The following is a 98,131-nucleotide window of genomic DNA, read 5'->3' on the forward strand; positions in this document are numbered from 1 at the left end:
CATCGGGTGGTTTGCGCCCAGCTTCATGGCGGTGTCGATGGCTTCCACCGAGCCGACGCCCTCGTACAGGGTGTAGACGGCTTCGTTGATCATCGGCAGCAGGATGCGGTTGACGATGAAGGCCGGGAAGTCTTCGGCCGAGACCGGCTGCTTCTTCAGCTTCAGCACCATGTCGCGGACCAGGCCGAAGGTCTCTTCCGAGGTGGCGATGCCGCGGATCAGCTCGACCAGTTGCATCACCGGCACGGGGTTCATGAAGTGCATGCCCATGAACTTGGCCGGGCGGTCGGTGGCGGCACCCAGACGGGTGATCGAGATCGACGAGGTGTTGGACGCGATATGCGCCTCGGGCTTGAGGACCGGGCACAGCAGGGCGAAGATCTTGCGCTTGACCTGCTCGTCCTCGGTGGCGGCCTCGATGACCAGGTCGCTGTCGCCGAAATCGGCATATTGGGTGGTGGTCTTGATGCGCGACAGGGTGCCGGCCTTGTCTTCCTCGGACAGCTTGCCCTTGGCGACCTGACGGCCCAGATTCTTGTCGATGACGGCAAGACCCTTCTTCAGGGCCTCGTCCGTCACGTCCAGCAAGATCACGTCAAAGCCCGAAGCGGCACACACATGGGCGATACCGCTGCCCATCTGTCCGGCGCCAATGACACCAATCTTCCGAATTTCGCTCATGCGATAACTCCCGCCTGATAGGGTGTTCTGGCTCGGACGTCCGGGCCGGGGATTATTTCTTGTCCAATTCCTGGGCCAGCTCCGGCAGCGCCTTGAACAGGTCGGCGACCAAACCGTAATCGGCGACCTGGAAGATCGGGGCCTCTTCGTCCTTGTTGATGGCGACGATGACCTTGGAATCCTTCATGCCGGCCAGATGCTGGATGGCACCCGAGATGCCGACCGCGACGTAAAGGTCGGGGGCGACGATCTTGCCGGTCTGGCCGACCTGGAAGTCGTTGGGGACGAAACCGGCATCGACGGCGGCGCGCGAGGCACCGACGGCGGCGCCCAGTTTGTCGGCGACGGCCTCGATCAGGGCGAAATTCTCGCCCGAACCCATGCCGCGACCGCCCGAGACGATGATGCGGGCACTGGTCAGTTCGGGCCGTTCCGACTTCGACAGCTGCTGGCCGACAAAGGCCGACAGGCCGGGATCGGCGGCCGGGCTGACCGCCTCGATGGCGGCCGAGCCACCTGTGGTGGCGGCGGCCTCGAAGCCGGTGCCGCGCACGGTGATGATCTTGATGGCATCCTTCGACTGCACGGTGGCCAGCGCGTTGCCGGCATAGATCGGGCGGACGAAGGTGTCGGCCGAGACGACCGCGGTGATGTCGGACAGCTGGGCCACGTCCAGCAGGGCCGCGACTCGGGGCGCGACGTTCTTGCCGGTGGTGGTGGCCGGGGCCAGGATGTGGGTATAGCCGGGCGCCAGGGCCACGATCAGCGCGGCCAAGGGCTCGGCCAGATGGTGTTCCAGGGCCGGCGCCTCGGCGGTCAGCACCTTGGCGATGCCGGCGATCTTGGCGGCTTCGGCGGCGATGGCGGCGACACCTGCGCCGGCCACCAGCACATGGATATCACCCCCGATCTTGGCGGCGGCGGTGACGGTGTTCAAGGTGGCGGACTTCAGCGCGCCGCCTTCGTGTTCAGCGATGACAAGGATGGTCATTTTCAGATCACCTTCGCTTCATTCTTCAGCTTGTCGACCAGGGCGGCGACGTCGGCGACCTTGACGCCGGCCTTGCGCTTGGCCGGCTCTTCGACCTTCAGCGTGACCAGACGCGGGCTGGTATCGACGCCCAGATCGGCCGGGGTCACCGTCTCGATCGGCTTCTTCTTGGCCTTCATGATGTTGGGCAGCGAGGCATAGCGCGGCTCGTTCAGGCGCAGGTCGGTGGTGACCACCGCCGGCAGCTTCAGCGCCACGGTCTCGAGACCGCCATCGACCTCGCGGGTGACGGTGGCCTTGTCGCCCAGTTCCACCTTCGAGGCGAAGGTGCCCTGCGACCAGCCCAGCAGCGCAGCCAGCATCTGGCCGGTCTGGTTGCTGTCGTCGTCGATCGCCTGCTTGCCCAGGATCACCAGGCCCGGCTGTTCCTTGTCGACCAGCGCCTTCAGGGCCTTGGCGACGGCCAGCGGCTGGACCTCTTCGTCGGTCTGGACCAGCACGCCGCGGTCGGCGCCCATGGCCAGCGCGGTGCGGATGGTTTCCTGCGCGGCCACCGGACCCAGCGACACCACCACGATCTCGGTGGCCTTGCCAGCTTCCTTCAGACGCACGGCTTCCTCGACGGCGATTTCGTCGAACGGGTTCATGCTGAACTTGACGTTCGCGGTCTCAACCCCGGAATTATCCGATTTGACGCGGATCTTGACGTTGTAGTCGATGACCCGCTTTACGGCGACCAGTACCTTCATGGTCCTCCTGATCCCTTCGGCAAGGGCCTTGTGCCGTAAATCGGCATTGCAAGGCGGATTTAGCTATTGCATTGCACCATATGCTCGCGCTTTCGCGTTGTCAACGCCAGCCCGCGCAGGGTTTTACAGGCGGTTATCGGTTGGCGCCGGGAACCCACAAAACGTCGCCGGCCGCCTGTTTGTTCAACCAGCGGGCCAGCACGAACAGATGGTCGGACAGCCGGTTGGCATAGGCGATGGCCTGGGGATTGACCGCTTCGGTCTCGGCCAGTTGGGTCATCAGCCGTTCGGCGCGGCGCACCACGGTTCGGCCCAGATGCAGTTGGGCGGCGGCCTCGGTGCCGCCCGGCAGCACGAACGAGGCCAGCGGCGCCAGCTCGGCGTTCATCGCGTCGATCTCGGCTTCCAGGCGGGTCACCTGGCCGGCTGCGATGCGCAGCGCCTGGCCGGGCTGTTCGTCCTCCTTGGAGGGCGTGCACAGATCGGCGCCCAGGTCGAACAGATCGTTCTGGATGCGGGCCAGCATGGAATCGGCCTGGGGGTGGGTGCGGGTGGCCAGGCGGGTGATGCCGATCACCGCGTTGGCCTCGTCCACCGTGCCGTAGGCTTCGACCCTGAGTGCGTGCTTGGGCACGCGGGCGCCGTCGCCCAGCGAGGTTTGGCCCTTGTCGCCGCCCCTGGTATAGATGCGTGTCAACGTGACCATGGTGCGCCACCGAGCTGTTTGGATCGGGCCGCCTTTATGCCATGTTCCGGGGCCGGCTGGCGAGAGCGGGCTTTCCTTGACCGACTTTGCCCCTATAATCGGCCGGATTTTTTCGGGATACCCCATGCGCCTGTCCTTGACCCTCAGTACCTATATCGGCCGCCAGTTCCTGCTGGCGTTCGCGGCGGCGCTGTTGGTGATCGCCGGGGTGATCTTTCTGTTCGACGTGATCGAGCTGATCCGGCGCGCCGCCGGCCGCGGCGATCTGGGCCTTGCCACCCTGATGACCATGGCGGTGCTGAAGCTGCCGCAGATGGTGCACATGATCTTGCCCTTCGCGGTGATGATCGGGGCGATGCTGTCGTTCTGGCGCCTGACCCGGACCCACGAACTGGTGGTGGCCCGGGCGGCGGGCATCTCGGCGTGGGAATTCCTGGCGCCGGTGGTGGCGGTCTCGGTGCTGGTCGGCATCTTCGAGGTGATGGCGGTCAATCCGCTGGGGGCGGCGATGTATGCCCGCTTCCAGCGTATGCAAGACGAGCTTCTGCTCAACAAGTCCGGCTCCTTCGACCTGTCCGAGATCGGCCTGTGGCTGCGCGAGGGCGACGATCGCCGCCAGGTGGTGGTCCACGCCGAGGATGTCCGCCAAGAGGGCCTGGCCTTGCACCTGAAAGAGGTTCACATCTTCCTGTTCGACGGCCCCGATCGTTTTTTCAGGCGGCTGTCGGCGGTGAGCGGGACCCTGGAGAACGGCGCCTTCGCCCTGAAGGACGTCTGGCAGATGGAGGGCGGCAAACCCAGCCAGCATCTCGATCAGATCAGCCTGCCGACCGAATTGACCCTGGAACGGGTGCAAGACAACTTCGCCGCGCCCGAGGCCATGAGCTTCTGGCAATTGCCGGCCTTCATCTCGTTCTTCGAGAAGGCCGGCTTCGCCGCCACCAAGCACCGCATGCATTTCCAGGCCTTGTTGGCGTCGCCCCTGTTGTACGCCTCGATGGTGCTGATCGCCGCCTTGTTCTCGCTCAGGCCCAACATGCGGGCCGGCGGGTTGCTGATCCGGGTCGGCGGCGGAGTCGGGGCCGGCTTCGCCATTTATCTGTTTTCCAAGGTGATTTTCGCTTTCGGCCTGTCCTCGACCCTGCCGCAGATCCTGGCTGCCTGGAGCCCGGCTTTGGTGGCCCTGCTGATCGGGGTCAGCGGCCTGTTCTATCTGGAAGACGGCTGAGGATTGCCAAATTCCAAGGGCGGTGGTAATCCCCGCCCATGCACAGTGACACCCCCTTCTCGCGGCCGGTCCGGCTGGCGACCCTGACGGTCGCCGGGGTGATCGCCTGGCGCTTGGCGATCCTGGCCTTCGCCTCGCCCAACCTGTCGTTCGACGAGGCCCAGTACTGGGCGTGGGCGCAGAATTTCCAACTGGGCTATTACTCGAAGCCGCCGATGGTGGCCTGGGCCATCGCCGGCACCACGGCGCTGTGCGGCGACGGCGAAGGCTGCGTCAAGCTGTCCTCGGTGCTGGCCCATTTGCTGACCGCCGGCCTGCTGTTCCTGCTCGGCCGCGATTTGTGGAACGCCCGGGTCGGTGCCTGGGCCATGGTGGCCTGGGCGACGCTGCCGGCGGTGTCGCTGTCGTCGATGCTGATTTCCACCGACCCCTTCCTGCTGACCTGCTGGACCGGGGCGCTGTGGTGCCTGGTGCGCGGTCGGGCCAGGCCTGAGCGGGTCAGCCGGTGGTGGCTGGGCTTCGGTCTGTTCCTGGGTCTTGGATTGCTGTCGAAATATGCCATGGCCTTCTTCCTGGCCTCGTTGGCTTTGTGGCTGATCTGGGACCGCGAGGCCCGGCCCTTGTGGAAAAGCCGGGGCCTGTGGGCCGGCATCGGCTTGGGGCTGGCGGTCTATGCCCCCAATCTGGTGTGGAACGCGCTGAATGGCTTCGTGTCCTACGAGCACACCAAGGACAACGCCAATCTGGGCGGCACCTTGTTCCACCCGGACAAGATGGCCGAGTTCGTGTTCGGCCAGTTCGCGGTGTTCGGCCCGATCTTGATGGTGGCGCTGGTGATGGCGCTGGTGGCCGGATTCCGGTCGCGGGCCGGTTCGACCGAGCGCCTGTTGGTGTCGTTCGCGGCGCCCGTCTTCCTGGTGATGACCGTCGAAAGCCTGCTGTCGCGCGCCAACGCCAATTGGACCGCGCCGGCCTTCGTCGCCGGGGTCCTGCTGGCGGTGGCGTGGCTGGCTGGCCGGCGCGCGGCGTGGCTGTGGGTGTCGCTGGCCCTGAATCTGGCGGCCATGGGCGGGCTTTATCATTTCGAGACCATCCGTCCGCTCCTGGGCGAAAGGGCGGCCAAGATCGACCCCATGCGGCGCGTGCGCGGCTGGGAGCTGGTCGGCGAGCGGCTGTCGGCGATCCTGGCCGCCCATCCCGGCGCCCGGTTGCTGGGCGACGAACGCAAGATCCTGGCCTCGTTGGTTTATTACGTTCGGCCGCATCCGTTCGATTTCGCCAAGTGGAACCCGGAAGGCCGGGTGCGCGACCATTACGACCAGACCTCCAGCCTGGCCGCTGGCGAGCCCCTGATGATCTACGTCACCCAGAACCCCGAACCCCCGCAGGATGTGATCCGCCGGTTCGATCGGGCCGAGCATATCGACACCATCCGTGACCATATCGACCTTGGCGCGCGCGGTCGGCCGCTGTTGGTGTGGCGGTTGACCGGCTTCAGGGGGTACTAGCTAATGCGGTGGCTGAACGCCTGGTGGGGCTCGATGGAGCGGCACCCCTGGCTGTGGACCCTGGCGGCCTTGGCGCCGCTGGTGTTGTTTCCCCAGATCGATCTGTCGGTGGCGGCCTGGTTCTACGCACCCGAGCAATATGTCTTTCCCGCCCGCAGCGCGCCCTTCCCCGAATGGATCAGGAAGTCGATGCCGGTGGTGCTGTTCGCCGTGGCTGGCGCCGTCGCGATCCTGTGGCTGGCCGGCGAGGCGATGCGGCGTGTGTTCTTAGGCGTCAGCCGCCGGGTGGCGGCCTTTCTGTTGCTGTCGCTGGCCCTGGGGCCGGGGCTGGTGGTCAACCTGATCCTCAAGGACAATTGGGGGCGTCCCCGGCCATCGACGCTGATGGAATTCGGCGGCAAGGCCACCTATGTCCGGCCGCTGATGATCAGCGACCAGTGCGACGACAATTGCTCGTTCACCTCGGGCCATGGCGCCCTGGGCTTCTGGCCGCTGGCCTTCGCCCTGCTGGCGCCGCCTGCCTGGCGGCCCCTTGCCGTGGCGGCAAGCCTGATCTTCGGGGCGGTGGTGGGGCTGGTCCGCATCGCCCAGGGCGGCCATTTCGTCTCGGACGTGGCGTTCTCGGCGGCGATCACCATCGGGCTGATTCTGTGGCTGTACCGCCGGTTGTTGGGCGAGTCATCGAAGAATCATAGGCAATAACCGGCGGATAGGGTTTAAACCCCTAGGCGCGTCGCCGATTCTCGGGTAATGATATAGGTTCAGACTGAGCTGCGCCTGTAGGCAAGGACCGGGATGCCCCACGCATGTGCGTGGGTTTTTGTATTTTCTACCGACGAGAATGACACATGGCTTGGAACCGAGATAATCATGGTAGCCGCTCCCGCGATCGCGGCCGGCGGGACGACTTTGGCAGCGACATGGGCTACGAGCCTCCGCGTAGTACGCCGCGCATGCCCAGCAGCTTCGACCGCCAGGCGGTCAGCCAGGCGAACGTGACCGCCACCGTGAAGTGGTTCAACGCCTCGAAGGGCTTCGGCTTCGTCGCTCCGTCCGACGGTTCGCCCGATGCCTTCCTGCACATCTCGGCTCTCGAGCGCGCTGGTCTGACCCAGGTCGCCGAAGGCACCACTCTTGTTTGCGATCTGGGCCAGGGCAACCGTGGTCCGCAGGTCGTCGCCGTGCACGAGGTTGACGCCTCGACCGCGACCGCCGCTCCGCGCGCTCCGCGCACCGATCGCGGCCCGAGCGAGACCGTCGAAGGCGTGGTCAAGTTCTTCTCGGCCGAGAAGGGCTTTGGCTTCGTCCAGACCGACGAAGGCGGCAAGGACGTGTTCGTCCATATCAAGGCTCTCGAGCGTTCGGGCCTGAAGAACCTGGAAAGCGGTCAGCGGGTGCGTATCACCACCACGCTGGGCCAGAAGGGTCCCCAGGCCGACACCGTCGCCCTGATCTGACGGTCGTCTTATTCGGACAGCCCCCGCGCACGCCGCGCGGGGGCCTGTTCCGATTTTTGCGGCGCCCTTCCGTGGTGAAGGAGGCCAAGCCCGCGCGTGTCGCCGGCAAACTGAACCCATTGCTGTCTTGTTTAATCATCCCAAGCTCCGCCGATGGCGGGAATCTGGCCGGTTTCAGTGCCTCGCCTGCTGAGGAGGCTTGATTTTCCCTCCTCCCTTTGATGTCACCCTCGGGCTTGACCCGAGGGTCCACGCGTCGGGTCAGAAAAGTCATTGGGAACAAAGGGAGTGGCGGAACCGCGTGGATAGCCGGGGCAAGCCCGGCCATGACGGTTGTGGGAAGCGGCCTCGGATCAAGACTTTCCCGGCTAGAGCCGCGAGCATAAAATCCGGATCAGCCTTTCTTGATTGTCATTGCCGGGCTTGACCCGGCAATCCATGGTGGCGAAGCTGCCTCCGGCAGCATGGACCCCCGGATCAAGTCCGGGGGTGACGGCAGAGGGTATGAACCAGATTAAAGGCTCGATGGTCTAGTTTTAGAAAGTTTCTTGCCCAGTGCGATGCAAAAAAGCCTTGCATCGAAATCGGTATTGTCGTACCTAAATACCGTTACTGCTTTGTCTCCCTGAGATGGCGGGATCGGTTCTCCGGTCCCGCCACTTTTTTTCTCAGGATGCCGGCAGTTTCGGCGCCGGCGGGGCCACCTCGGCGGCGGGGCCGTCGGCATCCTCGCCCAATTGCACCGTCTCGATGCGGTCGGCCCGCTTGGCCACCTTTTCGGTGGAAATGCGAATCTGGCGGATGTCTTCCGACGCCTGGCCGAAATGCTTGTCCAGGGCGGCGACACGGTCGTCCAGGCGGCCGATATCGTCCAGCAGCATCCGCACTTCCTTCTGGATCAGGCCGGCCTGCTCGCGCATGCGGGCGTCCTTCAAGACGGCGCGCACGGTGTTCAGCGTCGCCATCAAGGTGGTGGGCGAGACGATCCACACCTTGGCGCGGAAGCTTTTTTCCACCACGTCGGGGAAGTTGGCGTGCAACTCGGCATAGATCGCTTCCGACGGCAGGAACATCAGCGCGGATTCGGCGGTCTGGCCGGGGACGATGTACTTCTCGGCGATGTCCCTGACATGCTTCAAGATGGCAGTGGCAAAGGCGCGGCCGGCCAGGGTGCGTTCCGCATCATCCTTGGCGTTGCGCAACAGGTGGAAGCTTTCCAGCGGGAACTTGGCGTCGATGGCGATCGAGCCGGGGGGATTGGGCAGGTCGAGCAGGCAATCGACGCGCCGGCCGTCGCCCAGCGCGGCCTGGAAGCGATAGGCCGACGGCGGCAGCATGGCGGTGACGATGTCGTTCAGCTGAATCTCGCCAAAGGCGCCGCGCGCCTGCTTGTTGGACAAGATGTCCTGCAGGCTGACCACCTGGGCCGACAATTCGGTGATGTTCTTCTGGGCGGCATCGATGACGGCCAGGCGCTCGCGCAGCTCGTGCAGCGAGGTCGCCTGGCGGTGCGACGCCTGCTGGACGCCGTCATCCAGGCGTTTGGCCATCTCGGCCAGGCGTTCCTCGACGGTCTTGGCCAGGCTGCGTTCCTGGCCCTGCAGCCGCTCGGCCAACAGGCTTTGGGCGGCGGCCTGGCTTTCGGCCAGTTGCGCCAGACGGCCGGTCAGCTGGGCCTGGGCCGCCGCCATGGATTCAATGGCGGCACCGGTCGTGTCGCCACGATTGCGCAAAAGCGCCAGCACCGCCACCACCAGGGCGGCCAACCCCAGTCCCGCCGCCACCATCCATGCCATGTCCACCATCGGCCCCCGTTTCTGCCATCGTCTCGCCGCTTTCATAGCATAGGAATGGTCGAAACCGGAGTTGCCCATGCGTCGAATCCTCGCCCTGCTGATGACCACCGCCTTGCTGCCGCCATTGGCGGCGGCCGATACCATCGTCACCCACGCCGACCGCGCCGCCTTGTCCCTGACCATCACCCAAGCCGGTCAGGCCTTGGTGCGCGATCGCCGGACCGTCACCCTGGACAAGGGCGGCCAGGTGTTGGTGTTCGAGGGCGTCAGCCCCCAGGCGCAGGACGGCAGTGCCTGGTTGTCGGGGGCGGGCTTGCAGACGCGCGAGCAGGCCTTCGCCGTGGGCGGCATCGACGCGGCGCGCCTGCTGGCTGGCGCCATCGGGTCCGAGGTCACCGTGACCTGGCCGGGCGGCCGAGAGGAGCGCGCCACCGTGCTGGCCGCCGACGGCGTCCCGGTGTTTCGCATCAACGGCCGGGTGGTCGCCGGCCAGCCCGAGCGGGTGCTGTACGATGCGCTGCCGGAATCCCTGCGCGCCGCCCCGTCCTTCGTGGCGACGGTCAGCTCTGACCTTACCGGCAAGCGCGAGATCGAGCTGGATTATCTGGCCGGCGGCCTGGACTGGACCGCCGATTACACCGCCGAACTGGCGCCCTCGGGCGACCGCTTGACGCTGACCAGTTGGGCCACCATCGCCAATCAGGGTGGCACCGAATTCACCAATGCCCACCTGCAATTGGTCGCGGGCGAAGTGTCACGCCAGGGGGCGCCTTCGGTACCGATGCGGGCGGCCAAAACCCTGATGGCGGCGGCCGAGGCCATGCCGGCGCGGGAGGAACTGGGGCCGCACCACCTTTACACCATCGCCCAGCCGGTCACCCTGGCCGCCGGCGAGCGCCGCCAGGTCGCCCTGATGGCCCCTGCCAGCCTGGCGGTCGAGCGCAAGCTGGTGCTGGACGGTGCGCCCCACCACGCCTGGCGCGGCCGCTGGGCCGATCGCGCAATGCTGCACCCGCAGGCGCAAATGTCGCTGCGCAATTCCACAGGCCAGCCCCTGCCGGCCGGTACCCTTCGCGTGTACCAGCGGGGCCGCGACGGCCAAGCCAATCTGGTGGGCGAGGATCGGTTGGGGCCGGTCCCGGCCGGGGCAGTCGCCCAGGTCAGCCTGGGCCGCGCCTTCGACGTCACCGCCAGGCGGGTGCAGACCGATTTCCAGAAGGTTTCCGCCGAGATCAGCGAATCGGCCATCGAGGTGCGCCTGGCCAATGGCGGCGAGCGCCCGGCCCGGGTCACCGTGCGCGAATCCTTCGGGCCGGAATGGCTGGTTCTGTCGGAAAGTTCGCCCCACACCAAGGACGATGCCTTCACCGCCAGTTGGGTCATCGAGGTGCCGGCCAAGGGCGAAACGGTGCTGGCGATCCGCGCGCGGGTCAAAGGATAGCTTGACCGATGCTTTCGGCTTCCATATCTCACCAGGGCAGAATTCTCGTGCGTTGAAAGCGTCCCATGGCCCTGTTGGAAATCCTGACCGCCCCCGATCCCCGCCTGACCAAGAAATCCGCCCCGGTCGAGCGGATCGACGACAAGATGCTGCGGCTGATGGACGACATGCTGGACACCATGTACGAGGCCCCGGGCATCGGCCTGGCGGCGCCGCAGGTCGGCGTGCTGTCGCGCATCATCGTCGTCGACATCGCCAAGGACGAGGCCGACCGCGCGCCGCTTCGCATGGCCAATCCGGAAATCGTCTGGGTGTCCGACGACGACAATACCTACGAGGAAGGCTGCCTGTCGGTGCCGGCCCATTACGGCAACGTCACCCGCCCGCGCGCCGTCAAGGTGCGTTATCTGGGCACCGACAACCAAAGCCACGAGATCGAGGCCGACGGGCTGTTGGCCACGGTGCTGCAGCACGAGATGGACCATCTGGACGGCATCTTGTTCATCGACCACATGTCGGCGCTGAAGCGCAACATGATCCTGCGCAAGCTGCTCAAGAGCAAGAAGGACGGCCGGTGAGCCCGATGCGCCTGGCCTTCATGGGCACGCCCGATTTCTCGGTGCCGATCCTGGCCGCGTTGATCGATGCCGGCCATCAGGTGGCGGTGGTCTATTCCCAGCCGCCGCGCCCGGCCGGTCGCGGCCACAAGGAACAGCTGACCCCGGTGCATGCCTTCGCCCAGCAACAGGGCATCATGGTGCGCACGCCGAAAAGCCTGAAGTCCGAAGACGAGCAGCAGGCCTTTCGCGACCTTGATTTGGATGTCGCGGTGGTGGCGGCCTATGGGCTGATCCTGCCGCCTGCCATCCTGGCGGCACCCCGGCGCGGCTGCCTGAACGTCCATGCCTCGCTGTTGCCGCGCTGGCGCGGCGCGGCGCCGATCCAGCGGGCCATCGAGGCCGGCGACACCGAAACCGGCGTCACCATCATGCAGATGGATCAGGGGCTGGATACCGGCGCCATGCTGCTGGTCGAACGGCTGCCGATCACCGCCGCCACCGGAGCGCAAGTCCTGCACGACCAATTGTCGGAGATGGGGGCGCGGCTGATGGTCGACGCCTTGGCCCGGCTGGATCAATTGGTCCCGGTGCCGCAGCCCGAGGATGGGGTAACCTATGCCCGCAAGCTGGCCAAGGACGAAGGAAAGCTGGACTGGACCCGCCCGGCGGCCGAGCTGGACCGGTTGGTCCGCGCCTTCACGCCGTGGCCCGGCGTGTGGTGCGAGGCGGCCGGCGAGCGCCTGAAGGTGCTGGAAGCCAGCCTGGCCGATGCCTCCGGCCCGTCCGGCACGGTGTTGGACGACCAGCTGACGGTGGCCTGCGGCCAGGGGGCCTTGCGCATCCTCAAGGCCCAGCGGCCGGGCAAGGGGCCGATGGCCGCCGCCGATCTGCTGCGCGGCTTTGCTTTGCCGCCCGGCACCCGGCTGGCCTGACCATGCCCCGCTACCGCCTGCTGGTCGAATATGACGGGACGCCCTTCGTCGGCTGGCAGCGGCAACCGCTTGGCGACAGCGTGCAGGGCGTGCTGGAACAGGCCTTGGCCAAATTGTGCGGCCAGCCGGTGATGGTGCAATGCGCCGGCCGCACCGATGCCGGCGTTCACGCCAGCGGCCAGGTCGCCCATGTCGATCTGCCGCGCGAATACTCGGCCGACGCCGTGCGCGACGCCGCCAACTTCCATGCCAAGCCCCATCCGGTGGCTGTGCTGCGGGCCGAGCTGGTGCCCGACGATTTCCACGCCCGCTTTTCGGCGGTGGGCCGCGCCTATGTCTATCGCATCCTCAATCGCCGGGCCCCGTCGGTGCTGGACAAGAATCGGGTGTGGTGGGTGCCGGTCGGGCTGGATGTCCAGCGCATGCAGGACGGCGCCAACCATCTGCTGGGCTGCCACGACTTCACCAGCTTCCGCGCCGCCGCCTGCCAGGCCGCCAGCCCGGTCAAGCATCTGGATGTGCTGGACGTGCGCCGCTGCGGCGAAATGATCGAGATTCACGCCGCCGCCCGCTCGTTCCTGCACCATCAGGTCCGCAACATGGTCGGCACCTTGAAGCTGGTGGGCGAGGGCAAATGGTCGCCCGACGATGTCCGCATCGCGCTGGAAGCCCGCGCCCGCGCCGCCGCCGGCCCGACCGCGCCGCCCGAGGGGCTGTATCTGACCACGGTCAGGTATTGACGAAAGCAGGCCCAGGGGGGGCGGCAATCACCGCCCCCCTGGGACTTCAAGCCGCGCTGCTCAGTGCGCGAATTCGGCGAAGAAGTCGTTGCCCTTGTCGTCGACGACGATGAAGGCCGGGAAATCGACCACTTCGATGCGCCAGATGGCTTCCATGCCCAGTTCGGGGTACTCGATGACCTCGACCTTCTTGATGCAATCCTGGGCCAGGCGGGCGGCGGCGCCGCCGATGGACCCCAGATAGAAGCCGCCATGCTTCTTGCAGGCCTCGGTCACCGCCTTCGAGCGGTTGCCCTTGGCGATCATCAGCATCGAGCCGCCGGCCGCCTGGAACTGTTCGACGTAGGAATCCATGCGACCCGCGGTGGTCGGGCCGAACGAGCCCGACGGCATGCCTTCCGGGGTCTTGGCCGGGCCGGCGTAATAGACGCCCAGCTGCTTGAAATAATCCGGCAGGCCCTCGCCACGGTCCAGGCGTTCTTTCAGCTTGGCGTGGGCGATGTCGCGGGCGACGATCATCGGACCCGACAGCGACACCCGGGTCTTCACCGGATATTGCGACAAGGTCTTGCGGATCTCGTCCATCGGCCGGTTCAGGTCGATCTTGACCACCTCGCCCGACAGCTTGGCCGGATCGATGTCGGGCAGGAACTTGGCGGGGTCCTTCTCCAGCGCCTCGACATAGACGCCGTCCTTGGTGATCTTGCCGAGAATCTGGCGGTCGGCCGAGCACGACACGCCGATCGCCACCGGGCACGAGGCGCCGTGGCGGGGCAGGCGGATGACGCGGACGTCGTGGCAGAAATACTTGCCGCCGAACTGGGCGCCGATGCCCATGTCCTGGGTCATCTTCAACACCACCTGCTCGAGCTCGCGGTCGCGGAAGGCCTGGCCGGCCTTGTTGCCCTTCTCGGGCAGGCTGTCGAGATAGCGGGCACTGGCCAGCTTGACGGTCTTCAGCGTCATTTCCGCCGACAGGCCGCCGATGACGATGGCCAGGTGATAGGGCGGGCAGGCCGAGGTGCCCAGCGTGCGAATCTGCTCGTCCAGGAACTTCAACAGGCTGGTCGGGTTCAGCAGCGCCTTGGTCTGCTGGTACAGGAAGGTCTTGTTGGCCGAGCCGCCGCCCTTGGCCATGAACATGAACTTGTAGGCATCGCCCTCGGTGGCGAACAGGTCGATCTGGGCCGGCAGGTTGGTGCCGGTATTGACCTCTTCGTACATGTCCAACGGCGCGCTTTGCGAATAGCGCAGGTTCAGGTCGGTATAGGCCTTCTGCACGCCTTCCGAGATGGCCGCTTCGTCATTGCCGGTGGAAAAGACCTGCTGGCCCTTCTTGCCCATGACGATGGCGGTGCCGGTATCCTGGCACATCGGCAGCTTGCCGCCGGCGGCGATGCAGGCGTTCTTCAAAAGGTCATAGGCGACGAACCGGTCGTTGGCGCTGGCATCCTTGTCTTCCAGGATGTTCTTCAGCTGCTGCAGGTGACCGGGGCGCAACAGGTGCGAGGTGTCGTGGAACGCCTCGTAGGTCAGGCGGGTGATGGCCTCGGGGGCGACGGTGACGATGGTCTTGCCGTTCAAGGTCGCGGTGCCGACGCCGTCAGCGGTGATCTTGCGATACGGCGTGTCGTCGTGCTGAAGCGGAAACAGCTCGTGATGGACGAAATCGGACATGGGCTTCGCGTCCTTGGGCCAGAGAGGTCAGGGTAGGTTCGGCCCGCCCGCGACGGGTAGGCATCCGGCGAAGGTCAAACACCTTTTTCGCCGACCCGTCAAGGGGACAGGCGGCACTCGGTGCGACCTTTCAACAGATCATAGAGGGCGTCCGGGGCCAGATCGAGACCATTCGGCCATGTCACCGCCCCATGCAGCAGGAAGGCCCGGTCGAACAAGGCGGTGTCGGTCAGCGACGAGAACAACCCCGCCTCGGGCGAGTTGACCAAATCGGCCATGTCGACGACACCCTCGCGCCCGTCGTTGAAGCGAACCCATATCCGATAATCGGCGAGGGGGCGAACGGCGGCAATCCGCCACGACGTGGCCGGGCGCACGGCCGGGCTTACGGCAACGGCGCGATCGCCTTCGGAGACTGCCTGCGGGCACACAGTTCCCAGTCCTCCATCAGTTCGGCGCGGTGTTCCTGCGCCCATTCCAGCACCAAAGCAAGCGCACGCCGGGGCAAATTTCCCTCGATCACGGCAAGGGTCCGGATATCGACAAGCGCTTCGTCCTCGGCATAAAGCGCATGGAAATGAGGCGGCGCATGATCGTTCCAGAACATCTGGATCAGGATGCCATAGAAGGTGCTGAGAGTCGGCACTTCTGATCCGGCCGGCTATTTCTTACGGAAAGCGTCCAGCGCGATGACCTTGCCGTCGCCGCTGCCGGGATTGTCCTCGGACTTGGCGGCGGGGGCGGGCGGGGCCGCGGGCTCGGCCAAGGTGGCGGCCTCCAGCTCGACATCGACCTGGAATTGCAGGCCGAACTTGGCCGACGGGTCGGCGAAGCCGGTCACCGCCGCCAAAGGCACGCGCAGCCGTTCCGACACGCCCGAGAAGGACAGCGTCACCTCGAACTGGTCTTGCGCGACGTCCAGGCCCCAGAATTGGTGCTGCAGGACGATGGTCATCTCGTCGGGGTGGCGGGCCATCAGGGCCGGGCTGATCTGCACCCCGGGGAACCGGGTCCGGAAGGTGATGTAGAAATGGTGGTCGCCGAACAGGCCGTCGCGGGCCGTCACCGACAGGGCGTCGCGCACGACGCCGCGCAGGGCGTCCTCGACCATCTTGTCGTATCTCAGGAAATCATCCGACATATCCAAATCACGTCCCCTTGAAATGGCCGCCGGGTCCGCCGGCGAAGTGGGGGGGCTTCTGTTGCCCGGTGCCCCCCCGAACCGCGCTTACGGGTTAAGCCGCAGCGGCAAGAGCAACGTTGTCGTTGGCACTTGTGAGGATTGACCCGATAACGGTGGTATCATGCCGAGCACAAACCATGCCTTTACTGCCCGCGTCGATCCTGTTTCGCCCCCATGCGCCGGCCGGAACCGGTTGATGGTGGAGGCGCCGGGTACCGCCCCCGGGTCCGCAAAGCCTATTCCACATAGCGTTTAGCGCCATAGCCGGGCGAACCCGGCAAACCCAATATAGAGCAGGAAGGCCGAACATGCCAGCCTTCCTGCCTGGGTCTTTGCTACTCGAAGCTGATCTTCGGTCCCTTCTTGGCACCGCCCTGGATCAGCTGGACCTTGTCCCAGATGGCCTTGGCGATGTCGCGATAGGCCTTGGCGTGCGGCGAAGAGGGCTTGGACACTACGATCGGCTCGCCGCGGTCGGCGGTCTCGCGGATGGCGATGTCCAGCGGCACCTCGCCCAGGAAGTCGCACGACAGCCGGGCCGCTTCCGCCCGGGCGCCGCCATGGCCGAAGATGTGGGCCTCGTCGCCGCATTTGGGGCAGACGTAATAGGACATGTTCTCGATCACGCCCAGCACCGGCACGTCGACCTTGCGGAACATGTTGAGCCCCTTGCGGGCGTCCAGCAGGGCGATGTCCTGCGGCGTCGAGACGATCACCGCGCCGGTCAGCGGCAGGGTCTGGCTGATGGTCAGCTGGGTGTCGCCGGTGCCCGGCGGCATGTCGATGACCATGACGTCCAGCTCGCCCCAGCGCACGTCGCGCAGAAGCTGCTGCAGGGCGCCCATCACCATCGGGCCGCGCCAGATGATCGGGCTGTCCTCCGGCACCAGGAAGCCGATGGACATGCACTTGACGCCGTAATTTTCCATCGGCAGCAGGGTCTGGCCGTCGGGGCTGACCGGGTCGCCGGAAATACCCAGCATGCGCGGCATCGAGGGGCCGTAGATATCGGCGTCGAACAGGCCGACCTTCAGGCCCAGTTGCGCCAGCGCCATGGCCAGGTTGGTCGAGGTGGTCGACTTGCCGACGCCGCCCTTGCCCGAGGCGATGGCGATGATCGACTTGACGCCCGGCAGCAGCGGCGCCTCGGCGCCCGGCTGGCCGTGACCATGGCCGTGGCCATGCCCGCCCTTGGGGCCGCCCATGACGTTGCGCTCGGCGGTCAGCACCGCCGACACCGTCAGCACGCCGGCCAGGTCGTGCACCGCCTTCTCGGCGTCCTTGCGCATCGGCTCCAGCTTGGCGCCGCGCCCGGGCTCGACCTCGATGGCGAAGGCGACGTGACCGTTCTTCACCGTCACGCCGGACACCATCCCCAGGCTGACGATGTCGGCCTTCTTGTCGGGGTCGACGATGGTCTTCAATGCATCAACGACCTGTTGCTCGGTGACTTCGGCCATGAACGTCCTCTTTTTTTGCCAGGGGATAAGCGAAATTGCAGCGAACTCTCATATAAGGGGGACCCGGCGGTTTGGGAAGTCCGCTTGAAAAGGCTTCGGATTTCTCCATATGGGCTCCAACCCGGGGCGTGCGTTGCGCCCGTCCCTGGGGTAGCCTATAAGGCCTGAGTGGGCCAAACAGCGAATGCGAGGAAAAGTATGCCTTGGAATCAAGGGGGTGGCCCCTGGGGCGGTGGCGGTAACAATGGCGGCGGCAATGGCGGCGGCGGCGGTCCGTGGGGACGCGGTCCCGGCGGCGGCCGGCCTGGTCCCGATTTCGAGGAAATGATCCGCAAGGGCCAGGAGCGCCTGAAGAAGGCGGTGCCGCCCGGCCGTTTCTCGGGCGGGACCGGCCTGATGGTCGTGGCCGCGCTGGGCGTGGCGGCGTGGCTGGCCACCGGCATCTATCGCGTCAACCCCGACGAACAAGGCGTGGTGTTGCGCTTCGGCAAGTGGGTCGATACCACCGAACCTGGCCTGCGCTATCATCTGCCCTATCCGATCGAGACGGTGATGCTGCCCAAGGTCACCAAGATCAACCAGCTGCAATTGGGCTTCCGTTCGGCGGTGGATACCCGCTTCGAGCAGCGCCAGGGCGCGACCCGCGACGTGCCCGAGGAAAGCCGCATGCTGACCGGCGACGAAAACATCGTCGAGGCCGACTTCACCGTGTTCTGGCAGATCAAGGACGCCGGCAAGTTCCTGTTCAACGTGCGCGATGCCGAAGGCACCGTGAAGGTCGCGGCCGAAAGCTCGATGCGCGACGTCATCGGCCGCAGCCCGATCCAGGCCGCCCTGTCCGACAAGCGCCAGCCCATCGCCGACGCCGCCAAGATCGAATTGCAGCGCCTGCTGGATTCCTATGACGCCGGTATCCTGGTCACCCAGGTCCAGCTGCAGAAGGTCGAGCCGCCGGCCGCGGTCATCGACGCCTTCAACGACGTCCAGCGCGCCCGCGCCGACCAGGAACGCGCCCGCAACGAGGCCGAGGCCTATCGCAACGACATCATCCCGCGCGCCCGCGGCGAGGTCGAGAAGCTGGTCCAGGAGGCCGAGGCCTACAAGGAGCAGGTGGTCAACCAGGCCGAAGGCGAGGTCAAGCGCTTCCTGGCGCTCTACAACGCCTGGAAGCAGGCCTCGGACGTCACCGAGCGCCGCCTGTACCTGGAAACCATGGAAGAGATCATGAAGGGTGCCCCCAAGGTGATCATCGATCCGTCGGCCAAGGGGGCGCAAGGCGTGGTCCCCTATATGGCCCTGCCTGAATTGAAGAAATCCCAAGCCGGTGCCGGAGGTGCCCGATGAACCGCACCTTGCCCGCCATCCTGGTGGCCATCGGCCTGCTGGCCGTCCTGGCCGGATCGTCGCTGTTCGTCGTCACCCAGGCAGAACAGGCGCTGGTGCTGCGCCTGGGCGCACACCGCGCCACCATCAAGGAGCCCGGCCTGCACTTCAAGCTGCCGTTCATCGAGGATGTCGTCCGCTACGACCTGCGCCTGCTGGCGCTGGAGCCGCCGGCGGAAGAGATCACCTTGAACGACCAGAAGCGCATCGTGGTCGATACCTTCACCCGCTACCGCATCGCCGACCCCCTGAAGTACTATCAGGCCCTGCGCAACGAGACCACCGCCCGCGGACAGATGTCCCAGGTCGTGACCTCGGCGCTGCGCCGCGTGCTGGGTCAGGTGATGCTGCCCAGCCTGTTGTCCGACGAACGCGCCAAGATCATGGAAGATATCCAGAAGGAAGTGGCCGAACGGGCTGCCCCCTACGGCATCACCATCGTCGACGTGCGCATCCGCCGCGCCGACCTGCCCGACGAAATCAGCCAGTCGATCTATGACCGCATGAAGTCGGAACGCGAGCGCCAGGCCAAGGAATTGCGGGCGCAAGGGTACGAATGGGGCCAGCAGATCCGCTCGCGCGCCGATCGCGAACGCACGGTGATCCTGGCCGAGGCGGCGCGCCAGGCCAACTTCCTGCGGGCCCAGGGCGACACCGAATCCTCGCGCATCTATAACGATGCCTATGGCCGTGACGCCCGGTTCTACGACTTCTACCGCTCGCTCGAGGCCTATCGCAAGGCGCTGGGCGAGGGCACGACCATGGTGTTGTCGCCGGACAGCCAGTTCTTCCGTCACTTCCAGGGGCCCAGTCATCGGTGACCGACTTCCTGACCGCGTTGTGTCTGGCGATGGTGATCGAGGGCGTGGTCTACGCCCTCTTTCCCGCCGGCATGCAGCGCCTGATGGGGCAGATCCAGTCGCTGCCGCCCACCTTCCTGCGGGTGTTCGGCCTGGTGGCGGCCACCGCCGGGGTGGCCGGCGCCTGGCTGATCCGTTCTTCCGCCTTGATTGTGCCTTAGTTTCGGACAAAGCTTCCGGGTGATCTCGAGTAAGGGTTAATACGAGCATGTCCCATCGGTCCCGTGTGAAAGCCCAATCCGTCGATATCCGCCCCCTGGCCTGGCTGGCCGGTCTGGCGGTGGCGACCGCCCTGCTGCTGCAGGTTTCCGTCGCCCATGGCCGCGAGGCCCCGGCCGGTTTCGCCGATCTGGCGGAAAAACTGCTGCCGGCGGTGGTCAACATTTCGACCACCCAGACCATCAAGAATCCCGAGCGCGTCCCCGAGATGCCGCAATTCCCGCCCGGCTCGCCGTTCGAGGATTTCTTCAAGGAATTCTTCGAGCGCCAGATGCGCCCCGACAATTCGCCCAAGCGGGCGACCTCGCTGGGGTCGGGCTTCATCATCGATTCCGCTGGATACGTGGTGACCAACGCCCACGTCATCGCCGACGCCGACGAGATCACCGTGACGCTTCACGATGATGCCGCCTACAAGGCCAGTCTGGTCGGCCGCGACAGCAAGACCGACCTGGCGGTCTTGAAGTTCGATCCCGGCAAGAAGGCGCTGACCGCCGTCCCCTTCGGCAATTCCGACATTGCCCGCGTCGGCGACTGGGTGGTGGCGATCGGCAATCCGTTCGGCCTGGGCGGCACGGTGACCGCCGGCATCGTCTCGGCCCGCGCCCGCGACATCAATGCCGGCCCCTACGACGATTTCCTGCAGACCGACGCCTCGATCAATCGCGGCAATTCCGGCGGTCCGATGTTCAATCTGGCCGGCGAGGTGATCGGCATCAACACCGCCATCTTCTCGCCGTCGGGCGGCTCGATCGGCATCGGTTTCGCCATCCCGTCCAGCCTGGCCAAGCCGGTGGTCGAGGATCTGAAGAAGCATGGCAAGACCCGGCGCGGCTGGCTGGGCGTGCGCATCCAGTCGCTGGACCAGGAACTGGCCGAATCGCTGGGCCTGCCCGATTCCAAGGGGGCCTTGGTGTCCAGCCTGAATGCCGGCGGTCCGGCCTCGAAGTCGACCATCAAGCCGCAAGACGTCATCTTGAAGTTCGACGGCCGCGAGGTCACCGAGATGCGCAAGCTGCCGCGCATCGTCGCCGAGACGCCGATCGGCAAGAAGGTGACGGTCGAGGTGTGGCGCGACGGCAAGCGGACCACCGCCGAAGTGGTGGTGGGCGAGTTGCCCGAGGAGCCCGAGGAAGTGGCCAAGGGGCCGGAAAAGGGCCAGGCCCCGGCCGCCGGACAAAGTGTTGCCGGCACCGGTCTGGTGGTGGCGGCGGTGACGCCGCAACTGCGCGAGCGCTTCGGCCTGGACGAGGACGTCAAGGGCGTGGTGGTCACCGAGGTCAAGGACGGCCCGGCGATGGAAAAGGGCATGAAGCCCGGCGACGTCATCATCGAGGCGGCCAACAAGCCGGTCCGCACGCCGGGCGACCTGGCCAAGGCGGTCGAGGCCGCCAAGTCCGCCGGCCAGAAGTTCCTGCTGCTGCGGGTCGAGAACCCGCAGGCCCTGCGCTATGTCGCGCTGCCGCTGGCCGAGGGCAAGAGGAAGTAGGGGCCGAAGGAAAGAAGACGTCGGGAAAGGGGGCTTCGGCCCCCTTTTTCATGTCGTGGCTATTGGGGTAAGGCGGGTGGCGACTTCATGGGAAGAGGGGTGTCCGTTTAACGGCGGCGGTGTGGGCGGAAGTTGGAATTAAGTGCAGTGTCAGCGGAACCCTAATGGCGTCGCCGTTGCGGTGGCACGCCACCTCTCCGTTTAATTCCAGCGCCAATTCTAAAAATATCGGGAAAGTTAAGCTTCCCGTTATCTCGAATTTCTAGGACACCAATTTCGGCAAGAGCATTTTTCAAAGACTCTTCCTCATCTTGGTCAAGAAGTTGCGCTATGGCTAGTTCTAGGGGGGCTCGTATGCCTCTATATTTTGTGAGTATGTCTTCTACCGTGCCGTTATGTTTCCACAACGTTAGTACAGTGGGCGGGTCGCACGGGACAAGAATTCCGCGAAGTGGTGCCAATGCATCGGGCACCCAAGGATAGTCCTCTCCAATTTCGGCGACACGCACTCCAGAGGCCTGTCGAACGCCATCCTGTAGTGCTTCCGGTGTAAAGACCAGCTCCTCTGCCCCGGAATTGAACGTGGACGCGACCTTTACGGCCTTCAGAAAGGCACGAGGGGACACCTCTCCGTATCCATCTGCAAGGTGTGTGGGGACCCAGGAATAGGGAACGCCTCGCCGAGGGTCCTGGCCCATGAATTCTCCGGCGAGAAGCGCAAATGTTTCACGCTGTACGGCGGGGTCATAGGTTAGGCGTGCGGCATTTGTCTTGCCCACAAGCGATGCAACAACGGGGGCTGAGTCAGGGGCCCGCATAAGATGATGGAAAAATAAGCCATACAGATCACAATTTTCCCATTCAAGTACAACTCGTTCGCCGTATATCTTTGATGCGTCTGGGAATTGAAAAAGTCCTTTATTGCTTGCCTGGTCGGGCCGCATGAATATTTTTGCACGGATGTTGTTATATTTTTTCAGTGCGAGAGCGCACCTGAGTATTCCTTGAGTGATTTCCAGAATATCTCGCCAATCATCGGCAAGCTGGTCGAGCTCATCGAAAAGAATGAGGGCTGCCGAACCCTTTCTTTCGAGCGACGCATCGGCCTCTCGGAAAAGCGATTTCATTGCCTCGGGGTTTGAGCGAGCCCATGCGACCGCCTCCTTTAGGGGAAGCGGCAACTTTATGCTGGTTAACTTGGATAAACTCTTTGCAACAACGACCCGCCAGACAGTTTCCCATGGAACTTTTTTTCCAAGTGTTTTCAGTATTTCCTTATCTGGAGCAGATGTGTTGCCAACAGTTTCTGGAAACGCCACAAATACTTTATGACGCTCAAGATCGTATAATTTTCCAGAAGCTTTGTAGGTGTCGGCGACCCTTTCGCGAATCTTGGGTTGAGAGAGCGCGCCAGCCCAGAAGCTCTTTCCCATGCCCCGATTGCCGATTACCAATGTGCGCCTCGGGTCGAGTGCGTCATGATGGCCGGGCGGGCAAAACACCTGCTCCAACGAAGGAGGGTGTCCCGCTCGCGATGCTGCGAGATCGGGGAGGAGCTTTATGGCGTTCTTGATGGTAGCAACTTGGTTGGGTTTCATGCCTCATCCCCCTGCCGCAGGGTGTCCCTCTTCGAGCAATTGCTTCGTTCGCGCCAGAAAGTCGCCGAATGGGCCCCTGTAAACATCCTCGTCAAGTTGCGTGCGGTCGTCGACTGGATCAAAGGCGTCATAATCGGGGTGCTGCGCAATATGGAGCGCGTCGTGAGGGATGCCAAGCCCTGTGCTATCTGGCGCAAAGCTGAATAATCCGTCGGTTGCAGATGGATCGTCTTGGTCATAGAGTTCGTCCAAGCAAAGCTCATAAAGTCTATCTCTAAAGCTCTGCCGCTTCTGGCGAGAGGACGATGCTTTGGCATGTACAAACGCAATCCTTGAGCGCCAATCGCTACCAATGCTTTCGCCAACACCCCAGCTATTGACAAGGTGCGCGAGCATGTAGCGGTAGCCGCGGAAGGTCTGTTGTTGGTCGGTGCCAAATAAGAGAATGGTATGGGCTCCAATCCCAAAAAGAGCGGCAGCGCTTAATTCAGCTAGCCCTGCTCTCGCATCGACCAATACCACGTCATATTTCTCTCTTGCACAGAAGAGGTCGACCATCGCTTTGACGTTTTCGGCAACCGACAGCCGCGTGCCGTCGGTGTCGATGCGCTCGACCATGCTTCGAGACAGCTTGGCCATCATGTTCGCGGGGTTTTCGTCCGTGATGCGCCCCGCAGCAGGCAAAACGTGGACCAATCCCTTCACTAAGGGGCTCACGCCAACAAAATCGACCAACTCGTCGTCGTTAACTGTCCCGATGCTGGTCTCAATTAGGTAGTCAATAACGCCGTACCGCGGGCGAAGGTCATTTCTCAAATCCTCCGAGGCCGGTAGAAGCAGGAAGCCGGCACCGGGCGCTTCCAAATCGAGATCTACGACCAGAACCTTTTTTCCGCTTTCCGCCAATTCGGCAGCCAAAACCGCGATTGCGGTTGAACGCCCCACCCCGCCTTTGAGGGAGCCAAACACAAGGCGCGGGGGTGTGGTTTTGGGCATGAACACTGGATCGCGGAGCCAGTCTGCCCCAACAAGTCGGCGATCGATGAAATGAAAGTCAGCCCACTGCCCGTCCACTTCCAATCCTGAAAGTCGGACGGAGGGGTCGTTTGCCAGATGTTGAGCCAATGCGCCCGCCACTACCGGGGTAGGGGCTGCGTAATCTCCCAGCCCATCGATGATGGCTTGGGCTAGCCCGTCAGGTGCCCCGTTGCCTGTGCATGCGATAAGCAGGCGTCCAGTTGTTTCACGGAGGAGGGTGACGGAGGAATCTGCCGCATTCACTCCTGCTTGGCGGAGAATGCGGATCAGATTAGGGAGGCTGTCGTCAAATTTCGTTGCCATTTCACACTACCAAGTGAAGCAGAAGGTCGGCCGCGTCTGCTCGGAATTGGGCAAGCGTGGCTGCCGTAACAGGCGTATAGCTTGGATCAGCATATCGGATATCTATATGCCATCCTTTGAAACGGTTCTGAAAGGACGGGCTCAGAACATGCAGCGCAATGGGCTGTGCCAATCGCCCGCTTGCGAATAGCGCGATTTCTGCCGCCGTTTGGGTGACAACTGCGGCTAAGTCCTGAACGTGGCCCCTCATAGGGGTGTCTCGGAGCTTCGATTTATCGGTCTTTCCGTTTGGGTTCGCAAGCCAAGCAGCTTCGCATCCGGACGCCCTAAGGGCGTGCTTAATGGCCGTTTCACCCACTAGCCCATAGTGATATGCGGCGTCGTCGTGTTCATTGGCACTTTCAAGGGCTTCGGCGGCACGCTGGTGGCGCCACGCTGCCACGTCATACTGTTCGGCCATAAACTTGGGTGCCCCCCCTTGATGCTCACGCTCGCAAACGAAGCTACTAGCCGCCATTTCCATGGCAGGTAGCCGGCCGAATTGAGCTTTTAGGGGGCATGCTAGCCCAATCGGTTGCCTTCGAGAATGCAGAATGAATTTTCCCGCCTGTTGGCAAGTTACGGGTTCCAAGCGAATCCGGTGATGGGGTGGAGTTCCGGTGACGAGTTTCGGTGAGTTTCGTTGACACTCCACTTAATTCGGCAGCGTCCGCTATCGGAAAGCTACAGCGCCCACTCGTACGGCGTAGGTGGCCGCATAGCCGCCAATCCCCCAAGATCGGGCGACTAATGGTCGCGTCATACCCCGCCACCCCGGCACGCAATATCGCCCCCCGTCATTCCTGCCCGGCCAGGCTGCCCAGCCGCCGGGTCGGAAAGCCGGCGGCGTCCAGGCCGGCGATCATGGTTTCCAGGTGGCCGCTATCGGTGGTTTCCACCGCCACGTCCAGTTCGGCATATTTGACAGGGATGTCCTGGAACAGGCGCTGATGGTGCACCTCCAGGATGTTGCCGCCGTGGGCGCCGATCAGGGCCGAGACCTGGGCCAATGTGCCCGGCGCGTCGGAAATCTCGATGCGCAGGCGGGCCAGCCGGCCGGCGCGCACCAGCCCGCGCATCAACAGTGATGAAAGCGTGCGGTTGTCGATGTTGCCGCCCGACACCACCAGCCCGACGGTGCGGCCCCGGAAACGTTCGGGCGCGGCCAGCAGCGCCGCCAACGGCGCGGCGGCCGCCCCTTCGGCCACCTGCTTTTCGGTCTCGACCATCATTTCGACCGCCTGCTCCAGCGCCGCTTCGCCGACCGCCACCACGTCATCGACAAGGGTTTCGATGATCGGCCGGGTCAGCTGGCCGGGATGCTTGACGGCGATGCCCTCGGCCAGGGTCTGGGCGCGGCCGCTGCCGACAAAGGGCGGCCGGGCCAGCGGCGCGAAGCCCTGGGCCTGGACCCCGACCAAGGTGATGCTGTGTTTGCGGGCGCGGGCCGCCACGGCGATGCCGGCCAGCAGGCCGCCGCCGCCGACCGGGACGATCAGGGTGTCGAGATCGGCGCAATCCTCCAGCATCTCGGCGCCGATGCTGCCCTGACCGGCGATGACATGGAGGTCGTCATAGGGATGGATCAGGGTCAGGCCATGCTCGGCGGCCAGCCGTTCCGCCGTGGCCTGGGCCTCGGCCAGATTGGCGCCCGACAGCAAGACGGTGGCCCCCAGCGCCTCGGTGCGCAGCGTCTTGGTGAAGGGCGTGCCCTCGGGCATGACGATGGTGGCGGGAATCCCTAAGCGCCGCGCGTGCCACGCCACCCCTTGCGCGTGGTTGCCGGCGCTCATCGCCACCACGCCGGTCCGGCGCTGGGAATCGGTCATCGCATTCAGGCGGATCAGGGCGCCGCGCGCCTTGAACGAGCCGGTCGCTTGCAGATTTTCCAGCTTCAGCAACACGCGGGCGCCGGTCAGTTCCGACAGGGCGGCGGCCTCGACCAGCGGGGTGCGCACGACGATGCCGTCCATGACGGCGCGGGCGGCCTGGATGGCATCGTCGGCGATCATGCCCGCCCCAGCAGGCGGCGAGTGATGGCCAGGGTGACGTCGTCGAAGCAGCACAAGATGACGGACTGGAACCAGGAATCGCCCTGAAGCATTCGGTCGATCTCGGCTATGGCGATTTCGGCGGCCAGGTCCTTGGGGAAGGCGAAGATGCCGGTCGAGATGGCGGGAAAGGCCAATGTGCGGGCGCCGATGGTGCGGGCCACCGCCAGGCTGTTGCGGTAGCAGGCGGCCAGCGCCGCCGGCTCGCCTTGGCCGCCGCCATGCCACACCGGGCCTACGGTGTGGATCACCCAGGCGGCCGGCAGCCGGTATCCCCTGGTCGCCTTGGCTTCGCCGGTGGGGCAGCCGCCCAAGGTGCGGCATTCGGCCAAAAGCTCGGGGCCGGCGGCGCGGTGGATGGCGCCATCGACGCCGCCGCCGCCCAGCAGCGACGAATTGGCGGCGTTGACGATGGCATCGACCGCCAAGCTGGTGATGTCGGCGACGATCGCGGTGATCCGCGCGTCGGGCATGGCGGTCAGTCCTGCAGCCAACAGGACAGAAGTGCGGTGACCGCCTGCGGCTGCTCGATGGCCGACAGGTGGCCGCAATCCTCGATGGTCACCAGCTTCGCGCCCGGGATCAGGCCGGCCATTTCCTGGGCGCGGTCCGGTGGTGTCAGGGAATCGTCGGCGCCCACCACCACCAGGGTCGGGCAGCGCACCTGCGACAGCGACGGGCGCGAATCCGGCCGGTGGCGGATGGCGTTTTGCTGACGCACGAAGGCTTCGGGGCCGACGGCGCGGGCCATGTCCTTGGCCAGGCCGCCGATCCGCTCCAGGCCCAGATGGTCGGGATGGACCAACAGCGGCAGCATGCCGGGCATGATCTTGTCGAAGCCGCCGGCCTGGGCGATGGCGATGGCGTCCAGGCGGCGCTGGGTCTGTTCCGGGGTGTCGGGCCGGGCGGTGGTGTCCAACAGGGCCAGGCGCTCGACCCGCTCGGGGGCGCGGCGCATGATCTCCATCGCCACATAGCCGCCCATGGACAGGCCGGCCAGGGCGAAGGTGGCCGGCGCCGCCGCCAGCACCCGGGCGGCCATCGCCGCCAAGGAATCGTCCTCGGTCTGGGTCATGACCAGGACCTTGGCCTGGTCGGCCAGGCCCCGGGCCTGATGGGTCCACAGGCGGTGATCGTTCAACAGGCCGGGAATCAGGATCAGGGCGCTCATGCCGGTTCCCCTTATTTGATCAGCCGCGACAAATCCTTGAATTCCGGCGTCGCGGCGCGGTGCAGCCATTCGAACAGAACCATCTCGACGGTGACGACCGACAATCCGGCCGCCGCCATGCGGGCCATCGCCGCCTGGTGGTTGGCGGCCAGCCGCGACGAGCAGGCATCGGCCACCACGAACACCTGATAGCCGGCCTGGTGGAAGCCGATCGCCGTCTGCAGAACGCAGACATGGGCCTCGATGCCGGCGACCACCACCTGCTTGCGGTTAAATCCGTCCAGGCGGTCCTTGATCGCCGGTTCGGCGGCGCAGGAAAAATGAATCTTCTCGACCACCGAATCGGGCGGCGTCAATTCCAGCAGCTCGCCCATGGTCGGGCCCAGGCCCTTGGGGTACTGCTCGGACAGTGTGACCGGGATGTCCAGGCGGGCCGCGCCCCGCAGCAGCAGCGAGCAGCCGCGATAGACCGCGCGCGGATCGGCCATCACCGGCCCCAGATTCTGCTGGACATCGACGATCAGAAGGGACGAGGCGGCGGCATCCATCAGCATGGCGATTCTCCGGAGACGAGCCTTCAATCTACCTTACCGCGCCCTTTCGGGCCAATAACGTTGACAGAACGTCCTGAACCCCTATTATCGCGCCGCAGATGACGATATCGCATATACTTGCCGCACGGACGGCCAGCCACACCCCATGAGCTTCTCTGACCTGGGCTTGAGCCCCGAGCTGTTGCACGCCGTCGAAGCGGCCGGCTACACCGAACCGACCCCCATCCAGGCCCAGGCCATTCCGGTGGTCCTGATGGGCCGCGACGTCCTGGGCTGCGCCCAGACCGGCACCGGCAAGACCGCCGGCTTCACCCTGCCGATGATCGAGATCCTGGCCGCCGGCCGGGCCAAGGCGCGCATGCCGCGCTCGCTGATCCTGGCCCCGACCCGCGAGTTGGCCGCCCAGGTGGCGGAAAATTTCGACAAGTACGGCAAGAACCACAAGCTGACCAAGGCGCTGATCATCGGCGGCGAGTCGATGAGCGACCAGATCGCCCTGCTCGATCGCGGCGTGGATGTGCTGATCGCCACGCCGGGCCGCCTCTTGGACATGTTCGAGCGCGGGCGCATCTTGCTGACCGACGTCAAGATCCTGGTGATCGACGAAGCCGACCGCATGCTGGACATGGGCTTCATTCCCGATGTCGAACGCATCGTCGGCCTGCTGCCGAAGATTCGCCAGACCTTGTTCTTCTCGGCCACGCTGGGCCCGGAAATCCGCAAGCTGGCCGACGCCTTCTTGATGAACCCGAAGGAAATCACCGTGGCGGCTCCGTCGTCGGCGGCGACCACCATCGAGCAGTTCCTGGCCGTCGTCGAGGAAATCGACAAGCGCGAGACGCTGCGCCACATCATCCGGGTCGAGGACGTCAAGAACGCCTTCATCTTCTGTAACCGCAAGCGCGACGTCGATGTGCTGTTCAAGTCGCTGAAGCGCCACCATTTCGACGTGGTCCAGCTGCATGGCGACATGGCCCAGCCGGCCCGCATGGAAGCGCTGGGCAAGTTCAAGTCGGGCGAGGCCAGGCTGCTGGTCTGTTCCGACGTCGCCGCGCGTGGCATCGATATCAAGGCGGTCAGCCACGTCTTCAATTTCGACGTGCCGATCCATTCGGAAGATTATGTCCATCGCATCGGCCGCACCGGCCGCGCCGGCCAGACCGGCCGCGCTTATACCATCGCCACTCCCGATGACGGCCGTTTCGTCGCCAGCATCGAAAAGCTGATCGGCACCGAAATCCCGCGCATCGCCGTCGAAGGCGTGCCGGCCCTGGCGCTGGACATGGAACCGAAGCGGCGCGGCCGTGGCGGCAAGCCGGCGGCCAAGTCGTCGGGCGAGCGTCCGGCGCGTGGTCGCGGTCGCGACCGGGCCGAGGCTTCGGCCGAAGAGGCCGCCCCCGTCGAAGCCAAGCCCGCCCGCGAAGAGCGTGCCCCCCGTGAAGAGCGTGCCCCACGTGAGCCCAAGCCCCCGCGTGAGGCGCGTGCGCCCCGTGAGGACCGCGCCCCCCGTGAAGATCGCGCCCCCCGTGAGGACCGCGCCCCGCGTGAGGAACGCGGACGCGGAAAGGACCGCAAGGGCCGCGATCGCGGTGACCGTGGCGGCCGCCGCGAGCGCTTCGATTCGATGGGAATCGGCGAAATGACCCATCGCGACGACGCCGTCGGCTTTGGCGATCACATGCCCGATTTCATGCTGCGGACGGTGACGGTCAAGTCCTGACTTGATCCTTGCATTCCCCCCCCCTAAAGCACGACATTGGGTGTCGCCGGGGTTAAGGGAAGGTGGGCATGCAGACCATTTTCGTCATGGTGAAGTGCGAATTGGGCCAAGCCTATGCTGTGGCCGATGAAGCTGTCGATATCGAGCGGGTGTCCGAAGTCCATTCCATTTCCGGTCAGTACGACCTGATGCTGAAATGCTTTTTGGATGCCGACCAGGACATCGGCGCCTTCGTGGTCGAGACGATCCAGAAGCTGCCGGGCGTCAAGGACACCTTCACCCTGATCGCCTTCAAGGCCTTCGGCTGAACGCCGGGGCTACCACGTTGCGGAACGAACGATCGGCGCAAAGCATCCTCGCCCTGCTGGCTGGGGTGTTCCTGACGGCTGCGGTCTCGGCGCACATGGTGCTGGCCGACCGCGCCTGGACCCATGCCGAACGCAGTCTCGAGCAGATTTCCGAAGCGCTGGCCGGTCATTTCGCCGTCTGGCTGGATGAGCGCAGGGGGGACGCCCTGGTCCTGTCCAAGGACCGCCTGCTGGCCGAGAAGGTCGAGACCTATCTGGCCGATGGCGACGACCGCATGGGGGTCTTTCTGCGCGAACGCCTGCGCAGCCTGATCGAGGCCTATCCCTATCGCAGCGTCATCCTGCTGGCCCCCGACGGCCGCCGCGTCCTGGATGTCGGACGCGAATCCGACGAGATCGAGCCCAGCCAGGTGGATATCGGCCTGAAGGCCGTCGCCGCACGGGTGCCGGTGACCTCGGGATTGCATGTCGAGGGCGAGGAAGGCCGTCACGAACTGGATATCGACCTGGGCGTCCCGTTGCTGACCGTGGCCAATGGGCCGGCGGTGGCGGCGCTGTCCATCAGCATCGACCCGGCGCGGATGATCGGTTTCGTGGTCCGCGGCCTGCCCCTGCTGGACGAGGGGATGGAGGTGGTGCTGGGCCAGCGGGTCGGCGACAAGGTAGTGATCGTCGATCCCCGCGGCACCCCGGACGGGTCCGAGAACGTCATCACCCGCCCGCTGTCCGCCCCGGAATTGCCGGCGGCGATGGCGGCGCGCGGCGTGCGCGGCATCGTCGAGGGAATCGATTACAAGGGAACCCGGGTGGTCGCCTTCTTGCGCGATGTCCCCGATTCGAACTGGTTCTTACTGGTCAAGCTGGATCGGAGCGAGATCGCGCGGGCCGAACGCCAAAGCGGTGCCATGGTCGCGCTGTCGACCGTTCTCGCCTGGGCCTTGGCGTTCCTGGGGCTGCGCACCCGCATGACCCGGCTTGCCAACGAACGGCTGGAGGCGGAAATCCAGGTTCGCCGCCGGCAGGCCGAGCTGACCCATCAGATCGACATGGACGCGAGGCGGCTGGAGGCCATTCAGGAAGGCATTCCGATCGGTCTGGCCATCGTCACGCTGGATCGCCGTTTCGAATCGGTCAACGAAGCCTTCGTGCAGATGACCGGCTTTTCCCGGCGCGACTTGCTGGGGCGCTCGACCCGGATGATCTATCCCTCCGAGGAAATTTTCGCCGATCTGGGTGAGCGCGCCTATGGCGCCTTGGCGGCCGACCAGGTCTTCAGCGACATCCTTACGCTGCGCCGTCAGGATGGAACCGATATCCGTGTCGCCATGACCGCCCGCCAGATCCGCTCGGAGCCGCCGACCACGGTGTGGGCCTGCGAGGACGTCACCGCCCGCCTGCGCCAGCAGCGCGACCTGGCCCAGGCGCAGGTCGCGCTTCAGAAGCAGGCCCAGGACCTGGCCCGCTCGAACGCCGAGCTGGAACAGTTCGCCTATGTCGCCAGCCACGATTTGCGCCAGCCGCTCCGCCAGATCTCCAGCTACACCACCTTGCTGGAACGGCGCTATGGCGACCAGTTGCCCGACGATGCCAAAAGCTTTCTAAATTTTGCATGTTCTGGTGCCAAGCGGATGGACCGGCTGATCCTCGACCTGTTGGAATATTCCCGTGTCGGCCGGGCCGAGCGGGTGTTCGCCTTGGTCGATCTGACCGAATCGATTCGTGATGCGGCCGGCAACCTGGCCCTTGACGTGGCCGAGACCGGCACCGATCTGACGCTGCCTGACCGCGCGCCCGCCATCCACGGTGACGAGGTCGAACTTCTGCGCCTGTTCCAGAACCTGATCGGCAACGCCGTCAAGTATCGTGATCCCAGCCGCCCGTGCCGGGTCGCGGTGACCGCCCAGGAAACCGACGACCAGGTGGTGGTGCGGGTCGCCGACAACGGCATCGGCATCCCCGCCGATTCCGCCGAGCGGGTGTTCGGCATCTTCCAGCGCCTGCATCAAGGTGACGAGGTCGAGGGCACCGGCATCGGCTTGGCGGTGTGCCGCAAGATCGTCGAGCATCATCGCGGAACCATCATGGTCGAACCGGGGGCCGACGGTGTCGGCTCGGTGTTCGTCGTCAGCTTTCCGCACCCAGACCGGGCTGGCTGATCCCGGCCAGGATTCGCGCGGCCATCGCCCCGGTCAGGCCATCCTGTCGGGCGGCGATCCCTTCCAGGACCTGGCGCACTTCCGGGATGTCGCGGCCGTTGACCGTCAGGCTCCACAAAGCGGAATCGGCCAGGATGCCGGCCAGGGCGCGCTCCCGCACCGAAGGGTCGCGGCCGGCCACCGCCAGCAGGGCCTGCAACTCGGGCTGCAGCATCCAGCCCGACAGCAGCACAGCGATTCGCTCGACATACCCGGTCTGGCCGGTGGCGAAGAATGACGCCCACAGCATGTCGATATGGACCGGATGGGTCGGGGCCAGCAAGGTGAAGTCGGCGCCGGCCAGATCCATGCTGCCGGCCGCCGCCTCGCCGGCGAGGCGTTCCATCAAAAGGTGGCGGCGCGGGTGGTGCGAATAGTTGATGGCCTGGGCCACCACCTCGACCTTGACCGGGTCGCCGCCTTTGACCGCGTCGATCAGCCGGTCGGCCGCCTCGGGGGCCTGGTCCATCAGGTGGGACAGGAAGACCGGCAGGGTCAGCACGGTTTCGGCCCGCCAGCGCGAGGTGACCGGCTCGGCGGCGAACAAGGCGATCAGGGTTTGCGGGTCGGGGGCGCGGAAATAGCCGACGATGGCCGCTTCCAGCGGGCTGGGCGATTCGTTTTCCATCCCTGCTGCTTAATCCAGGAGTATAAGCCGGTCAAGAAAAGCCGGAACCGATCTTGTACCGTCCAATAGCCATGCCAATTGGTGGACATTGGGGTGAATGTCTCGATACCCGGGTTTTTCACTTTCCGCCCCCTGCCCAAGGGTGCACACTCGGCGGATAGGGGAAGGCCGCCCCGCCCGGGTGGCCACTCAAGAACAATAGGAGGCCCAATGACCAGCAAGGTTGCCCTGTTCCTGGCCCATGCCGTCGCCCTGGAAACCGAGGCCGGCGAACGCTACGACGAACTCGCCGACGTCATGGACGTCCACAACAATCAAGAAGTCGCGACGATGTTCCGCCAGATGGCCGAATTCTCGCGGATGCATGCCGCTCAGGTCACCGCTCGCGCCGCCGAATTCGGGCCGTTGCCGAAGCTGAAATCATGGGAATATCGCTGGAATGCCCCAGAACCGCCGGAAGTCGGCGACTTCACGGGCACCCATTATCTGATGACCCCGTTCCATGCGCTGCAATTCGCCCTGGCCAACGAACGGCGCGGCTGGGAGTTCTATAACAACTCGGCCAAGGAAGCGACCGACCCCGAGGTCCGTCGCCTGGGCGCCGAGTTCGCCGAAGAGGAAGCCGAACACGTCGAGACCCTGGAAAGCTGGCTGGAACGCACGCCGCGTCCGGATCGCGACTGGGCGGAAGATCCCGACCCCGCCCAAGTCGTCGATTAATCTTTCTGGGGAATGGCCGGGCTCGGCCCGGCCATTTTTGTGACCAGTCCGACCAGCGGCTTGGTTGCCGCCGTGGTCAGCAGCGCCATCACCACCATGGTTGTGAAGGCGGCCGGCGACAGGATTCCTGCTTCGGTCAGGATGGTCAGCACCACCACTTCCATCAAACCCTTGCATTGCATCAAGGCGCCCAGGCACACCGCGTCGGCCGTCGGCAGCCCGGCACAGCGGGCGGGCAGCGCGGCGCCCAGAATCTTGCCCAGGCCGGCCGCCGCCGTGACCAGGGCCAGGAACAGACCCAACCCGGCGCCCAGGCCCCCCAGATCGACCTTCAGCCCGGCGGTGACGAAGAAGAACGGCATCAGGACCAGCGCGGCGAACGGCTCGAACCGGGTGACGATGGCGGCTGCGACCCGGCGGGGCAGAATGGCGCCGGCGACGAAGCCGCCGATCACCGCATGCAGGCCCAGGGCGTCCGACAGCGCCGCCGAGCCGAACAACAATCCGGCCACCAGCACCAGGGCGGTGTCGCGCGGCCCGCTCTCGCCCCACGATCGGTGCAGCAGTTTCAGCACCGCCGGCTTCACCCCCCACACCATGAAGGACAGCCAGACCAGGCCGCCGACCAGCACGGCAAGACCGGTCAGTGGACGGCCGTCCTGGCGCAAGCCGGCCAGCAGCATCGCCACCATCACCCACAGCAGCAGGTCGTTGACCACCGCCGCGCCCAGGGCCAGGCGGCCGATTCGCGTGCCGTCCAGGCCGGTTTCCTTCATGATGGCGGCCAGCACCGGCAGGGCGGTGACGGCAATTGCTGCGGCGATGGCGGCAGCGAAGATCGGCTGGCCTCCTTGCGGCCCGGCAAGGTCGGGAACGGCATCGAATGCCCACCACCCGACCGCCGCCCCCAGCAGGGCCGGAAGGCACGCCGACGACAGGCTGACCGCGACGAAGCAGCGCCCCTGGCCCTTCAGATCGGCGGGATCGAAATGCACCCCGGTCAGGAAGGCGAACAAGGTCACCGCCAGCAGGCCGATTCCCGACAGCGCCGGGGTCAGGTCGGGCGGAACCACACCCAGCAGGCTGGGGCCCAGCACGATGCCGGTTCCGATCTGAATCACCGCCAACGGCACCAGCCGCTGGACCAGCGGCAGGCGCCATATCGCATAGGGGGCGGCGACGATGGTCAGCGCCAGGAGCAGGAACGCGCCGGAATCGATCATGATGTCTCGCAGCCAGGCGGGGCTACGCCTTCTTGACGAATTCCGACTTCAGGTTCATGGCGCCGATGCCGTCGATCTTGCAGGCGATGTTGTGGCCGTCGGTGGCATCGACCAGGCGGATGTTCTTGACCTTGGTGCCGCCCTTGACCACCAGCGACGAGCCCTTGACCTTCAAATCCTTGATGACGGTGACCGAATCGCCGTCGGCCAGAAGATTGCCGTTGGCATCCTTGACCGCGCCATCGGCCGAATCCGTCGCCACGGCGGCCGGGTCCCATTCATGGGCGCATTCCGGGCACATCCACAGGCTGCCGTCCTGGTAGACGTGCTCCGACCCGCATTTCGGGCACTTCAGTTCGCTATCCATCCTGATCCTCGCTGTTCGTCGGGCGACGTCGCGCCATTCATTCGACAGGCCAAAAAGAAGAAGCCCCCGGTCGCTTTCGCGCCGGGGGCCGGAGATTGGTGGGCGCTGTAGGATTCGAACCTACGGCCCGCTGATTAAGAGTCAGCTGCTCTACCAACTGAGCTAAGCGCCCGATCTCGATTTCTTCTTCGCATCCGATTCCAGATGGAACCGGCCACCCTTCCCAGATGCCACACCGGCACTCGGTACCGGCGGAAGAGGCCGGCTTTATAGTGCGATCCCGAGGGGCTGGCAAGGGGAAAAATCACGGTGCAGATCATCTTTACCGTCGGCTGCCTCGGGCTTGGCCTGGATGCCCATCGGCGTTACAAACGTTCGTAAGCCTGAGCAAGGGCGCCACACCTTGAAGGACTGCCAAGAATGACCGATTCCGTGAAGTATCTCCTGGCCGAGGATCAGATGCCCAAGGCCTGGTACAATCTGGCCGCCGACCTGCCGGTGCCGTTGCCGCCGCCCTTGCATCCTGGCACCGGCCAGCCGCTGGGGCCGGACGATCTGGCCCCGATCTTCCCGATGGCGGTGATCGCCCAGGAAATGACCACCGAGCGCTGGGTCGATATCCCCGAACCGGTGCGCGAGGTCTATCGCCTGTGGCGTCCCAGCCCGCTGGTCCGGGCCAGGCGGCTGGAAAAGGCCTTGGACACCCCGGCCCGCATCTATTTCAAGTATGAAGGCGTGTCGCCCGCCGGCAGCCACAAGCCCAACACCGCGGTACCGCAGGCTTTCTACAACAAGCAAGAAGGGGTCAAGCGGCTGTCCACCGAGACCGGGGCCGGCCAGTGGGGCAGTTCGCTGGCCTTCGCCGGCTCGCTGTTCGGCCTGGAGGTCGAGGTCTTCATGGTCAAGATCTCGTTTAACCAGAAGCCCTATCGCCGCGCCCTGATGGAAACCTATGGCGCGCGCTGCATCGCCAGCCCGTCGCCGCTCACCAATGCCGGCCGCGCCGTGCTGGAGAAGTCGCCGGACTCCAACGGCTCGCTGGGCATCGCCATTTCCGAGGCGGTCGAGGTCGCTGCAAGCCGCGACGACACCAAATACGCCCTGGGCAGCGTCTTGAACCATGTCTGCCTGCATCAGACGGTGATCGGCGAGGAAGCCATGGTGCAGATGGAGATGGCCGGCGACAGCCCCGACGTGGTGATCGCCTGCACCGGCGGCGGGTCGAACTTCGCCGGTCTGGCCTTCCCCTATATCCGCGAGAACCTGAAGGGGGCCAAGGTCCGCATCGTGGCCGTCGAGCCGGCCTCGTGCCCGACCCTGACCCGGGGCCGCTACGCCTATGATTTCGGCGATACCGGCCATCTGACCCCGCTGGTCAAGATGCACACCCTGGGCTCGACCTTCATGCCGCCGGGGTCGCATTCGGGCGGGTTGCGCTATCACGGCATGGCGCCGATGGTCAGCCACGTCAAGGAACTGGGCCTGTGCGACGCCAAGTCCTATGCCCAGACCGAATGCTTCGCCGCCGCCGTGCAGTTCGCCCGTGCCGAGGGCATCGTGCCGGCCCCGGAATCGTCGCACGCCGTCAAGGGCGCCATCGACGAGGCCCTGGCCTGCAAGGCCGAGGGCAAGGGCCGGACCATCTTGTTCAACCTGTCGGGCCACGGCCATTTCGACATGCAGGCCTATACCGACTTCTTCTCGGGCAAGCTGCGCGACCCCGATTTCGCCGCCGACGAGTTGGAGGCGGCGCTGGGCGCGCTTCCGAAGGTCGGCTGAGACAAAAAAGGGGGCGGACGGTTCGCCCCCTTTTCCTTTTGGAAGATCCTTATCCCGCCGCCAGCGGAACCACGATGGCGAAGCACGATCCCTTGCCTACGCGGGACTTGACCTCGATCGAGTGCCCCAGCAATTGGGCGGTGCGGCGCACCACCGACAGGCCCAGGCCCAGGCCGCGATCCTGGCCGCGCCCCTTGTCGCTCAGGCGGGTGAAGTCCTCGAAGATGGCGTCGATCTTGTCGGCCGGGATGCCGGGGCCGGTATCGACCACGCAGATGGCCAGATGGTCGCCGCGCCGCCGGCAGCCCAGCAGCACGCCGCCCGACTTGGTGTAGCGCAGCGCGTTGACCAACAGGTTGCGCACCACCCGTTCCAGCAAGACCGGATCGCTGACGATCCAGGCGTCGGGCAGCACCACCTTGAAATCCAGCTTGCGGGCCTGGGCGTCCATTTCCAACTGGTCGGCCAGGTTCGAGATGAAGGGCGCCAGGGGGAAGGTGGTCGGCTGGGCGTCGACATGGCCGGCTTCCAGGGTCGAAACGTCCAGCAGCGTGCTCAGCAACAATTGGGTGGCATCCAGGCTTTGGCGCAGCTTGTCGATCACCGCCATGTGGGGCGTATCTTCCAGCCGCGCCGCCAGCGCCTCGGCGAACATGCCGGCGGCCTGCAGCGGCTGGCGCAAATCATGGCTGGCCGCCGCCAGGAAACGGGTCTTGCTTTCGTTGGCCTCGCGCGCCTCGCTGGCGCGGGCCTCGGCCTCCTCGGTGCGCAGGCGCAGCCTGGCGTCAAGGCCGGCGATCAGGCCTTCCTCGCGGTCGAGCGATTCGAAGATGTAGCGGGCGGCCCACACCAGCACGCCCATCAGGGCGCAGATGCCGGCCAGACTGCCCCACAATACCTCCCACCAAAATTCCAGGGCGTCGTCGATGGCGATGCCGGCCCCGACCACCACGCCGTAGCGCGGCATCACCTTGAAGGCGCGGATCCGCTCGATGCCGTCAAGCGGCGAGACCACCCGCAACACCCCCTCGGTATTGCCGGCCGCGACCGCCTGGCCGACCGGGCCGTCCTTGATCTGCGTGCCGACATAGCGGCCCCCATCCGGCTGGCGCAAAATGATGCGGCCGTCCATGCCCGACACGGTCAGGTTGGAATCCGCGCCGAGTTCAAGATTTTCGTAGAAATTGGTGAAGGTGGGGGTATCGAAGCCGATCGCTGCGACGCCGATCATCGATCCGGGCCGATTGTCGATGCGCTTGCTGACGTGAAAGGCGAACACCTCGCGCGATTTGACCCGCACCATCGGCCCGATGACCAGATCTTGGCGCCCTTGCAGGTGGGCGAAATAGTAATAGCGGTCGGCGACATCGCCGGTGGGCGAGGGGAAATAGGGCGTGCCCAGAACCACGTTGCCGGCGGCGTCGGCGATCCACAAGGTTCCCGGTTCGGGCAAGGCCTGCTTGATCTCGTTCAGGCGAATCCAGGCGGCTTCATCCTTGGCCAGTTCGGCCATCGGCCGGCTACGGCCGATGTCGGTGACCTGCGACAAGATGTATTCCGACGCCTGGAAGGTGCGCAGCATGTGCGCTTCCAGCAGGCGGGTGGCGGCGCTGGCCTTCTGTTCGGCCTCCCAGATCGCTTCCTCGTAAAGGCTGGACATCCCGATGATCTCGGCCGCCACCAGCAACCCCGCCAGCCCGGCCAGCAGATGCCGGATCCGTTGGCGCGGATTGAGACTGACGGTCGAGGCAACGCTATCGGTCAAGATCGGCCTTCCTGGCTGTCGCCTTGGTCCATGAAAGCGTACCCCCAACCGCATGGACTGCAAATTGGAAAGATCACAAATCGGCCTGGGCGGCTTCCAGTTGCTCGTGCAGGTCGAGCCAGCGGGCCTCGTCGTCCTCGACCGAGCGGGCGATTTCGCCCAATTCCTTTTGCAGCTTGGCGACTTTCTCGCCGGGGCCGGAATAAAGCGCCGGGTCGGCCAGCTTGGCCTCGACCTCGGCCTTGGCCTTGGCCAGGCGTTCCAGCCGCTTCTCGACGTCGGCGACCTGCTTCCTGAGCGGGGCCAACTGGGCCCTGACCTCGGCGGCGGCGCGCCGTTCATCCTTGCGGCTGGCGGCGGCGGGCTTTGGCTCGCCCCCGCCGCGCCGGGCCTCGCGGGCCTGGTCGGCGAGGAAGCGGCGGTAATCGGCCAGATCACCATCGAAGGCCTGGACCCGGCCGTTCGCCACCAGCCACAGGCGGTCGGCCACCAGTTCGACCAGATGGGGGTCGTGGCTGACCAGCACCACCGCGCCGTCATAGGCATTGAGCGCCGACACCAAGGCCTGGCGCGAATCGATGTCGAGATGGTTGGTCGGTTCGTCCAGGATCATCAGGTGGGGCGCGTCGCGGCTCATCAGGGCGAACAGCAGCCGGGCCTTCTCGCCGCCCGACAGGTTCTCGATCTTGACGTCGGCGCGTTCCTGCTCGAAGCCGAAGCGGCCCAACTGGGCGCGCACCTTCGATTCGGGCGCGTCCTTCATCAGCGTGGCCATGTGGTCGAAGGCGGTCTGGCCGATCCGCAATTCCTCGGTCTGGTGCTGGGCGAAATAGCCGATCTTCAATTTGGGCGGGCGCTGCAGCCGGCCTTCCATCAGGCCCAGCCGGCCCGACAGGATCTTGGCCAGGGTCGACTTGCCGTTGCCGTTGGCGCCCAGCAGGGCGATGCGGTCGTCCATGTCGATGCGGATGTCCAGCCCGCGCAGCACCGCCTTGCCGTCATAGCCGGCGACTCCGGAATCGATGGCCAGGATCGGCGGCGACAACGGCTCGGGATCGGGGAAGTCGAACACCATCGAGCGGTCCTCGACCACGGCCACCACCGGTTCCATCCGTTCCAGCATCTTGATGCGGCTTTGCGCCTGGCGGGCCTTGGTCGCCTTGGCGCGGAAGCGGTCGATGAAGGACTGGATCTTGCGGCGTTGCTCCAGTTGCTTGACCTGGGCCTTGGCCGCCAGCTCCATCTTTTCGCGCCGGGTCCGCTCGAAATCGTCGTAATTGCCGCCATAGGACACCAAACGGCCCTGGTCGATATGGACGATGCGCGAGCACACCTCGTTCAGCAATTCGCGGTCGTGGCTGATGACGACCAAGGTGCCGGGATAGCTGGCCAGATAGGATTGCAGCCACAAGGTGGCTTCCAGGTCCAGGTGGTTGGTGGGCTCGTCCAAGAGCATCAGCTCGGGCCGGACGAACAGGACGGCGGCCAGGGCGACGCGCATGCGCCACCCGCCCGAGAAGGACGAGACCGGGCGAGCCTGGGCGTCGGCGTCGAAACCCAGGCCCGACAGGATGGTCGCCGCCCGGGACGGGGCCGAATGGGCGTCGATGGCATTCAGCCGCTCGTGGATTTCCGCCAATTGATGGGCGTCGGCGCAGTTGTCGGCCTCGGCCAGCAAGGTCGCGCGCTCGCTGTCGGCGGCCAGCACGCAATCAAGCAGGCTGGTATCGCCCTCGGGCGCTTCCTGGGCCACCCGGCCGACGCGGACACGCGGGCGGATGCGGATGTCGCCGCCGTCGGCGTGCAGTTCGTCCAAGATCAGCTTGAACAAAGTCGACTTGCCGGCGCCGTTGCGTCCGACCAGTCCGACGCGGGCGCCGGCCGGAACGTGCACCGTCGCCTGTTCGAACAGGGCGCGGCCGCCATAACGGAAGGTCAGATCGTTGATATGCAGCATGGGTCCGCTTCATACCATCCCGGCAGGAAGCGCACCAGTGCGTAGCACCTTGCCCTTGTTGGGCGTTGGCTGTATAACGCGCGCTCCTTCCGGACGTCGGCCGTGCGGAAGGCTCTTGCGCGACCATGTGGGGCGCGCACAACCGCCGCAAAGGATTTGATCTCATGGCTACCGAACGTACCCTGTCCATCATCAAGCCGGACGCCACCCGTCGCAACCTGACCGGCAAGATCAACGCCCGCTTCGAGGAAGCCGGCCTGCGCATCGTTGCCCAGAAGCGTGTCCGCCTGACCAAGGAACAGGCCGAAGGCTTCTATGCCGTCCACGCCGAGCGCTCGTTCTTCCCCGAACTGGTGGCCTTCATGGTCTCGGGTCCGGTGGTGGTGCAGGTCCTGGAAGGCGAGGGCGCCGTCGCCAAGAACCGCGAAATCATGGGTGCCACCAATCCGGCCAACGCCGCTCCCGGCACCATCCGCGCCGACTTCGCCGAATCCGTCGAAGCCAACTCGGTGCATGGTTCGGACTCGCTGGAAAACGCCAAGATCGAGATCGCCTTCTTCTTCTCGCAGTGCGAAATCGCCGGCTAATTCATCTGCGCGGTTAGTTCAACCCAAGCGCCCCTGAGGGAAAACCCTCAGGGGCGCTTTGCGTTTGCGCGTCGGCCCGTATTGATTGTGTTTGCAAGGTGCATTTTTTGTACGACTTCCCCCCTGTTCCTTCCAAAAAAAAACAGCTACAGTCCCGCGTAAATCACCAGGGCGGCAATGTTCGGCAGCTACCTTTAGTGGTTTGTTTGACGTTTCGCCGACAGTTATTTTGATGTCGGCGCCGGTTCATTCGTCTGTGGGGTGACGATTGATGACGAAGACAGGGATTGGAAAGTCGACGGGGGGCGTGTCTCGTCGTGCTAGTCGGGGCCGCACGCCGTCGGGCAAACCGAACCCGATCGATGTTCACGTGGGCTCGCGGGTCCGCCTGCGCCGGACTCTCTTGGGGATGAGTCAGGAGCATCTGGGCGAAGCCTTGGGGCTGACCTTCCAGCAGGTGCAGAAATACGAACGCGGCGCCAACCGCATCAGCGCGTCCAGGCTTTTCGACCTGGCCCGGGTGCTGGATGTGCCGGTGACCTTCTTCTACGAAGAGATGGACGAAGAGACCATGGCCGCCAGCCCGCGCCATATGGTCCGCGCCACCGTTGACCCGCCCGACGCGGCCGAGGCCTTGATGGCCCAGCGCGAGACGCTGGAACTGGTGCGGGCCTATTACCGCATCGTCGATCCGGAAGTCAGGAAGCAGGTCCACGAACTGGCCAAGGCCCTGGGGCCGGTGCTGACGAAGCCATAGAACAGGCTGCGGAAAAATACCGATCTGGTGTCCGAACGCCCCTTTTCGTCATGCCCGGACTTGATCCGGGCATCCACGCGGCGTCGCCTAACTATCTGTTTCCAATGGAATTTTTGCGAAGACACGTGGATGGCCGGGTCAAGCCCGGCCATGACGGACTGAGCAAACTGACAGGAACGCCGAGTTTTTCGCAGCCTGTTGAACCCTGTTTGGCTATAGTCGCCGAACGTCTATCGTATCGGTACGGGCAGGGACCGCATGGATCGGCCGCATCCCAGACAGCCGGTCGAGCTTTCGGCCGACCCGTTCACCGCGGCCTTCAATCGCGGGCTCGCCCTCAAAAGCCAGGGACGGCTGGACGAGGCGGCGGCGGCCTATCGCCAAGCCATCGCACTCGGCCCGGACCAGCCAGCCGCCTACAACAATCTTGCGGTCATCCTGGCCGCCCAGGGCAAGACCGCCGACGCGATCGCCCATTACCAGCACGTTCTCAAGCTGGCTCCCGACCATCGATCCGCCCATGGCAACCTTGGCTTGGCGCTGAAGTCGCAAGGCCGGCTCGCCGAGGCGGTTTCCTGCTATCGCCGGGCCTTGGACATGGATCCCGACGATATCGGGGTCTTGAACAATCTTGGCGCCGCCCTGCAGGAGCTGGCGAGGACCGACGAGGCGATCGTCCATCTGCGCCGCGCCGTCGAGCTGGCGCCCGATCACCCCCAGGCCTTGTACAATCTGGGAAATGCCCTGTCCGACGCCGGCAATCTCGACGAGGCGATCGCCTGCTATGCCCGGGCGGTGGCCGCCAAGCCGTCTTTCGCGCTTGCCCGGGGGCGATGGGCGCACCTGATGCGCCATGCCTGCGACTGGAGCGATGACGGGGAGCAGGAGGCCGCGGTGCTCGCCCAGTCCCGCGAGGCGGATATCGGCATTTCGCCCTTCGGACTTGTCGCCACCCCGGCCAGCTTGCAAGACATCCGCATGTGCGCCGAACGGTGGGGCCGGCAATACCGCCAGAAGTCCGTCTTCGTCCACCGCCCCCCGACCGGCAGCGACAAGATTCGAATCGGATACCTGTCGGCCGACCTGCATCGTCACGCCACCGCGTTCCTGATGGCGGAACTGTTCGAGCGCCATGACCGCGCGCGGTTCGAGACCCACGCCTTTTCCTATGGCCCCGACGACGGCAGCGACATGCGCAAGCGACTGACGCGGGCCTTCGACCGCTTCATCGATATTCGGGCGGCGTCGCCGGGCCAGGCCGCCCGGGTGATCCATGATTTCAAGATCGACATCCTGGTGGACCTCAAGGGCTACACGCAGCACGCCCGGCCGGGAATCCTGGCGTTCCGGCCGGCGCCGGTGCAGGTCAACTATCTCGGTTATCCCGGCACCATGGGGGGCGGCTTTGCCGACTACATCATCGGCGACCGATGGGTCACCCCGATGGCGCACCAACCCTATTACAGCGAAAAGATCGTTCAACTCCCCGATTGCTATCAGCCGAACGACAGCCGCCGGGCCATCGCGCCGGACGATCCCGGGCGACAGGCCTGTGGTCTGCCGCCGGACGGCTTCGTCTATTGCTGCTTCAATCAAAGCTACAAGCTGTCGCGCCCGGTGTTTCGCCGCTGGATGAACATCCTTCGGGCGACACCAGGCAGCGTCTTGTGGCTGCTGGAAAACACCCCCGCCGCGACGGCCAATCTGCTCCGGGAAGCCCAGGCCTGCGCGATCGCGCCCGAGCGCCTGGTCTTCGCGCCCAGGCTGCCGCTGGACCAGCACCTGGCCCGACATCGGCTGGCCGATCTGTTTCTTGATACCCTTCCCTGCAATGCGCATACGACGGCATCCGACGCCTTGTGGGCGGGTTTGCCGGTGCTGACCTGCACGGGAGAGGCCTTTGCCGGCCGGGTGGCGACCAGCCTGCTGCATGCCATCGGCCTGCCGCGGCTCGCCACCGCCTCGCTCGACGAATACGAGGACCTCGCCAAGGCCTTGGCCGCCCGCCCGGACCTGCTGGCCGACATCCGCCGGCAACTGGCGGAGAACCGGCTTTCCCATCCGCTTTTCGACATCGCGCGGTTCACCGCCAACCTGGAAAAGGCCTATGGCGAGATGTGGCGCCGCTGGTGCGACGGCCGCGCCGCCGATTCCTTCGTCGTCGATTAAGGGGTGGTTTTGGGGCCTGCAAAGTCGGGATGCGTTTCCTGGATGCCGGCGGGATCTTGGTGAATGATCACCTCGGCATTGGGAAAGGCCGCCAGGATGGCGGCTTCGACTTCGTCGGCGATGGCGTGGGCGCGATAGAGCGGCAATTGCGCGTCCAGTTCCAGATGAAGCTGGATGAAGCCCTGCTGGCCCGACAGCCGGGTCCGCAGATCGTGCAGGCCCAATACGTCGGGATGGGCACGCACGATGTCCTTGATCCGGGTGCGGTCGTCGGCCGCCATCTCGCGGTCCATCAGCATGTCCAGCGAGCCGGTGACGATCTGCCAGGCGTTCCACATCAGATAGGCCGAGATGCCGATGGCGAAGATCGGATCGACCATGGTCCAGCCGAACGCCATCCCCAATCCCAGCGACACGATGACCGAGCCGTTGATCAGAACGTCGCCGGCATAGTGCAAGGAATCCGCCGAGATCGCCACCGACGAGGTGCGCGCGACGACGTATTTCTGATAGCGGACCAAGGCCAGGGTCAGCACGATCGAGAAGGCCATGACGCCCATGCCGACCTCGCCGCGGGTGACCGCGACCGGATGGGCGAAGCGATCGACGGCTTCCACCAGCAGCAGCGCCGACGAGCCGAAGATGAAGGCCGCCTGGCCCAGGCCAGCCAGCGGCTCGGCCTTGCCGTGGCCGAAGCGATGGTCGCGGTCGGCCGGGGTCAGGGCATGGCGCACCGCCCACAGATTGACCAGCGACGCGGCGGCGTCCAGGGCCGAATCGATCAGGGTCGACAGCAGCGCCACCGAGCCGGTCAGCGCCCAGGCGGTCAGTTTGGTGACGATCAGGGCCGAGGCCACCGCCACCGACGCATAGGTGGCCGAGCGCATCAGGCGGGCGTTTTCACTGGTCATGGTGCCACCTTCACGGAAACAGATGGACCAGGGACCATTGGTCCTGGTCGATCCGGGTGTAAGCGAAGCGGTCGTGCAGGCGGAAGGGGCGGTCTTGCCAGAACTCGATGCGTTCGGGTGCCACCCTGAATCCCGACCAGTGCGGCGGGCGCGGCACGGCGCCCAGGCCGAATTTCAGGCCGTACTCGGCCACCCGCTTTTCCAGTTCGAAGCGGCCTTCCATCGGGCGCGACTGCGCCGACGCCCAGGCGCCGATCTGGCTGGTGCGATGGCGCGAGGCGAAATATTCGTCGGCCTCGGAATCGGAGACCGGCCCGACCGTTCCTTCGATCCGGACCTGCCGTTTCAGGCTTTTCCAGTGAAACAGCAAGGCGGCGCGGGCGTTGGCGGCGATCTCGCCGGCCTTGCGGCTTTCCAGGTTGGTGTAGAACACGAACCCGGCCGGGTCCCAATCCTTCAGCAGCACCATGCGGGCGCTGGGCTGGCCCCGGGCATCGACGGTGGCCAGGCACATGGCGTTGGGGTCGTTGGGCTCGGATTGCTCGGCCTCGTGCATCCACTTGGCGAACAGCGAGAAGGGGTCGGCTTCGGCGGCGGTCATGGCTGGCCTGGTGGTGAACGGGGCGTGGCGGTCATTTCTAGCTTGCGCCCGCGCCCATAAAAAGCCCCAATTCCATGACACAGTCGCATTCTGGTCATCCACCCGATATCCAAGAGCATGCCATGAAGAAGATTGCCTTTGCCCTGGTCCTTTCCTTGGCGGTCGCCGCCTGCTCGAACGATGCCGGTACCAAGCAGACCGGCGGCGCCATCCTGGGCGGTGTCGGCGGCGCCATCGCCGGCGCTCAGTTCGGCGGTGGCACCGGGCGTCTGGCGGCGACGGCGCTGGGCACCTTGCTGGGCGCCTTCGTCGGTTCCGAGGTCGGCAAATCGTTGGACAAGGCCGATCAGCAGGCGGCTCGCCAGGCGGAAAGCCGCGCCCAGACCGCGCCCATCGGCCAGCAGATCGCCTGGAGCAACCCCGATTCCGGCCATTCCGGCACCGTCACCCCGACCCGCGAAGGGGCCGACCAGAACGGCAATTACTGCCGCGAGTTCCAGACCAGCGTCACCATCGACGGCAAGAACGAAAACGCCTATGGCACCGCGTGCCGCCAGCCCGACGGCTCGTGGAAGGTGGTGAAGTAGCCCCGGCCGGTTTTTTCTGGCACAACAGGGGCATGCGCCCCTTTCGTGCAAGGATGACCCGGTGAAGGACCCTTATCTGGTACTGGGCGTCGCCCGCGACGCCAGCGACGACGACATCAAGAAAGTCTATCGCCAGCTGGCGCGCGAGCTGCATCCCGACCTCAATCCCGGTGACGCCAAGGCGGAAGAGCGCTTCAAGATCATCAGCGCCGCCTATGACTTCCTGTCCGACCCGGAAAAGCGCCGGCGTTTCGATGCCGGCGAGATCGATGCCACCGGCGCCGAGAAGCGCCGCTCGTGGCGCTCATCCGGGGCGGGCGGCCAGCGGGCGCGCGGCTACAACCCGTTCGGCGGCGGCAGCGTCGACGACATCCTGGCCGAGATGATGCGCCGCAAGGCCCGGGCCCAGCGAGCCGAGGATGGCCCCCATCCCGGCCGCGGCGCCGAGGCCCGCCACCCGCTGTCGGTATCCTTCGTCGAGGCGGCGGTCGGCGCCACCCGGCGCATCACGCTGGTTTCGGGCAAGGCGCTGGATGTGCGGGTTCCGGCCGGCACCACCGACGGTCAGGTTCTGCGCCTGAAGGGGCAGGGTCACCCCGGTCTGTTGGGCGGCGAGGCCGGCGACGCCTTCGTCGATATCGCGGTCGAGCCGCATCCCTTCTTCGTCCGCCGCGACCGCGACATCTTGCTGGACCTGCCGGTCAGCGTGCAGGAAGCGGTGCTGGGCGGCAAGGTCACGGTGCCGACGGTGCATGGCAAGGTCACGGTGACGGTGCCGCCCGGATCGAATACCGGCACGGTGCTGCGCCTGAAGGGCAAGGGCATCGCCAGCGGACATGCCACCGGCGACCAACTGGTGACCTTGAAGGTGGTTCTGCCGGACTCCGATGCCGATTTCGTCAAGCTGGTGGAAAAGTGGGGTGGCCGCGCCGGCTATGACCCCCGGGCCAAGGCCGGCATGGTCTAGAACCGGCGGCCGTCAGTAGCGGTAGGCCACCACCTTGCCGTCCAGCATCATCGGCACCAGCAGCAGCTTGAGGTCGGGGACATAGCCGATATCGGCCGAACCCTGGGTCAGGGTCAGGATTTTGGTGGGCGTGCCCTTGCGGTCCAGGCTGAACACGCCGCCCTTCATCCAGTCGCTGACCAGCCAGCCGCCCTTGCCGTCGGGTTCCAGGCCATCCAGGTTGCCGATGGGTGGCGAGATGTCGCGCACCATGCGATCAGCCAGGCTGACCGCCTTCAGCGGGCCGGGCTTCGAGGTGGCGAAGCCGTCGCCGGTCATCGGCCCCCAGGCGGCGACGACCAGCCGGCCGTTATCGATGCGCAGGCCATTGGGATTTTCCAACTGGGGATCGGCCAGCCACTTTTCGAACTTGGTGCCCTTCAGGCGCCAGACGGCGCTGTCCATCATGTCCGAGACATAGACGGCGCCGTCGGCATCGACGGCGATATCGTTGAGGAACTTGGCGCCGGGGGCGCCGTAGGTCTTGGTGATCTTGCCGGTCTGAACGTCGATGACCACCAGGCGGTCGATGTCGCTGACATACAATCTTCCCTTGGCCAGCGCCATGCCCTTGGGGGCGTCCAGGCCGGTGACCCACTTCTCGGTGACCAGCTTGCCTTCGACCGACAGCTTCGAAATATAGCCGTTGCCGTCCTTGGCCACCGGGTCGGCATTGATGTTCGACACGTAAAGCACGTTCTTTGCGGCGTCGAACAGCACCGATTCCGGCAGTTGGAAGCCGGTGGCCTCCCACAGCTTGGCCGGCTCGGCGGCGTGGGCGGTGATCGACAGGGTCAGGGCAACGGCAAGGGCGGCAAACAGGCGCATGGTCGCTCCGGGGGTGATGGTCTGGCAGGATCGAACGATCCCCGATTTCGCCCGCCACCACAACCCGGGAAACACCCGAGGGCGGTGGGTTCATTTCACCTCCCTCCCCTTTCCCCCCTCCCCCTGGTGGGGAGGGCTGGGGTGGGGGCGGCGGCGAGCTCGCTTGCGTCCAGCAACCCCACCCCCGACCCCTCCCCATGAAAGGGGAGGGGAGAGGCACGTCAAGCGGCGACCGGAATCAATCGTCCAGCCGCCATTTCGGGTCGGCCGGGCGGGGGAGGCGGGTCCGTTCTTCCTTCAGGCTGCCGTCGCGGCGGAGGGTGACGCGTTCAAAAGCTCCTTGCACCACGATGGCGTCGCAGGCGGGCAGGATAGTGGGCCACAACTCACCGATCAGGGCGGACGCGGCGGACATGATGGCGGTGTTGAGGCGCCTACGGGAAAACGCGTGGTGCATCAGCCACAGCAGCAACAGGCTTGGCTGGGCCCGGACCCGCTCGGCCTGGCTGCGGATGTCGTCCGGTAAGTCCGCCGCATCCTTGGCCCACGCGGCCAGCGGCGCCAATGCGGCTGCCAGCGGGCTGTCGGTCCGCACCGCGAAGGGACCCTCGCCGGAGATGACGTCGATATCCTGCCAATCCGACGGAAAGTCCATCTTCCACCAGCGGTGCCGCTTAGCTGGGGCGCTCGGCCGGTCCTGGTACAGCCAGGATGCGGATTCCTTTCGGTATACCAGCCGGTCGGGGGGGAAATGCGCGACGAAGGCGTACAGTCCCGGGCCTTGAACGAGGCCGACCGCCTGTCCGTCGCACTGAAGCGGCGTTCTATCTAGGCCGTCGCCCCCCTCGCGCCCGAATGAATACATCGACACGGCCAGCGGCCAGTCCGGTGGGGCGGGGCGGCGGCGATTCCAGACCCATGCATGGTCGGCGGACAAGGTCCAATCCTCGATCCAAACGGGGGAATTCAGCGTCAGCCAGCCACCGAAGCGGCCGGTGCGATGGTCGGCCAGCAGGGTCAGATGTCGTTCGTGCAGGCGGTCCTCGATCCGTTCGACCACTTGGACGCGTGTCGGCTTTGGCAGCGTCAGGCCGCCGCGATGGGCGGCCAGGGTGGCGGCGGGGGCGGCGATGATGTCCAGCTCAACCTGCTGCCAGTAACAGGACGTTCCTTCCTCATCCTGCCAATTATCTTCCCACACGAGGTCCAGCGCCATGCCGCGCCAGGCGGTGGTCAGTCGCTCTTGTGGTGGTGCCCAGCGGCAGCCCTCGATGATCTCTGGTCCCTCGTCGATCCACATCGGCATCGGGCCGGCTGAGGACGGAAACAATGTGCTGAGCGCGCGCCCGCGCAGGCGCAGTCCGAGATTGGCAAAATCCTCCTCCCATTGTTCTTCCGTCCAGGTGAGTCCGTCGCGTGCGGCCTTCCGCCGCATTGCCAGCAAGGCCTCCGTTGCCTCCCGTTCGGCCGTCTTGCCGGCGGGATGAGGGGCATCCGTTGGGTCAAGCGCAATATTCGCCACCGCCGTTTCCGCATACCATTCCTGCGGCCGGAACCAGCCGGGATCGCCATTGCGCATGGTGCCGTCGGCCAGGGGGTGGAGGACACGGCACGGGGTGTGGATCACCGTTTCCTGCAGATAGTCGTTCAGCGCCGGCCACAGATCGGCGGGCTGGGCCAGTTCCAGCGTCTTTCCCCGGCGCTCGATGCGTGGCCGCAGGCGCAGGCGGACCTCGGTGCCGGCGTCGGGCAGGTTCTTCACCCACCGCAATTCGCCGAAATCGTCCAGCCCCTCGCTGACGAAGGTCCAGGTGTCGGCGCTGGCAAGGGTGCGGGTGGTGAATTCGACGCGGTCGGCCAGCATGAAATAGCTGAGCGCACCGATGCCGAACTGCCCGGTCAGTTCGGGCGAGAAGCCGTGTTCGGCACAGCGCCGTTCCAGGTTCAACTGGTCCGGCCGCCGGGCGCTGGCACTGACCAGCAGGCGATGTTCGATCTGGTCGCGGCTCATGCCGATGCCGTTGTCGCGGCAGACCAGCTACAGCCGGTCGCCTTCCGCCTTGACCGTCAGCGTCACATGGTGCGCGCGGGCCTGATCGGCGCGCAAGGTGGCGACGGTTTGGCCGGTCCCCTCGGCCAGCCGATCGCACACAATCTCGGCGATGCGCCAGCGCACGGCGTCGAAGGCGTTTTGCAGCAATTCGCGGATGGCGGCGAAGGGATCGCCGTAAAGCGCGGTGCCGGCCAGGATGGACAGCATCTTGGGGACATCGGGCCGGAACGACCCGTTGATATAGACATAATCGCCCCGCGGGTGGATATCCTCGATCACCTTGGGCGGCCAGGGCCAGGCATAGCGCTCGGCACCTGCACGGATGTCGGTGACCAGATGTTTCATGTCGGCATGGTGGTGGGCCTGGCGCAATTCCAGGTCGATCTGCTCGATGGTCTGCATGATGGCGTGATGCAGGCGGGCGCTGTCGGGGGTGGCGGTCAGGCGGATTTCTCCATCGGCGCAACTGACCGCGCTGACCAGATCCTTGGCCCAATAGGTCCTGCTGCCGGCCGAGATGGCGCGATGGTCGCGGATCACCGGCGGTACCCGTTCGGGGCTGATTTCCAGCACGTCGGCGACGCGCAGCAATACCGCCAGATAACGCAAATTGGCGACGCGGCCGCCAGACAGCGGGCAAGGCTTCAGCTCCATTACCCGGTCCCAGCCCCAATGGTGGCTCAGGCACAAATCGATCAGGGCGGCGCGAAAGCCGGGCCGGGTTTCATCGTCGGGGATGTTGGCGGTGATCCAGTCACTGCTCCAGGCGGTGTGGCGCGAGCGGCAATAATGGGTGACCAGCAGGGCGGCGCGGTCGAAGCGCGAGGCGCCGTCACGCTCGGGCAGCGGCACAACGGGCTCGCCCTGGGTATCCAGCCAGGCCCTCAAGGGGGCCGCCTCGCCCTCGGGCGGGTGGCCGCCCTCCAGCAGATGTTTGTGCAGGTCGCGCACCACGCCGTGATTGGGGCTCATGCCGATGTCGTGCAGATAGGCCGACAACAGCAGCAGGGCGCGTTCCTCGGGGTACAGACCGTTCCGGGCCTCGGGCCCCATCAGGTCCCACATCCGGGCAGCCACCCGGGCGGCATGGCCGGAATCGTGCAGGGTGAAATCGTCGAGCTTGGTGTCGTCGGCCTGTTTCGACGCCAATACCAGGCATTTCCTGGTCAGGTCCCGCAGATCCTCGTCGGCGTCTGCCTTCAGCCACTGCCATAGATCGAGGTCTTTCCAGCTCATCCTGCCTCCTTGGTCGCGCAACCAAGGGTATGGGATGGCTGAAGGTTAGGCAAGGTCAGGAAATGTCAGTCCCCGTCGTACACCACCACGCGGTTGCGGCCGCCGCGCTTGCCGTCGTAGAGCGCCTTGTCGGCCTGTTCCATGGCGTCCTCGATCGAGGTCTCGGCGGTGATGGCGGCGATGCCGAAGGTGGCGGTGACCGGGATGGGGGCGCCCTTCTCGTCGGTCAGCTGCAGGGCCTGGATGTTGGCGCGGATGCGTTCCAGCACCTGGGCGCCGACCTCGACACTGGTGCCGGGCAGGCAGATCAGGAATTCCTCGCCGCCATAGCGGTAGACCACGTCATAGGGGCGCACGGTGTTGCGCAGCACCTGGGCCACCTCGCGCAGGACCTTGTCGCCCTGGGCGTGGCCGAAGGTGTCGTTGACCCGCTTGAAATGGTCGATGTCGGTCAGGGCCAGAGACAGCGGCTGCTTCTGGCGGATGGCGCGGTCGCGTTCGCCGATCAGATGGGTGCGCATCGACTGGCGGTTGCCCAGCCCGGTCAGCGGATCGACGGTGGCCAGCGCGGTCCAGACCTCGCGCTCCAGCGCCTGGGCGGTGGCGCCGAAATCCAGCACCGACACCATCAAGGTCTCGTAATCCGAGGTGGTGACGGTCTGGCCGGCCCGCGCGCGCACCGACAATTGCTCGGCCTTGTCGTGCACCGCCTCGTGCTGGACGCCCAGGCTGACGAAACCGGGAAAGGCGGCGAACTCGGTCCGCTCGGCCCGGCGCAGCCAAAGGTCGAACGGGCAGACGGCGGCGGCGGCGTCAGGGATGGTGGCGCCGGAATCTCGGTGCAGGATCGCCTGATACCAGCGATGCAGCCAATCGAAATGGCCGGCCAGGGCATGCTGGAACGCCGTCAGGTTGCCAAAAATCTCTTCGGGCTTCATGATCCCCCGCCCCTCGATCGCAGGTGCGTCAGACGAACTTGACGTCAATGACCTCGTAGGACTTCGAGCCGCCCGGCGTGGTCACCTCGACGGTGTCGCCGATATGCTTGCCGATCAAGGCGCGGGCCAGCGGCGAGTGCACGCTCATGCGGCCCGACTTGATGTCGGCCTCGTGCGCGCCGACGATGGTGTAGACCACCTCGTCCTCGGCATCCTCGTCCGCCAGGGTGACGGTGGCGCCGAAACGCACCTGATCGCCCGACAATTGGGTGACGTCGATCACCTGGGCGCGGCTGATGATGTCTTCCAGTTCGGCGACCCGGCCCTCGATGAAGCTCTGGCGCTCGCGGGCGGCATGGTACTCGGCGTTTTCCGACAGGTCACCGTGCTCACGCGCTTCGGCGATGGCCTTGATCACCGCCGGCCGTTCCACCGACTTCAGGGTCCGCAATTCGTCCTCCAGCTGGGTCAGTCCCCCCGGAGTCATCGGAATTTTTTCCATACGTCTCAAAGCCCCCGCGTCAGAACGAGCTTTTAAAGTACGATTGCAACGGCGCGACATCAAGCGCCCCGGTGCGAAGGGCCTCGATCGCCTCGACCGCCGCCCGGGCGCCTGCGACCGTGGTGTAGTGCGGGATGTTGAGCTGCAAAGCGGTGCGGCGGATCGAGAAGGAATCCTTGACCGCGATGCTGCCCTCGGTGGTGTTGACCACCAGTTGCACCTGGCCGTTCATCATCGCATCGACGCAATGGGGCCGGCCTTCCAGCACCTTGTTGACGATATCCACCGTCAGGCCGTGGCCGCGCAGATACTTGGCGGTGCCTTCGGTGGCGATCAGGCAGAAATCCATGGCCAGCAGGCGCCGGCCCACTTCGACCATCGCGGCCTTGTCGCCTTCGCGCACCGAGATGAAGGCGCAGCCCTTGGTCGGCAGCACGCAACCGGCTCCCAGCTGGCTTTTGGCGAAGGCCAGGGCGAAGTCGCGATCGATGCCCATCACCTCGCCGGTCGACTTCATTTCCGGGCCAAGCAGGATATCGACGCCGGCGAAGCGGGCGAACGGGAACACCGCTTCCTTGACGGCGACGTGATCCAGCTTTTCCTTCTTGATGTTGAAGGACGCCAGGGTCTCGCCGGCCATCACCCGGGCGGCGATCTTGGCGATCGGGATGCCGGTGGCCTTGGCGACGAAGGGCACGGTACGGCTGGCGCGCGGGTTGACTTCCAGGATGTAGATGGTGCCGTCCTGGACCGCGTACTGCACGTTCATCAGGCCGACCACGTTCAGGGCGCGGGCCAGTTTGATGGTCTGGGCCTCAAGCTCGGCCTGGGTCTTGGCGTCCAGCGAATAGGGCGGCAGCGAGCAGGCGGAATCGCCCGAATGGATGCCGGCTTCCTCGATATGCTGCATGATGCCGGCGACATAGACGTCGGTGCCGTCGGCCAGGGCATCGACATCGACCTCGATGGCGTCCTTCAGGTAGAAGTCGATCAGCACCGGGTCGTCGCCCGACACCACCACCGCTTCCTTCATATAGCGTTCCAGCGCCTCGTGATCATAGACGATCTGCATGGCGCGGCCGCCCAGCACGAAACTGGGGCGGATGACGACGGGATAGCCGATGCGCTCGGCCACCGCCTTGGCTTCCTCCAGCGAGCGGGCCGTGCCGTTGGGCGGCTGCTTCAGGCCCAGCTCCTGCAGCAGCAGCTGGAAGCGCTCGCGGTCCTCGGCCAGGTCGATGCTGTCGGGGCTGGTCCCCAGGATCGGGATGCCGGCCTGCTCGAGGGCATGGGCCAGCTTCAAGGGCGTCTGGCCGCCGAACTGGACGATGCAGCCTAGCACCCGGCCGCGGGTCTGTTCCTTCCTGACCAGCTCGATCACCGTTTCGGCGGTCAGCGGCTCGAAATACAGGCGGTCCGAGGTGTCGTAGTCGGTGGACACCGTTTCCGGGTTGCAATTGACCATGATGGTCTCTTTGCCGGCGTCATCCAGGGCGTAAGCGGCATGGACGCAGCAATAATCGAACTCGATGCCCTGGCCGATGCGGTTCGGCCCGCCGCCCAGGATGATCACCTTGTCGCGGTCCGAGACCTCGGATTCGCATTCGGCCGGGTTGATGCCGTCGCCCTCGTAGCAGGAATACATATAGGCGGTGGACGAGGGGAACTCGGCGGCGCAGGTGTCGATGCGCTTCATCACCGGCTTGACGTTCAGCACCTCGCGGCGGAACGTGGTTTCCACCAGGGTCTTGCCCGACAATTGGGAGAGACGCTGGTCGGAAAAGCCCATCTTCTTCAGGCGCAGCATGCCGGGCGCGTCGATGGGCAGGCCCTTGGCGCGGACCTCTTCCTCGGCCTCGACCAGGGCCTTGATCTGCTCCAGGAACCATGGGTCGTAGGAACAGGCCGACTGCACCTCGGCGACGGTCAACCCTAAGCGGAAGGCCTGGGCGATGACCAGCAGGCGGTCGTGGCGCGGCTGGGCCAGGGCCTTCCTGACCGCGTCCTTGCGGTCGGCGGCCGAGGCGCCGGGGATTTCCACCTCGTTCAAGCCGGTCAGGCCGGTCTCCATCGACCGCAGGCCCTTTTGCAGGCTTTCCTGGAAGGTGCGGCCGATGCTCATGGCTTCGCCCACCGACTTCATCGAGGTGGTGAGGTTCGGGTCGGCGCCGGGGAACTTTTCGAAGGTGAAGCGCGGAATCTTGGTGACCACGTAATCGATGGTCGGCTCGAAGCTGGCGGGCGTGACGCCGGTGATGTCGTTGGCCAGTTCGTCCAGGGTATAGCCGACCGCCAGCTTGGCGGCGACCTTGGCGATGGGGAAGCCGGTGGCCTTCGAGGCCAGCGCCGAGGACCGCGACACGCGGGGATTCATCTCGATGACGGTCATGCGGCCGTCCTTCGGGTTGACCGCGAACTGCACGTTCGAGCCGCCGGTATCGACGCCGATCTCGCGCAGCACCGCGATCGAGGCGTTGCGCATGATCTGGTATTCCTTGTCGGTCAGCGTGAGCGCCGGCGCGACGGTGATGGAATCGCCGGTATGGACGCCCATCGGATCGACGTTCTCGATGGAACAGATGATGATGCAGTTGTCCTTCTTATCGCGGACAACCTCCATCTCGTATTCCTTCCAGCCCAGCACCGATTCCTCGACCAGCACTTCATGGACCGGGCTGGCGGCCAGGCCGCCCGAGACGATGGTCTCGTATTCCTCGATATTGTAGGCGATGCCGCCGCCGGTGCCGGCCAGGGTGAAGCTGGGGCGGATGATGGCCGGCAGACCGACGAAATCCAAAGCGTCGCGGGCTTCCTGCAGGGTCTTGACCACCTTCGATTTCGGGCTGTCCAGGCCGATCTTGTCCATGGCGTCGCGGAACAGCAGCCGGTCCTCGGCCTTGGCGATGACGTCGCGCTTGGCGGCGATCATCTCGACCCCGAACTTCTCCAGCACGCCCTGATCGGCCAAAGCCATGGCGGTGTTCAGCGCGGTCTGGCCGCCCATGGTCGGCAGCAGCGCGTCGGGGCGCTCTTTCTCGATGATCTTGGCGACGATGTCCGGGGTGATCGGCTCGATATAGGTGGCGTCGGCCAGACCGGGGTCGGTCATGATGGTGGCCGGGTTGGAATTGACCAGGATGACCCGGTAGCCCTCTTCCTTCAGCGCCTTGCAGGCCTGCACGCCCGAATAGTCGAACTCGCACGCCTGGCCGATGACGATGGGGCCGGCGCCGATGATCAGGATGGACTGGATGTCTGTACGTTTGGGCATGGTGGCGGCTTTCAGGAATTATTTTTCAGACACAGATGAACACAGATAGACACAGATAGGTTGGGAACGGGGGATGATCATCATCGGCGTTCATCTGTGTTCATCTGTGTCTTGAAAAGACATGCGACGTCACTTCGACGCCTCGATCATCGCGACGAAGCGGTCGAACAGGTAATGGCTGTCCATCGGGCCGGGGCTGGCCTCGGGGTGGTACTGCACCGAGAAGACCGGCTTGTCCTTGGCCTTGATGCCCTCGACCGATTGGTCGAACAGCGAGCGGTGGGTGACGGTGATTCCGGCCGGCAACGTCCTCTCATCGACCACGAAGCCGTGATTCTGGCTGGTGATCTCGACCTTGCCGGTCTCGAGGTCCTTGACCGGGTGATTGGCGCCGCGATGGCCGGTGTCCATCTTGAAGGTCTTGGCCCCCAAGGCCAGGCTCAGCATCTGGTGGCCCAGGCAGATGCCGAAGACCGGCTTGCCGGCCTTGATCACGCCCTGGATCATCGGCACCGCATAGGCCCCGGTGGCGGCCGGGTCGCCCGGGCCGTTGGACAGGAACACGCCGTCGGGCTGGTGCTTCAACACATCCTCGGCCGAACTGTCGGCCGGGACCACCGTCACCTTGCAGCCGGCGCTGGCCAGGCAGCGCAGGATGTTGCGCTTGGCGCCGAAATCGACGGCGACCACATGGAAACGCGGGTTGTCCTGGCGGCCATAGCCGGTGGTCAAGGCCCACTCGGTCTCGTCCCAGCCATAGGTCTGGCGGCAGGTGACGTCACGCGCCAGATCCATGCCTTCCAGGCCGGGCCAGCCGGCGGCCATCTCCCACGCCGCCTTCAGATCGGGCGCGCCGCCGGGGGCATAGACCACCACGCCGTTGGGGGCGCCCTTGGACCGGATGCGCCGGGTCAGGGCCCGGGTGTCGATGCCGGCCAGGCCGGTGATGGAATGCGACTTCAGCCAGGCATCCAGGTGCTGGGCCGAACGCCAGTTGGACGGCTCGGTGATGTCGGCCTTGATGATCAGGCCGCGCGCCGCCGGGGTGACGGTCTCGATGTCTTCGTTGTTGGCGCCGACATTGCCGATATGCGGGAAGGTGAAGGTGATGATCTGGCCGGCATAGGACGGGTCGGTCAGGGTTTCCTGATAGCCCGACATGGCGGTGTTGAACACCACTTCGCCGACGCTCATGCCGGCAGCGCCGATTCCCTTGCCCCACAGCACCGTGCCGTCGGCCAGCACCAGGGCGGCGTCGGCATGGGGGGGGCGGGGGATGTCGAAATTCGGCGCGGGCGGTCGGGTCATGGCGGTCCTAAAAGCAGGCCCCGGTCAGGGCGGAAATCCAAGGGTGCCTACAGGTCGCACTCGGGCGCAAGGACTCGTGTCGGTATCGACGCGACGTCCTCCGGCGGGAGCACTGGCGGCCCGGGAAGCGGCAGGCAAATTTCGCGTGGTCTATAGAAAACCGGCCCTTAAGTCAAGACTTCCCTGCCCTGCGTAAAACCGAATGTTTTCAAGCAATTAAAGGTGTTGCCAGAAAGGCCGATTCAGGCTAGTTTGACCCCTTTCCCGAGTTTCATCCGTGAGGTCCCATGCTGCGCCAGCAGCTCAACGACGCATTGAAGTCCGCCATGCTGTCCAAGGACGCGCGGACCGTTTCCACCGTGCGGCTGATCCTTGCGGCGCTGAAGGACCGCGACATCGCGGCGCGTTCGCGCAATGTCATGGATGGCATCACCGAGGACGAGATCTTGTCGATGCTGCAATCGATGATCAAGCAGCGGCGCGAGAGCATCAGCCTTTATGAACAGGGCGGCCGGCTTGAACTGGCCCAGCAGGAAGCCGACGAGATCACCATCATCGAGCGGTTCCTGCCCCGCCAGCTGTCCGAGGCCGAGACCCTGGACGCCGTGCGCGCGGTGATCGCCGAACTCGGTGCCGGCGGCCTGAAGGACATGGGCCGGGTGATGGCCGCCTTGAAGGAACGCTTCGCCGGCAGCATGGACTTCACCAAGGCCAGCGCCGCCACCAAGAAGGAATTGGGGGGCTGAACCCAGCCCCTCGCCGGTTCGGGGGCTGACGGATCATGGCCTTCCCGCCCCAGTTCCTGGACGAGTTGCGCGCCCGCGTGCCGCTGACCGGCGTGGTCGGCCGCCGGGTCAAGCTGACCCGCAAGGGCCGCGAGCAACAGGGCCTGTGCCCGTTCCACAACGAAAAGACCCCCAGCTTCACCGTCAACGAGGAGAAGGGTTTTTTTCATTGTTTCGGCTGCGGCGCCCATGGCGACGCCATCGGCTTCGAGATGCGGGCCAACCACCTGTCCTTCACCGAGGCGGTGGAGAAGCTGGCGGCCGAATGCGGCCTGGAAGTCCCCAAGGCGACGCCGCAGGAACGCCAGCAGGAGGCGCGGCGCGCCTCGCTGCACGACGTCATGGACGCGGCCTGCAAGTTCTTCGAGAAATCCCTGCGCGGGCCGGCCGGCCGTGACGGCCTGGCCTATTTGCGCGATCGCGGCCTGTCGGAAGAGACCATTGCCCGCTTCCGCCTGGGCTGGGCGCCTGAGTCGCGCGATGCCTTGAAAAAGGCGTTGATGAGCGAGGCTGCGCCGGAATCGCTGCTGATCGAAGCCGGGCTGTTGAAGAAGCCCGAGGGCGACGGGGCTTCGTTTGACTTCTTCCGCGGCCGGGTGATGTTTCCGGTCACCGACCGCCGCGGCCGCATCGTCGCCTTCGGCGCCCGCACCCTGGGCGACGGCCAGCCGAAATACCTGAACTCCCCCGACACGCCGCTGTTCCACAAGGGCTCGACCCTGTACGGCCTGGCCCATGCGCGTGAGTCGGCGCGCGAGAAGCGCATGGTGCTGGCGGCCGAGGGCTATATGGATGTCATCGCCCTGCATCAGGCCGGCTTCACCTTTGCCGTGGCGCCCTTGGGCACCGCCCTGACCGAGGCCCAGATCGAGGAAATGTGGCGTTTGGCCGACGAGCCGACCCTGTGCTTCGACGGCGACAATGCCGGTCAGCGGGCCATGGGCCGCGCCGCCGAGCGGGCGGTGCCGATCCTGAAGCCCGGCAAGTCCCTGCGCTTCGCATTGCTGCCCCACCCCGAGGACCCGGATTCGCTGATCAAGGCCAAGGGGCCGGCCGCCATGCAATCGGTGCTGGACCAGGCGCGCGGCCTGTTCGAGGTTTTGTTCGACCTGACGGTGGCCGGCCGACCGCTGGATACCCCGGAACGGCGCGCCGCCATCGAGAAGGAATTGAAGGACAAGGCCTTCGCCATCGCCGACGAGACGGTGCGCTGGCAGTACCTGTCGGCCTTCCGCGACCGCCTGCGCGAGATGCTGCGACCGCAGCGGGCTCAGCCCGGACCGGGCATGGGCCAACGCGCCCAATTCAAGCGCCGGCCCAACGATCCGCCGCTGCGCGCCCCCGATGGCCGTCTGCCCGGCGCCGGCAAGCCGCGTCCGCCGGCCGGCGACAGCGATCCCTTGTGGTTGAAAAGCTGCGAGACACAATTGATGGCGCTTTTGCTGCACCAGCCGCCCTTGCTGGAACAGGTGTGCGAAAGCCTGGGCGAGACCGGCTTTTCGGACAACGCCCTTGACAACCTTCGACGCGGGATTCTAAAGCACCTGCAGACTGTCCACGACCTTGACTCGGATGCGTTTTGCGACCATTTGAGGGCGGACGGTTTAACCCCGGTGCTGGACCATCTGCTGGACACCGACGAATACAGGATCGGCCGCCCGGAAACGATCATCGAGGCCAAGCAGCATTGGGATCGTCTTTTCAAGCGCTATGCGTGGAAGCGGGGCCTGGCGAACGACATCGGCCAGGCCGCCGAGAAACTCGGCCAGGACATGTCGGCCGGCGCGTTTGATCGGTTTGCCGCCCTGAAGCAGGTGGGCAGCGGCATCGCCGAGGACAAGGACGACGACGACGACCGGCAGGGGTTCTGACCCGGTCGGGACATAAGCGGACAAAGATCAGGAGCAAGGCAGTTCATGGCGACCAAGGCTCAGAATACGGCGGAAGTCAGCGAGACCCAGGAAGAGACCCTGGATGGTCCGCTGCTCGATACCTTGGGTGTCGCCGTCAAGAAGATGGTCGCGCGGGGCCGCGAACGCGGCTACGTCACCTATGACGAATTGAACTCCGCCCTGCCGCCCGACGAAGTGTCGTCCGAGCAGATCGAAGACACCATGGCCATGCTGTCCGAGCTGGGCATCAATGTCGTCGAAAGCGAGGAAGGCGAGGAAGCCGCCCCGGCCGAGGCCGACGAGGAAGAGACCGAGGCCTATTCGGGTGGCAATGTCGACGAAGAGGACCTGGGCCGCACCGACGATCCGGTCCGCATGTATCTGCGCGAGATGGGCTCGGTCGAGCTTTTGAGCCGCGAGGGCGAAATCGCCATCGCCAAGCGCATCGAAGCCGGCCGCGAGATGATGATCGGCGGCATCTGCGAAAGCCCGATCACCATCCGCGCCCTGGTCGACTGGCACGATGCCCTGCAGGCCGGCCGCATGTTGCTTCGTGACATCATCGACCTGGACGCCACCTACGGCAGCGGCCCCGGCGGCGAACTGACCGAAGAGGACCTGGAACGCGGCCCCGAGGAAGAGGCGGCACCCGCCGAGGGCGAGGCCGCCGAGGGCGCCGAGGACGAACCCGAGGCGCCGGAAGGCGAGGCCGAGGGCGAAGGCGAGGAAGGCGAGGGCGAGGATAGCGGTATTTCGCTGGCCGCCATGGAAGCCCAGCTGATGCCGCAGGTGTTGGAAACCCTGGAGGCCATCGCCGCCACCCATCAGAAGATGGAGAAGGTGCAAAAGGACCGCCTGGCCGCCCTGTCGAAGGGCGAGACCGTGTCGGCCAGCATCGAGAAGAAGTACGACAAGCTGAAGACCGAGATGGTCCGCCTGATGGAAGGCGTCCACCTCAACAATGCCCGCATCGAATCGCTGGTCGAGCAGATGAACGGGCTCAACAAGAAGCTGATGATGCAGGAAGGCCGGCTGCTGCGCCTGGCCGAATCGTGCCGGGTCAAGCGCCAGGACTTCCTGGACAGCTATTTCGGCAGCGAGCTGGACCCCAACTGGATCGCCACCGTTTCGGCCAAGTCCAAGCAGTGGAAGGACTTTTCCGAGAAGCACAAGACCGAGATCGGCGAGATCCGGACCAGGATCGGCGGCATTTCCAACGAGGCGGCGCTGCCGATTTCCGAATTCCGCCGCATCGTCCAGACCGTGCAGCGGGGCGAGCGCGAGGCCAGCAAGGCCAAGAAGGAAATGATCGAGGCCAACCTGCGCCTGGTGATTTCCATTGCCAAGAAGTACACCAACCGCGGCCTGCAGTTCCTGGACCTGATCCAGGAGGGCAATATCGGCCTGATGAAGGCGGTCGATAAGTTCGAGTACCGCCGTGGCTACAAGTTCTCGACCTACGCCACCTGGTGGATCCGCCAGGCGATCACCCGCTCGATCGCCGATCAGGCCCGCACCATCCGTATTCCGGTGCACATGATCGAGACCATCAACAAGCTGGTCCGCACCAGCCGCCAGATGCTGCACGAGATCGGCCGCGAGCCGACCCCGGAAGAGCTGGCGGAAAAGCTGTCGATGCCGCTGGAGAAGGTCCGGAAGGTATTAAAGATCGCCAAGGAGCCGATCTCGCTGGAAACCCCGATCGGCGACGAGGAAGACAGCCACCTGGGCGACTTCATCGAGGACAAGAACGCGGTTCTGCCGCTGGACGCGGCGATCCAGGCCAACCTGCGCGAGACCACGACCCGGGTGCTGGCGTCCCTGACCGCGCGCGAGGAGCGCGTTCTGCGGATGCGCTTCGGCATCGGCATGAACACCGACCACACCCTGGAAGAGGTCGGCCAGCAATTCAGCGTGACCCGCGAACGCATCCGCCAGATCGAGGCCAAGGCGCTGCGGAAGCTGAAGCATCCTTCGCGGAGCCGCAAGCTGCGCAGTTTCCTCGACACCTAGGGGTGTTCTGACCGAACCCGGCCGGGCTTGACGCCCGGCCGCTTCGCGTTATGGTACCCGTTTCCGGTGGGGCCTGTAGCTCAATGGTTAGAGCCGGCCGCTCATAACGGTCTGGTTGCAGGTTCGAGTCCTGCCGGGCCCACCAAATCCTGCAAAGTCAATGACATAGCCTTGATGAGCCCCTGGTGGGACATCAAGGTGGAACATTGGCTTTGCACGCTCCCGCCTATCTGCACGTCTCGCGCCACCGGGTCTTCTACCTGCGTTGGCCGCTGCCCAAGGCCCTGCACCCCCAGGGCAGGCCATCCACGGTCAAGGTGTCGCTGGGCAGACGCCTGAGCATGAACCCTCCCGCTATGACAGCAAACACCGCGCACCCCGCCACCCGTCGCGCTGGCAAGATTTCTCGCCTTACTATGCGCCATATTGCGCACTCAACGCGCTGGTTCATGCCGAATGCGCGGCATTTTACTATTCTGTTGCGCAGCCCAACCACGCTGCAAATCCCCGTTCTGGAAGGCCATCGCGACATTGACGCCCATTTCTCGGAAACGGACGAGGCCTCCCCCTAAACCAGATACCGCGCCGCCAGGTGCGCCTTGAACACGCCGGCATCCAGCGGTCGGCCGGTGGCTTGGGTCAACAGGTCGCGGGTCGACAGGCTGGAGCCCTTGCCGTGGACATGCTCGCGTAGCCACAGCAACAGCGGCGCGAAGTCGCCCCGCTGGATGGCGGCCGGAATGCCCGGCACCGCCTTCTTGGCGGCGTCGAACAATTGGGCGGCGGTCATGGCGCCCAGGGTGTAGGTGGGGAAGTAACCCCAGGCGCCGCCGAACCAGTGGATGTCTTGCAGGCAGCCCAGCCGGTCGTCGGGCGGCGTGATGCCCAGCAGGCGCCGATAGCCGGCGTCCCAGGCCTCGGGCAGGTCCTCCAGTTCCATCCGCCCCTCGATCAGGGCCTTTTCCAGGCCATAGCGGATGATGACATGGGCCGGATAGGTCGCCTCGTCGGCATCGACGCGGATGAAGCCGCGCTCGACCCGGGTGAAGTGGCGGGCCAAGTTGTCGGGCTCCCAGGCCGGGCCTTCAGCCTGGAAGGCTTCGCGCAGCAAGGGGGCGGCGAAGGTCAGGAACTCAGCACTGCGGCAGGCCTGCATCTCCATCAGCAGGCTTTGGCTTTCATGCATCTGCATGCCGCGCGCCCGCCCGATCGGCTGGCGCCGCCAGGGCGCGGCCGGCAGGCCCATCTCGTAAAGGGCGTGGCCGGTCTCGTGGATCACCCCCATCAGCGATTTGGTGAACTGGGCCTCGTCATAGCGAGTGGTCAGGCGCACATCGTCGGGGATGCCACCGCAGAAGGGATGCAGGCTCTCATCCAGCCGGCCATGGCCGAAATCGAAGCCCAGCACGCCCATGATCGTCTTGCCCAGAGCCTTCTGGGCGGCGGTGGGGAAGGGACCGGGCAATGGCAGGGCAGCGGGGCGGGCGCCCTGGACCGACAATGCCCGCTCGATGAAGTCGGGCAGGAAGGCTTCCAGGTCGGCGAACACAAGGTCGATGTCGGCCGAGCGGCCATCGGGCTCGTACTGGTCCAGCAGGGCATCGTAGATGCCGACCCCCAGCGCCTCGGACTTGGCTTGGCCGGCCTCGCGGACCAGGGCCAGCAGCGGCTTCAGGGTCGGCAGCACGCGCTGGAAATCGGCGGCCGGGCGGGCGTCCCGCCACACCATCTCGCAGGTGGATTCCGCCTTGGACAGGGCCTCGACCAGTTGGGCCGGCACCGCCGCCGCATGGACCCAGTCGCGGTGCATCTCGTGCAGGTTGGCGGCCCGCCACGGGTCCAGCGCCTCGGATCCGGCAGCACCCAGCAGGTCTTGCACCTCGGGCGCGGTGACGGTCTGGTGGATGATGGTCTTGATCAGGGCCATCTGCTCGGCCCGGGCCCGGGCGCCGCCTTCCGGCATCATCGCCGACATGTCCCACGACAGCACGGCCAACGCCTCGCCCAGGGTGGCGGCCTTGTCGAAAATCGCTTCCAGACGGTCAGTGGCGGGGGTGGCGGACATGGGGGCTCCTTGGCTACACTGCCTTCCTTCGTACAGATGGGAAGGGGGCAAGTCCATGACCAAACCAAGTTTCGCCGTGGTTCTGTCGGGCTGTGGCGTCTATGACGGTGCCGAGATCCACGAGGCGGTCCTGACCTTGCTGGCGATCGACCGGGCCGGCGGCACCTCTGCCTGCTTCGCCCCCGACCGCGCCCAGATGCATGTGGTCAACCACCTGACCGGCGAGGCCACCGCCGAAAGCCGCAACGTGCTGGTGGAATCGGCCCGCATCGCGCGCGGCAAGATCTCGCCGCTGTCGGCCTTCAAGGCCGCCGATTTCGACGCCCTGATCTTTCCCGGCGGCTTCGGCGCCGCCAAGAACCTGTCAAGCTTCGCAATCGATGGGCCGGGCTGTTCGGTCGACCCGGATGTCGCGGCGGCCATCACCGCCATGCATCGGGCCGGCAAGCCGATCGGCGCGTTGTGCATCGCGCCCGCCGTGCTGGCCAAGGTGTTGGGCGACAAGGTGTCGCTGACCATCGGGTCGGACGCCGGCACCGCCGCCGCCATCGAGGCCATGGGCGCCACCCATTGCCCGACCACCCATGCCGAGGTGGTGGTCGATCAGGCCCACAAGGTGGTGACCTCGCCCTGCTACATGCTGGATGCCAGCATCGGCCAGATCGCCGACGGCGCTGCCGCCACGGTGGCGGCGATCTTGAAGCTTCTGGGCCGTTGAACCCCACCCTGGTCGGGGCGGCGGCGCTGGCGCTGTGGTCCAGCCTGGCGCTGCTGACCGCCGCCAGCGGCGACCTGCCGCCCTTCCAGATGGTGGCGGTGACCTTCGGCCTGGCGGCCCTGATCGGCATCGCCCTTCAGGTGGCGCGGGGGCTTGACCCGCTGGCCCGGCTGCGTCAGCCGGCCGGCGCCTGGCTGCTGTCGGTGGGCGGGCTGTTCGGCTATCACGCCCTTTACTTCCTGGCCCTGAAGGCGGCGCCGTCGATCGAGGCCAACCTGATCAATTATCTGTGGCCGCTGTTGATCGTGCTGGGTTCGGCCCTGCTGCCGGGCGAGCGCCTGTCGGGCCGCCATCTGGCCGGCGCCCTGGCCGGTTTCGTCGGCGTCGGCCTGCTGATGACCGGCGCCTCGTTCGATCCGGTCCATTGGCCGGGCTATCTGGCCGCCCTGGCCTGCGCGCTGGTGTGGGCCGGCTATTCGGTGGCCAACCGGCGCTATGCGAGCGTGCCGTCCGACGCCGTCACCGGATTTTGCGCGGCCACCGCCCTGCTGGCCGCCATCGCCCATCTGGCCTTCGAGAGCTGGGTGGCGCCTTCCGGCGCGGAATGGCTGGTGCTGGCGCTGATGGGGGCCGGTCCGGTGGGGGCGGCCTTCTTCGTGTGGGATTTTGGCGTCAAGCATGGCGATGTCCGCACCCTGGGCACCCTGGCCTATGGCACCCCCTTGGCCTCGACGCTGCTGCTGGCGCTGTTCGGCAAGGGGGATCTGGACGCCCGGGTGATGGCGGCTGCCGCCCTGATCGTCGGCGGCGCCGCCCTGGGATCAAGCGCCCGGATCAGGGCGAAAGGGCCGCCCGCTTCTTCGCCAGGCGGCCATTGAAGCGGTCCCACGCCACCACACTGCGGTCGTGGCGGCCGGCGCCGATCTGGTCGATCTCGTCACGGGCCACCACGCTCCAGCCCAGGCGGGGTCCATCGACCCGGTCGCAGGTGACGGTCACCGTCACCGTCTGGCCGGGCAGGGTGGGGGCGGTGTGATCGACGGCGATGGCGATGCCCAACGAGCCCTCGCCCTCGTCCAGATGCGGGGCCAGCGCCTCGATGCAGGCCCATTCCATCAATCCCACCATGTAGCCGGTGGCGAACACCCCGGGCATGGCGGTGAACAAAGGCGATTCCGGGTAAAGGGCCGGCACCGTCTTGGCATCGGTGACGGTGAAGGCGAAGGTGAAGACGTCACCGACCTGGGGCGAGGATTTCATCGCGGGCCTCCTTTGCAACGCGGACAAGTTTGCGCCACCATGGGGGGCGAGCCCACCCGGGGGATTCCGAGGCAGATGGTGATGGATATCCTGCAAGACACCTTGGACCAGTTGGAGGTCGGCATCATCCGCTTCGATGCCGAGCTGAAGCTGGTGGCGTGGAACCGCGCCCTGATCGAGATGATGGGCTTTCCGCCCGAGATGATGGTTCCCGGCACGCCGTTCCTGGCCTTCGTCGAGTTCAATATCGCGCGCGGCGAGCATGGCAGCGGCGAGAGCCGGCTGATCGTGCGCCAACGTCTGGCCAGCCTGACCGATAGCTATGCCCGGCGTCGGCCCGATGGCACCCTGATCCGGGTCCAGGGCCGGGCGATGGCCGATGGCGGCATCATGAAGGTGTTCACCCGCGAGGCGGACACGGGCGGCGCCCAGGCCGCGCCCGAATTGTCTGGCCGCGAGCGCGAGGTGCTGCTGTGGGCGGCCCAGGGCAAGACAGCGTGGGAAACCGCCTCGATCCTGGGGATATCGCCCAAGACGGTGGAATTCCACTTGGCCAATTGCGGTCGCAAACTGGGCACCACCGCCAAGGCCCAGACCATCTTGGCGGCGGCCCGGCGGGGGCTTTTGCCGCNTTGCGTGCCCGGACTTTTGCCCCGCTTACCTTTAGGGGCGCCACCCTTCCGGCGCCATTTCGAATCCGTCGAAGGAAAAGGCCGGCGCCACCACGCACGAGACCAGCACCCATTCGCCCAGCGGTTCGGCCGCCTGCCAGGAATGGGCCGGTACCACCGCATGGGGCACCTGGCCGGCCAGGACGTCGCCGCCCAGGATGAGTTCTGCACCATCGATCTTCAGCGTCAGCGGCCCGCCGGCGTGCCAGGCCCAGATCTCGGCGGCATCGACGCGGTGCCAATGTGACGCCTCGCCCGCCTTCAGCAGGAAGTGGATCACCGTGCACGCGCCGCGCCCGCCGTTCGTGCCGACATCGCGGAAGGTCTCGGCGTAATGACCGCCCTCCGGGTGGGGCCGAAGCCCCAGCCGGGCGATGATGGCATCGGCCTGGTCGCTCATTCCTTCGGCTCGGTTTCCTGGACCGAACGGCGGTTATGGGTGGTGGCGTACCAATGGGCCAGATGCGGACGCGCGGTGCGCCAATCGCCGACGGCGCCGCGGAAGTCCAGATAGCCCAGCGTTGCCACCACGGTCAGCGGCCCGATCAGGAAGACGCTGCTCCAGTGACCGATATCCTTTTCCAGATGATCGAGCGAGCGGGTGATGGCCGCCTTCTGGCGATCGATCCAGCCGCTCCAGCGCTTGTCCTCGGGGCGCAGCGTCTCTTCGACGCGAATGGCCACGGCGGCGTCCAGGATGCCGTCGGCCAGGGCCTGGATCCTCAGCTGCCGCCAGCGCTCCTGGCCGTCGGCCGGGAACAGCTTGTGGCCGGCATGCAACGAATCGAGGTACTCGCAGATCACCGGAGAATCATAGAGCGCCTGGCCATCCTCCAGGATCAGCGCCGGCACCTTCGACAGCGGATTGTCGGCGGTCAGGTCGGCTTCCGAGGCCCAGGCGTTGGTCGGGACCATCTCGACCCGGTGGTCCAGGCCGCACTCGATCAGCGTCATCCACACCTTGCGGGCGTAGGGTGAGGTGTGGGAATAGCGCAGTTTCATCATCGGTTCTCCGGTCAGAAAGATCAAAACACGTCCTTGCGGCGGCGCAACTCGGCGAACACCTGGGCCGGCGGCGTCCCGGGGGGCAGGCCGACCGCCTGGGCGATGCAGGCCTGGTCGGGGCGCAGGAACGGATTGGTGGCGCGCTCGTCTTCCATGGTGACCGGGATGCTGGACCGTCCCTGGGCGTTCAGTCGCGCCACCTGCTCGATACGCGCCTTCAAGGCCTGGTTGTCGCGGTCCAGCACCTTGGCGAAACGGCCATTGGCGGCGGTGTATTCGTGGGCGCAATAGATGTTGGTGTGATCGGGCAGGTCGCGCAGCTTGGCCAGGCTTGCCCACATCTGGTCGGCGGTCCCCTCGAACAGGCGACCGCAGCCCAGCGAGAACAAGGTGTCACCGCAAAACAGCGCCGCGGAATCCGGGAACCAGAAGGCGATGTGGCCGCTGGTATGGCCCGGCGTCTCGAACACCATCGCCGCCGCGTGGCCCAAGAGGAAGGTGTCGCCCTCGGCCACTTCCAGATCGATGCCGGGGATGCGCTCGGCATCCTTGCGCGCGCCCACCACCTGGGCGCCGGTCGCCTTCTTCAGGTCCAGATTGCCGCCGGTATGGTCGCCATGGTGATGGGTGTTGAGAATGTGGGTCAGGCCCCACCCCCGGGCCGCCAGCATATCCAGCACCGGGGCGGCGACGGCCGGATCGACCACCGCCGTCGCGCCGCTTTCCGGCTCGTGCAGCAGATGGATGTAATTGTCCGACAGGACGGCGATCTGCTCGATGGTCAGATGGGACATGGGCGGCCTCGCGCGGAGCTTGGCGCCATCTTACCCCACGATGCGGTAGACCACCACCTCGCGTGAGGTCTTGTCTTCCAGCTCCAGGCTGGTCTGGACCACCCGGCGATCGACTTCCAGCAGGCCCATCTTGGGCAGATAGGCCCGGCCGGGATCGGCCATCAGCACCATGGCGCCGTCGGCGGCCAGCTTTCGAAGCCACGGCCAGATATGCTCGGTCATCGGCTTTTCGTAGCAGACGTCGCCGGCCACCACCACATCCCAGCGATTGGCCTGGCCGACCAGATCGTCCAGCACCACGCTCACCTCGACGCCGTTCAGGCGGGCATTGTTCAAGATGGCCGCCCCGGCCAGGGAATCGATCTCGGCCGCTTCGACCAGGGCCGCGCCGTTGATGGCAGCGGCGACCGCCGACACGCCGCAGCCGGCGGCGAAATCCAGCACCCGCTTGCCCCGCACCAGCTCGGGGTGGTCCAGCACATAGCGGGTCAAGGCCTGGCCGCCGGCCCAGCAGAACGCCCAATAGGGCGGCGGCACGTTCATGCCGTCCAGCGCGTCCTCGGTGGCCTGCCACAAGGGGGTGATCTCGGTGGCCAGGTGCAGCTTGATTTCCGGGCAGGCCGGCGGGCTGGCCACCATGGTCACCTCGCGGATGAAGGCGGCCGGATCGGACGCCATCAAGGCCCGGCAGTGATCGACGTCCAGGCTCATGTCAATTTCCCGGCGATGATCGCCGCCAGCAGCGCCCAGCCGAAGAAGCGGTTGGACTTGAACTTGTCCAGGCAGTCGGCGCCGTCGTCGATATCGACGGTCCTGACCTGCCAGGCCAGTTGCAGCCCGGCCAGGGCCAATCCCGGCCAGAAGGCCCAGGACAGCCCGGCCAGCCAGCAGGCCAACCCGACCAGGGCCAGGGTGCCGCCATAGAAGCCGATCAGCCAGGCGGGCGTGGAATCGCCCAGGCGCAGCGCCGTCGACTTGATGCCGACCATGATGTCGTCTTCCTTGTCCTGGTGGGCGTAGATGGTGTCGTAGCCCAGGGTCCACAGGATGCCGGCGGCGTACAGGACCAGGGCGGGCGGGCCGATTTCGCCGGTGACCGCCGCCCAGCCCAACAGCGCCCCCCAATTGAAGGTTAGTCCCAGCCAGGCCTGCGGCCACCAGGTGATGCGCTTCATCAGCGGATAGGGAAACACCAGCAGCAGCGAGGCGGCGCCGACCATGATGGCGAAGGGCGGCAATTGCAGCAAGATGACCAGGCCTGCCAGCAATTGCAGCGCCAGGAAGGCCACGGCCTGGGGCACGCTGACCGCGCCCGAGGGGATCGGGCGGCCGGCTGTGCGGGCGACCAGGGCGTCGAACTTGTGGTCGGCGATGTCGTTGACGGTGCAGCCCGCACCCCGCATCACCACGGCGCCGACGGCGAACAGGATGAACAGGCGGATGTCCGGCCAGCCATCGGCGGCCAGGGCGCTGCTCCACCAGCAGGGAAACAGCAAAAGCCAGGTGCCGATCGGGCGATCAAGCCGCATCAGCCGCAAATAGGGCCGGGCCGGGGCGGGAATCCAGCGATCGATCCAGTTGCCGACCGGGATGTCGCCGTTCAGGGAGACAGGGGTGTTCATGGCGCCAAGCAATAGCCGAAATCAGCCGGTGCCGCCATTGGTCTTGGCGGGATCCTTCTTCGGGGCCGGGGGGCGGTACACCAGCAAGCCGTTGTGCCAGACCAGATTGTTGATGGCCCAGCCCTTGGTGGGGGCGGAATCGTCGTGGGCCGGCTGCATCGGCTTCGAGAACATGTAGCCCTGGCCGAAGCGGACCTTCAACAGGCGCAGCAGCGCCACCGTCTTGGGGGTTTCGACATATTCGGCGATGGTGCCGACCTTCAATTCGCCGCACAAGGCGGCGATCGAGCGCAGGAACGGCATCGCCGCACTTTCGTCGGTGATGTCCTTGATATAGCTGCCGTCGATCTTGACGTGGTCGACTTGCAAGGCGCGCAGATAATGGAAGGCGGCCGACCCGGCGCCGAAATCGTCGAGACAGACCGGAAAGCCCTGCCGGCGCAGGGTCTGCAGCACGCCGTTGACCGACGGCAGATCATCGACCTCGGCCGATTCGGTCAGCTCGAACAGCAGCCGTCCCTTGAGGTCGGCGCACGAGGCGACGACGTCCAACAAGCGCCGGGCGGTGGGCGCGTGCGACAAGGACCGGCCCGACAGGTTGACGGCGAAGCGCAGCGCTTCGTGGTGGCCCTGCGGCGAGCGCATGAAATTGATGGCCCGATGCAGGATGGCCATGTCCAGCGTGCCGACGATGCCGACATTCTCGGCGAAGGTCACCGTCTCGAACGGCGAGGCCTGACCGGGAAAACGGACCAGGCATTCGAAATGGTGCACCACGTCGGTCCACAGATCGATGATCGGCTGGAACACCAGCTCGAAGCGGCCGTGGTCGATGGTTTCCTTGATCTGGCGGATCTGGCCGACGGTGTCGGACAGGCTGGTGCGGACGTCGCGGGCCATGCTGTCCAGGCTGATGCTTTCGCCCTGGGCGAAACGGTTCAGCGAATAAAGCAGGGCGTTGGTGGCTTCCTCCGACGAGATTCCGGCGGCGTCCAGAGCCAGGGTCATGGCCTGGATCGGCTCGACCTTGTCGTCGGGCAGGAAGGCCTTGACCAGATCGGTGACGGCATTCTCGATGGCGCCGGCGCTGACCAGCGGCGAATGGATGATGCCGAAGCGTCCTTCGCCCAGTTCGGCCGCCGCGTCGCCGCCGACAGACGCCGCCTTCAGCCTTTCGCCCAACTCGGCGACGAATTCGTCGGCCTTGACGGTGCCGACGGCGGCGCGAACCTGCTCGACATGCGGCACCTCGACCATGGTCAGCTGATAGGACTGGTCGGGGTCGCCGCCCATGCTGCCTTCGTCCATCATCCGCCGCGCCAGCGCCGAGAAATCCTCGCGCCCCAGCAGCCGGCTGACCGGATTGCGGTTCTCGTCGGGGACTTCCAGCGAGGCGGCGTGGGTCAGGGCGATCAGACGGGCGCCGGGCTGGTCGGGATGACGATAGCCGGCCAATGCCACCGGCTTGGGCTGACGGGCCTGGTCGCCGGGCGTGTGCAGCAGCAGGTGGCGGACCCGCTCGCCCTCGTCCATGCGGACCAGGGCGCGATCGACGCGTTCGTTGTCCTGGGGGATGAACAGGTTGGCCAATTGCAGGTCGGTCAACGCCCGCGCCGGCTTGCTGGTCAGGGCCATGGCAGCGCCGACGGCGAAGGTGATGCGCCCGGATTCGTCGACTTCGAGCAGCAGATCGGCAGCTGCGAAAGCGAAGGCTACGTAAATCTCGCGCGAGCGGGCCAGATCGCCAGCCGCCATGGCCACTCCCTACTGAAATCTCAATAAACTATGGCATGATACAAAAGGCTAGGCCAGCGGCGACTTCTCGCTACCAACGCGTCAATTCGGCCAGGAAGTCCATGACCGCGTCGGCGCCGCCCTTGTCCCAGATGTCGTTGTGCCCGGTCTCGGGCAGGAACAGGCCGCGCTTCTCGCGAGCCGACCGCGCCAGACCCAGGATTTCCTTGCCCATGCTCACCGGCACCAAATCGTCTTCCTCGCCATGCAGCAGCAGCAAGGGCGCGGTGACGGCCCCGATCTGCACGCGGTTGTCGAAGCGATCGGCCATCAGCAGCCGGGCCAGGCCGGGCAGCAGATAGGACGGCGCCAGGTCGGGCAGGCAGGTGAAGGGGGCTTCCAGGATCACGCCGGCCAGATCCTCGAGCTCGCCGGCCAGGCGGGTGACGATGCCGGTGCCCAGGGATTCGCCGTACAGCACGATGCGACTTTGCGGGATGCCCTTGCCGATCAGCCAGTGCAGGGCGGCCCGGCCATCCATGACCAGGCCGGCTTCGGTGGGGGTGCCGGGATTGCCGCCAAAGCCGCGATAGCCGACCAACAAGACGCCATGGCCGGCATCCAGCAGGGGGCGCGCCTTGGCGGCGCGGTCGGCGATGGTGCCCGAATTGCCGTGATAGAAGACGATGGTGACGCGGTCGGGCTTGGTGGGCGGCGCGTACCAGCCGGTGACCAGCCAGCCGTCGGCCGACGACACCTGCAGCGATACCATTTCGGGCAGGCCGATTGCGGCCGGCTCGGGCCGGGTGCGGCCGGGATGATAGATCATCGAACGCTGAAACAAGGCGGTGGCGGCGACCAGCACGAGGTAACCCGCGACCAGTGCCACCAGGATTTCGGCGATCACCCACGGCGTCCTTTTCATCGGGTCCGTTCAAAGAAAAGGGCCCGCCGACGATGCGGCGGGCCCTTCCCAGTCATCGGAACCGTTTTAGCCGCGATTCATGCGGTTGTCGATCAGATCATCGACCACGGTCGGATCGGCCAGGGTCGAGGTGTCGCCCAGGGTGCTGTAATCGTTCTCGGCGATCTTGCGCAGGATGCGGCGCATGATCTTGCCCGAACGGGTCTTGGGCAGGCCCGGCGACCACTGGATCAGGTCGGGGCTGGCGATCGGGCCGATTTCCTTGCGGACCCAGGCCACCAGTTCCTTGCGCAGGTCTTCCGACGGCTCTTCGCCCTGGATCAGGGTGACATAGGCATAGATGCCCTGGCCCTTGATCTCGTGCGGATAGCCGACGACGGCGGCCTCGGCCACCTTCGGATGGGCGACCAGGGCCGATTCGACCTCGGCGGTGCCCATGCGGTGACCGGACACGTTGATGACGTCGTCCACGCGGCCGGTGATCCAGTAATAGCCGTCGGCGTCGCGCCGCGCGCCGTCACCGGTGAAGTACAGGCCCTTATAGGTCGAGAAATAGGTCTGACCGAAGCGCTCGTGGTCACCGTAGATGGTGCGCATCTGGCCCGGCCAGCCCGGCTCGGCCAGGCACAGATTGCCTTCGACGGCGCCTTCCAGCACCTTGCCCTCGGCATCGACCATCAGCGGCTTGACGCCGAAGAACGGACGGGTGGCCGAACCCGGCTTCAGGGCGGTGGCGCCCGGCAGCGGGGTGATCAGGATGCCGCCGGTCTCGGTCTGCCACCAGGTATCGACGATCGGGCAACGGTTGTCGCCGACGACGCGGTGATACCAGGTCCAGGCTTCCGGATTGATCGGCTCGCCGACCGAACCCAACAGGCGCAGGCTCTTGCGGCTGGTCTTCTTGACCAGTTCCTCGCCTTCGCGCATCAGCGAGCGGATGGCGGTGGGCGCGGTGTAGAAGATGTTGACCTGGTGCTTGTCGACCACCTGCCAGAAGCGCGAGGCGTCCGGATAGGTCGGAATGCCTTCGAACATCAAGGTGATGGCGCCGTTGGCCAGCGGACCGTAGACGATGTACGAGTGGCCGGTGACCCAACCCACGTCGGCGGTGCACCAATAGATGTCGCCCTCGTGGTAGTCGAAGACGTACTGGTGGGTCATCGAGGCATAGACCAGATAGCCGCCGGTGGTGTGCAGCACGCCCTTCGGCTTGCCGGTCGAGCCCGAGGTGTAAAGGATGAACAGCGGATCTTCGGCGTTCATCTCGGCCGGCTTGTGGGTGGGGGCGGCCTTCTCGGTCAGGTCGTGGTACCAGCTGTCACGGCCGGTGACCATGTGGATGTTGCCACCGGTGCGCTTGACGACGATGACGTTCTTGACCGACCAGCAGGTCTCCAGCGCCTTGTCGACATTGGCCTTCAGCGGCACCTTGCGGCCGCCGCGCAGACCTTCGTCGGCGGTGATCACCAGCGAGCTGTCGCAATCCTGGATGCGGCCGGCCAGGGCGTCGGGCGAGAAGCCGCCGAACACGATCGAGTGGATGGCGCCGACGCGGGCGCAGGCCAGCATGGCGACGGCGGCCTCGACGATCATCGGCAGATAGATGGTGACGCGGTCGCCCTTCTTGACGCCCAGCGCTTCCATGGCGTTGGACAGACGGCACACCTGCTCGTGCAGTTCACGGTAGGTGACGTGCTTGGATTCGTTCGGGTCGTCGCCTTCCCAGATGATGGCGGTCTGGTCGCCGCGCTTCTCGAGGTGGCGGTCCAGGCAGTTGGCGGCGACGTTCAAGGTGCCGTCTTCGAACCACTTGATGCTGACGTCGCCCGAATAGCTGACGTTCTTGACCTTGGTGTAGGGCTTGATCCAATCGATGCGCTTGCCGTGCTCGCCCCAGAAGCCATCGGGGTCCTTGACCGACCGGTCATACCACTCCTGGTAGGTCTTCTCGTTGATCAGCGCATTCTTGGCGAATTCCGCGGGAACCGGAAAAAGGTCGGCCATGTCGGTTTGTCTCCACTCGATTATGGTTTTGCCCGTAGGAAGGGGGAGGCGGGCTTTGTTGTTAACCCCGGTGCAGGCGGGGATTATGGTCAAGTTGTTGGAATGACTCAACCCCCTGGACGCAATAAACGACAGATTCCCCCGTGCTGCAGCGCAACATTGTAACGCCGTTGTCAGCGGATGGTCACTCTGGGGCGACCACCATTCCATCCTCGATGGAAACCGGCACGGCGACCAGCGAGCGGCCCTTGCAGGGGCCCAGGCGGCACAGCCCGGTGGCGGGGTCGAAGCGGGCGCCGTGCATCGAGCATAAAATCTCGGTCTTGGACAAATCGAGGAAATGGTCGGGTTCCATTTCCAGCGGTGCGCCGACATGGGGGCAGCGATCGACGAAGGCGGTGACGGACGGGCCCTGGCGGACCACGAACACCGCCTCGACCTGGCCGTTGATGGTCAGGCGGAACGGTCCCTTGGCGCCCTTCTTCGGCAGGTCGGCCAGGGCGCACAGAGTGCGGCGGCAAGAGTTGGCGAGTCTAGGGTCTGTATTCTGCATTGACGTTGTCGCGCTATATATAGTAACGTAGACCTTGATTCCATTTTGCGTTGACTTTGCTGGCTCCCTGCGGCTGAATTCCGGCCCGGCGGAAGCCAGAGTGGATTCAACCGCGGACGAACGCAATGCAATACAAGACGCCTTCCGACGAGCCCTGGACTCCCGCAGACCCCCAGACATTGAAAGACTTGGCGCATATCACGGCAACCGCCGGACACAATGCGTGTGGGGAGCCTCCGAATACGGGAATCACCTTCAAGGACGCCTGCGACATCCTGGCGTCGCTGGCGCGGCAAAACGAAAGTGTGACGCATATCATTCCTGATAATCTGGGCTGATTTTTTTTGCCTTCAATGTCCCTTTATACGAGAATAATTCATGGACAATTGCCTTCCCGAGGGAGTTGAGGGCGAGGAAGTGATATGGACCCAGGCCCAGAATCTGCGAATCATAATGCAGGATTGTCTGGCCGAGTTGGCGATTCAGGGCAGAATATCCATGGCGGTCACGCTAGACGTGATCAGGCGCTGGCGCCGCGACGTCCTCAGGCTTGAAGATGGCCAGCCAAAGGGTGTGCATCCGGTCAAGTACATTGCCTATCAGGTTTTCTGGATTCGGAAGCTGAAGCCTGTTTCCGACGCTTACCGCATTTCAGACTTGAAGCAGCGAGAGGCTCTGGGGGATCGGGTGCTGGCGACCCGCGAGATCATAACGATCAATGAGCGGTTGGCGGTCCATGTGGCGGTGAAATCGTTGCGACGGTGGGCGACGACCGGCAAGTATCCCTTGCCGAAGGGGGGTGACGGCGAGCAGTGGACCCCGCTTGACGTCACAATCCTGGACGAGCATCTGCACGAATATCTGAAGTTTCCCGATCAGCCGGAGCGCAAAGGCTCGACCTACGAGAACCTGATTTACAATCAGCGTTTCAGGACCTTCGGTCCCCACCACCTGAGCCACATTCTGGACCAGGCGGTGTTCGGCACCCTGCGCGAGCAGGCGTTCCGTTCAGCCCACGCCCCCCAGCCCGCACAGGATGTCCCATGATTGGTCGTCGATGGGCATGACGCTCAGGCGCGATTGCTTGATCAGGGCCAAATCGGCCAGGCGGGGGTCGGCCTTGATGGCGGCCAGGGTCACCGGGTTGGGGACCGGCCGCACCGCCTTGAGGTCCGGGCACACCCAGCGCGGGTCGTCGGCGGTGGGGTCGGCAGTGGCCTCGCGCACCACCTCGACGATGCCGACGATGCGCTTCTCGTCGACCGAGTGATAGAAGAACGCCAGGTCGCCGACCTTCATCGCCTTCAGGAAATTGCTGGCTTGGTAGTTGCGCACGCCGGTCCAGGCGGTGACACCGTCCCGCACCTGATCGTCCCACGACCAGGCGCCGGGTTCGGACTTGACCAGCCAGCGGGCCATCAGGGCAGGACCTTCTTGTAGGGCAGCACGGTGACCGTCTCGAACAGGCCGGCCTTGGCATAGGGGTCGCCGGCCAGGAACGTGTCGAGCTCGGCGCGGGTGGCGAAATCGAGCACCAGCACCGAACCGACCATGCCGGTACGGTCCTCGGTCTGCACCGGGCCGGCCATCACCACCTTGTCCGGATGGGCCTTCAGGTATTCCAGGTGGTTGGCGCGGTTGTCCAGGCGCAGCTGCAGGCCGCCGGGCTTGTCTTGGCAATGAACGACATACATGGGGGCTCTCCTTCGCTTTATCGGGTCTCGGCCCTGAACGGCCGGTTCAGCAGGGCGGCGATGGCCTGGTCCAGGTCCTGGCCGCGATTGATGACGGCATCGACGCCGGCGCAGATCGGCATTTCGATGCCCAGGCGGCCGGCCAGTTCGACCACCGCGCCGGCACTCCACACCCCTTCGGTCACCGCGCGGCGGCTGGCCAGGATATCGGCCAGCGAGCGGCCTTCGCCAAGGGCGAACCCCAGGGAATAATTGCGCGATTGCGACGACGACGCGGTCAGGATCAGGTCGCCCAGGCCGGACAGGCCCATCAGGGTCTCGGCCCGGCCGCCCTTGGCCACCGCCAGCCGGGTCAGCTCGGCCAGGCCGCGGGTGATCAGGGCGGCGCGGGCATTGTCGCCCATGCCGCGCCCCTCGACGATGCCGCAGGCGATGGCCAGCACGTTCTTGACGGCGCCGCCGATCTCGGCGCCCACCAGATCGTCGGCCAGATAGGGGCGGAAGGTCGGCGTGCCGACCGCTTCGACCAGGCGTTTGCCCAGCGCCTGGTCGGCGCAGGCCAGGGTCACCGCCGTCGGCAGGCCGCGCGCCACCTCGATGGCGAAGGTCGGGCCCGACAGTACGGCGATGGCGGCGGTGGGCAGTTCGGCTTCCACCACCTCGGTCATCATCGCCAGCGTGCCCTGCTCGATGCCCTTGGCGCAGATCACCGCCGGGGTGCCGGGGCGCCACAGCGGGGCCAGGGCGCGGGCGGTGGCGCGCAGGTGCTGGGCCGGGGTGACCAGCAGCACCACCCCTTGGGCGGCGATCTCGGCCAGGTCGATGGTGGCGCGGATGCCGCATTCCAGCGCGATGTCGGGCAGATAGGCCGCGTTGGCGCGGGTGGCGTTGATCCCGGCCACCACTTCCGGCTCGTGTGCCCACAGCACGACGTTGCGCCCGGCCCGGCGGATGGTGGCCGCCAAAGCCGTTCCCCACGCCCCTGCGCCGACGATGCCGATGCTGTCCATGCTGTTCCTCCGTGATCCCTGCCTGGGTTATGCCCCGAGCCGGTCCGGCGGGCAAGTTCCGGCAGATTGACGGCGACACTTTGTGATATGGAGGAAGCATGACCGACCGCCCCCGCCTTCGTCTCTTCATCCCCGCCGACCTGGCCGCAGGCGCCGTCCTGACCCTGGGCAAGGACCAGTCGCATTATCTGGCCAATGTCATGCGGGCCAAGGTGGGCGAGATGGTGCTGCTGTTCAACGGCCAAGACGGCGAGTGGCTGGGCGCGCTGGCCGATGTCGGCAAGAGCGCGGTGCGCCTCACGGTCGGCGCGCAGACCCGCCCCCAGGCGCCCGAGCCCGATCTGTGGCTGCTGGCGGCGCCGTTGAAGAAGGACAATACCGATCTGGTCGCCGAAAAGGCGGCAGAGCTTGGGGTCAGCCGCCTGTGGCCGGTCTTCACCCGGCGCACGGTGGCGGCCCGCGTCAATACCGACCGCCTGCGCGCCCACCTGATGGAAGCGGCCGAGCAGTGCGAGCGCCTGACCCTGCCCGAACTGGCGGAGCCGGCGGCACTGGACAAGGTGCTGGCCGACTGGGACCAGGCGCGCACCTTGATGTTCCTTGATGAAAGCGGATCGGGCCCGCCCTTGGCCCAGGCCTTGCCGCAATCCGGCCCGCTGGCGGTACTGGTCGGCCCGGAAGGCGGCTTCGCCCCCGAGGAACGCGCCTTGCTGGCCACCTGCGCCTTTGCCCGGCCGGTGTCGCTGGGGCCGCGCATCCTGCGGGCCGAAACCGCCGCCATCGCCGCCCTGGCGGTGGTTCAAGCCATCGTCGGGGATTGGCGGACGCCGCCCCGAGGGGCATAATCCGCACCCCCGACCCGGAGATTTCCATGCCGCCGAAGATCAACCCGCTGAAGCTCAATCCCCTGCAGTCGAAGACCCTGGTGCTGTTCCAGGAACTGGCCAAGTCCGACGAGACCAGCAACACGCTGGAAAGCGGCGACAAGGTGCTGACCACCCTGCCGCAGCCGCACGGCAACCATTTCCATGTCGGGCGCAAGGTGGTGATGACCGCCGATGCCACCGGCCTTGCCAATCAGGCGGTGTGGGTGGCGCTGGAAAGGAAGGGCCTGATCCGCGGAACCTTCCCCTATGCCCTGACCCTGACCAAGGCCGGCCAGGACTACGATACCGGCCTGGCCGACAAGATCCTGCACGGCTCCGATCACTGACCCAGCACGAAATGGAAGACGGTGCCGCCGCTTGCAGCCTCGTCGACCCAGATGCGTCCGCCGTGGCGTTCAACGATGCGCTTGCACATGGCCAGGCCCATGCCGACGCCGGGGATGGCGCTGTGGGTGTGCAGCCGCTTGAAGATGGTGAAGACCTGGGTGCGAAATTCCGGGGCGATGCCGATGCCGTTGTCGGTCAGGCTGAAATGCCAGCTTAAGCCCTCGGCCCGGCATTCCAGGGCGATGACCGGGGCGGCCTCGGGGCGGCGGTACTTGATGGCATTGCCGATCAGGTTCTGGAACAGCTGGATCAGCTGGATCTCGTCGCCGGTGACCACCGGCAGCGCCGGGATGGTCAATTGGGTCCCGGAATCGGCGATGGCTGCCCGCAAATTGTCGCCGACCACCGCTAAGACCTTGTCCAGGCTGACCGGCTCGAAATGCTCGACCAGCGCGTTGACGCGGGAATAGTCCAGCAAGCCATCGACCAGCGCCACCATCTGCTTGGCGCCCCGGACCACGAAGCCGACGATGTCGGCGCCGTCCTCGCCCAATTGGGGGGCGTAGCGGCTTTCCAGCAATTGGGCGAAGCGGATCACCGTGTTCAGCGGCTCGCGCAGATCGTGCGAGGCGGCATAGGCGAAGCGTTCCAGGTCGGTGTTCGACCGGCTCAGCGCATCGATGGTGCGGGTCAGCTGGTCCTGGGCCTGTTTGCGTTCGTCGATGTCGCGCACCACCACCAGCAGCCGCTCGGGGCCGTCATCGATGAAGGCGCGGCGCATACTGACCTCGACCCAGAACAATCGGCCGTCCATGCGCCGGGCGTACCATTCGAAGCATTGCGGTCCGTCGGCCGAGCGGGCGATCCAGGCCATGGCCTCGGCCTCGCCATAGGGCGGGCTGCCTTCGCTCAGGTCGTTGACGCGAATATCGGCCAGGGCCTCGGTGCGCAGGCCGTACATGTCGCGCATCCGTTGGTTGGCCATCAAGATGGTCCCGGTGTCGGCATCGTGGATGAAGATGGCGTCGCTGATATTGTCGAAAATGGTGCGGAAGCGCTGCTCGGACATTGCCAGCCGGTCCAGGGCGCCCCGCAGCTCGGCGGTCTTGATGCGGACCCGGCGCCTAAGCGACCATGCCCATGCCGCCAGGCCCAGCCCGGCAACCACCGCCATAATGGCCGCGACGGTGACATTGTGCCGCCATTCCTCGTCCTCGGCGCTGATCAGGCCCTGGCCCAGCCAGCGTTTGTCGATCTCTTGCCGCTCGGCGGCGCTGATCTGGGCGAAGCCCTGCTCGATCAGGCGGAAGGTCGCGGTCTGGCCCTTGCGCACCGCCCAATGGAACTGGCCGGTGTAAAGCGGCGGCGAGGTCAGGAACCGGCGCTCGAGTCCCTTCTTGGTCAGGAAATAGATCGCCGGCGGCTTGTCGATGCAGAACACCTTCAATTCGGCGGCGGCGGCGGCGTCGGCCATCGCCTCGTAGCTGGGATAGGGCTTGACGGTGTCGATGCCCCTTTCCGCCAGGACGTCGATGCAGGCGTCGCCGGCCTTGACCCCGACGGTGAAGCCCTTGACGGTCGAAGCGTCCTTGATGCCCGACAGATGGGCGTCGAACACCAGCGGCACGTCGATGGTGGCGTAGGGGCCCGAGAAATCGTAGATCTTCTCGCGCGCCGGGTTGCGGAAGATGGTGTCGATGGCGTCGGCCTTGCCGGCGTTGAATTCGGCCAGCGCCTGGCCCCAATCCAGGCCGCGCAGGGTGACCGGAATGCCGGTCTTCTTGGACCACAGCGCCCAGACATCGACCAGGATGCCCTGCAGATTGCCGCCGCCATCCTTGAAGACGTAGGGCGGATAATTGTCGTCCATGACCACGGTGATCGAGCCAGGCGCGGCGCCCGTGGGCCATGGAAAGGCCGCCATCGCCAAGATGGCGAAAGCTGCCAACAGGCCCTTCAACGGCCGCATGCCCATCGTGACGCCCCTATGCCGCCATACATCCGGAAGGGTATTCCCTTGGCAATAGCACGGCTAGGGAAATTTGGAAGACATTGTTCGCCTGGAATACAATTTTCTTGACGATTTTTGTTTCCATGGTGAACAATATCCTCACGCTCAGGAGCCGCCCATGACCGCCCGCCGCAAGCCTGCCATCATCGAGACCGGATCGCTGTCCTACGGCATGCTGCCGGGATTGCTGGGCTTCCACCTGCGCCGCGCCCAGGTGTCGCTGTTCAAGCATTTCGCCCGCACGGTGGGCCAGGTGGCCGGCATCACGCCGGGCCTGTTCGGCATGCTGCAGGTGATCGCCGCCAATCCCGGCCTGGCGCAAAGCCGCCTGGCCGAGGCGATGGAGGTCGAGCGTTCGACCATCGTCAAGGTTGTCGACCAACTGGAAGCGCGCGGCCTGATCGTGCGCGAGCCGTCGGCGGTCGATCGCCGCTCGCATTGCCTTGAGCTGACCGAGCTGGGCCGATCCGAGCTGGCCCGCATGGAGCAACTGGTCCTGGCCCACGAGGCCGAGCTGGCCGCCAGATTGACGCCCGAGGATCGCCAGGAACTGACCCGCCTGCTGATCCAATTGGCCGACTGACAACCCAAGGAGAGCGCGCTTTGAAATCCATCCTGGCCCTGACCGTCAATGGCCGTCGCCGCGAGGACCTGGTTCCCGACGGCATGCTGCTGATCGATTACCTGCGCGATTTCGCCGGCCTGACCGGCACCAAGCAGGGCTGCGACGGCGGCGAATGCGGGGCCTGTACCGTGCTGGTGGACGACCGCCCGCGCCTGGCCTGTTCGACCCTGGCCCATCAGGTGGCGGGCAAAAGGGTCGAGACAGTCGAGGGACTGACCCGGTCCGGCCGGATGAGCGCCCTGCAGCAGGCCTTCCACGAGAAGCTGGGCACCCAGTGCGGCTTTTGCACGCCGGGCATGATCATGGCGGCCGAGGCCTTGCTGCGCAAAAACCCCGATCCCAGCCGCGAGCAGATCAAGGCGGCCCTGGCCGGCAATCTGTGCCGCTGCACCGGCTATGTGAAGATCGTCGAATCGGTGGAAGCCGCCAAGGGGGTAAGCCCATGACCGCCCGCAAACTGGACAAGGCCGCGCGCACCGGCAATGTCGGGGTGCCGACGCCCCTGGTCGACGGAATCGAGAAGGTCACCGGCAAGGCCAAATATACCGGCGACATGAAGGCCACCGACGCCCTGGTCGGGCGCATTCTTCGCAGCCCACATCCCCATGCCTTGATCAGGTCGATCGATCTGTCGGCCGCCCTGGCGCTGGACGGCGTCGCCGCCATCTGCACCTGCGATGATTGCGACAAGCCTTACGGTGTGCTGCCCATCGCCGAGAACGAATATCCGCTGGCCAAGGGCAAGGTGCGCTACCGCGGCGACCCGGTGGCGGCGGTGGCCGCCATCGACGAGGAAACCGCCGGCCGTGCCCTGAAGCTGATCCGCGTCGAGTACGAGAAGCTGCCGGCGGTGTTCGAGGCCAGGAAGGCCATGGCTCCGGGCGCGCCGGTCCTGCACGACGACAAACCCAACAACGTGCTGCGCGACGTCCACAACGAGTTCGGCGATGCCGAGGCCGGCTTCAAGGCCGCCCATCTGGTGCGCGAGAAAAGCTTCCGTTTCGCCGAGATCAACCATGCCCATATCGAGCCCAACGCCACCCTGGCCGAGTTCGACGCCGAACGCGGCACCCTGACGCTGACCACCACCACCCAGGTTCCCTATTACGTCCACCTGAAGGTGGCCCAGTGCCTGGAGATGGACACGGCGCGCATCCGCGTCATCAAGCCGTTCCTGGGCGGCGGCTTCGGCGCGCGCACCGAGACTTTGCACCACGAGATCATCGCGGCCCTGCTGGCCCGCAAGGCGCAAGGCACGGTGCGGCTGATGCAAACGCGCGAGGAAACCTTCATCGCCCATCGCGGCCGCCCCGACACCGAGATCAAGCTGAAGCTGGGCCTGACCGAAGCCGGCCGCATCACCGCCTGTCATATGGAGGTGATCCAGCGCGGCGGCGCCTATGCCGGCTATGGCATCATCACCATCCTCTATTCCGGCGCGCTGCTGCACGGGCTTTACGACATCCCCAACATCAAGCATGACGGCTGGCGGGTCTATACCAACACGCCGCCCTGCGGCGCCCAGCGCGGCCACGGCACCGTCGATCCCCGCGCCGCCTTCGAGGCGCTGCTGAACGAAATGGCGGTGGAATTGGGCCTGGACCCGGCCGATGTGCGCCGGGTCAATCTGATCGGCGCCATCCCCTACACCACCCTTTATGCCCAGAAGGTGATGAGCTACGGCCTGCCGGAATGCATCGACAAGGTGGTGGCGGCGTCCGGCTGGACCGAGCGGCGCGGCAAATTGGGGCGCGGCCGGGGCTTGGGGCTGGCCTGCTCGCACTTCGTCTCGGGCACCTCGACGCCGAAGCACTGGACCGGCGAGCCGCACGCCACCGTCAATCTGAAGCTGGATTTCGACGGCGGCATCACCATCCTGACCGGCGCCGCCGACATCGGCCAGGGCTCGAACACCATGGTCGCCCAGGTGGTCGGCGAGGTGCTGGGCGTCGATTGGGGCCGTCTGAAGGTGATTTCCGCCGACAGCGCGCTGACCCCCAAGGATAACGGCTCGTACTCGTCGCGCGTCACCTTCATGGTCGGCAATGCCGGCATCGACGCCGCCAATGCCTTGAAGAAGGTGCTGGTCGAGGCGGCGGCCAAGAAGCTGGACGCCCATCCCGCCGACATCGAGGTCGAGGGCGAGCTTTATCGCGTCGCCGGCGGCCAGGACCCGGGCCTGGCTTTCCAAGAGGTGGTCAAGGCCGCGCTGATCGACACCGGCACCCTGACCGTCAAGGGCACCTTCACCTGCCCGACCGAGTTCATGGGCGACAAGAAGATCCGGGGCAGCGCCATCGGCGCCACCATGGGCTTTTGCTATGCCGCCCAGGTGGTCGAGGCCAGTGTCGACGAGGTGACCGGCAAGGTCACCGCCCACAAGGTGTGGGTGGCGGTCGATGTCGGCCGCGCGCTCAACCCGCTGGCGGTGGAAGGCCAGATCCAGGGCGGCGTATGGATGGGCATGGGCCAGGCGATGAGCGAGGAAACCCGCTACGACGAAGGCCGCATGCTGCATGGTAATCTGCTGGATTACCGGGTGCCGACCATGGCCGAAAGCCCGGACATCGAGGTCTTCATCGTCGAAAGCATCGACCCCAACGGCCCGTTCGGCGCCAAGGAAGCCAGCGAGGGCATGCTGGCCGGTTTCCTGCCCGCCGTGATGGACGCGGTGTACGACGCCGTCGGCATCCGCCCCGATACCCTGCCGCTGACGCCCGACCGGATCACCGAATGGCTGGACGCCACCCAGGAGGCCGCCCAATGAACCTGATGCCCGACCTGAAGACCGTCCGCCCCGCCAGCCTGCCCGAGGCCTGCAAGGCCCTGACCGAGGCCGGCGCCCACGCGGTGGCCGGCGGCACCGACCTTGTGCCCAATCTGCGCCGTGGTCTGTTGGAACCGGCCGTCCTGGTGGATTTGACCGCGCTTGAAGGTTTCGCCGCCATCGAACCCGCCGCCGAAGGCGGCCTGCGGCTGGGCGCCGGGGTCACCCTGGAAGCCATCGCCGAGAACCCGGATGTGCTGGCCACCTATCCGGGCCTGGCCCAGGCGGCGCTGGGGGTGGCCGGGCCGACCCACCGGGCGGCGGCGACCTTGGGCGGCAATCTGTGCCAGGACACCCGCTGCGTCTTCTATAACCAAAGCGAATGGTGGCGGGAAGGCAACGGCTATTGCCTGAAGCTCAAGGGCGACAAGTGCCATGTGGTGGTGAAAAGCGACCGCTGCTACGCCACCTATCACGGCGACGTGGCGCCGGCCCTGATGGTGCTGGGCGCCACCGCCGAAATCGCAGGACCCATCGGCAAGCGTACGCTGCCGTTGGGCCAGTTGTTCGTCGAATCGGGGGCGGCCCACCTCGCGCTCAACCCCGGCGAGATCGTCTGTGCCATCCACCTGCCGCCGGCCGATGGCCTGCGCTCGGCCTATGAAAAGGCCCGGGTGCGCGACGCCGTCGATTTCCCGCTGGCCGGCATCGCCGTGTCCTTGCGCAAGGATGGCGCGACCATCGCCGCGCTCAAGGTGGCGGTGACCGGGACCAATTCGGCCCCGGTCATGGTTCCCACCGACGGATTGATCGGCAAGGCCTGGGATGGCGACGCCGCCAAGGTCCTGACCGAAAGCGTGCGCAAGACCAGCCTGGTCTTGAAGACCACGGTGATGGGCGCCAAGTACCGCCGCAGGGTGGCGCAAGGCCTGGCCAAGCGCCTGATCGACCGGTTGTGGGAAGACTGAGATCATGTCACTGACCGCCATCGGGCACGCGCCCTCGGACGACCAGCAGGTGCTGGAGGCGGCGGCCGGCTGGCTGGCCGACGGCGACCCGGTGGTGCTGGCGGTGGTGGTCTCGACTTGGGGCTCGGCGCCGCGCGGCGTCGGGTCATACATGGCGGTGCGCGAGGACGGGCTGTTCGCCGGCTCGGTCTCGGGCGGCTGCATCGAGGCCGCCGTAATCGAGGCCGCGCAAGACCTGGACCAGCCGATCCAGGTGATGGATTTCGCCATCGACGACGACACCGCGCGGCGCGCCGGCCTGCCGTGCGGCGGCAATGTGGTGGTGGCGCTGATCCGGCCCGATTCCGTTTTGCTGGCCCGTCTGGCCCAGCGCACCGCCCAGCGCCAGCCGGCCGCCCTGGTGATCGACCTCGCCTGCGGCCAGCAGACCCTGGTCGATTCCGTCGGCAATCACGGGCATCTGGCCCTGTCGGCCGAGGTGATGGCCGATATCGGCCAGCGCCTGGCGAGCGGCCAGTCGGGCTGCCCGACCGAGGGCCTGTTCGCCCGCATCCACGAGCCGGCCACCGTGCTGGTGGTGGTCGGCGCCGTCCACGTCACCCAGTCGTTGGTGGCCATGGCCGAACTGGTCGGCTTCAAGGTGGTGGTCGTCGATCCGCGCCGCGCGTTCGCGACGCCGGAACGCTTTCCCGGCGCCACTTTGATCAGCCGCCAGCCGGAAGAGGCGCTGCCCGAGCTGATCCTCGATTCCCGCACCGCCATCGTCACCCTGGCCCATGTCGCCGCCCTGGACGACGCCACCCTGATCCGTGGGCTGGATTCGGACGCCTTCTATGTCGGCGCCCTGGGCAGCCGCCGTACCCACGCCAAGCGTCTGCAGCGTCTGGCCGGGCTGGGGGTGGGCGCGGAAGCGCTGGCCCGCATCCATGCGCCCGTCGGCCTGGATATCGGCGCGGCCAATCCGGCGGAAATCGCCGTCTCGGTCCTGGCCCAGATCATCGCCGCCCGGCGGGGCAAGCCGTCGCAGCGGGAATCATGAAGACCGCCGCCCTGGTTCTGGCCGCCGGTCTGGGCACCCGCATGGGCGGCGGCAAGATGATGGTGGAATGGAACGGCCGGCCGTTGCCGGTCTGGCCGGTGATGGCGGCGACCCAGGCCGGTTGCGATCCGGTGGTGGCGGTGGTCGGCCCGGACAGCGGCGAGCTGGATTCGGCCCTGCTGTCGGCCGGAGCCAGGGTGATGGTCAATCCCCGCCCCGGCGACGGCCAGGCCTCGTCGCTGGTGTGCGGATTGGCGGCTGTCGGTGGGGCCGATCGCTTGTTCGTGCTGCTGGGCGACATGCCGCTGGTCGGACCGCGCCACCTGCGCGCCCTGATGGCCGCCCTGGACCATGCCGGCGGCGCAACCATCGCCGCCCCGGTCTTCCAGGGGCGGCGCGGCAATCCGGTCTTGTTCGACAAAAGCCATTTCGCCGCTCTGGCGGCGCTGTCGGGCGACCAGGGTGCCCGCGCCCTGATCGGTGGGCCCCATACCATCCTGGTCGAGATGCCCGACGCGGCGGTGTTGGCCGACATCGACACCCCGGAAGACCTGGCGACCCTTGGCGGCTAAGCGCTTCCATTGCGGGTTGCGTTTGGATAGAGTGGCCCTTCAAACGCGCATTGATCGTTGATCATGCTCTGCTGGAGGGTGCGATGGGCAAGAATATCGTCATCTGCTGCGATGGAACCTGGAACACTCCCGACCAGCGGGTCGATGGCGTGCCGGTGCCGACCAACGTGGTCCGCCTGTTCAATGCCCTGGCGCCGGCCGACAAGAATGGCGTCGCCCAGCACAAATATTACCATCCGGGCGTCGGCACCGACGGCACATGGTGGGAAAAGGCCATGGGCGGCGGGGCCGGGGCCGGGTTGGACCGCAACGTCCAAAGCGCCTATCGCGAATTGTGCGACTATTACCGGCCCGGCGATGCCATCTTTCTGTTCGGCTTCAGCCGCGGCGCCTATACGGTGCGCAGCCTGTCGGGCCTGATCAATCGCTGCGGATTGCTGGATACGTCGGGCCTGGCCGACGACGTGGCCTGGCGGCGCGTGCAGCACCTGTTCGACACCGGCTATCGCAAGGGCGGCACCTTGGACACCGCCGGATGGCAGTTCCACGGCCCCGGCGGCAGCCAGCCCACCAAGGCCGACATCCCCATCCGCTTCCTGGGGGTGTGGGACACCGTCGGCGCCCTGGGCATTCCCGACGACATGGCCTTCCTGAATCTGCTGGATCGGCTGAAGGACTACACCTTCCACGACACCACGCTTAACCCCCACATCGTGACTGCCCGCCACGCCATCGCGCTGGACGAGATGCGGGCCACCTTCCAGCCGACCCGCTGGGTTGCCGGGCCGAAGCAGGATGCCAAGGAAATGTGGTTCCCCGGCGTGCACAGCGATGTCGGCGGATCGTACCGCGAGGCCGGGCTGGCCAATGGCGCCCTGTTGTGGATGATCGAAGAGGCGGAAAAGTGCCACCTGGAATTCGCGAAGCCGATGCGCGATCAGATCACCGCCAGCCACCTGGACGTCATCCATGATTCCTGCGACGGCGTGTTCAAGCTGCTGGCCACCCAGCCGCGCGCGGTTCCCCGCCTTGAGCCGACCAATTCGGTCCTGCACGCATCGACGCTCGACCGCCTGGTGGTTCCGCCGATCGAGCAGGCCCCCTATCGGGTGCAGCGCGATCTTAAGCCGGGCGACGCACTGACCCTGGCGATCTATGCCCGCGAGCCGTGGAACGAGACCGGACTCTGGCTGGAAAAGGGCCGCAAATACACCTTCGCGGCCGAGGGGCAGTGGCTGGATTCCAAGGTCACCGCCGGGCCGGGCGGAACCAGCGACGGCAAGTTCCAACTGGGCGAGATCGCCCATGTCGCCGGCAGCCTGTGGGGTTTGGCGGAAGAGGCCTTCAAGTCGATGGCCGGCAATCCCAGCGCCGATTTCCGCGGCACCCGTCGCCACGAAACCTCGCCGTGGTTCTGTCTGATGGGGGCCGTCGCCAATGGCAGCCAGCCCGGCACTCCGGCCCAGCACGAGACCTTCGAGATCGGCGAGGGTTGCACCTATACGCCGAAGGAATCAGGCTATTTCTACGCCTATGCCAACGATGCCTGGGGCTTCTACGGCAACAACCGCGGATCGGTGCGCCTGACGGTGAAGTAACCGGCGTGCCGCTCAGTTGGTCTTGGATTCGGCCTGGAGCTGGGTGATCTTCTTGCGCATCGCGGCCAGAAGGCCGTCGACGGTGCCGCCATTGGCCTGGATCACCGAGGAATATTCCGCGCGGTGGGTCTGGGCCATCGAGGCGCCTTCGACCTTGATGTCCAGCACGCGATAGGTGGCACCGGCCTTGCGCACGCGCCAGCCGACATTGATCGGGTCCAGCTTGTCGCGCTTGATGCGCGACTCGACCTGGAGGTCGCCGTCGTTCTCGTTGGCGATGGCCAACACTTCCAGCGTCTCGCCGGAATAATCCTTGAAGCGTCGCGCCCAGGTATAGACCTGGATATCCTCGAACAGCCCGACGAAGTCCTTTTGCTGCTCGGGCGTGGCAACGCGCCAATAGCGGCCCAGGACCAGCTTGCCGATCTCGGGGATGTCGAAATTGTCGACGAACAGGGTGCGGAACCGCTTGGTGCGCTCGTCGTCGCTCAGGCCCTTGGCCGCCACGGTGGTCATGGCGGTGTCGGCCAGCTTGACGATGAAATCCGTGGCAGCCGGATCGGCGAAGGCCGACACCGGCGACGACACCAGGGCGAACGTGCTGACGATTGCGGCCAGAAGGTGACGACGGCTCAGCATCGGATCAACGCTTCTCCTGCGACGGCGCGGTCTTCAGATCGACGGTGCCGTTCTTGACCTCGGTGGCGCGAATCTGGCGGTACATCGAGCGCAGCGACGCGTAATAATCCAGCGAACCACGCTCGATCTCGTCCAGCTTGTCGAGATAACGCTCGCGCTTGTCCACGCCGTACATGCCGGCGCGGGTCCAGATCGCCCAATCCTGGCCGACACGGTCCAAATGCAGGTTCAGCGGATCGACCAGCCATTCGGCGGCCAGGCCGACGGTGTCGCGCGGGTTGCTCGGGCCCAGGATCGGCAGCACCAGATAGGGGCCTTCGCCGATGCCCCACACCGCGAAGGTCTGGCCGAAATCCTCGTCATGGAAGGGCAGGCCGCCGGGGGCGGCGACGTCGAACAGGCCTGCGGCCCCGAAGCCGGTGTTGAAGGCGAAGCGCATCGCCGTCTGCATGGCGCGGTCGGGCTGGCCCTGCAACAGGTCGTTGGCCAGGATGATCGGGCTTCTGAGATTGTTCAGGAAATCGCGGACGCGCTCGCGGCCGAAGGCCGGCACGACATGGCGGTAGCCCTGGGCGACCGGCTTCAGCAGCGCCTTGTCGACAACCTGGTTGAATTCGAAGATCGCACGGTTCATCGGCTCGAGCGGGTCGTTCAACTGCTCGAACTCGGCCACGGCCTCCTTGTCGTCGGCAGGAGGCGGCGAGGCGCAGCCGGCCATCAGGGCCAGCGAAACCAGGGAAACGGCGAGACGGGAGAGCGCGGCGCGAGGAATGAAGGTTGGCATGTCGATTCTTCGGATACCCAGTTTGACCTTCTTGTTTTACGAACTCGTGCACGAATACACAAGCAGGCGAACGCCGTCGAATGGTTCCCGGCGCAATTGAGGTAACACGTTCCTTACGCGAACGCCAGGGGGGATGAGTCGATTCGGGCCAGGCCCTTGCCACACCGATGCATTTCGGCAACAGCCGTGTCGGGTCTTGGCTGCATTTTCGCTTCTATTTCGCATAAAGATATGTTTATATCTTTCTGACGGCAAGGTCGGAGGTGTTGGGTGGAACGTGTCCTGTCAGGTTTGCGCGCTGCGGCCGAGCCCACGAGGCTGCGGCTGCTGTCGTTGCTGGCCCAGGGCGACCTGACCGTCAGCGAGCTGACCCACATCCTTGGCCAAAGCCAGCCCCGGGTCAGCCGGCACCTGAAGCTGATGTGCGATTCCGGCCTGCTGGACCGCTTCCCCGAAGGCGCCTGGGTGTTCTACCGGCTGGCCGCCACCGGCGCCGGCGCCGACCTGGCCCGCTCGTTGCTGCCGATGTTGCCGGCGGGGGACACCACCTTGACGCTGGACCGCCAGCGGCTGGACCAGGTGCGCGCCGCGCGGGCGGCCCGGGCCCAGACCTATTTCACCGAAAACGCCTCGCGCTGGGACCAGATTCGTTCGCTGCAGGTCGACGATGCCCAGGTCGAGCAGGCCCTGGTCGCCACCCTGGCCGGGCGCCAGGTCGCCGATCTGGTCGATATGGGCACCGGCACCGGCCGCATCCTGGAAGTGCTGGCCCCCCACATCCAGCGCGGCGTCGGCATCGACCTGTCGCGCGAAATGCTGGCGGTGGCGCGCGCCAATCTGGAACGGGCCGGCTGCCGCCATTGCATGGTCCGCCAGGGCGACATCACCCAATTGCCGCTGGCCGATTCCTCGGCCGACGCGGTAACCATTCATCAGGTGCTGCATTATGCCGCCGAGCCGGCCCGCGTGGTGGCGGAAGCCGCCCGGGTGCTGAGGCCCGGCGGCCTGCTGGTTCTGGTCGATCTGGCCCCGCACGCGCTGGAATTGCTGCGCGACCAGCATGCCCATCGTCGCCTGGGCTTTTCCGATGCCGAGGTGGACGGCTGGCTGAGTGCCGCCGGCCTGAAATCCGACGGCCAGACCCGCCTGGCGGGCGATCCCTTGACCGTGGTCCTGTGGCGGGCCATCAAGTCGTGAAACCCCGGCAAGTCGTGAAACAAGGAGCATATCCGGTGAACTCCCCCCTTCCCATCGCTGCCGCCTCGGCCCAGCCGGTCAAGGTTTCCTTCGAATTCTTCCCGCCCAAGACCGAGAAGATGCAGGAAACCCTGTGGGAATGCGTCAAGCGGCTCGAGCCCTTGGCGCCGGCCTTCGTCTCGGTGACCTATGGCGCCGGTGGCACCACGCGCGAACGCACCCACGACACCGTGGTCCGCATCGCCCGCGAGACCAGCCTGAAGCCGGCCGCCCACCTGACCTGCGTCGGCCATGTCCAGGGCGAGGTCGATGACATCGCCCGGCGCTATTGGGATGAAGGCATCCGCCACATCGTGGCCTTGCGCGGCGACGCGCCGGAAGGATCGGGGGCCTATGTGCCGACGCCCGGCGGCTATGGCTATGCCGTCGATCTGGTCCGCGGCCTGAAGCGCATCGCCGATTTCGAGATTTCGGTGGCGGCCTATCCCGAGATGCATCCCGACGCGCCGTCGGCCGCCTTCGATCTCGACAATCTAAAGGCCAAGGTCGATGCCGGCGCCACCCGGGCCATCTCGCAATATTTCTTCGACCCGGCGGTGTTCCTGCGTTTCCGCGAGCGTGCCGTCGCGGCCGGCATCACTGTGCCGATCGTGCCGGGCATCCTGCCGGTGACCAATTTCGCCCAGGTGCAGAAATTCTCGGCCGCCTGCGGCGCCTCGGTGCCGGGCTGGATGGCCACCTTGTTCGAAGGACTGGACAACGACCCGGAAACGCGGCGCCTGGTCGCCGCCACCGTCGCCGCCGAGCAATGCCGGGCGCTGGCCGCCGACGGCGTGTCGGACTTCCATTTCTACACCCTGAACCGCGCCGACCTGGCTTATGCGATTTCGCATATCCTGGGCGTTCGGCCGCGCTGATCCGTTCCGTCATCGCCGGGCTTGACCCGGCGATCCATGGATGCCCGGATCACGTCCGGACATGACGAAGACTATAAGGAACCGACATGACCAATATTCTCGACCATCTGTCCGACCGCGTCTTGTTGTGCGACGGCGGTACCGGCGCCCTGGTGCAGGCGATGAACCTGTCGGTGGACAAGGACTTCCTGGGGCTGGAAAACTGCACCGAGATCCTGGTCAAGTCGCGCCCCGACGTCATTCGCGGCATCCATGCCCGCTATTTCGAGGCCGGCGCCGACATGGTCGAGGCCGACACCTTTGGCGCCAGCCCGGTGACCCTGGCCGAGTTCGGCATCTCTGGCCAGGCTTTCGATCTCAACAAGACCGCCATCGAGCTGGCCTGGGAGGCGGCCGAGCAGTTCAAGGCCGACGGCCGCGCCCGCTTCGTGCTGGGCGCCATCGGGCCGGGCACCAAGCTGCCCAGCCTGGGCCATATCGGCTATGACGAGCTGGAAGCGGCCTATGTGACGCAAGCCGCCGGCCAGATCGCAGGCAACGTCTCGGCCTTCCTGGTGGAAACCTGCCAGGACCCGCTGCAGATCAAGGCCGCCGTCAATGGCTGCAAGATCGCCTGCGCCCAAGCCGCCAAGGACATTCCCATCCTGGTGCAGGTGACGGTGGAAACCACCGGCACGCTGCTGGTCGGCGCCGACATCGCCGCGGCCGCCACCGTGGTCCATTCGCTCGGCGTGCCCAGCATGGGCCTCAATTGCGCCGCCGGCCCGCAGGAGATGCTGGAACACGTCAAGTGGCTGGTGGAAAACTGGCCCGGCTTCATCTCGATCCAACCCAATGCCGGCCTGCCGGAACTGGTCGATGGCCAGACCCGCTATCCGCTGCTGCCCGACGAGTTGGCGGTGTGGCACGAACGCTTCGTGTCCATGGGCGTCAACCTGCTGGGCGGCTGCTGCGGCACCCGGCCGGAACACATTGCCGCCACCCACGCCATGCTGAAGAAGGTCGGCAACGGCACCCGCCCCAGCCCGGCCAAGCGCACGTCCCATTGGGTGCCGTCGGTGGCGTCGCTTTATTCACAGGTGCCGCTGCGTCAGGAAAACGCCTTCCTGGCCATCGGCGAGCGCTGCAACGCCAACGGTTCCAAGAAGTTCCGCGACCTGCAAGATGCCGAGGACTGGGACGGCATCACCGCCATGGCCCGCGAGCAGGTCAAGGAAGGCAGCCACACCCTGGACGTCTGCACCGCCTTCGTCGGCCGCGACGAGGTGAGCGACATGACCGAGGTGGTCAGCCGCCTGCGTGGCGCCGTCACCACGCCGCTGGTGGTCGATTCCACCGAGTTGCCGGTGCTGGAAGCGGCGCTGAAGCTGTATGGCGGCAAGGCCATCTTGAACTCGATCAATTTCGAGGATGGCGAGAAGGACGCCGAGAACCGCCTGATCCTGGCGCGCAAGTTCGGCGCCGCCGTGGTGGCGCTGACCATCGACGAAGAGGGCATGGCCAAGGATGCCGATTCCAAGATCCGCATCGCCAAGCGGCTTTACGATTTCGCGGTGGTCAAGCACGGCCTGCCGGCGTCGGACCTTTTGTTCGACCCCTTGACCTTCACCATCTGCACCGGCAACGAGGACGACCGCAAATTGGGCGTCGAGACGCTGGACGCCATCGAGCGCCTGGCCAAGGAACTGCCGGAATGCGGCATCGTGCTTGGCCTTTCCAACATCTCGTTCGGCCTGAAGCCGGCCGCTCGCCAGGTGCTGAATTCGGTGTTCTGCGACCATGCGGTCCGGCGAGGGATGACCGGGGCCATCGTCCATGTCTCGAAGATCGTGCCCTTGCACACCATCGCCGCCGACGAGGTCAAGGCCGCCGAGGATCTGATCTTCGACCGCCGCACCGAAGGTTACGACCCGCTGCAGGCGCTGATCGCCCTGTTCGGCGACCGCAAGGCGGCCGACAACAAGAAGGAACTGCCGGCCTCCATCGAGGAACGCCTGAAGGCTCGCATCATCGACGGCGACCGCACCGGCCTGGACGACGACCTGGCCCGCGCCCTGGCGGAAGGCTGGAAGCCGCTTGCCATCATCAATGACCTGCTGCTGGACGGCATGAAGGTGGTGGGTGAATTGTTCGGTTCCGGCAAGATGCAACTGCCCTTCGTGCTGCAATCGGCCGAGACCATGAAGGCCGCCGTCGCCTTCCTCGAGCCGCACATGGACAAGGCCGAAGGCAGCGCCAAGGCGACCATCGTGCTGGCCACCGTCAAGGGCGACGTTCACGATATCGGCAAGAATCTGGTCGACATCATCCTGACCAACAACGGCTACAAGGTTCACAATATCGGCATCAAGCAGCCGATCGGCGACATCATCAAGGCGGTGCGCGAGCACAAGCCCGACGCCATCGGCCTGTCGGGCCTGTTGGTCAAGTCCACCGTCATCATGAAGGACAACCTGGAAGAGCTGACCGCCCAGGGTATCGACATCCCGGTGCTGTTGGGCGGTGCGGCGCTCACCCGGCGCTATGTCGAGGAAGATTGCCGTGCCGCCTATGGCTCCGGGCGGGTCGCCTATGCCCGCGACGCCTTCGACGGGCTGGACCTGATGAGCAAGGTCGCCGACAGCACCTTCGATGATCTGGTCAAGGCCCGCGGCATTGGTCCCAAATCGGGCAATTCCAAGCGTATCGGCCAGCCCAAGCTGGAAAGCGCGCTCCGCCCGGTCGATTGGGACGAGGTCGCCCTTCGCCGCGCCGAACTGCACAAGGACGTCCCGGCCCCGCTTCCGCCGTTCTGGGGCGCCAAGGTCATCGAGAACGTGCCGCTGCAGAACCTGGCGCCGTTCCTGAACGAGACCATGCTGTACCAGTTCCACTGGGGCTATAAGAAGCAGGGCCGCACGCTGGACGAGTTCAAGGCCTGGGGCGCCAAGGAACTGAAGCCCATCGCCCTGGACCTGTTGAAGCGTTGCGCCAAGGAAGAGATCCTGAAGGCCCAGGGCGTCTATGGCTATTGGCGGGCGGCGTCGGATGGGGATTCGGTGGTGCTGTTCCAAGAGGACGGCAAGACCGAGGCCGCCCGCTTCGCCTTTCCGCGCCAGGGCAAGGACGGTGGTCTGTGCATCGCCGATTTCTTCCGGCCGGTATCGGACCCGGTGCGCGACGTCATCGGCCTGCAGGTGGTGACCATGGGCAAGCGCGCCACCGAAATCGCCGACCAATGGTTCAAGGCCGACAAGTACCAGGATTACCTGTACCTGCACGGCCTGTCGGTCGAGATGGCGGAAGCGATGGCCGAATATGTCCACAAGCGCATCCGCGCCGAGCTGGGTTTCGCCGCCGAGGATGCGGCCGAGATGGACAAGCTGTTGAAGCAGAACTATCGCGGTTCGCGCTTCTCGTTCGGCTATCCGGCCTGCCCGAAGATCGAGGATCAGGCGCAATTGCTGGCGCTGCTGGGGGCCGACCGCATCGGCGTGACGCTGTCGGACGAGTTCCAGCTGGACCCCGAACAAAGCACCAGCGCCATCGTGACGGTCCACCCGCAGGCGAAATATTTCAGCGTGTAGGGGTGGGGAAGCTGGCCGCCGCGAATGCGGCGGTCAGTTGACCGCCTCAGCGGTTCCGTCCGCGGGGACAATCCAGGGCTCTGCCCCCGCGCTTCTTGTCCCCAAGAGTGCACTTGGGGACTACCGCTTTGCGCCCAGGACGGTCGTTGAGGATCCCTATCACAAATGCCGATAACGGACATTGGGGCAGCACACCTCCGCTGAGGTGCGTGTATTTTCTGGAATCGAGCCAGCTTCAGGTCGCGATCAATGGGGGCCAGTTTCCATCAAGAACTGGATCAACAGGATGCCGCCCGAGAGAACACCAAGCCCGAGGGCGACGATTGTGGCAGTGTAGAACAGCGCATCGCCCAGCTTCCGCCTTTTGGGGGAGGACAACGCCGTGACGAGTCGGTCATAACCGAACAGTTGATAGAGCAAGAGGATCAGCGGCAGCGCAATGAACAAGGCGCCCGCCGTCACGCTGTCCACGATATGCTCACTGACCATCCGGTCGTACAGGACGCCACCCTTGTAGCGCGACGGCCAGCCGGCAAATAAATCGTAGGCGCTGGCTGCCACAGCCAAAAATAAGGCCGCCGCTCCGATGATGGTCATAGCCCTACGGTGCGACAACTGCATCTTCCCCCCAAATCAGGCTACGCGAAATCCAAATCATTTCACACGAAATCACAGGGCAATCAAGAGGTGTGAAATTCTCAATCAACACCTTGAAAAAAATTGCCACTCCATGCTGGATTCGAACCAGAGCGCAATCACCTGAACTGATCTGCCTATCTGTTGGGACGGGTGTTCCTGGCCTTCGTGCGCCTGACGGCTGGAGATGGGTACCGAAGTGTGTTTCAAATTGCCACTTGTTCAGCGAAGGCGGGTATAGCCTGGAGAGGAAAAGTGATTGTCTACGATCTGCGCGAAGAAGCACGCCTGATATCGTTGATTCATCTCATTGCGCCGCTGGCTCTTTGCCTCGGCGCAGTGTGGTTTGCACCTCGATCGGTTCGGGCTTGGCTGCCCGATGCGCTGGTCGATTCAGCGCGGCCTCTAACATTCGTCTTCGGTCTCGCCGCCGGTGTCCTCGGGTGGATGGAATACGACGAACGCAGCCAAGCCGACGCGTTGGTAGAGCGGTGTCTTCTGGGGGGCTGCCTTATGAAGGAAGGTCCCGTATACGACGTCGAACGGGTCCGTCAAATATCTTCAGGCACTCGTTACCTTGCGCCGATGCGGGGTGGCTATTTCAAGGTCGACGACACCCTCTACGCCCATTATCCCCGTGAACAATCCAACTACAGCCCGGCAAACCTCCTGCGCGAGGGGGAGCCGGTACGTGTCTATAGTCTGGACGGAGTGATCGTCCTCGTAGAGGTCGGGGGCTGAGGTGGCGATGCGCGCGGGGATTACGGGGCCAGTGCACCTAAATCGAACATCTGCTCTCCCACCCTCCAATTTCCCAAGCCCGCCCTTCCGCTTCCTGCCCGATCATCCGTAGCGGCGGTATGTTTTCGGCGCGGCTCCGCGCAAGGTGCGGACCCGCACGCGGCGTGGGGCTTCCCAGGCGTTGGCCGGCGGGCGACGTGTCCCTTGAAATGGACGTTTCTTCATGGGCGTGTAATCCTGCCATCAGCAACCCGAGAGAGCTTTGTCGTGGTGGAGGTGTCATGCCTAAGTGGGGGCCAATTCTCGCCGGTGTCATGCTCGCCATGGGCAGCTTATTGGCCCCGGCGCATGCTGAACCGGGCGACTTGGTGGGTGAATATCGTCTCGTTGGCGAGCAGGACGCCGCATCCGCGATCTCGCTACGACCGGATGGTCGCTACAAGCTGTTCATGATGATGGGGACGGTCGATGAAATCGACGAGGGGCGTTGGAGGGTCGTCGGGTCGGAGGTACGCCTTGGGTCGACGACACCTGTCCGCGACCCGCAATATGCGTTGGTGAAGTCAGACAAAATCGACTTTCCGGGGGTCGTGGTCGAGTTCGAAGGCGCAGGAGGGAAGGCCCCTTATTACACGAGTGTCAATCTTCATACGAGCACGGCGGTCATTCGAGCAAACGAGGGCGGGCACAATTATATGCGGTCGCGCCAAGCCAGCGCTCCGATCGAAAAAATCAGCCTGCAGCCAATTGGAGTGCTTCGGCGCTATTTAACGTCCGAATTCCCCGTGACTGACCCGTCGCATAACCATTTCGTATTCCACGCGGAAATCGGGAACTATGGTTATGCGCCGATGGATAAGTCCCGTGTGCAAATCGGCGTTA

General features: G+C 65.6%; 92 protein-coding genes, 2 tRNA genes, 1 other RNA gene and 1 pseudogene (1 of these 96 running past the window's edge). 46 read left to right on the plus strand and 50 right to left on the minus strand.

What is annotated here, in order from left to right; all coding sequences use genetic code 11:
- From MTBLM5_RS06870 to MTBLM5_RS06885, 4 genes are all read right to left on the minus strand, one after another.
- Nucleotides 1-681 carry the 5' portion of a 3-hydroxybutyryl-CoA dehydrogenase gene (locus MTBLM5_RS06870; RefSeq protein ID WP_173975015.1) on the minus strand. It extends 198 nt beyond the left edge of the window, so the window shows 681 of its 879 coding nt (coding positions 1-681); its start codon is at nt 679-681; its stop codon lies beyond the left edge, outside the window.
- A 52-nt stretch (nt 682-733) separates the two neighbouring features.
- On the minus strand, nt 734-1,672 hold the full coding sequence (locus MTBLM5_RS06875; protein WP_173975016.1) for an electron transfer flavoprotein subunit alpha/FixB family protein: 939 nt from the start codon (nt 1,670-1,672) through the stop codon (nt 734-736).
- 2 nt (nt 1,673-1,674) lie between these two features.
- Nucleotides 1,675-2,421, minus strand: coding sequence for an electron transfer flavoprotein subunit beta/FixA family protein (locus MTBLM5_RS06880; protein WP_173975017.1), 747 nt, complete (start codon nt 2,419-2,421; stop codon nt 1,675-1,677).
- Nucleotides 2,422-2,554: 133 nt separating this feature from the next.
- Complete coding sequence (locus tag MTBLM5_RS06885; protein WP_173975018.1) at nt 2,555-3,127, minus strand: cob(I)yrinic acid a,c-diamide adenosyltransferase; 573 nt, start codon at nt 3,125-3,127, stop codon at nt 2,555-2,557.
- A gap of 124 nt (nt 3,128-3,251) precedes the next feature.
- Here MTBLM5_RS06885 and lptG point away from each other — a divergent pair, with 124 nt between their 5' ends.
- From lptG to MTBLM5_RS19110, 4 genes are all read left to right on the plus strand, one after another.
- Entirely contained in the window at nt 3,252-4,355 is a 1,104-nt protein-coding gene (lptG, locus tag MTBLM5_RS06890; protein ID WP_173975019.1) for an LPS export ABC transporter permease LptG, read from the plus strand.
- A 38-nt stretch (nt 4,356-4,393) separates the two neighbouring features.
- Nucleotides 4,394-5,863: a glycosyltransferase family 39 protein gene (locus MTBLM5_RS06895; protein ID WP_173975020.1), complete on the plus strand. Its 1,470-nt coding sequence runs from the start codon at nt 4,394-4,396 to the stop codon at nt 5,861-5,863.
- Between the two features lie 3 nt (nt 5,864-5,866).
- Complete coding sequence (locus MTBLM5_RS06900; protein WP_173975021.1) at nt 5,867-6,565, plus strand: phosphatase PAP2 family protein; 699 nt, start codon at nt 5,867-5,869, stop codon at nt 6,563-6,565.
- 251 nt (nt 6,566-6,816) lie between these two features.
- Nucleotides 6,817-7,320: a cold-shock protein gene (locus MTBLM5_RS19110; RefSeq protein WP_068503938.1), complete on the plus strand. Its 504-nt coding sequence runs from the start codon at nt 6,817-6,819 to the stop codon at nt 7,318-7,320.
- 668 nt (nt 7,321-7,988) lie between these two features.
- Here the strand turns inward: MTBLM5_RS19110 and MTBLM5_RS06910 are convergent.
- Entirely contained in the window at nt 7,989-9,194 is a 1,206-nt protein-coding gene (locus MTBLM5_RS06910; protein WP_305792051.1) for a DNA recombination protein RmuC, read from the minus strand.
- Here MTBLM5_RS06910 and MTBLM5_RS06915 point away from each other — a divergent pair.
- The 4 genes from MTBLM5_RS06915 (at nt 9,193) to truA (ending at nt 12,789) form a co-directional block, all read left to right on the plus strand.
- On the plus strand, nt 9,193-10,557 hold the full coding sequence (locus MTBLM5_RS06915; RefSeq protein ID WP_173975023.1) for a DUF4139 domain-containing protein: 1,365 nt from the start codon (nt 9,193-9,195) through the stop codon (nt 10,555-10,557). The genes MTBLM5_RS06910 and MTBLM5_RS06915 overlap by 2 nt on opposite strands.
- Before the next feature lie 65 nt (nt 10,558-10,622).
- Nucleotides 10,623-11,135, plus strand: a complete 513-nt coding sequence (gene def / locus MTBLM5_RS06920; protein ID WP_173975024.1) for a peptide deformylase — start codon at nt 10,623-10,625, stop codon at nt 11,133-11,135.
- 5 nt (nt 11,136-11,140) lie between these two features.
- A complete protein-coding gene (fmt, locus tag MTBLM5_RS06925; protein WP_173975179.1) occupies nt 11,141-12,049 on the plus strand; it encodes a methionyl-tRNA formyltransferase in 909 nt (302 codons plus the stop codon).
- 2 nt (nt 12,050-12,051) lie between these two features.
- Nucleotides 12,052-12,789: a tRNA pseudouridine(38-40) synthase TruA gene (gene truA, locus MTBLM5_RS06930; RefSeq protein WP_173975025.1), complete on the plus strand. Its 738-nt coding sequence runs from the start codon at nt 12,052-12,054 to the stop codon at nt 12,787-12,789.
- Between the two features lie 60 nt (nt 12,790-12,849).
- On the opposite strand, the gene MTBLM5_RS06935 is transcribed toward truA, so the two are convergent.
- The 6 genes from MTBLM5_RS06935 to apbC form a co-directional block, all read right to left on the minus strand.
- Nucleotides 12,850-14,466, minus strand: a complete 1,617-nt coding sequence (locus MTBLM5_RS06935; protein WP_173975026.1) for a fumarate hydratase — start codon at nt 14,464-14,466, stop codon at nt 12,850-12,852.
- A 98-nt stretch (nt 14,467-14,564) separates the two neighbouring features.
- Entirely contained in the window at nt 14,565-14,942 is a 378-nt protein-coding gene (locus tag MTBLM5_RS06940) for a DUF2442 domain-containing protein (RefSeq protein ID WP_173975027.1), read from the minus strand.
- Entirely contained in the window at nt 14,852-15,112 is a 261-nt protein-coding gene (locus tag MTBLM5_RS06945) for a DUF4160 domain-containing protein (protein ID WP_173975028.1), read from the minus strand. The genes MTBLM5_RS06940 and MTBLM5_RS06945 overlap by 91 nt, the downstream gene beginning before the upstream one ends.
- A 15-nt stretch (nt 15,113-15,127) precedes the next feature.
- Nucleotides 15,128-15,607, minus strand: coding sequence for an SspB family protein (locus MTBLM5_RS06950; RefSeq protein WP_173975181.1), 480 nt, complete (start codon nt 15,605-15,607; stop codon nt 15,128-15,130).
- 45 nt (nt 15,608-15,652) lie between these two features.
- Nucleotides 15,653-15,967, minus strand: a transfer-messenger RNA (tmRNA) gene (ssrA, locus tag MTBLM5_RS06955).
- A 17-nt stretch (nt 15,968-15,984) separates the two neighbouring features.
- Nucleotides 15,985-17,109: an iron-sulfur cluster carrier protein ApbC gene (gene apbC / locus MTBLM5_RS06960; protein ID WP_173975029.1), complete on the minus strand. Its 1,125-nt coding sequence runs from the start codon at nt 17,107-17,109 to the stop codon at nt 15,985-15,987.
- Between the two features lie 198 nt (nt 17,110-17,307).
- Here apbC and hflK point away from each other — a divergent pair, with 198 nt between their 5' ends.
- Genes hflK through MTBLM5_RS06980 form a run of 4 tightly spaced genes read left to right on the plus strand, consistent with a single transcriptional unit; the run spans nt 17,308 to nt 21,060 of the window.
- Entirely contained in the window at nt 17,308-18,453 is a 1,146-nt protein-coding gene (hflK, locus tag MTBLM5_RS06965) for an FtsH protease activity modulator HflK (RefSeq protein ID WP_173975030.1), read from the plus strand.
- Complete coding sequence (gene hflC, locus MTBLM5_RS06970) at nt 18,450-19,313, plus strand: protease modulator HflC (protein ID WP_173975031.1); 864 nt, start codon at nt 18,450-18,452, stop codon at nt 19,311-19,313. Before hflK ends, hflC begins: the two co-directional genes overlap by 4 nt.
- The gene (locus MTBLM5_RS06975; RefSeq protein WP_173975032.1) at nt 19,310-19,513 is read left to right on the plus strand and encodes a DUF2065 domain-containing protein; all 204 of its coding nucleotides are present in this window, start codon (nt 19,310-19,312) and stop codon (nt 19,511-19,513) included. The genes hflC and MTBLM5_RS06975 overlap by 4 nt, the downstream gene beginning before the upstream one ends.
- Nucleotides 19,514-19,560: 47 nt before the next feature.
- Nucleotides 19,561-21,060 carry a DegQ family serine endoprotease gene (locus MTBLM5_RS06980; RefSeq protein WP_173975033.1) on the plus strand — a complete coding sequence of 500 codons (1,500 nt, stop codon included), beginning with the start codon at nt 19,561-19,563 and terminating at the stop codon, nt 21,058-21,060.
- Between the two features lie 161 nt (nt 21,061-21,221).
- Here the strand turns inward: MTBLM5_RS06980 and MTBLM5_RS06985 are convergent, their stop codons facing one another.
- From MTBLM5_RS06985 to MTBLM5_RS07010, 6 genes are all read right to left on the minus strand, one after another.
- Complete coding sequence (locus tag MTBLM5_RS06985) at nt 21,222-22,658, minus strand: hypothetical protein (RefSeq protein ID WP_173975035.1); 1,437 nt, start codon at nt 22,656-22,658, stop codon at nt 21,222-21,224.
- Nucleotides 22,659-22,661: 3 nt separating this feature from the next.
- Entirely contained in the window at nt 22,662-23,999 is a 1,338-nt protein-coding gene (locus MTBLM5_RS06990) for a KGGVGR-motif variant AAA ATPase (RefSeq protein WP_173975037.1), read from the minus strand.
- A gap of 836 nt (nt 24,000-24,835) precedes the next feature.
- The gene (locus MTBLM5_RS06995; protein ID WP_173975039.1) at nt 24,836-26,050 is read right to left on the minus strand and encodes a threonine ammonia-lyase; all 1,215 of its coding nucleotides are present in this window, start codon (nt 26,048-26,050) and stop codon (nt 24,836-24,838) included.
- Nucleotides 26,047-26,562, minus strand: coding sequence for an O-acetyl-ADP-ribose deacetylase (locus tag MTBLM5_RS07000; protein ID WP_173975041.1), 516 nt, complete (start codon nt 26,560-26,562; stop codon nt 26,047-26,049). The genes MTBLM5_RS06995 and MTBLM5_RS07000 overlap by 4 nt, the downstream gene beginning before the upstream one ends.
- A 5-nt stretch (nt 26,563-26,567) precedes the next feature.
- Complete coding sequence (locus tag MTBLM5_RS07005; RefSeq protein WP_173975043.1) at nt 26,568-27,260, minus strand: alpha/beta fold hydrolase; 693 nt, start codon at nt 27,258-27,260, stop codon at nt 26,568-26,570.
- Between the two features lie 11 nt (nt 27,261-27,271).
- The gene (locus MTBLM5_RS07010; protein WP_173975045.1) at nt 27,272-27,814 is read right to left on the minus strand and encodes a hydrolase; all 543 of its coding nucleotides are present in this window, start codon (nt 27,812-27,814) and stop codon (nt 27,272-27,274) included.
- A 145-nt stretch (nt 27,815-27,959) separates the two neighbouring features.
- Here MTBLM5_RS07010 and MTBLM5_RS07015 point away from each other — a divergent pair, with 145 nt between their 5' ends.
- The 3 genes from MTBLM5_RS07015 to MTBLM5_RS07025 all read left to right on the plus strand — a co-directional run bounded on the left by MTBLM5_RS07015 (nt 27,960) and on the right by MTBLM5_RS07025 (nt 31,998).
- Nucleotides 27,960-29,534, plus strand: a complete 1,575-nt coding sequence (locus MTBLM5_RS07015) for a DEAD/DEAH box helicase (RefSeq protein ID WP_173975046.1) — start codon at nt 27,960-27,962, stop codon at nt 29,532-29,534.
- 68 nt (nt 29,535-29,602) lie between these two features.
- Complete coding sequence (locus MTBLM5_RS07020) at nt 29,603-29,842, plus strand: Lrp/AsnC ligand binding domain-containing protein (protein WP_173975048.1); 240 nt, start codon at nt 29,603-29,605, stop codon at nt 29,840-29,842.
- Between the two features lie 17 nt (nt 29,843-29,859).
- Nucleotides 29,860-31,998, plus strand: coding sequence for an ATP-binding protein (locus tag MTBLM5_RS07025; RefSeq protein ID WP_173975050.1), 2,139 nt, complete (start codon nt 29,860-29,862; stop codon nt 31,996-31,998).
- On the opposite strand, the gene MTBLM5_RS07030 is transcribed toward MTBLM5_RS07025, so the two are convergent.
- A complete protein-coding gene (locus tag MTBLM5_RS07030; RefSeq protein ID WP_173975052.1) occupies nt 31,967-32,665 on the minus strand; it encodes a hypothetical protein in 699 nt (232 codons plus the stop codon). The genes MTBLM5_RS07025 and MTBLM5_RS07030 overlap by 32 nt on opposite strands.
- 210 nt (nt 32,666-32,875) lie before the next feature.
- On the opposite strand from MTBLM5_RS07030, the gene MTBLM5_RS07035 reads away from it, so the two are divergent.
- Entirely contained in the window at nt 32,876-33,385 is a 510-nt protein-coding gene (locus MTBLM5_RS07035; RefSeq protein WP_173975053.1) for a ferritin family protein, read from the plus strand.
- Here MTBLM5_RS07035 and MTBLM5_RS07040 read toward each other — a convergent pair.
- From MTBLM5_RS07040 to MTBLM5_RS07050, 3 genes are all read right to left on the minus strand, one after another.
- On the minus strand, nt 33,382-34,608 hold the full coding sequence (locus MTBLM5_RS07040; protein ID WP_173975054.1) for a cation:proton antiporter: 1,227 nt from the start codon (nt 34,606-34,608) through the stop codon (nt 33,382-33,384). The two genes, MTBLM5_RS07035 and MTBLM5_RS07040, sit on opposite strands and share 4 nt — an antisense overlap.
- A gap of 22 nt (nt 34,609-34,630) precedes the next feature.
- Entirely contained in the window at nt 34,631-34,975 is a 345-nt protein-coding gene (locus MTBLM5_RS07045; RefSeq protein ID WP_173975055.1) for a zinc ribbon domain-containing protein YjdM, read from the minus strand.
- 96 nt (nt 34,976-35,071) lie between these two features.
- Nucleotides 35,072-35,147 (minus strand) — tRNA-Lys (locus MTBLM5_RS07050).
- 248 nt (nt 35,148-35,395) lie between these two features.
- Between MTBLM5_RS07050 and MTBLM5_RS07055 the strand changes: the two genes are divergently transcribed.
- Nucleotides 35,396-36,754, plus strand: coding sequence for a TrpB-like pyridoxal phosphate-dependent enzyme (locus tag MTBLM5_RS07055; RefSeq protein ID WP_173975056.1), 1,359 nt, complete (start codon nt 35,396-35,398; stop codon nt 36,752-36,754).
- A 49-nt stretch (nt 36,755-36,803) separates the two neighbouring features.
- Here MTBLM5_RS07055 and MTBLM5_RS07060 read toward each other — a convergent pair whose 3' ends face one another.
- Together MTBLM5_RS07060 and MTBLM5_RS07065 are read right to left on the minus strand one after the other, a co-directional pair.
- Nucleotides 36,804-38,519: an ATP-binding protein gene (locus tag MTBLM5_RS07060; protein ID WP_173975057.1), complete on the minus strand. Its 1,716-nt coding sequence runs from the start codon at nt 38,517-38,519 to the stop codon at nt 36,804-36,806.
- Between the two features lie 73 nt (nt 38,520-38,592).
- Complete coding sequence (locus tag MTBLM5_RS07065) at nt 38,593-40,476, minus strand: ABC-F family ATP-binding cassette domain-containing protein (protein ID WP_173975058.1); 1,884 nt, start codon at nt 40,474-40,476, stop codon at nt 38,593-38,595.
- A gap of 164 nt (nt 40,477-40,640) precedes the next feature.
- Between MTBLM5_RS07065 and ndk the strand changes: the two genes are divergently transcribed.
- The 3 genes from ndk (at nt 40,641) to MTBLM5_RS07080 (ending at nt 43,989) form a co-directional block, all read left to right on the plus strand.
- On the plus strand, nt 40,641-41,063 hold the full coding sequence (gene ndk / locus MTBLM5_RS07070; RefSeq protein WP_068502604.1) for a nucleoside-diphosphate kinase: 423 nt from the start codon (nt 40,641-40,643) through the stop codon (nt 41,061-41,063).
- 271 nt (nt 41,064-41,334) lie between these two features.
- Nucleotides 41,335-41,820, plus strand: a complete 486-nt coding sequence (locus MTBLM5_RS07075; protein ID WP_173975059.1) for a helix-turn-helix domain-containing protein — start codon at nt 41,335-41,337, stop codon at nt 41,818-41,820.
- 258 nt (nt 41,821-42,078) lie between these two features.
- Entirely contained in the window at nt 42,079-43,989 is a 1,911-nt protein-coding gene (locus MTBLM5_RS07080; protein WP_173975062.1) for a tetratricopeptide repeat protein, read from the plus strand.
- Here the strand turns inward: MTBLM5_RS07080 and MTBLM5_RS07085 are convergent.
- Both MTBLM5_RS07085 and pdxH read right to left on the minus strand, forming a co-directional pair.
- Nucleotides 43,986-44,900 (minus strand): cation diffusion facilitator family transporter, encoded by a 915-nt coding sequence (locus MTBLM5_RS07085; protein ID WP_173975063.1) that lies wholly within the window; start codon nt 44,898-44,900, stop codon nt 43,986-43,988. The genes MTBLM5_RS07080 and MTBLM5_RS07085 overlap by 4 nt on opposite strands.
- A 10-nt stretch (nt 44,901-44,910) precedes the next feature.
- Complete coding sequence (pdxH, locus tag MTBLM5_RS07090; RefSeq protein ID WP_173975066.1) at nt 44,911-45,501, minus strand: pyridoxamine 5'-phosphate oxidase; 591 nt, start codon at nt 45,499-45,501, stop codon at nt 44,911-44,913.
- Between the two features lie 122 nt (nt 45,502-45,623).
- On the opposite strand from pdxH, the gene MTBLM5_RS07095 reads away from it, so the two are divergent.
- The gene (locus MTBLM5_RS07095; protein ID WP_173975068.1) at nt 45,624-46,088 is read left to right on the plus strand and encodes an RT0821/Lpp0805 family surface protein; all 465 of its coding nucleotides are present in this window, start codon (nt 45,624-45,626) and stop codon (nt 46,086-46,088) included.
- Between the two features lie 61 nt (nt 46,089-46,149).
- The gene (locus MTBLM5_RS07100; RefSeq protein WP_173975070.1) at nt 46,150-47,055 is read left to right on the plus strand and encodes a DnaJ C-terminal domain-containing protein; all 906 of its coding nucleotides are present in this window, start codon (nt 46,150-46,152) and stop codon (nt 47,053-47,055) included.
- Between the two features lie 12 nt (nt 47,056-47,067).
- Here MTBLM5_RS07100 and MTBLM5_RS07105 read toward each other — a convergent pair whose 3' ends face one another.
- The 7 genes from MTBLM5_RS07105 to carA form a co-directional block, all read right to left on the minus strand.
- A complete protein-coding gene (locus tag MTBLM5_RS07105; RefSeq protein WP_173975072.1) occupies nt 47,068-47,922 on the minus strand; it encodes an SMP-30/gluconolactonase/LRE family protein in 855 nt (284 codons plus the stop codon).
- Nucleotides 47,923-48,160: 238 nt separating this feature from the next.
- Nucleotides 48,161-49,933 (minus strand): hypothetical protein, encoded by a 1,773-nt coding sequence (locus MTBLM5_RS07110; RefSeq protein ID WP_173975074.1) that lies wholly within the window; start codon nt 49,931-49,933, stop codon nt 48,161-48,163.
- Between the two features lie 27 nt (nt 49,934-49,960).
- The gene (locus tag MTBLM5_RS07115) at nt 49,961-51,211 is read right to left on the minus strand and encodes a hypothetical protein (RefSeq protein ID WP_173975076.1); all 1,251 of its coding nucleotides are present in this window, start codon (nt 51,209-51,211) and stop codon (nt 49,961-49,963) included.
- A gap of 65 nt (nt 51,212-51,276) precedes the next feature.
- Nucleotides 51,277-52,149 carry a diguanylate cyclase gene (locus MTBLM5_RS07120; RefSeq protein WP_173975077.1) on the minus strand — a complete coding sequence of 291 codons (873 nt, stop codon included), beginning with the start codon at nt 52,147-52,149 and terminating at the stop codon, nt 51,277-51,279.
- A gap of 28 nt (nt 52,150-52,177) precedes the next feature.
- The gene (gene greA, locus MTBLM5_RS07125; protein ID WP_173975079.1) at nt 52,178-52,651 is read right to left on the minus strand and encodes a transcription elongation factor GreA; all 474 of its coding nucleotides are present in this window, start codon (nt 52,649-52,651) and stop codon (nt 52,178-52,180) included.
- Nucleotides 52,652-52,670: 19 nt separating this feature from the next.
- A complete protein-coding gene (carB, locus tag MTBLM5_RS07130) occupies nt 52,671-55,922 on the minus strand; it encodes a carbamoyl-phosphate synthase large subunit (RefSeq protein WP_173975081.1) in 3,252 nt (1,083 codons plus the stop codon).
- A 129-nt stretch (nt 55,923-56,051) separates the two neighbouring features.
- Nucleotides 56,052-57,230, minus strand: coding sequence for a glutamine-hydrolyzing carbamoyl-phosphate synthase small subunit (carA, locus tag MTBLM5_RS07135; protein WP_173975083.1), 1,179 nt, complete (start codon nt 57,228-57,230; stop codon nt 56,052-56,054).
- A 287-nt stretch (nt 57,231-57,517) separates the two neighbouring features.
- Between carA and MTBLM5_RS07140 the strand changes: the two genes are divergently transcribed.
- From MTBLM5_RS07140 to MTBLM5_RS07160, 5 genes are all read left to right on the plus strand, one after another.
- A complete protein-coding gene (locus MTBLM5_RS07140; protein WP_173975085.1) occupies nt 57,518-57,976 on the plus strand; it encodes a GatB/YqeY domain-containing protein in 459 nt (152 codons plus the stop codon).
- Between the two features lie 35 nt (nt 57,977-58,011).
- Nucleotides 58,012-59,886 (plus strand): DNA primase, encoded by a 1,875-nt coding sequence (dnaG, locus tag MTBLM5_RS07145; RefSeq protein WP_173975088.1) that lies wholly within the window; start codon nt 58,012-58,014, stop codon nt 59,884-59,886.
- 45 nt (nt 59,887-59,931) lie between these two features.
- Complete coding sequence (rpoD, locus tag MTBLM5_RS07150) at nt 59,932-61,920, plus strand: RNA polymerase sigma factor RpoD (protein ID WP_173975090.1); 1,989 nt, start codon at nt 59,932-59,934, stop codon at nt 61,918-61,920.
- A 69-nt stretch (nt 61,921-61,989) separates the two neighbouring features.
- Nucleotides 61,990-62,065 (plus strand) — tRNA-Ile (locus tag MTBLM5_RS07155).
- A 61-nt stretch (nt 62,066-62,126) separates the two neighbouring features.
- Nucleotides 62,127-62,492, plus strand: coding sequence for a hypothetical protein (locus MTBLM5_RS07160; protein ID WP_173975092.1), 366 nt, complete (start codon nt 62,127-62,129; stop codon nt 62,490-62,492).
- Here the strand turns inward: MTBLM5_RS07160 and MTBLM5_RS07165 are convergent.
- Nucleotides 62,489-63,985, minus strand: coding sequence for a carboxypeptidase M32 (locus MTBLM5_RS07165; RefSeq protein ID WP_173975094.1), 1,497 nt, complete (start codon nt 63,983-63,985; stop codon nt 62,489-62,491). The two genes, MTBLM5_RS07160 and MTBLM5_RS07165, sit on opposite strands and share 4 nt — an antisense overlap.
- A 55-nt stretch (nt 63,986-64,040) precedes the next feature.
- On the opposite strand from MTBLM5_RS07165, the gene elbB reads away from it, so the two are divergent.
- On the plus strand, nt 64,041-64,703 hold the full coding sequence (gene elbB / locus MTBLM5_RS07170; RefSeq protein ID WP_173975096.1) for an isoprenoid biosynthesis glyoxalase ElbB: 663 nt from the start codon (nt 64,041-64,043) through the stop codon (nt 64,701-64,703).
- Nucleotides 64,700-65,581, plus strand: coding sequence for a DMT family transporter (locus MTBLM5_RS07175; protein WP_254430940.1), 882 nt, complete (start codon nt 64,700-64,702; stop codon nt 65,579-65,581). Before elbB ends, MTBLM5_RS07175 begins: the two co-directional genes overlap by 4 nt.
- Here the strand turns inward: MTBLM5_RS07175 and MTBLM5_RS07180 are convergent.
- Nucleotides 65,538-65,963: a thioesterase family protein gene (locus MTBLM5_RS07180; protein WP_173975098.1), complete on the minus strand. Its 426-nt coding sequence runs from the start codon at nt 65,961-65,963 to the stop codon at nt 65,538-65,540. The two genes, MTBLM5_RS07175 and MTBLM5_RS07180, sit on opposite strands and share 44 nt — an antisense overlap.
- Nucleotides 65,964-66,044: 81 nt before the next feature.
- On the opposite strand from MTBLM5_RS07180, the pseudogene MTBLM5_RS19115 reads away from it, so the two are divergent.
- A pseudogene (locus tag MTBLM5_RS19115) lies at nt 66,045-66,554 on the plus strand (PAS-domain containing protein); the annotation flags it as partial.
- A gap of 72 nt (nt 66,555-66,626) precedes the next feature.
- Here the strand turns inward: MTBLM5_RS19115 and MTBLM5_RS18875 are convergent.
- From MTBLM5_RS18875 to MTBLM5_RS07235, 9 genes are all read right to left on the minus strand, one after another.
- Nucleotides 66,627-67,034 (minus strand): cupin domain-containing protein, encoded by a 408-nt coding sequence (locus MTBLM5_RS18875; RefSeq protein ID WP_173975099.1) that lies wholly within the window; start codon nt 67,032-67,034, stop codon nt 66,627-66,629.
- Complete coding sequence (locus tag MTBLM5_RS07200) at nt 67,031-67,639, minus strand: glutathione S-transferase N-terminal domain-containing protein (protein ID WP_371814001.1); 609 nt, start codon at nt 67,637-67,639, stop codon at nt 67,031-67,033. Before MTBLM5_RS07200 ends, MTBLM5_RS18875 begins: the two co-directional genes overlap by 4 nt.
- A gap of 20 nt (nt 67,640-67,659) precedes the next feature.
- Nucleotides 67,660-68,433, minus strand: a complete 774-nt coding sequence (gloB, locus tag MTBLM5_RS07205) for a hydroxyacylglutathione hydrolase (RefSeq protein ID WP_173975101.1) — start codon at nt 68,431-68,433, stop codon at nt 67,660-67,662.
- Between the two features lie 30 nt (nt 68,434-68,463).
- Nucleotides 68,464-69,144, minus strand: a complete 681-nt coding sequence (locus MTBLM5_RS07210; protein WP_254430941.1) for a methyltransferase — start codon at nt 69,142-69,144, stop codon at nt 68,464-68,466.
- On the minus strand, nt 69,141-70,055 hold the full coding sequence (gene ubiA / locus MTBLM5_RS07215; RefSeq protein ID WP_173975103.1) for a 4-hydroxybenzoate octaprenyltransferase: 915 nt from the start codon (nt 70,053-70,055) through the stop codon (nt 69,141-69,143). The genes MTBLM5_RS07210 and ubiA overlap by 4 nt, the downstream gene beginning before the upstream one ends.
- A 21-nt stretch (nt 70,056-70,076) precedes the next feature.
- Entirely contained in the window at nt 70,077-71,810 is a 1,734-nt protein-coding gene (locus tag MTBLM5_RS07220) for an EAL domain-containing protein (RefSeq protein ID WP_173975105.1), read from the minus strand.
- Between the two features lie 70 nt (nt 71,811-71,880).
- Complete coding sequence (locus MTBLM5_RS07225; protein WP_254430942.1) at nt 71,881-72,696, minus strand: alpha/beta hydrolase; 816 nt, start codon at nt 72,694-72,696, stop codon at nt 71,881-71,883.
- 84 nt (nt 72,697-72,780) lie between these two features.
- Nucleotides 72,781-74,718, minus strand: a complete 1,938-nt coding sequence (acs, locus tag MTBLM5_RS07230; protein WP_173975109.1) for an acetate--CoA ligase — start codon at nt 74,716-74,718, stop codon at nt 72,781-72,783.
- Nucleotides 74,719-74,902: 184 nt separating this feature from the next.
- Nucleotides 74,903-75,271, minus strand: a complete 369-nt coding sequence (locus MTBLM5_RS07235) for a Rieske 2Fe-2S domain-containing protein (RefSeq protein ID WP_173975111.1) — start codon at nt 75,269-75,271, stop codon at nt 74,903-74,905.
- A gap of 125 nt (nt 75,272-75,396) precedes the next feature.
- On the opposite strand from MTBLM5_RS07235, the gene MTBLM5_RS07240 reads away from it, so the two are divergent.
- Both MTBLM5_RS07240 and MTBLM5_RS07245 read left to right on the plus strand, forming a co-directional pair.
- Nucleotides 75,397-75,609, plus strand: a complete 213-nt coding sequence (locus tag MTBLM5_RS07240; RefSeq protein WP_173975113.1) for a hypothetical protein — start codon at nt 75,397-75,399, stop codon at nt 75,607-75,609.
- Between the two features lie 40 nt (nt 75,610-75,649).
- Nucleotides 75,650-76,318, plus strand: coding sequence for a hypothetical protein (locus MTBLM5_RS07245; RefSeq protein WP_173975115.1), 669 nt, complete (start codon nt 75,650-75,652; stop codon nt 76,316-76,318).
- Here MTBLM5_RS07245 and MTBLM5_RS07250 read toward each other — a convergent pair.
- The 3 genes from MTBLM5_RS07250 to MTBLM5_RS07260 are packed head-to-tail and all read right to left on the minus strand — an operon-like array spanning nt 76,280 to nt 77,975.
- Nucleotides 76,280-76,690, minus strand: coding sequence for an EVE domain-containing protein (locus MTBLM5_RS07250; RefSeq protein ID WP_173975116.1), 411 nt, complete (start codon nt 76,688-76,690; stop codon nt 76,280-76,282). The two genes, MTBLM5_RS07245 and MTBLM5_RS07250, sit on opposite strands and share 39 nt — an antisense overlap.
- Entirely contained in the window at nt 76,690-76,965 is a 276-nt protein-coding gene (locus MTBLM5_RS07255; RefSeq protein WP_173975118.1) for a YciI family protein, read from the minus strand. The genes MTBLM5_RS07250 and MTBLM5_RS07255 overlap by 1 nt, the downstream gene beginning before the upstream one ends.
- A gap of 17 nt (nt 76,966-76,982) precedes the next feature.
- Complete coding sequence (locus MTBLM5_RS07260) at nt 76,983-77,975, minus strand: NAD(P)H-dependent glycerol-3-phosphate dehydrogenase (protein WP_173975120.1); 993 nt, start codon at nt 77,973-77,975, stop codon at nt 76,983-76,985.
- Nucleotides 77,976-78,073: 98 nt separating this feature from the next.
- Between MTBLM5_RS07260 and MTBLM5_RS07265 the strand changes: the two genes are divergently transcribed.
- Both MTBLM5_RS07265 and MTBLM5_RS07270 read left to right on the plus strand, forming a co-directional pair.
- A complete protein-coding gene (locus MTBLM5_RS07265; protein WP_173975122.1) occupies nt 78,074-78,820 on the plus strand; it encodes a 16S rRNA (uracil(1498)-N(3))-methyltransferase in 747 nt (248 codons plus the stop codon).
- 26 nt (nt 78,821-78,846) lie between these two features.
- Nucleotides 78,847-79,188, plus strand: coding sequence for a hypothetical protein (locus tag MTBLM5_RS07270; RefSeq protein WP_173975124.1), 342 nt, complete (start codon nt 78,847-78,849; stop codon nt 79,186-79,188).
- Here MTBLM5_RS07270 and MTBLM5_RS07275 read toward each other — a convergent pair.
- Nucleotides 79,182-81,164 (minus strand): ATP-binding protein, encoded by a 1,983-nt coding sequence (locus tag MTBLM5_RS07275; protein ID WP_173975126.1) that lies wholly within the window; start codon nt 81,162-81,164, stop codon nt 79,182-79,184. The genes MTBLM5_RS07270 and MTBLM5_RS07275 overlap by 7 nt on opposite strands.
- Nucleotides 81,165-81,318: 154 nt before the next feature.
- On the opposite strand from MTBLM5_RS07275, the gene MTBLM5_RS07280 reads away from it, so the two are divergent.
- The 7 genes from MTBLM5_RS07280 to MTBLM5_RS07310 all read left to right on the plus strand — a co-directional run bounded on the left by MTBLM5_RS07280 (nt 81,319) and on the right by MTBLM5_RS07310 (nt 88,769).
- Nucleotides 81,319-81,783 carry a MarR family winged helix-turn-helix transcriptional regulator gene (locus MTBLM5_RS07280; RefSeq protein ID WP_173975128.1) on the plus strand — a complete coding sequence of 155 codons (465 nt, stop codon included), beginning with the start codon at nt 81,319-81,321 and terminating at the stop codon, nt 81,781-81,783.
- 20 nt (nt 81,784-81,803) lie between these two features.
- Nucleotides 81,804-82,271, plus strand: a complete 468-nt coding sequence (hcrC, locus tag MTBLM5_RS07285) for a 4-hydroxybenzoyl-CoA reductase subunit gamma (RefSeq protein WP_173975130.1) — start codon at nt 81,804-81,806, stop codon at nt 82,269-82,271.
- A complete protein-coding gene (gene hcrA, locus MTBLM5_RS07290) occupies nt 82,268-84,592 on the plus strand; it encodes a 4-hydroxybenzoyl-CoA reductase subunit alpha (RefSeq protein ID WP_173975132.1) in 2,325 nt (774 codons plus the stop codon). Before hcrC ends, hcrA begins: the two co-directional genes overlap by 4 nt.
- Nucleotides 84,589-85,560 carry a 4-hydroxybenzoyl-CoA reductase subunit beta gene (gene hcrB, locus MTBLM5_RS07295; protein ID WP_173975135.1) on the plus strand — a complete coding sequence of 324 codons (972 nt, stop codon included), beginning with the start codon at nt 84,589-84,591 and terminating at the stop codon, nt 85,558-85,560. Before hcrA ends, hcrB begins: the two co-directional genes overlap by 4 nt.
- A gap of 4 nt (nt 85,561-85,564) precedes the next feature.
- On the plus strand, nt 85,565-86,599 hold the full coding sequence (locus MTBLM5_RS07300; protein ID WP_173975137.1) for an XdhC family protein: 1,035 nt from the start codon (nt 85,565-85,567) through the stop codon (nt 86,597-86,599).
- Nucleotides 86,596-87,171, plus strand: a complete 576-nt coding sequence (locus tag MTBLM5_RS07305) for an NTP transferase domain-containing protein (RefSeq protein ID WP_173975138.1) — start codon at nt 86,596-86,598, stop codon at nt 87,169-87,171. Before MTBLM5_RS07300 ends, MTBLM5_RS07305 begins: the two co-directional genes overlap by 4 nt.
- 83 nt (nt 87,172-87,254) lie before the next feature.
- Nucleotides 87,255-88,769, plus strand: a complete 1,515-nt coding sequence (locus MTBLM5_RS07310; RefSeq protein ID WP_173975139.1) for a DUF2235 domain-containing protein — start codon at nt 87,255-87,257, stop codon at nt 88,767-88,769.
- Between the two features lie 12 nt (nt 88,770-88,781).
- Here MTBLM5_RS07310 and MTBLM5_RS07315 read toward each other — a convergent pair whose 3' ends face one another.
- Together MTBLM5_RS07315 and MTBLM5_RS07320 are read right to left on the minus strand one after the other, a co-directional pair.
- Nucleotides 88,782-89,408: a phospholipid-binding protein MlaC gene (locus MTBLM5_RS07315; RefSeq protein WP_173975141.1), complete on the minus strand. Its 627-nt coding sequence runs from the start codon at nt 89,406-89,408 to the stop codon at nt 88,782-88,784.
- Nucleotides 89,409-89,412: 4 nt separating this feature from the next.
- A complete protein-coding gene (locus MTBLM5_RS07320; RefSeq protein ID WP_173975143.1) occupies nt 89,413-90,192 on the minus strand; it encodes a VacJ family lipoprotein in 780 nt (259 codons plus the stop codon).
- Nucleotides 90,193-90,462: 270 nt separating this feature from the next.
- On the opposite strand from MTBLM5_RS07320, the gene MTBLM5_RS07325 reads away from it, so the two are divergent.
- From MTBLM5_RS07325 to metH, 3 genes are all read left to right on the plus strand, one after another.
- Nucleotides 90,463-91,389, plus strand: a complete 927-nt coding sequence (locus MTBLM5_RS07325; protein ID WP_173975145.1) for a metalloregulator ArsR/SmtB family transcription factor — start codon at nt 90,463-90,465, stop codon at nt 91,387-91,389.
- 35 nt (nt 91,390-91,424) lie between these two features.
- Entirely contained in the window at nt 91,425-92,306 is an 882-nt protein-coding gene (gene metF / locus MTBLM5_RS07330; RefSeq protein WP_173975147.1) for a methylenetetrahydrofolate reductase, read from the plus strand.
- A gap of 86 nt (nt 92,307-92,392) precedes the next feature.
- Nucleotides 92,393-95,872, plus strand: a complete 3,480-nt coding sequence (metH, locus tag MTBLM5_RS07335; RefSeq protein ID WP_173975150.1) for a methionine synthase — start codon at nt 92,393-92,395, stop codon at nt 95,870-95,872.
- A gap of 246 nt (nt 95,873-96,118) precedes the next feature.
- On the opposite strand, the gene MTBLM5_RS07340 is transcribed toward metH, so the two are convergent.
- Nucleotides 96,119-96,469 carry a hypothetical protein gene (locus MTBLM5_RS07340; protein WP_173975152.1) on the minus strand — a complete coding sequence of 117 codons (351 nt, stop codon included), beginning with the start codon at nt 96,467-96,469 and terminating at the stop codon, nt 96,119-96,121.
- Nucleotides 96,470-96,763: 294 nt separating this feature from the next.
- On the opposite strand from MTBLM5_RS07340, the gene MTBLM5_RS07345 reads away from it, so the two are divergent.
- Nucleotides 96,764-97,249 (plus strand): hypothetical protein, encoded by a 486-nt coding sequence (locus tag MTBLM5_RS07345; protein WP_173975154.1) that lies wholly within the window; start codon nt 96,764-96,766, stop codon nt 97,247-97,249.
- 281 nt (nt 97,250-97,530) lie between these two features.
- Nucleotides 97,531-98,131: hypothetical protein (locus MTBLM5_RS07350; protein ID WP_217424986.1), on the plus strand; the 601-nt coding region annotated here is incomplete at its 3' end.

It is taken from the genome of Magnetospirillum sp. LM-5 (assembly GCF_902729445.1).
Lineage (GTDB): Bacteria > Pseudomonadota > Alphaproteobacteria > Rhodospirillales > Magnetospirillaceae > Magnetospirillum.

Excerpts from the sequence above, each read along its gene's own strand:
- MTBLM5_RS06875 (WP_173975016.1), bottom strand. The coding sequence starts at position 1,672 with ATGACCATCCTTGTCATCGCTGAACACGAAGGCGGCGCGCTGAAGTCC.
- MTBLM5_RS06880 (WP_173975017.1), bottom strand. The coding sequence starts at position 2,421 with ATGAAGGTACTGGTCGCCGTAAAGCGGGTCATCGACTACAACGTCAAG.
- MTBLM5_RS06885 (WP_173975018.1), bottom strand. The coding sequence starts at position 3,127 with ATGGTCACGTTGACACGCATCTATACCAGGGGCGGCGACAAGGGCCAA.
- lptG (WP_173975019.1), top strand. The coding sequence starts at position 3,252 with ATGCGCCTGTCCTTGACCCTCAGTACCTATATCGGCCGCCAGTTCCTG.
- MTBLM5_RS06895 (WP_173975020.1), top strand. The coding sequence starts at position 4,394 with ATGCACAGTGACACCCCCTTCTCGCGGCCGGTCCGGCTGGCGACCCTG.
- MTBLM5_RS06900 (WP_173975021.1), top strand. The coding sequence starts at position 5,867 with ATGCGGTGGCTGAACGCCTGGTGGGGCTCGATGGAGCGGCACCCCTGG.
- MTBLM5_RS19110 (WP_068503938.1), top strand. The coding sequence starts at position 6,817 with ATGCCCAGCAGCTTCGACCGCCAGGCGGTCAGCCAGGCGAACGTGACC.
- MTBLM5_RS06915 (WP_173975023.1), top strand. The coding sequence starts at position 9,193 with ATGCGTCGAATCCTCGCCCTGCTGATGACCACCGCCTTGCTGCCGCCA.
- MTBLM5_RS06910 (WP_305792051.1), bottom strand. The coding sequence starts at position 9,194 with ATGGGCAACTCCGGTTTCGACCATTCCTATGCTATGAAAGCGGCGAGA.
- def (WP_173975024.1), top strand. The coding sequence starts at position 10,623 with ATGGCCCTGTTGGAAATCCTGACCGCCCCCGATCCCCGCCTGACCAAG.
- fmt (WP_173975179.1), top strand. The coding sequence starts at position 11,141 with ATGCGCCTGGCCTTCATGGGCACGCCCGATTTCTCGGTGCCGATCCTG.
- truA (WP_173975025.1), top strand. The coding sequence starts at position 12,052 with ATGCCCCGCTACCGCCTGCTGGTCGAATATGACGGGACGCCCTTCGTC.
- MTBLM5_RS06935 (WP_173975026.1), bottom strand. The coding sequence starts at position 14,466 with ATGTCCGATTTCGTCCATCACGAGCTGTTTCCGCTTCAGCACGACGAC.
- MTBLM5_RS06940 (WP_173975027.1), bottom strand. The coding sequence starts at position 14,942 with ATGGGCGCAGGAACACCGCGCCGAACTGATGGAGGACTGGGAACTGTG.
- MTBLM5_RS06950 (WP_173975181.1), bottom strand. The coding sequence starts at position 15,607 with ATGTCGGATGATTTCCTGAGATACGACAAGATGGTCGAGGACGCCCTG.
- apbC (WP_173975029.1), bottom strand. The coding sequence starts at position 17,109 with ATGGCCGAAGTCACCGAGCAACAGGTCGTTGATGCATTGAAGACCATC.
- hflK (WP_173975030.1), top strand. The coding sequence starts at position 17,308 with ATGCCTTGGAATCAAGGGGGTGGCCCCTGGGGCGGTGGCGGTAACAAT.
- hflC (WP_173975031.1), top strand. The coding sequence starts at position 18,450 with ATGAACCGCACCTTGCCCGCCATCCTGGTGGCCATCGGCCTGCTGGCC.
- MTBLM5_RS06980 (WP_173975033.1), top strand. The coding sequence starts at position 19,561 with ATGTCCCATCGGTCCCGTGTGAAAGCCCAATCCGTCGATATCCGCCCC.
- MTBLM5_RS06985 (WP_173975035.1), bottom strand. The coding sequence starts at position 22,658 with ATGAAACCCAACCAAGTTGCTACCATCAAGAACGCCATAAAGCTCCTC.
- MTBLM5_RS06990 (WP_173975037.1), bottom strand. The coding sequence starts at position 23,999 with ATGGCAACGAAATTTGACGACAGCCTCCCTAATCTGATCCGCATTCTC.
- MTBLM5_RS06995 (WP_173975039.1), bottom strand. The coding sequence starts at position 26,050 with ATGATCGCCGACGATGCCATCCAGGCCGCCCGCGCCGTCATGGACGGC.
- MTBLM5_RS07000 (WP_173975041.1), bottom strand. The coding sequence starts at position 26,562 with ATGCCCGACGCGCGGATCACCGCGATCGTCGCCGACATCACCAGCTTG.
- MTBLM5_RS07005 (WP_173975043.1), bottom strand. The coding sequence starts at position 27,260 with ATGAGCGCCCTGATCCTGATTCCCGGCCTGTTGAACGATCACCGCCTG.
- MTBLM5_RS07010 (WP_173975045.1), bottom strand. The coding sequence starts at position 27,814 with ATGCTGATGGATGCCGCCGCCTCGTCCCTTCTGATCGTCGATGTCCAG.
- MTBLM5_RS07015 (WP_173975046.1), top strand. The coding sequence starts at position 27,960 with ATGAGCTTCTCTGACCTGGGCTTGAGCCCCGAGCTGTTGCACGCCGTC.
- MTBLM5_RS07020 (WP_173975048.1), top strand. The coding sequence starts at position 29,603 with ATGCAGACCATTTTCGTCATGGTGAAGTGCGAATTGGGCCAAGCCTAT.
- MTBLM5_RS07030 (WP_173975052.1), bottom strand. The coding sequence starts at position 32,665 with ATGGAAAACGAATCGCCCAGCCCGCTGGAAGCGGCCATCGTCGGCTAT.
- MTBLM5_RS07035 (WP_173975053.1), top strand. The coding sequence starts at position 32,876 with ATGACCAGCAAGGTTGCCCTGTTCCTGGCCCATGCCGTCGCCCTGGAA.
- MTBLM5_RS07040 (WP_173975054.1), bottom strand. The coding sequence starts at position 34,608 with ATGATCGATTCCGGCGCGTTCCTGCTCCTGGCGCTGACCATCGTCGCC.
- MTBLM5_RS07045 (WP_173975055.1), bottom strand. The coding sequence starts at position 34,975 with ATGGATAGCGAACTGAAGTGCCCGAAATGCGGGTCGGAGCACGTCTAC.
- MTBLM5_RS07055 (WP_173975056.1), top strand. The coding sequence starts at position 35,396 with ATGACCGATTCCGTGAAGTATCTCCTGGCCGAGGATCAGATGCCCAAG.
- MTBLM5_RS07065 (WP_173975058.1), bottom strand. The coding sequence starts at position 40,476 with ATGCTGCATATCAACGATCTGACCTTCCGTTATGGCGGCCGCGCCCTG.
- ndk (WP_068502604.1), top strand. The coding sequence starts at position 40,641 with ATGGCTACCGAACGTACCCTGTCCATCATCAAGCCGGACGCCACCCGT.
- MTBLM5_RS07075 (WP_173975059.1), top strand. The coding sequence starts at position 41,335 with ATGACGAAGACAGGGATTGGAAAGTCGACGGGGGGCGTGTCTCGTCGT.
- MTBLM5_RS07080 (WP_173975062.1), top strand. The coding sequence starts at position 42,079 with ATGGATCGGCCGCATCCCAGACAGCCGGTCGAGCTTTCGGCCGACCCG.
- MTBLM5_RS07085 (WP_173975063.1), bottom strand. The coding sequence starts at position 44,900 with ATGACCAGTGAAAACGCCCGCCTGATGCGCTCGGCCACCTATGCGTCG.
- pdxH (WP_173975066.1), bottom strand. The coding sequence starts at position 45,501 with ATGACCGCCGCCGAAGCCGACCCCTTCTCGCTGTTCGCCAAGTGGATG.
- MTBLM5_RS07095 (WP_173975068.1), top strand. The coding sequence starts at position 45,624 with ATGAAGAAGATTGCCTTTGCCCTGGTCCTTTCCTTGGCGGTCGCCGCC.
- MTBLM5_RS07105 (WP_173975072.1), bottom strand. The coding sequence starts at position 47,922 with ATGCGCCTGTTTGCCGCCCTTGCCGTTGCCCTGACCCTGTCGATCACC.
- MTBLM5_RS07110 (WP_173975074.1), bottom strand. The coding sequence starts at position 49,933 with ATGAGCCGCGACCAGATCGAACATCGCCTGCTGGTCAGTGCCAGCGCC.
- MTBLM5_RS07115 (WP_173975076.1), bottom strand. The coding sequence starts at position 51,211 with ATGAGCTGGAAAGACCTCGATCTATGGCAGTGGCTGAAGGCAGACGCC.
- MTBLM5_RS07120 (WP_173975077.1), bottom strand. The coding sequence starts at position 52,149 with ATGAAGCCCGAAGAGATTTTTGGCAACCTGACGGCGTTCCAGCATGCC.
- greA (WP_173975079.1), bottom strand. The coding sequence starts at position 52,651 with ATGGAAAAAATTCCGATGACTCCGGGGGGACTGACCCAGCTGGAGGAC.
- carB (WP_173975081.1), bottom strand. The coding sequence starts at position 55,922 with ATGCCCAAACGTACAGACATCCAGTCCATCCTGATCATCGGCGCCGGC.
- carA (WP_173975083.1), bottom strand. The coding sequence starts at position 57,230 with ATGACCCGACCGCCCGCGCCGAATTTCGACATCCCCCGCCCCCCCCAT.
- MTBLM5_RS07140 (WP_173975085.1), top strand. The coding sequence starts at position 57,518 with ATGCTGCGCCAGCAGCTCAACGACGCATTGAAGTCCGCCATGCTGTCC.
- dnaG (WP_173975088.1), top strand. The coding sequence starts at position 58,012 with ATGGCCTTCCCGCCCCAGTTCCTGGACGAGTTGCGCGCCCGCGTGCCG.
- rpoD (WP_173975090.1), top strand. The coding sequence starts at position 59,932 with ATGGCGACCAAGGCTCAGAATACGGCGGAAGTCAGCGAGACCCAGGAA.
- MTBLM5_RS07165 (WP_173975094.1), bottom strand. The coding sequence starts at position 63,985 with ATGTCCGCCACCCCCGCCACTGACCGTCTGGAAGCGATTTTCGACAAG.
- elbB (WP_173975096.1), top strand. The coding sequence starts at position 64,041 with ATGACCAAACCAAGTTTCGCCGTGGTTCTGTCGGGCTGTGGCGTCTAT.
- MTBLM5_RS07180 (WP_173975098.1), bottom strand. The coding sequence starts at position 65,963 with ATGAAATCCTCGCCCCAGGTCGGTGACGTCTTCACCTTCGCCTTCACC.
- MTBLM5_RS18875 (WP_173975099.1), bottom strand. The coding sequence starts at position 67,034 with ATGAGCGACCAGGCCGATGCCATCATCGCCCGGCTGGGGCTTCGGCCC.
- MTBLM5_RS07200 (WP_371814001.1), bottom strand. The coding sequence starts at position 67,639 with ATGATGAAACTGCGCTATTCCCACACCTCACCCTACGCCCGCAAGGTG.
- gloB (WP_173975101.1), bottom strand. The coding sequence starts at position 68,433 with ATGTCCCATCTGACCATCGAGCAGATCGCCGTCCTGTCGGACAATTAC.
- MTBLM5_RS07210 (WP_254430941.1), bottom strand. The coding sequence starts at position 69,144 with ATGAGCCTGGACGTCGATCACTGCCGGGCCTTGATGGCGTCCGATCCG.
- ubiA (WP_173975103.1), bottom strand. The coding sequence starts at position 70,055 with ATGAACACCCCTGTCTCCCTGAACGGCGACATCCCGGTCGGCAACTGG.
- MTBLM5_RS07220 (WP_173975105.1), bottom strand. The coding sequence starts at position 71,810 with ATGGCGGCTGGCGATCTGGCCCGCTCGCGCGAGATTTACGTAGCCTTC.
- acs (WP_173975109.1), bottom strand. The coding sequence starts at position 74,718 with ATGGCCGACCTTTTTCCGGTTCCCGCGGAATTCGCCAAGAATGCGCTG.
- MTBLM5_RS07235 (WP_173975111.1), bottom strand. The coding sequence starts at position 75,271 with ATGCAGAATACAGACCCTAGACTCGCCAACTCTTGCCGCCGCACTCTG.
- MTBLM5_RS07240 (WP_173975113.1), top strand. The coding sequence starts at position 75,397 with ATGCAATACAAGACGCCTTCCGACGAGCCCTGGACTCCCGCAGACCCC.
- MTBLM5_RS07245 (WP_173975115.1), top strand. The coding sequence starts at position 75,650 with ATGGACAATTGCCTTCCCGAGGGAGTTGAGGGCGAGGAAGTGATATGG.
- MTBLM5_RS07250 (WP_173975116.1), bottom strand. The coding sequence starts at position 76,690 with ATGGCCCGCTGGCTGGTCAAGTCCGAACCCGGCGCCTGGTCGTGGGAC.
- MTBLM5_RS07255 (WP_173975118.1), bottom strand. The coding sequence starts at position 76,965 with ATGTATGTCGTTCATTGCCAAGACAAGCCCGGCGGCCTGCAGCTGCGC.
- MTBLM5_RS07260 (WP_173975120.1), bottom strand. The coding sequence starts at position 77,975 with ATGGACAGCATCGGCATCGTCGGCGCAGGGGCGTGGGGAACGGCTTTG.
- MTBLM5_RS07265 (WP_173975122.1), top strand. The coding sequence starts at position 78,074 with ATGACCGACCGCCCCCGCCTTCGTCTCTTCATCCCCGCCGACCTGGCC.
- MTBLM5_RS07270 (WP_173975124.1), top strand. The coding sequence starts at position 78,847 with ATGCCGCCGAAGATCAACCCGCTGAAGCTCAATCCCCTGCAGTCGAAG.
- MTBLM5_RS07275 (WP_173975126.1), bottom strand. The coding sequence starts at position 81,164 with ATGGGCATGCGGCCGTTGAAGGGCCTGTTGGCAGCTTTCGCCATCTTG.
- MTBLM5_RS07280 (WP_173975128.1), top strand. The coding sequence starts at position 81,319 with ATGACCGCCCGCCGCAAGCCTGCCATCATCGAGACCGGATCGCTGTCC.
- hcrA (WP_173975132.1), top strand. The coding sequence starts at position 82,268 with ATGACCGCCCGCAAACTGGACAAGGCCGCGCGCACCGGCAATGTCGGG.
- hcrB (WP_173975135.1), top strand. The coding sequence starts at position 84,589 with ATGAACCTGATGCCCGACCTGAAGACCGTCCGCCCCGCCAGCCTGCCC.
- MTBLM5_RS07300 (WP_173975137.1), top strand. The coding sequence starts at position 85,565 with ATGTCACTGACCGCCATCGGGCACGCGCCCTCGGACGACCAGCAGGTG.
- MTBLM5_RS07305 (WP_173975138.1), top strand. The coding sequence starts at position 86,596 with ATGAAGACCGCCGCCCTGGTTCTGGCCGCCGGTCTGGGCACCCGCATG.
- MTBLM5_RS07310 (WP_173975139.1), top strand. The coding sequence starts at position 87,255 with ATGGGCAAGAATATCGTCATCTGCTGCGATGGAACCTGGAACACTCCC.
- MTBLM5_RS07315 (WP_173975141.1), bottom strand. The coding sequence starts at position 89,408 with ATGCTGAGCCGTCGTCACCTTCTGGCCGCAATCGTCAGCACGTTCGCC.
- MTBLM5_RS07320 (WP_173975143.1), bottom strand. The coding sequence starts at position 90,192 with ATGCCAACCTTCATTCCTCGCGCCGCGCTCTCCCGTCTCGCCGTTTCC.
- metH (WP_173975150.1), top strand. The coding sequence starts at position 92,393 with ATGACCAATATTCTCGACCATCTGTCCGACCGCGTCTTGTTGTGCGAC.
- MTBLM5_RS07340 (WP_173975152.1), bottom strand. The coding sequence starts at position 96,469 with ATGACCATCATCGGAGCGGCGGCCTTATTTTTGGCTGTGGCAGCCAGC.